Annotated in this window: 100 protein-coding genes, 2 tRNA genes and 1 pseudogene (1 of these 103 running past the window's edge); 57 read left to right on the forward strand and 46 right to left on the reverse strand. The window is 59.0% G+C overall.

Features of this window, described 5'->3' with window-relative positions; translation table 11 throughout:
- Positions 1–73, reverse strand: a tRNA-Asn gene (locus G5315_RS13870).
- A 487-nt stretch (positions 74–560) separates the two neighbouring features.
- Between G5315_RS13870 and dauA the strand changes: the two genes are divergently transcribed.
- The gene (gene dauA / locus G5315_RS13875) at positions 561–2297 is read left to right on the forward strand and encodes a C4-dicarboxylic acid transporter DauA (RefSeq protein ID WP_069528347.1); all 1737 of its coding nucleotides are present in this window, start codon (positions 561–563) and stop codon (positions 2295–2297) included.
- 183 nt (positions 2298–2480) lie between these two features.
- Positions 2481–2568, forward strand: a tRNA-Ser gene (locus G5315_RS13880).
- A 360-nt stretch (positions 2569–2928) separates the two neighbouring features.
- Here the strand turns inward: G5315_RS13880 and G5315_RS13885 are convergent.
- The 9 genes from G5315_RS13885 to G5315_RS13925 form a co-directional block, all read right to left on the reverse strand.
- Positions 2929–3696 (reverse strand): SDR family NAD(P)-dependent oxidoreductase, encoded by a 768-nt coding sequence (locus G5315_RS13885; protein WP_216953421.1) that lies wholly within the window; start codon positions 3694–3696, stop codon positions 2929–2931.
- Positions 3697–3738: 42 nt separating this feature from the next.
- Complete coding sequence (gene ompL / locus G5315_RS13890; protein ID WP_216953422.1) at positions 3739–4428, reverse strand: porin OmpL; 690 nt, start codon at positions 4426–4428, stop codon at positions 3739–3741.
- Between the two features lie 95 nt (positions 4429–4523).
- Positions 4524–5390 (reverse strand): NAD(P)-dependent oxidoreductase, encoded by an 867-nt coding sequence (locus G5315_RS13895; protein WP_069556391.1) that lies wholly within the window; start codon positions 5388–5390, stop codon positions 4524–4526.
- Complete coding sequence (locus tag G5315_RS13900; RefSeq protein WP_421236283.1) at positions 5387–6274, reverse strand: SMP-30/gluconolactonase/LRE family protein; 888 nt, start codon at positions 6272–6274, stop codon at positions 5387–5389. Before G5315_RS13900 ends, G5315_RS13895 begins: the two co-directional genes overlap by 4 nt.
- Positions 6267–7160, reverse strand: a complete 894-nt coding sequence (locus G5315_RS13905) for an aldose 1-epimerase (protein ID WP_216978946.1) — start codon at positions 7158–7160, stop codon at positions 6267–6269. The genes G5315_RS13900 and G5315_RS13905 overlap by 8 nt, the downstream gene beginning before the upstream one ends.
- Positions 7160–7948, reverse strand: a complete 789-nt coding sequence (locus tag G5315_RS13910; protein WP_069556388.1) for an HpcH/HpaI aldolase family protein — start codon at positions 7946–7948, stop codon at positions 7160–7162. Before G5315_RS13910 ends, G5315_RS13905 begins: the two co-directional genes overlap by 1 nt.
- An 11-nt stretch (positions 7949–7959) precedes the next feature.
- Complete coding sequence (gene araD, locus G5315_RS13915; protein ID WP_421333228.1) at positions 7960–9714, reverse strand: L-arabinonate dehydratase; 1755 nt, start codon at positions 9712–9714, stop codon at positions 7960–7962.
- Between the two features lie 64 nt (positions 9715–9778).
- On the reverse strand, positions 9779–11236 hold the full coding sequence (locus G5315_RS13920; protein ID WP_421333229.1) for a glycoside-pentoside-hexuronide (GPH):cation symporter: 1458 nt from the start codon (positions 11234–11236) through the stop codon (positions 9779–9781).
- Between the two features lie 62 nt (positions 11237–11298).
- The gene (locus G5315_RS13925; RefSeq protein WP_421236285.1) at positions 11299–12687 is read right to left on the reverse strand and encodes a glycoside-pentoside-hexuronide (GPH):cation symporter; all 1389 of its coding nucleotides are present in this window, start codon (positions 12685–12687) and stop codon (positions 11299–11301) included.
- Between G5315_RS13925 and G5315_RS13930 the strand changes: the two genes are divergently transcribed.
- The 3 genes from G5315_RS13930 (at position 12670) to G5315_RS13940 (ending at position 15514) form a co-directional block, all read left to right on the forward strand.
- Positions 12670–12873 (forward strand): hypothetical protein, encoded by a 204-nt coding sequence (locus tag G5315_RS13930; RefSeq protein WP_421333230.1) that lies wholly within the window; start codon positions 12670–12672, stop codon positions 12871–12873. The two genes, G5315_RS13925 and G5315_RS13930, sit on opposite strands and share 18 nt — an antisense overlap.
- 103 nt (positions 12874–12976) lie before the next feature.
- Positions 12977–14998: an alpha-glucosidase gene (locus G5315_RS13935; RefSeq protein ID WP_421333231.1), complete on the forward strand. Its 2022-nt coding sequence runs from the start codon at positions 12977–12979 to the stop codon at positions 14996–14998.
- A 96-nt stretch (positions 14999–15094) separates the two neighbouring features.
- Positions 15095–15514 carry a GNAT family N-acetyltransferase gene (locus tag G5315_RS13940; RefSeq protein WP_236348616.1) on the forward strand — a complete coding sequence of 140 codons (420 nt, stop codon included), beginning with the start codon at positions 15095–15097 and terminating at the stop codon, positions 15512–15514.
- Positions 15515–15659: 145 nt separating this feature from the next.
- Here the strand turns inward: G5315_RS13940 and G5315_RS13945 are convergent, their stop codons facing one another.
- The gene (locus G5315_RS13945) at positions 15660–16691 is read right to left on the reverse strand and encodes a LacI family DNA-binding transcriptional regulator (protein WP_216953430.1); all 1032 of its coding nucleotides are present in this window, start codon (positions 16689–16691) and stop codon (positions 15660–15662) included.
- A 468-nt stretch (positions 16692–17159) separates the two neighbouring features.
- The gene (locus G5315_RS13950; RefSeq protein ID WP_421221570.1) at positions 17160–17882 is read right to left on the reverse strand and encodes a DUF2982 domain-containing protein; all 723 of its coding nucleotides are present in this window, start codon (positions 17880–17882) and stop codon (positions 17160–17162) included.
- Positions 17883–18096: 214 nt separating this feature from the next.
- On the opposite strand from G5315_RS13950, the gene recR reads away from it, so the two are divergent.
- Positions 18097–18699: a recombination mediator RecR gene (gene recR, locus G5315_RS13955; RefSeq protein ID WP_019444931.1), complete on the forward strand. Its 603-nt coding sequence runs from the start codon at positions 18097–18099 to the stop codon at positions 18697–18699.
- A gap of 165 nt (positions 18700–18864) precedes the next feature.
- On the forward strand, positions 18865–20778 hold the full coding sequence (gene htpG, locus G5315_RS13960; protein WP_139746660.1) for a molecular chaperone HtpG: 1914 nt from the start codon (positions 18865–18867) through the stop codon (positions 20776–20778).
- Between the two features lie 104 nt (positions 20779–20882).
- On the opposite strand, the gene G5315_RS13965 is transcribed toward htpG, so the two are convergent.
- From G5315_RS13965 to pspF, 6 genes are all read right to left on the reverse strand, one after another.
- The gene (locus G5315_RS13965; RefSeq protein WP_421209248.1) at positions 20883–21668 is read right to left on the reverse strand and encodes an ATP-binding cassette domain-containing protein; all 786 of its coding nucleotides are present in this window, start codon (positions 21666–21668) and stop codon (positions 20883–20885) included.
- A gap of 34 nt (positions 21669–21702) precedes the next feature.
- The gene (locus G5315_RS13970; protein ID WP_005333679.1) at positions 21703–22701 is read right to left on the reverse strand and encodes an oligopeptide/dipeptide ABC transporter ATP-binding protein; all 999 of its coding nucleotides are present in this window, start codon (positions 22699–22701) and stop codon (positions 21703–21705) included.
- Positions 22701–23594 (reverse strand): ABC transporter permease subunit, encoded by an 894-nt coding sequence (locus G5315_RS13975; protein ID WP_421333232.1) that lies wholly within the window; start codon positions 23592–23594, stop codon positions 22701–22703. The genes G5315_RS13970 and G5315_RS13975 overlap by 1 nt, the downstream gene beginning before the upstream one ends.
- Before the next feature lie 35 nt (positions 23595–23629).
- Complete coding sequence (locus G5315_RS13980; RefSeq protein ID WP_421333233.1) at positions 23630–24589, reverse strand: ABC transporter permease; 960 nt, start codon at positions 24587–24589, stop codon at positions 23630–23632.
- A 2-nt stretch (positions 24590–24591) separates the two neighbouring features.
- The gene (gene sapA / locus G5315_RS13985) at positions 24592–26187 is read right to left on the reverse strand and encodes an ABC transporter substrate-binding protein SapA (protein ID WP_041202111.1); all 1596 of its coding nucleotides are present in this window, start codon (positions 26185–26187) and stop codon (positions 24592–24594) included.
- A 108-nt stretch (positions 26188–26295) separates the two neighbouring features.
- Positions 26296–27324: a phage shock protein operon transcriptional activator gene (pspF, locus tag G5315_RS13990; RefSeq protein ID WP_421333234.1), complete on the reverse strand. Its 1029-nt coding sequence runs from the start codon at positions 27322–27324 to the stop codon at positions 26296–26298.
- Positions 27325–27520: 196 nt separating this feature from the next.
- On the opposite strand from pspF, the gene pspA reads away from it, so the two are divergent.
- The 17 genes from pspA to G5315_RS14075 all read left to right on the forward strand — a co-directional run bounded on the left by pspA (position 27521) and on the right by G5315_RS14075 (position 44032).
- On the forward strand, positions 27521–28207 hold the full coding sequence (gene pspA, locus G5315_RS13995) for a phage shock protein PspA (protein ID WP_421333235.1): 687 nt from the start codon (positions 27521–27523) through the stop codon (positions 28205–28207).
- 3 nt (positions 28208–28210) lie between these two features.
- Entirely contained in the window at positions 28211–28447 is a 237-nt protein-coding gene (gene pspB / locus G5315_RS14000; protein WP_005333672.1) for an envelope stress response membrane protein PspB, read from the forward strand.
- Positions 28444–28848 carry an envelope stress response membrane protein PspC gene (gene pspC, locus G5315_RS14005; RefSeq protein WP_005333670.1) on the forward strand — a complete coding sequence of 135 codons (405 nt, stop codon included), beginning with the start codon at positions 28444–28446 and terminating at the stop codon, positions 28846–28848. The genes pspB and pspC overlap by 4 nt, the downstream gene beginning before the upstream one ends.
- Before the next feature lie 145 nt (positions 28849–28993).
- Complete coding sequence (locus tag G5315_RS14010) at positions 28994–30400, forward strand: YcjX family protein (protein ID WP_421333236.1); 1407 nt, start codon at positions 28994–28996, stop codon at positions 30398–30400.
- A gap of 53 nt (positions 30401–30453) precedes the next feature.
- Entirely contained in the window at positions 30454–31485 is a 1032-nt protein-coding gene (locus G5315_RS14015; protein WP_040069345.1) for a YcjF family protein, read from the forward strand.
- A gap of 190 nt (positions 31486–31675) precedes the next feature.
- Positions 31676–32599, forward strand: coding sequence for a LysR family transcriptional regulator (locus tag G5315_RS14020; protein WP_005346246.1), 924 nt, complete (start codon positions 31676–31678; stop codon positions 32597–32599).
- Positions 32600–32796: 197 nt separating this feature from the next.
- Positions 32797–33942: an ABC transporter substrate-binding protein gene (locus G5315_RS14025; RefSeq protein WP_421333237.1), complete on the forward strand. Its 1146-nt coding sequence runs from the start codon at positions 32797–32799 to the stop codon at positions 33940–33942.
- Positions 33943–34085: 143 nt separating this feature from the next.
- The gene (locus G5315_RS14030; protein WP_040069348.1) at positions 34086–35099 is read left to right on the forward strand and encodes an ABC transporter ATP-binding protein; all 1014 of its coding nucleotides are present in this window, start codon (positions 34086–34088) and stop codon (positions 35097–35099) included.
- A complete protein-coding gene (locus G5315_RS14035; RefSeq protein WP_236267855.1) occupies positions 35096–36064 on the forward strand; it encodes an ABC transporter permease in 969 nt (322 codons plus the stop codon). The genes G5315_RS14030 and G5315_RS14035 overlap by 4 nt, the downstream gene beginning before the upstream one ends.
- A 137-nt stretch (positions 36065–36201) precedes the next feature.
- A complete protein-coding gene (locus G5315_RS14040; RefSeq protein ID WP_227342658.1) occupies positions 36202–37029 on the forward strand; it encodes an ABC transporter permease in 828 nt (275 codons plus the stop codon).
- 29 nt (positions 37030–37058) lie between these two features.
- Complete coding sequence (locus G5315_RS14045) at positions 37059–38489, forward strand: gamma-aminobutyraldehyde dehydrogenase (protein ID WP_421333238.1); 1431 nt, start codon at positions 37059–37061, stop codon at positions 38487–38489.
- 152 nt (positions 38490–38641) lie between these two features.
- Complete coding sequence (gene phhA / locus G5315_RS14050) at positions 38642–39436, forward strand: phenylalanine 4-monooxygenase (RefSeq protein ID WP_266134813.1); 795 nt, start codon at positions 38642–38644, stop codon at positions 39434–39436.
- Between the two features lie 63 nt (positions 39437–39499).
- Positions 39500–39838 carry a 4a-hydroxytetrahydrobiopterin dehydratase gene (locus G5315_RS14055; protein WP_042052889.1) on the forward strand — a complete coding sequence of 113 codons (339 nt, stop codon included), beginning with the start codon at positions 39500–39502 and terminating at the stop codon, positions 39836–39838.
- A gap of 148 nt (positions 39839–39986) precedes the next feature.
- Entirely contained in the window at positions 39987–41534 is a 1548-nt protein-coding gene (gene tyrR, locus G5315_RS14060) for a transcriptional regulator TyrR (protein ID WP_346215966.1), read from the forward strand.
- Positions 41535–41722: 188 nt separating this feature from the next.
- Positions 41723–42280: a YfiR family protein gene (locus tag G5315_RS14065; protein WP_216978930.1), complete on the forward strand. Its 558-nt coding sequence runs from the start codon at positions 41723–41725 to the stop codon at positions 42278–42280.
- Positions 42277–43518: a diguanylate cyclase domain-containing protein gene (locus G5315_RS14070; RefSeq protein ID WP_421333239.1), complete on the forward strand. Its 1242-nt coding sequence runs from the start codon at positions 42277–42279 to the stop codon at positions 43516–43518. The genes G5315_RS14065 and G5315_RS14070 overlap by 4 nt, the downstream gene beginning before the upstream one ends.
- Before the next feature lie 25 nt (positions 43519–43543).
- Positions 43544–44032, forward strand: coding sequence for an OmpA family protein (locus G5315_RS14075; RefSeq protein ID WP_227342665.1), 489 nt, complete (start codon positions 43544–43546; stop codon positions 44030–44032).
- A 72-nt stretch (positions 44033–44104) separates the two neighbouring features.
- On the opposite strand, the gene G5315_RS14080 is transcribed toward G5315_RS14075, so the two are convergent.
- Positions 44105–44833 carry a TerC family protein gene (locus tag G5315_RS14080; protein ID WP_227342667.1) on the reverse strand — a complete coding sequence of 243 codons (729 nt, stop codon included), beginning with the start codon at positions 44831–44833 and terminating at the stop codon, positions 44105–44107.
- A gap of 120 nt (positions 44834–44953) precedes the next feature.
- On the opposite strand from G5315_RS14080, the gene G5315_RS14085 reads away from it, so the two are divergent.
- The 3 genes from G5315_RS14085 (at position 44954) to G5315_RS14095 (ending at position 48210) form a co-directional block, all read left to right on the forward strand.
- Positions 44954–46069 (forward strand): ATP-NAD kinase family protein, encoded by a 1116-nt coding sequence (locus G5315_RS14085; RefSeq protein WP_421333240.1) that lies wholly within the window; start codon positions 44954–44956, stop codon positions 46067–46069.
- 99 nt (positions 46070–46168) lie between these two features.
- On the forward strand, positions 46169–46447 hold the full coding sequence (locus tag G5315_RS14090) for a YfcL family protein (protein ID WP_005333639.1): 279 nt from the start codon (positions 46169–46171) through the stop codon (positions 46445–46447).
- A 98-nt stretch (positions 46448–46545) separates the two neighbouring features.
- Complete coding sequence (locus tag G5315_RS14095) at positions 46546–48210, forward strand: AMP-binding protein (RefSeq protein ID WP_374995667.1); 1665 nt, start codon at positions 46546–46548, stop codon at positions 48208–48210.
- A 109-nt stretch (positions 48211–48319) separates the two neighbouring features.
- Here G5315_RS14095 and G5315_RS14100 read toward each other — a convergent pair whose 3' ends face one another.
- The 3 genes from G5315_RS14100 to G5315_RS14110 all read right to left on the reverse strand — a co-directional run bounded on the left by G5315_RS14100 (position 48320) and on the right by G5315_RS14110 (position 51718).
- Positions 48320–49483 (reverse strand): trans-sulfuration enzyme family protein, encoded by a 1164-nt coding sequence (locus G5315_RS14100; protein WP_421333241.1) that lies wholly within the window; start codon positions 49481–49483, stop codon positions 48320–48322.
- A 133-nt stretch (positions 49484–49616) separates the two neighbouring features.
- Positions 49617–50654 carry an isopenicillin N synthase family dioxygenase gene (locus G5315_RS14105; RefSeq protein ID WP_421333242.1) on the reverse strand — a complete coding sequence of 346 codons (1038 nt, stop codon included), beginning with the start codon at positions 50652–50654 and terminating at the stop codon, positions 49617–49619.
- Between the two features lie 425 nt (positions 50655–51079).
- Positions 51080–51718: an NAD(P)-dependent oxidoreductase gene (locus G5315_RS14110; RefSeq protein WP_421333243.1), complete on the reverse strand. Its 639-nt coding sequence runs from the start codon at positions 51716–51718 to the stop codon at positions 51080–51082.
- Between the two features lie 101 nt (positions 51719–51819).
- On the opposite strand from G5315_RS14110, the gene G5315_RS14115 reads away from it, so the two are divergent.
- A complete protein-coding gene (locus G5315_RS14115; RefSeq protein WP_421333244.1) occupies positions 51820–52704 on the forward strand; it encodes a LysR family transcriptional regulator in 885 nt (294 codons plus the stop codon).
- Between the two features lie 28 nt (positions 52705–52732).
- Here G5315_RS14115 and G5315_RS14120 read toward each other — a convergent pair whose 3' ends face one another.
- From G5315_RS14120 to G5315_RS14130, 3 genes are read right to left on the reverse strand one after another with little or no spacing between them, the layout of a single operon-like run.
- The gene (locus G5315_RS14120; protein ID WP_421333245.1) at positions 52733–53959 is read right to left on the reverse strand and encodes a CynX/NimT family MFS transporter; all 1227 of its coding nucleotides are present in this window, start codon (positions 53957–53959) and stop codon (positions 52733–52735) included.
- The gene (locus G5315_RS14125) at positions 53956–54855 is read right to left on the reverse strand and encodes a pirin family protein (protein WP_421333246.1); all 900 of its coding nucleotides are present in this window, start codon (positions 54853–54855) and stop codon (positions 53956–53958) included. The genes G5315_RS14120 and G5315_RS14125 overlap by 4 nt, the downstream gene beginning before the upstream one ends.
- A 58-nt stretch (positions 54856–54913) precedes the next feature.
- Entirely contained in the window at positions 54914–55651 is a 738-nt protein-coding gene (locus G5315_RS14130; protein ID WP_421333247.1) for an isochorismatase family protein, read from the reverse strand.
- Positions 55652–55843: 192 nt separating this feature from the next.
- On the opposite strand from G5315_RS14130, the gene G5315_RS14135 reads away from it, so the two are divergent.
- Positions 55844–56779: a LysR substrate-binding domain-containing protein gene (locus G5315_RS14135; RefSeq protein ID WP_421333248.1), complete on the forward strand. Its 936-nt coding sequence runs from the start codon at positions 55844–55846 to the stop codon at positions 56777–56779.
- A 6-nt stretch (positions 56780–56785) separates the two neighbouring features.
- On the opposite strand, the gene G5315_RS14140 is transcribed toward G5315_RS14135, so the two are convergent.
- Positions 56786–57694, reverse strand: a complete 909-nt coding sequence (locus G5315_RS14140; protein WP_236319501.1) for a LysR substrate-binding domain-containing protein — start codon at positions 57692–57694, stop codon at positions 56786–56788.
- Positions 57695–57970: 276 nt separating this feature from the next.
- Between G5315_RS14140 and metE the strand changes: the two genes are divergently transcribed.
- Both metE and G5315_RS14150 read left to right on the forward strand, forming a co-directional pair.
- Positions 57971–60235, forward strand: a complete 2265-nt coding sequence (gene metE, locus G5315_RS14145; protein ID WP_421333249.1) for a 5-methyltetrahydropteroyltriglutamate--homocysteine S-methyltransferase — start codon at positions 57971–57973, stop codon at positions 60233–60235.
- Between the two features lie 176 nt (positions 60236–60411).
- Positions 60412–61161, forward strand: coding sequence for a substrate-binding periplasmic protein (locus G5315_RS14150; protein ID WP_421263247.1), 750 nt, complete (start codon positions 60412–60414; stop codon positions 61159–61161).
- A 36-nt stretch (positions 61162–61197) separates the two neighbouring features.
- On the opposite strand, the gene G5315_RS14155 is transcribed toward G5315_RS14150, so the two are convergent.
- Positions 61198–62061 (reverse strand): LysR substrate-binding domain-containing protein, encoded by an 864-nt coding sequence (locus G5315_RS14155; protein ID WP_421333250.1) that lies wholly within the window; start codon positions 62059–62061, stop codon positions 61198–61200.
- A 167-nt stretch (positions 62062–62228) separates the two neighbouring features.
- Here G5315_RS14155 and G5315_RS14160 point away from each other — a divergent pair, with 167 nt between their 5' ends.
- From G5315_RS14160 to pflB, 4 genes are all read left to right on the forward strand, one after another.
- Positions 62229–63662: a glycoside hydrolase family 1 protein gene (locus tag G5315_RS14160; RefSeq protein ID WP_421333251.1), complete on the forward strand. Its 1434-nt coding sequence runs from the start codon at positions 62229–62231 to the stop codon at positions 63660–63662.
- Positions 63663–63855: 193 nt separating this feature from the next.
- Positions 63856–65616, forward strand: coding sequence for a 30S ribosomal protein S12 methylthiotransferase accessory factor YcaO (gene ycaO / locus G5315_RS14165; RefSeq protein WP_043824548.1), 1761 nt, complete (start codon positions 63856–63858; stop codon positions 65614–65616).
- Between the two features lie 381 nt (positions 65617–65997).
- The gene (gene focA, locus G5315_RS14170; RefSeq protein WP_005333620.1) at positions 65998–66846 is read left to right on the forward strand and encodes a formate transporter FocA; all 849 of its coding nucleotides are present in this window, start codon (positions 65998–66000) and stop codon (positions 66844–66846) included.
- Between the two features lie 46 nt (positions 66847–66892).
- Positions 66893–69175 carry a formate C-acetyltransferase gene (pflB, locus tag G5315_RS14175; RefSeq protein ID WP_005352571.1) on the forward strand — a complete coding sequence of 761 codons (2283 nt, stop codon included), beginning with the start codon at positions 66893–66895 and terminating at the stop codon, positions 69173–69175.
- A gap of 539 nt (positions 69176–69714) precedes the next feature.
- On the opposite strand, the gene G5315_RS14180 is transcribed toward pflB, so the two are convergent.
- Positions 69715–70149 carry a YcgN family cysteine cluster protein gene (locus G5315_RS14180; protein ID WP_005361134.1) on the reverse strand — a complete coding sequence of 145 codons (435 nt, stop codon included), beginning with the start codon at positions 70147–70149 and terminating at the stop codon, positions 69715–69717.
- Positions 70150–70561: 412 nt separating this feature from the next.
- On the reverse strand, positions 70562–71047 hold the full coding sequence (locus tag G5315_RS14185; protein WP_421333252.1) for a cell division inhibitor: 486 nt from the start codon (positions 71045–71047) through the stop codon (positions 70562–70564).
- A 230-nt stretch (positions 71048–71277) separates the two neighbouring features.
- Here G5315_RS14185 and G5315_RS14190 point away from each other — a divergent pair, with 230 nt between their 5' ends.
- Together G5315_RS14190 and G5315_RS14195 are read left to right on the forward strand one after the other, a co-directional pair.
- Entirely contained in the window at positions 71278–71475 is a 198-nt protein-coding gene (locus G5315_RS14190) for a DUF4250 domain-containing protein (RefSeq protein WP_005333612.1), read from the forward strand.
- A 375-nt stretch (positions 71476–71850) separates the two neighbouring features.
- On the forward strand, positions 71851–74325 hold the full coding sequence (locus G5315_RS14195) for a glycogen/starch/alpha-glucan phosphorylase (protein ID WP_216978915.1): 2475 nt from the start codon (positions 71851–71853) through the stop codon (positions 74323–74325).
- A gap of 366 nt (positions 74326–74691) precedes the next feature.
- On the opposite strand, the gene G5315_RS14200 is transcribed toward G5315_RS14195, so the two are convergent.
- Together G5315_RS14200 and trxC are read right to left on the reverse strand one after the other, a co-directional pair.
- A complete protein-coding gene (locus G5315_RS14200) occupies positions 74692–76077 on the reverse strand; it encodes an SLC13 family permease (RefSeq protein ID WP_266134832.1) in 1386 nt (461 codons plus the stop codon).
- A 161-nt stretch (positions 76078–76238) separates the two neighbouring features.
- Entirely contained in the window at positions 76239–76673 is a 435-nt protein-coding gene (gene trxC / locus G5315_RS14205) for a thioredoxin TrxC (protein ID WP_216978913.1), read from the reverse strand.
- 167 nt (positions 76674–76840) lie between these two features.
- On the opposite strand from trxC, the gene G5315_RS14210 reads away from it, so the two are divergent.
- The 4 genes from G5315_RS14210 to G5315_RS14225 all read left to right on the forward strand — a co-directional run bounded on the left by G5315_RS14210 (position 76841) and on the right by G5315_RS14225 (position 83935).
- The gene (locus G5315_RS14210; protein WP_421223189.1) at positions 76841–79645 is read left to right on the forward strand and encodes a response regulator; all 2805 of its coding nucleotides are present in this window, start codon (positions 76841–76843) and stop codon (positions 79643–79645) included.
- Between the two features lie 166 nt (positions 79646–79811).
- On the forward strand, positions 79812–81548 hold the full coding sequence (locus G5315_RS14215) for an ABC transporter transmembrane domain-containing protein (protein WP_421263676.1): 1737 nt from the start codon (positions 79812–79814) through the stop codon (positions 81546–81548).
- Positions 81545–83296: an ABC transporter transmembrane domain-containing protein gene (locus G5315_RS14220; protein WP_335813202.1), complete on the forward strand. Its 1752-nt coding sequence runs from the start codon at positions 81545–81547 to the stop codon at positions 83294–83296. Before G5315_RS14215 ends, G5315_RS14220 begins: the two co-directional genes overlap by 4 nt.
- A 165-nt stretch (positions 83297–83461) precedes the next feature.
- The gene (locus G5315_RS14225) at positions 83462–83935 is read left to right on the forward strand and encodes a DUF4442 domain-containing protein (protein ID WP_368191815.1); all 474 of its coding nucleotides are present in this window, start codon (positions 83462–83464) and stop codon (positions 83933–83935) included.
- 33 nt (positions 83936–83968) lie between these two features.
- On the opposite strand, the gene ybcJ is transcribed toward G5315_RS14225, so the two are convergent.
- Positions 83969–84202, reverse strand: a complete 234-nt coding sequence (gene ybcJ, locus G5315_RS14230) for a ribosome-associated protein YbcJ (protein ID WP_005333598.1) — start codon at positions 84200–84202, stop codon at positions 83969–83971.
- 260 nt (positions 84203–84462) lie between these two features.
- Between ybcJ and G5315_RS14235 the strand changes: the two genes are divergently transcribed.
- From G5315_RS14235 to pdxY, 3 genes are all read left to right on the forward strand, one after another.
- Entirely contained in the window at positions 84463–85026 is a 564-nt protein-coding gene (locus G5315_RS14235; protein WP_368191813.1) for a VC2662 family protein, read from the forward strand.
- Between the two features lie 83 nt (positions 85027–85109).
- Positions 85110–85886: a DUF429 domain-containing protein gene (locus tag G5315_RS14240; RefSeq protein WP_421263679.1), complete on the forward strand. Its 777-nt coding sequence runs from the start codon at positions 85110–85112 to the stop codon at positions 85884–85886.
- Positions 85887–86059: 173 nt separating this feature from the next.
- On the forward strand, positions 86060–86923 hold the full coding sequence (gene pdxY, locus G5315_RS14245; RefSeq protein ID WP_019446110.1) for a pyridoxal kinase PdxY: 864 nt from the start codon (positions 86060–86062) through the stop codon (positions 86921–86923).
- A gap of 106 nt (positions 86924–87029) precedes the next feature.
- Here pdxY and G5315_RS14250 read toward each other — a convergent pair whose 3' ends face one another.
- The 3 genes from G5315_RS14250 to G5315_RS14260 form a co-directional block, all read right to left on the reverse strand.
- On the reverse strand, positions 87030–88148 hold the full coding sequence (locus G5315_RS14250; RefSeq protein ID WP_421263680.1) for a glycerol dehydrogenase: 1119 nt from the start codon (positions 88146–88148) through the stop codon (positions 87030–87032).
- Positions 88149–88445: 297 nt separating this feature from the next.
- A complete protein-coding gene (locus tag G5315_RS14255; protein WP_368191807.1) occupies positions 88446–88952 on the reverse strand; it encodes an N-acetyltransferase family protein in 507 nt (168 codons plus the stop codon).
- A gap of 91 nt (positions 88953–89043) precedes the next feature.
- Positions 89044–89436: an NUDIX hydrolase gene (locus tag G5315_RS14260; RefSeq protein ID WP_201973355.1), complete on the reverse strand. Its 393-nt coding sequence runs from the start codon at positions 89434–89436 to the stop codon at positions 89044–89046.
- A gap of 338 nt (positions 89437–89774) precedes the next feature.
- Here G5315_RS14260 and G5315_RS14265 point away from each other — a divergent pair, with 338 nt between their 5' ends.
- Entirely contained in the window at positions 89775–90620 is an 846-nt protein-coding gene (locus tag G5315_RS14265; protein WP_421333253.1) for a DUF5718 family protein, read from the forward strand.
- 57 nt (positions 90621–90677) lie between these two features.
- Positions 90678–91118 carry an acetyltransferase gene (locus G5315_RS14270; protein WP_368191803.1) on the forward strand — a complete coding sequence of 147 codons (441 nt, stop codon included), beginning with the start codon at positions 90678–90680 and terminating at the stop codon, positions 91116–91118.
- 77 nt (positions 91119–91195) lie between these two features.
- Here the strand turns inward: G5315_RS14270 and G5315_RS14275 are convergent, their stop codons facing one another.
- The 3 genes from G5315_RS14275 to G5315_RS14285 all read right to left on the reverse strand — a co-directional run bounded on the left by G5315_RS14275 (position 91196) and on the right by G5315_RS14285 (position 93269).
- Positions 91196–91513, reverse strand: coding sequence for a DUF4377 domain-containing protein (locus tag G5315_RS14275; protein WP_421333254.1), 318 nt, complete (start codon positions 91511–91513; stop codon positions 91196–91198).
- Positions 91514–91604: 91 nt separating this feature from the next.
- Complete coding sequence (locus G5315_RS14280) at positions 91605–92891, reverse strand: citrate synthase (protein WP_005346116.1); 1287 nt, start codon at positions 92889–92891, stop codon at positions 91605–91607.
- 189 nt (positions 92892–93080) lie between these two features.
- On the reverse strand, positions 93081–93269 hold the full coding sequence (locus G5315_RS14285; RefSeq protein WP_216953465.1) for a hypothetical protein: 189 nt from the start codon (positions 93267–93269) through the stop codon (positions 93081–93083).
- A 64-nt stretch (positions 93270–93333) separates the two neighbouring features.
- Between G5315_RS14285 and sdhC the strand changes: the two genes are divergently transcribed.
- The 8 genes from sdhC to sucD all read left to right on the forward strand — a co-directional run bounded on the left by sdhC (position 93334) and on the right by sucD (position 102906).
- Positions 93334–93711: a succinate dehydrogenase cytochrome b556 subunit gene (gene sdhC, locus G5315_RS14290; protein WP_005346101.1), complete on the forward strand. Its 378-nt coding sequence runs from the start codon at positions 93334–93336 to the stop codon at positions 93709–93711.
- Positions 93705–94049, forward strand: a complete 345-nt coding sequence (sdhD, locus tag G5315_RS14295; protein ID WP_216953466.1) for a succinate dehydrogenase, hydrophobic membrane anchor protein — start codon at positions 93705–93707, stop codon at positions 94047–94049. The genes sdhC and sdhD overlap by 7 nt, the downstream gene beginning before the upstream one ends.
- A 1-nt stretch (position 94050) precedes the next feature.
- Entirely contained in the window at positions 94051–95817 is a 1767-nt protein-coding gene (gene sdhA / locus G5315_RS14300; RefSeq protein WP_013723668.1) for a succinate dehydrogenase flavoprotein subunit, read from the forward strand.
- Positions 95818–95833: 16 nt separating this feature from the next.
- A complete protein-coding gene (locus G5315_RS14305; RefSeq protein WP_216978904.1) occupies positions 95834–96550 on the forward strand; it encodes a succinate dehydrogenase iron-sulfur subunit in 717 nt (238 codons plus the stop codon).
- 115 nt (positions 96551–96665) lie between these two features.
- The gene (sucA, locus tag G5315_RS14310) at positions 96666–99476 is read left to right on the forward strand and encodes a 2-oxoglutarate dehydrogenase E1 component (RefSeq protein WP_335819352.1); all 2811 of its coding nucleotides are present in this window, start codon (positions 96666–96668) and stop codon (positions 99474–99476) included.
- Between the two features lie 33 nt (positions 99477–99509).
- Positions 99510–100697, forward strand: coding sequence for a 2-oxoglutarate dehydrogenase complex dihydrolipoyllysine-residue succinyltransferase (gene odhB / locus G5315_RS14315; protein WP_041210302.1), 1188 nt, complete (start codon positions 99510–99512; stop codon positions 100695–100697).
- A 170-nt stretch (positions 100698–100867) separates the two neighbouring features.
- Positions 100868–102034, forward strand: a complete 1167-nt coding sequence (sucC, locus tag G5315_RS14320) for an ADP-forming succinate--CoA ligase subunit beta (protein ID WP_005361097.1) — start codon at positions 100868–100870, stop codon at positions 102032–102034.
- Entirely contained in the window at positions 102034–102906 is an 873-nt protein-coding gene (gene sucD, locus G5315_RS14325; protein WP_005333542.1) for a succinate--CoA ligase subunit alpha, read from the forward strand. Before sucC ends, sucD begins: the two co-directional genes overlap by 1 nt.
- A gap of 85 nt (positions 102907–102991) precedes the next feature.
- On the opposite strand, the gene G5315_RS14330 is transcribed toward sucD, so the two are convergent.
- The 3 genes and pseudogenes from G5315_RS14330 to G5315_RS14340 form a co-directional block, all read right to left on the reverse strand.
- The gene (locus G5315_RS14330; protein WP_421333255.1) at positions 102992–103390 is read right to left on the reverse strand and encodes a hypothetical protein; all 399 of its coding nucleotides are present in this window, start codon (positions 103388–103390) and stop codon (positions 102992–102994) included.
- Entirely contained in the window at positions 103377–103613 is a 237-nt protein-coding gene (locus tag G5315_RS14335; RefSeq protein WP_421333256.1) for a hypothetical protein, read from the reverse strand. The genes G5315_RS14330 and G5315_RS14335 overlap by 14 nt, the downstream gene beginning before the upstream one ends.
- A gap of 956 nt (positions 103614–104569) precedes the next feature.
- Positions 104570–106500, reverse strand: a pseudogene (locus G5315_RS14340) (amidohydrolase).
- Positions 106501–106696: 196 nt separating this feature from the next.
- On the opposite strand from G5315_RS14340, the gene G5315_RS14345 reads away from it, so the two are divergent.
- On the forward strand, positions 106697–107395 hold the full coding sequence (locus G5315_RS14345) for a TetR/AcrR family transcriptional regulator (RefSeq protein ID WP_266134848.1): 699 nt from the start codon (positions 106697–106699) through the stop codon (positions 107393–107395).
- An 83-nt stretch (positions 107396–107478) separates the two neighbouring features.
- On the opposite strand, the gene G5315_RS14350 is transcribed toward G5315_RS14345, so the two are convergent.
- The 5 genes from G5315_RS14350 to phnR form a co-directional block, all read right to left on the reverse strand.
- Positions 107479–108885: an FAD-dependent oxidoreductase gene (locus tag G5315_RS14350; RefSeq protein WP_421333257.1), complete on the reverse strand. Its 1407-nt coding sequence runs from the start codon at positions 108883–108885 to the stop codon at positions 107479–107481.
- A gap of 18 nt (positions 108886–108903) precedes the next feature.
- Positions 108904–110640: a putative 2-aminoethylphosphonate ABC transporter permease subunit gene (locus tag G5315_RS14355; RefSeq protein WP_421333258.1), complete on the reverse strand. Its 1737-nt coding sequence runs from the start codon at positions 110638–110640 to the stop codon at positions 108904–108906.
- The gene (locus G5315_RS14360) at positions 110637–111731 is read right to left on the reverse strand and encodes a putative 2-aminoethylphosphonate ABC transporter ATP-binding protein (RefSeq protein ID WP_042080961.1); all 1095 of its coding nucleotides are present in this window, start codon (positions 111729–111731) and stop codon (positions 110637–110639) included. The genes G5315_RS14355 and G5315_RS14360 overlap by 4 nt, the downstream gene beginning before the upstream one ends.
- A 272-nt stretch (positions 111732–112003) precedes the next feature.
- Entirely contained in the window at positions 112004–113023 is a 1020-nt protein-coding gene (locus G5315_RS14365; protein WP_043824248.1) for a putative 2-aminoethylphosphonate ABC transporter substrate-binding protein, read from the reverse strand.
- 120 nt (positions 113024–113143) lie between these two features.
- Positions 113144–113851, reverse strand: a complete 708-nt coding sequence (phnR, locus tag G5315_RS14370; protein WP_162519648.1) for a phosphonate utilization transcriptional regulator PhnR — start codon at positions 113849–113851, stop codon at positions 113144–113146.
- Positions 113852–114115: 264 nt separating this feature from the next.
- Between phnR and phnW the strand changes: the two genes are divergently transcribed.
- Both phnW and G5315_RS14380 read left to right on the forward strand, forming a co-directional pair.
- Positions 114116–115258, forward strand: a complete 1143-nt coding sequence (phnW, locus tag G5315_RS14375) for a 2-aminoethylphosphonate--pyruvate transaminase (RefSeq protein WP_421249914.1) — start codon at positions 114116–114118, stop codon at positions 115256–115258.
- A protein-coding gene (locus G5315_RS14380) for an aspartate aminotransferase family protein (RefSeq protein WP_421333259.1) crosses the window boundary here: on the forward strand, positions 115255–115343 show its 5' portion. The gene runs 1351 nt beyond the window's last position; the window shows 89 of its 1440 coding nt (coding positions 1–89); the start codon lies at positions 115255–115257; its stop codon lies off the right edge, out of view. The genes phnW and G5315_RS14380 overlap by 4 nt, the downstream gene beginning before the upstream one ends.

Here is a 115343-nt window from a genome sequence, read left to right on the forward strand (position 1 = left end):
CTCCTCCTACTGGACTTGAACCAGTGACATACGGATTAACAGTCCGCCGTTCTACCGACTGAACTAAGGAGGAATTGCCTGTCTCGTCAAGACGGGGCGAATATTAATGACCAGGGCGGCGGGTGTCAACCCGCGAATTTCCCGAAAACCGGATTTTCGGACTGTTTGCCCAAAAGTTGCGCTTTGCGGTTTGTTTTCAGCACAATCAGTCCCTTGCCATCGCCTTGGCCAACTGATGCAGGGAGCATTGGTTAGGTTCGTATCAACCTGATGATGCCAGCATGATATTGCGAACGTGCTGGCAAGCCAATAAGACTCAAGTGGTGAACTTTGCAGCTAAATGGGGCAGCGCAATCATCAACATCGGCGATTTGGTAGCAAATAGGCCAAATAACGGGTGAGCGCGCGTTTCATTGATCCTGCCCATCGAAAAAATGACCCGTCTGGAGTAAGGTTACGCAGGATACCATCGCCGCGTCGACAGCCCTGCCGGCCCTTGATGATGATCGGGCGCCGGATCTCTCCGGCCTTTATCTCCCTCTTCTGGTATTACGATATACATGCACAAGCAAGCCTCTTTAAATAGCGTGAAGCTCGCCATAGCCTTACGCCAGTCCTGTATTGATGAACCCTATAGCATGGCCCGCTTCGGCCGTGATCTTATCGCCGGTGTGACGGTGGGCATCATCGCCATCCCGCTCGCCATGGCACTGGCCATTGCCAGCGGTGTGCCGCCGCAACACGGTCTCTATACCGCCATCATTGCCGGAATCGTGATCGCCGTGACCGGTGGCTCCCGCTACTCCATCTCCGGCCCGACCGCTGCCTTTGTGGTGATCCTCTATCCTGTCGCCCAGCAGTTCGGGGTCGGTGGTCTGTTGATGGCGACGCTCATCTCCGGCCTCTTTCTGGTGGCGATGGGGATGGCCCGTCTTGGCCGCCTTATCGAGTACATTCCCCCGTCAGTGACGCTGGGCTTTACCGGTGGTATCGCCATCGTGATCGCCACCTTGCAGATCAAGGACTTCTTTGGCCTAAGCGTGCCCGAGATGCCGGAAACCTATCTGGGCAAGGTCGAGGCGCTGGCCGCCGCCCTGCCAAGCTGGCAGTGGGGCGATACCCTGGTGGGGGTCGCAACGCTGGCCGTGCTGCTGCTCTGGCCGCGCCTGCGTCTGCCGGTGCCTGGCCACCTGCCCGCAGTGCTGGTCGGGGTAGGTCTGGGTTTTGGCCTCCATTACTTTGGGGTGGATGTGGCCACCATCGGCAGCAAGTTCAGCTATACCCTGGCCGATGGCACTCAAGGGATGGGGATCCCGCCCATCGCGCCGACCCTGGTGATGCCCTGGGCCTTGCCCGGACCGGATGGTTTGCCAGTTGAATGGAACCTGGCGGCTGTTGAGCGGCTGCTGCCTGCCGCCTTCTCCATGGCAATGCTGGGGGCGATCGAGTCGCTGCTCTGCGCCGTGGTGCTCGATGGCATGACCGGTCGCAAACACAGCTCCAACGCCGAGCTGGTGGGGCAGGGGCTTGGCAACATCTTCGCCCCCTTCTTTGGCGGCATTACCGCTACCGCCGCTATCGCTCGCTCTGCCGCCAACGTGCGTGCCGGTGCTACGTCCCCCATCTCGGGGATCGTCCATGCGCTGGTGGTGCTGGCCGCCATTCTGGTGCTGGCCCCCTGGCTCTCCTGGTTGCCGCTCTCGGCCATGGCTGCCTTGCTGCTCATCGTGGCCTGGAACATGAGTGAAGCGCACAAGGTGGTGGAGCTGATCCGTCGCGCGCCCAAATCCGATGTGCTGGTGCTGCTGGTCTGCCTGTCACTCACCGTCATTTTCGACATGGTCATCGCCATCACCTTCGGGGTGATCCTGGCCTCCCTGCTCTTTATGCGTGAAATCGCCAAGATGACCAAACTGCACGATTTGGCCGAGCACAAGCGCTATGCCCACGAGGTGCCGGACAACGGCCTGCTCTACAAGATCAACGGCCCGCTCTTCTTTGCCGCGGCCGAACGGGTCTTTGCCGAGCTGGAAGCGCAAGTGAAAGGGCACCAGGTGCTGGTGTTGCAGATGGAGGCGGTTTCCATCCTCGATGCGGGCGGCCTGTCTGCCTTCCTCCACTTTGGCAAGCAGATGGCCAAAGCCGGGGTCGAGTTGCGGGTGGCCGAGTTGCAGTTCCAACCGCTCAAGACCCTGGCCCGTGCCAAGGTGCGGCCGCAGCCCGGCAAGCTGGAATTCTACGGTTCGCTGGAAGAGGCGCTCAAAGGTGAACATTTGCACGAAGCGGCAGTAAATTGATTGAAAGGGATACGAAACGGCATATTTTTGGTCACTTGGTTCGGATATTGAGCAAACGAACGCAAAAAGTAAAAAATTGCATTGACCAAAAGCCATCGTATCCCTTACATTACGCCCCGTCGCCGCGGCATGGTCCGCCAGCGAATGTGCAGCTCAAGCACATAAAACAGTGAGCAAAAATTTGGTGAGGTGTCCGAGTGGCTGAAGGAGCACGCCTGGAAAGTGTGTATACGGCAACGTATCGAGGGTTCGAATCCCTCCCTCACCGCCAAACAGTAAACCCCTGCTTTAGAGCAGGGGTTTTTCTTTATGCATGATTTATTATGCGCCCCGACTATCTCAACTGTTGGTGGTTTGCATATCAGTTGATCGCATCATTCTGAAGATGGTGGGATCTTCTTCCGGTACCCTCAGATGTAAGAGAGGGTCATGGAGACCATTCTTGCTCGGATTAATGGCGTTTTCCCCATTTGCATCGAGACCTGTCCCATCTAGCCAAGCGCGTATCTATAAAAACAAGCAATATCTGCAGCATTTGCCTCTTCTGGATTGCCCGGCATGGTTGAATGCCATGCCAGCCAGATATTGCTCAAACCTCATCATTTCAAGCAGACAGCCTTGGGACAGAGCCTTAGTTCAGAGTAAGCCCCGCATCAACAATGAAATCTTGGCCGGTACAGCCATTGGATTCGTCAGAACCCAGGAAGAGGGCCATGCGAGCACAATGTGAGCCATCGAGACGGAATTTGAGTGCTTGCAGTTCGACAAACTGGTTCACCGCGGCAGGGTCGAGTTGCGCCCACATCGCATCCTGTTTGGGGGTACGGATTGCGCCTGGGACCAGGCTGTTAACCCGAATGCCTCTTGCGCCCAACTCCTGCGCCAGGGTACGGGTAAAACCATGGATAGCGGCTTTTGACAGGGAGTAGCAGACTCTCCCGGGGCGGCCCCGCATCCAGTTGATGGATCCCATATTGATGATGCTGCCGCTCCCTTTTTGCTCCATGCCTGGCAACACGGCTTGGATCGCAAACAACTGGTGACGCAGATTGATATTGATGCGGTTTTCGAAATACTCCTCGGTCAGATCCTCAATTTTATGGTGATCATCGCTGCCCGCGTTGTTGATCAGGATATCGACACTGCCCAGCTGTTGTTCAATGGTCGTAAAACACGCTTTGAGCAGAGTCAGGTCGGTGACATCGCAAAACAGAAACAGGCAGTCGAGCTCATGCGCGAGTGCTTCGCCTGCAGATTTATCAAAATCGAGGAAGGCGACTTTGGCACCTTGGCTGACAAAGGCGCGCACCAACTCTTCGCCAATGCCACTGGCGCCACCTGTGATAACGGCGACCTTGCCGGCAATAGAGTGATATTGTACTTGCTGGGAATAGTTCATAACTGCTCTCCGTGAGTCATAGATTGAATTCATCTGGCAACATTAGAAAAAGTATTTAACACCAATACGGATCCGGTATGCCTCTGCATCATAGGCAATATTTCTATCGTACCACTGTAATTCCAGATAAGGCATCCATTGTGGATTGATTCGATAGCGGGTTTGACTGGTTAGCTCCCAGTGATGATCTTTCCCATTAGCACTGTTGAAATTATTGACGCGAGAAAAATAGTGCGATTCAAAAGTATGGGTCAAAGCTGGTGTTATTTTATTGACAATATACAGTGCGTATTCATTGGTATCGTTATTATCGCCATAACCATCAAGATCCGTAGTTAGATAATTTTGATGATTGTAACGGTATCGTGCAATAACGGAAAAGTTATCGGTAAAGTTGTACTTTCCATCCAGATACGCAGAGCCACCAGAGCCAGAGCTAGAGGAGTTAACCAAACCACCGGCATTGACCGAGAGTTTGGTGGTTAAATTTAATAGCGGATACCACCCTTCAATTTCGTTATAACTGTGCTTTAGCTTGTCTAGTTTATCGGTATTATACGCATTGCTGGCCATAATGCCGGCACCAGATTCCCAGTTATAGCCGAGTCGCAACAATAACTCATGTTGGTCGGTAGCAAAGTTAAATGCCTCACGGCTTTCAAAATAACCGCCTGCGAAAGCTGCGTTGCAGCATATAAGAGGGATTAAGCATATTTTGGGGTGGATACGCATAGTGATTGACTCGCCAATGGTAAGTTGATATTAAATCGTACAGCGATTGGCATGAGGTAAATTAATTACCTCATGCGATGGTTTTTATCAGCCAGCTATTGAATGTTTTGCTTTACCAACTTATAAGTGGCACAGAAATCCTCACGGCCCAAACCGTTATTCAGGCCTTGCTGGTAAATGTTATTCACCAATTCGACTCCGGGCAGGGTCAGCGCTTCTTCGCCCATGAGGTTCTTCATAATGCCGATATCTTTGGCCATGTTCTCCAGCGAGAAGACAGTGTTGTAGTTCTCGGCGATCAGGGCACCTATCTTGCTGGTCAGATAGAAGTTGCTGCCGCCACCGTAAGAGACGGCGGTGTTGAAGCTCTCTTTATCGATGCCGAAATGATCGGCGGTGGCCAGCATTTCGTTGACACTGTTCTGAATTTGGGCGACCAAGGTGTTGTGCAGCACCTTCATGATCAAACCACGGCCGTTGCCCCCCAGGTGGATCTGGTTGCTGCCCATCATGGCTAGCAATGGCTTGACCTTTTTGTAGGCGGACAGGTCGCCACCTATGTAGATCCCGAGCTCGGCAGCCACGGCGGCAGGGACCGATTTGACCACGGGCGCATCGAGCATCACGGCACCGGTTTCTGCTACCTGGCGGGATAAGGCGATTGACACTGCCGGGTCAATGGTGGACATGTCGATGGTGATCTTGCCGGGGCCAAGGTGTGGCAGCAGTTCGGTATAGACCGCTTTGACGTGTTCGGAGCGCGGTACCATGGAGATGATCACATCCGCATCGGCTGCCAACCTGGCAATGGAAGGGGAGGCGATGGCGCCTGCATCGACCACCCGGGCGACAGCCTCCTGATTGATATCGAATACCAACACATTGCCATCAAATTTTTTGACGATGTTCTTTGACATCGCTTCGCCCATCAGACCAAGACCGATAAAGCCGATAGTTTTCATCCGTTGTTTTCCTTAAATGTGGGTTTAGCAAGACCGGCGATGTCAACACGCATGCTGAACAGCGCACCTGAGAGCGGACGTGCTGCCAGTTCGGCGGCGTCCATATTTTCGCGAGTGGTGGTGATGAAGAGGGTCTTCATGTCTTCACCACCAAAACAGACCATGGTGGGGCAACGTACCGGCAAGGGATATTCGGCCAGCAATACCCCCTCTGCAGAGAAGCGGGCGATACGATGGCCATCAAACAGGGCGCTCCAGTAGCATCCTTCGACATCGATTGCAGCCCCATCCGGGCGCCCTTCGTCGGCGCGGGCTGCAAACTCGCGCAGCAGTTGCCGTTGACCGAGTGAACCGTCGCGGGCCAACGGAGTGCGATAAAGGCGGCGGTTGGGGGTATCAGTGGTGTACATCCAGCGCATGTCCGGGCTGAATGCCAAGCCATTGGCTCCCAGAATGTCGCACTGGATCACCGACATCTGCAGCTCGGCATCAACCCGGCATAGCAGGGCGCCGTTGTAATCTCGTGGGCTCCAGTAAGTGCCCGCATAGAAACGACCCGCCTGATCGGTACCGCCATCATTAAAACGGGCCAGCGCTGGGTTATTGGGGTTATCGGCGACTTTACGCTCAATTTGCCCGTGTTGATCACACAGATAGATCCCGGTGCGCATCGCTGCGATAAAGCCACCCTGTTCGCGCAGGGCAAAACAGCCCACTTCTTCGGGGAAGGGGATTGTCGTCATGGCGCCGCTTTCGGGGTGATAGCGGTGCAGGCAACGCTCGAGAATATCGGTCCAGTAGAGCGCCTGTTCATCAGTGCTCCAGGTCGGGCACTCGGGCAGATGGCCGCGGTAGTCGGCAAGTAGCAGAGCAGGATTAGGCATAGTGAGAAACCTCAAGCAGCATGGAGATCTGCAACTGCCCATTGGCTGGCACAGTGGCCATGGCCAGCGCAGGGTCACCAAAGCCACCGTTGTTGATGGCATCATTGATATGAGAAACCGGCTCGATGGCGATGAAGTCACGATCGGCGGGCGGCAGAAACAGGATGGCGTGAGGCGCATCGGGTGAGCTCAGGGTCACCATCAGCTTCTCATCTGGCCAGCGCACCCGTGCACAGCCACTCCAGTGATGGAAGCAGTTATCGACACTGGCGGGTTCAGGTTTGCGCCAAGTGCGATAGTTCCATTGGGTCGGTAGTGGCGCGAGACCAGTGGGCAGGGACTTGTGGTCGTTGAGTACCACACCGCCTGCGTCGAACTGGATCTCGGCGTGCGCCGCACGGGGAAAATAGGGGTGAAAGCCCAGCCCAGCCGGGACAGCGTGATCGGCCAGATTGTGGTAAGTGAGTATGATATGCAGCGCATTCTCTTGCAGGGTGAAGCGCTGAGTTGCCCGATAAGGCCAGGGCCATTGCGCCGCGGATGCTCCCTGTGCGTCATGGTGCAGGGTCAGCACGACAGAGTCATCATCTGCATCCCCTTCTTGCCATGGCTGCTGCCAGCCGTTGCCATGAATTGAGTGGGGATGATCGCCAAAGTTACGCAGCAGGGCGTAATCATATCCGGCGAAGTGAAACCGTCCATGAGCAATACGGTTGGAGTAAGGTACCAGGGGAAAACAGCCCCCCTGGTTGACTGTGACGTTCTGACCATCGGGCAGGGAGCGCAAGATCTCCCTGCCATGCCAGGTCAGTTTGCCGATAGCGCCACCGAGCTCGGGGATGAGCTCCAGATCAAGCGGGCCGCTTTGGCGGTGAAGCCTCTTCATCAGTAAACCTCGCCACCGGATATGCTCAGACGTTCCCCCCGGATCGCGGCGAGCTGTTCACGGGCGCGAGCCAGCAGGTAACTCATGTCGGAGCCGAGCGCCACGAAGCTAAAACCCATCTCTTGATATTTGTTCACCAGCTCGGGGTTGCCACCGACGATCCCGCAAGGCAATCCCAATCGCTGGCACTTCTCCAGCCCTTCGCGGATCTTGGCTTGCACCTCGGGGTGAGAGGGATTGCCAATATGGCCCATGGCTGCGCTCATATCGCCGGGGCCGATAAAGAAGCCGGTCACTCCTTCAATGGCCATCTCTTCCATGGCATCAATGGCGTCAGGGGTCTCAATTTGCAGGATCAGGCAGAGCTCTTCCCGGGCTTTACGCACGAATTCGGGGTCGGCACCGTAACCGGACGCACGATGCACTGCGGCAAAGCCGCGTTTGCCTAGGGGAGGGTAGTAGGCCGCCTCTACCGCTTTGCGGGCTTCTGCTGCACTGTTGACAAACGGCACCATCAGCGACGTTGCACCGCCATCAAGCGCCCGTTTGATCAACACAGTGTCGTTCCAGGCCAGGCGGTAGAGTGGGGTGGTGGCCGGATTGCTGGCACGAATGGCGCGATCGATGCGGATCGCATCCAGGCTATCGACCGGTACATGTTCCTGGTCCAGCACCAAAAAATCGAAACCGACAGTCGCCATGGCTTCCGCCACCGTATCGCTGCCAGTCATCATCCAGGTGCCCAGTGGGCGTGGACCTTGAGTAATCGCAAGTTTGAACGGATTCATTGTTTGCTCCTTTAAAAAATCGGGGGCTCGGGCACTTTGCTGCCAGTCTGGAGGAAATCGAAGTCACAGCCCTGATCGGCCTGGGTCACATGTTGTTGATAGAGTGCGGCATAAGAGCGTTCATAAACTTTGTGTACCGGTTTGAGCGTGCGGCGGCGCTCGGCCAGCTCTTCATCACTGACCAGCATGTTGAGGCGGCCATTGGCGATATCGAGCTCGATGAGGTCACCGGTACGTACCAGTGCCAGTGGGCCACCAATGGCCGCTTCAGGGGCAACGTGCAGGATACAGGTGCCATAGTGAGTACCGGACATGCGGGCATCGCTAATCCGCACCATGTCGGTGACGCCTTGTTGCAGCAGCTTTTTCGGGATCGGCAGGTTGCCCCACTCCGGCATGCCCGGCGCGCCGACCGGGCCGGCATTGCGCAGGATAATCACTGATTCCTTGGTTACCTCCAGGGCGGGGTCATCGATGCGATCCGAGAGCTCTTGATGGCTGTCGAAGACGATGGCAGGGCCCTTGTGGTGGCGCAGTTCTGGTTTGGCGGCAGATGATTTCATCACAGCCCCGTTGGGGCACAGATTGCCGCGCAATACTGTCAATGCACATCCACGGGAGAGCGGTACCACAGGGTTATCTAGCGAGCGGATCACGTTGTCGTCATAACAGGTCGCGTTGGCAATCCACTGTGCAACGGGACGATTGGTGACCCCGATCGCATCGAGGTGGAGGAATGACTCCACCTTTTTCAGCTGGGCCATCAGACCGCCGGCGAAGAAGAACTCCTCCATCAACTGATCACCAGAGGGAAACAGATTGGCCAGCACAGGGACTTCCCGTGCCACCGACTCCATGTCTTCCAGAGTGAGGTTGATGCCCGCCCGGTTGGCCATCGCAATCATGTGGATCGCGGCATTGGTGGAGCCGCCGAGCGCCATGTAGGCCACTACGCCATTGAGGAAGTTGGCTCGGGTCAGCCAGCGGGAAGGTTTGTGATCATGCCACACCATGTCGACGATGATTTGGCCGCATTGGGCTGCCATCTGGACGTGTCGCGAGTCAGCGGCGGGGATGGAGCTGGCCCCCGGCAACATAAAGCCCATGGCATCGGCGATGGAGGTCATGGTGGATGCTGTGCCCATGGTATTGCAGGTGCCGATGGAGCGAGTCATCGCCCCCTCCAGCTCGATCCAGTCATGCTGGGTAATGGCCCCCAAGCGCAATTGATCCCAGAACTTCTTGGTATGGGTACCGGCACCGGTGACATGACCGCGCCATTTGCCGCTCGACATGGGGCCGGCGGGGCAGAAGATCACTGGCAAGTCCATCGAAATGGCGCCCATCAGCAGGGCTGGCGTGGATTTGTCGCAACCGCCGAGCAGCACAGCCCCATCGATCGGATGCTGGCGCAGCAGCTCTTCTGCCTCCATCGCCAGAAAGTTGCGATAGAGCATGGTGGTCGGCTTGACCAATACTTCCCCGACCGACAGCGCGGGCAATTCAACGGGGTAGCCTCCCGCGGCCCAGACGGCTCGCTTGACGGCCTCGGCGCGCTCACGCAGGTGGCTATGGCAGGGGCTCATTTCACTCCAGGTATTGATGATCCCGATCACGGGCTTGCCCATGAATTCGTCGCGGTTCAAGCCACTTTGCTGACTGCGTTGACGATGGGCGAAGGCTCGGATGGTGTCGGGGGCATACCAGCGTTGGCTACGCAGCGCCGAGATATCGAGCTTGGCCAGGTTTTCACTGTTGAATGACATAGGAATAGCGCTCTCTTTGTCTGATTTGGTTAAGGATTAATTCAATAAAAACAGCATGTTAAATTCAGCTATTATGACCCGCACGAAGAGGGGGGGTGTCAGGCGATGGAGTAGATTGTTCACTCATTCGGTGATGGGGTTTCCGGGGAGAAGCAAGGGCATGGCGTTGTGCCAGCTCCCGGACGATCTGTTGATAGCGAGCATCAGTGAGCGGGTAGAACAGCAACATCAAGGCAGCAGCGCAAATCAGGGCGCAGATCGGGTAGAGAAACATCAGATTGGCGATGCTGCTTTGGGTCTCGGTGCTTTGCGTCGCGTTGGGAACATAGCCTGACCATGCCAGTACCAGCCCGGGAATGAGGCCCGCAAGCGCAGCCGAACATTTGCGGCAGAAGGTCAGACTGCAGTAGACCAGCCCCTCGGTGCGGATGCCGGTTTTCCATTCCCCATACTCGACGGTGTCAGAGATGAACGCCCAGTTGAGACTGTTAACGAAAGCGGATCCCCACAGGGCCAGGGAGGTGAAGAGGATGTAATCGAGAGCACTCTCGCTGTAGAGGTAGTTGAGCAGGTCACCGCATATCCACACGCCAATACCGGCCAGATAGACAGGCAGTTTGCCAAAACGGTGCACGGCAAAGGGGACCAGCAATACCCCCAGGTAGATACACCCTATGCTGATGAAGCTCATGTAGGCGATCATCGATACGTCGCCAATCACATATTGGGCGTAAAAAACCTGAACAATCAGCTTGGTGTTGAACGCTGCCAGCGTCAGCAGATTGGCCAGCGCCAGGATGCCCAGCGGACGGTTTGCCAGCACGGCCCGTGCGTTGGTTTGTACTGCCGAAAACCCCGATTCGTTGACAACCGATGGCAGCACATGACGTTCACGAACTCTTCTGTAGCAAAAGAGTACTGCTGCAGCCCCCATGACCGAATAAATCAGTACCGCAACGCTATAGCCGACCTGTGGCTTGTCAAACAGCAATACCAGCGGCATGAACCCCACCGAGCAGAGCAGTAATCCGGTATTGGCTCCGCCCTGGCGCCAGGCGGCGAGCTCGGCTCGGTCCTGGAGTCGCTTGGTGAGGGCCGGGACCATGGCGCCATAGGAGGCATTGCCAAAACTGTAAAAGGCACCAAACATCATGAACAGCAGGGTAAACAGCACTGTTTTAGCGATGACCGGGAGCTCAACGCTGGTAAACAGGGCTGTGTTGATAAGAGCCAGTGGCACTATGGTCCAGAGCAGGAAGGGGCGAAATTTACCTCTGGGGCCGAGCTCGGAACGATTATCCAGCACGCTGCCGGTCACCAGATCGGTGCAGGCGGTAAAGAACTTCGAAACCAGAAAGATTGCTCCGGCCCATGCTGCCGGAATGGCTGCCACATCGGTCAGGAAGATCAGCAAATAGAGAGTTGTGCAGTTGAGCAGGAAGTTATAGCCGAGATCACCCACTCCGTAGGCCATCTTTTCCTGCCATGCCAGACGGTCACTTGCCACATTGCGATATGTCATGGGATCACATCCTTGAAGAGAGCAACAGCGTGGCCAGCACGCCGCTGCCAGTTGCATGAGAGTCAGCTTTGGGTGGTCGCCACACGGCGGGCACCAAGGCTGGCGATGATCTCTTGATAGCGCTGCTCGTTGAGGGTGTAGAAGAGGGCCATCACCAGTGCCGTTACGATGGCCAGGCTTGCCGGGTAGATGAAAATCAGTCCGGTGATCCCGGCTTTGGCGGCATCGGTTTGCTCCACATTGGGCATGTAGCCAACCAGTGCCAGAGCAAACCCGGGGACGAACCCTGCGATAGCTTGCGAACACTTTCTAAAGAAGGTCATGCCGCAGTAGACCAAGCCTTCGGTACGAGTACCGGTTTTCCACTCACCGTACTCAACGGTATCTGAGACAAACGCCCAGTTAAGGCTGTTGACGAAAGAGGTGCCAAAGAACGCCAGCGAGGTGAACAGCACGTAACTCATGACGGTGCCACCGAACAGGTAGTTGGCAATGTCGCCGGAGATCCACAGGCACAATCCGGCCAGATAGACAGGTTTTTTGCCAAAGCGGCGTACCAGCGCAGGCACAGACAACACCCCGAGGTAGATGCACCCCATGCTGACAAAGCTCATGTAAGAGACCATGGAGACATCACCCAGAATGTACTGGGCGTAGAAGACCTGCACGGTGAGTTTGACGTTGAATGCGGAGAGGGTCAGCAGGTTGGCTACTGCCAGCACCAGCAACTGGTTGTTCTTGAGTACCGCCTTGAGCCCCTCCTTGATGGTGGGCTTCTCGACTATCTGGTCAGGGTCATTACCTATGATGGTGTGGTGTTCTTTGACGTTGAGGTAGCAAAAGAGCACCGCCGCCAAGCCGACTGAGGTGTAGGCCAGGGCTGCCACCATGTAGCCGGTCTCCTGGGATTCAAACAACATGGCGATGGGCATGAAACCGACGGTGGCTAACAACAGGCCGGTGTTGGCTCCGCCTTGACGCCAGGCCGCCAGCTCTGCGCGATCCTGAACGTTTTTGGTCATAGAGGGCACCATGGCGCCATAGCTGGCATTGCCCAGGCTAAAAAACAGGCCAAAGGCCATGAAGCAGACGATGAACAGGGTGGTCTTGGTCTCGCTGTCGAGCTCAAAATTACAAAACAGCAACATGTTGCAGATAAACAGCGGCACTATGGTCCAGAGCAGCATCGGACGAAACTTGCCGCGAGGTCCGAAGCTCTTGCGGGTGTCGAGGAAAATGCCGGTGCCCAGGTCGGTGAAGCCGGTAAACACTTTCGCCACCAAAAAGATGACGCCTGCCCACGCCGCATTGATGCCTGCTACATCGGTCAGAAATTTAAGCAGGTAGAGGGTGGTGATATTCAATACAAAGTTGTAACCAAAATCGCCGACGCCATAGGCAAGTTTTTCCCTAAAAGGCAGTCTGCTTTCGATATGCGCCTGAACAACCATTTTATTCTCCATAGTGTGAAATCCATCCGGCAGACCAATAATCGTAGCGATGCGATTATTGGCGCAAGGGTGATTGTTGAAAAGTGGGATCCAGATCGAGAGATTGCTCTGGTGGTTAAGGATTCTCTTACAAATGGTATTTGCAAACGGGCCAAACGTTTTCATGTGGCGGGTGTTGATTGGTGATCAAGATCGCTGTTTGGGTTTTACGCGATTGAAATGAAATCGTAGCGCTATTATTGTGTTTGCGAGCAAGCGGGGATGGCCCGACTAAACAGGAGCTTATGCAATGCAACTCGAATTTTCGTCACAGGCGTTAACGATTCAGCACCAGCAGCAGTTGTTATTTTCTCATCAAGCGGATGCCCCGGCGTTTTATATAGGCAAGGGCCGGGAAAAAATGGAAATTTATCGCGGCAACTTTGACATCGAAGACTACATCGAGTCTCGCGTTGCATTGGCTCATATCGAACAGGTTGACAACAACCTGTTTGTTTTTGCCCCGAATGCCTTGACCCCGGCTTTGCTACAGGTGGCTGTGGTGTGTGATGGCGATGATGTGATGCTTTATCCGACCATACTGGACGAGGCATATAACCGCTTTTGGGTCAGATTGCCGGCCGAACGTAAAGAGCATGTCTGGGGTTGTGGCGAGCAGATGTCCTATTTCGATTTGCGTGGTCGTCACTTTCCATTGTGGACGTCAGAGCCCGGTGTTGGTCGCCATCCCCACAGCGAGATCAAATGGAAAGCCGATGTGATGGGCAAAGCCGGTGGGGATTACTACCACACCAACTATCCGCAGCCCACGTTTGTCACCTCTCGCAAATACAGCTGCCATATCGACACCACCGCTTATGCCGATTTCGATTTTCGTCACGAAGGGTTTCATGAGCTGCAAGTGTGGGCGATCCCGCAGGCCATCGAGTTGCGCACCGCAGAGAGCTATCTGGGCATTATCGAAAAACTGTCCGCCCGGTTTGGCCGCCAGCCCAGGTTGCCTGAGTGGGTTTACAAGGGGGCGATCCTTGGTCTGAAGGGGGGAGAGGTCAATACCTTCAGTCGTCTGGAAAACGCCCTTGACCATGGTATCAAGGTTTCGGGTCTGTGGAGTGAAGACTGGTGCGGCTTGCGGGTCACCTCGTTTGGCAAGCGCCTGTTCTGGGACTGGGATTGGCAGCACCATCAGGATCGCTACCCCAATCTGCCCGCCAGGATCAAGGCGCTCAATGACCAGGGCATTGAGTTCATGGCCTACGTCAACCCCTACCTGTGTGAAGATGGCAAGTTGTTTCCGATCGCCAAAGAGCTCGGCTATATGGCGCTGGACAAGGATGGTCAGGTTGCGCTGGTCGACTTTGGCGAATTCTATTGCGGCTGTATCGACTTTACCAATCCAGACGCCATGGCCTGGTTCCGTGATACCGTGCTGCGTAAAAACATGCTGGACATGGGGATCAAGGGGTGGATGGCTGACTTTGGCGAGTACCTGCCGACCGATAACATCTACCTGCACAACGGTGTCGATGCCAAGCTGATGCACAATGCCTGGCCGACTCTGTGGGCCCAGTGCAACGCAGAAGCGATCGCGATGAACGGCCAAACCGGTGATGCCCTTTTCTTTATGCGAGCCGGTTACACCGGGGTGCAGCAATACTGCCCGCTACTGTGGGCAGGCGATCAATGTGTCGATTTCAGCCGTCACGACGGTCTGGTCACGGTGATCTCGGGGGCGCTCTCCTCCGGTATGTTGGGGAACGCGTATCACCACTCGGATATCGGTGGCTACACCTCACTGTTTGGCAACCGTCGAACCAAGGAGCTGTTTGACCGCTGGGTTGAAATGGCGGCCTTTACCCCAGTCATGCGTACCCACGAAGGTAACCGCCCTGATGAGAACTTCCAGTTTGACCAGGATGGCAGCACGTTGGCGCATTTTGCCCGGATGACCCGAGTTTATTGCCACCTGACTCCTTACTTGCGTAGCCTGGTGGACGAAGCGGCCGAGAAAGGGTATCCGGTTCAACGTGCCATGATGCTGCATTTTGAACATGATCCCGAGGTCTACGTCATACAGGATCAATACCTCTATGGGTCAGAGTTGCTGGTGGCACCGGTTCACCAAGGGGATGTGCGTGAGTGGACAACTTACCTGCCTGCAGGTGAGCAGTGGACGCATGTCTGGAGCGGCCAGCGCTTTACAGGGGGCCAGCGGGTCACTCTGCCTGCACCGATTGGCCAGCCCCCGGTGTTCTATCGTGCCAAAAGTCCCTGGGCTTCGCTGTTTGCCGAGCTAAAGGATCTGGCGTAAATCGCACCGGCGTTCGCTATAGAGGATGCGACCCGGATAACCCATGGCCGTGACAATGTTCACGGCCATTATGTTTCAACAGAGGAGCAGAGCAGCATGATTGACACTCTTGACGTTGTGCAAAACCCCAGCCAGGACGACATAGATTTTTTACGAGACAACCTGATCAAAACCAATCGTGAGTTTGTCGGTGAACAGATACGTCGCCCACTTGCCATCTTCTATCAGGATGAGCAGATGCGTCGTGCCGGAGGATGCAGCGGCCATACCTACGGTAACTGGCTCTATATCGAGTATCTGTGGGTGGCCAGTAGCCTGCGGGGGCGCGGTGTAGGAGGCCGGTTATTGGCGGCGATGGAGCAGGCTGCCCGCGAGCGCGGCTGCTGTTTTTCACAGCTCGATACTTTTAGCTTTCAAGCAAAGCCTTTTTACCAAGCGCGGGGGTATTCAGTCGTCATGACGTTGGAAAAGTGCCCGGTGTTTCATCAACGATATTACTTAACCAAAACTTTGTAGCGCAGGCAGTGACTGGTGTCCTGCTTAAAAATATCTGACGCAACGGATAGTGTTCTGGTAGATACATGAGGGGCATTTATCTTTATGGGCTATTTATCAAGGCCATGGTTTTGTGATGGTTCATGGTGTGACTGTATTGGCTTGGTCACAAAACAAACCGGGTACTCTGTCTGGGGATCAAGTCAAATCCGGCATCAATGATCTCGCCTCTATAATCGGGATCGCGAGCCATCCGTAACATCATGGATGCAGCCTGGCTGGCAACAGAGTGAATATTGATATTGATACTGGACAAGGTCACGGGGGCCAGATAACCGCTGCCTGGAAAATCGCCAAACCCGATGATAGATAGTTGCTCTGGTACCGGGATATTGCGTGCAATCGCCTCCATCAGCAATGCAGTACCAATGGTATCGTTTGATGCAAAAATGCCGTCGAGTTTGCGCTCTTTGAGCAGTGTCTTGATGAGTAGTTCGCGTGCGGCGGGGTAAATATTGTCGCTGTAAGGGATTTCGACCAACAAGGGATCCATACCCGCCGTCTCAAGTGCCTGGCAAAAGCCGCTGTAGCGGCTCTGCGCACGCACGTCATCGTTAAAACGGGTCGTGAAATAGGCAATTTTATGGCAGCCGGAGCGTATCAGGTAAGATGCGGCATCGTAACCCACCTGAAAATGATCTATACCGACCTGCGCGACAAACGGACTGGCTTCACCGATTTGCCATGCTTGAACCACAGGCACCGCACTGTGCTCCAGCATACGAATCGTAGTATCACTGTGCTTCGCGCCAGTGAGGGTTATGGCAGCAGGAGACCATTGTAAAATGGAGCGGATCTGCTGCTCCTCTTTTTCCATTGAGTGATCATGAGATGCGATATAGAGCTGAAAACCTGCATCACTCACGATATGTTCAATCTGCTGGACAAAGGTACTAAAGGTAATATTGGAAATGGAAGGAACGATAATTGCCATTGCCGAGCTTCGCCCGGCAGTAAACTGACTGGCAATTTTGTTGTGCACATAACCCAATTCATCAATGGCACGCTGAATTTTATGGCCGGTATTGGCTTTTACCTTGTCTGGATGACGTACATAAAGTGAGACTGTCGAGGGGGACACCTTGGCCAGGGCCGCGACATCATCAAGCTTGACGGTTTGTTTGCTTCTCGAGGACACGTGTTCTGCTTCCTGATTGGTTTTACTCGGCTCGACATCCTTCGTTATCTGAGGGAAAAGCCATCCAATAATCTCCCGACATGTATTTAAGTGTATAAAAAATAAGGCTTAAATAAAAGTGATGATTCGCTGTAGGAGGTGCGTCGGCAATTCGGGTTACTTGTATGGTAATTAGATTTTGGTTAGCCATTACAAATAAAAACGTGTTGCCAAGAGCGCTTGAGCGTTTTGGCATCCAATGTCGAAAAATGAGCCTCTTTAACTGCCATGACCCATGGCAGTTAACTGTTCAAATAAACACCGCACCACATGGTGAAGGGTGGTTACTTCAGGGTATGAGTATTTAGTGTTATGGGAATCGGTAGTTCTCATCAGCACTCTCTGCAATCGTCTAATGGGTGTTACAACCGCGTTGGATAGCTCACCGTTTAGTGCCTGGGACGTAGCGACAACCACTTGGCAGGGGGGTTATTGAGCGTGTGGCTCTGATGAAGGTAGTGGAGAGACGATCGCCTCCTGCCTGTATTGGCGCAGCAGTTTGAGGAAATCATCCGGTTCCCGATCCAGGCTGCCTACCGGGATCAACAGGTCATAACCGAGCAAGTGGCGCATGCGAATCATCCGTTGAGCCAGCATGGCCAATGCGCCATCGTAGTGCAGCCCTTGCGGGGAGCAAAAGTGACTCTCCTCCAGCCAGTCGATGCCTTGTAAGGGGTCATTTGTATGCACTGGCTGCCCATGGAGCTGCTCATTATGCAGGGCATGCAGCAACACAGGGCGCTGCTCTGTCAACAGATGCACGGCCAGTCTGGGAGTGATCAGTGTCAGAAACTCGTCATACTGTTTTATCTTGAAACCGATATAGGGCAGGGGCTGGAGATCCCAACCAACATGGATTCTGGGTTGATCGATACGCTGGATGTTGTGCCACTTCAGTGCCCAGCCGCCATATTTGTGGTGATAGTGGAGGGAGTGCTGGCATAGGGATAGGCTGATCGGGGGCTCATTGAGCTTGAACCAGCCTATCAAGGTTATCATCATGCCACTCAGTAGCAATATATAGGCCGGGAGCACCGGGCCTTCCACAAGCAACCAGAGTAGTAATAGCATCAGGCTGGTGATGAGCCCCCCGGCCCAGATCAGGGTTAGTCCGTTTCGGCGGACCAGAGGCTTTATATGTTGTGTCTCCATTTAACCTCCTTGTCCTGATGAGGGGGGCGATCTTTTATGACACCACCCGTTTGTCTTTGACCAAGTATAAGCGCCGCGTTTTTGCGCTGGCCAGCAAAGCAAATGGCAGTCATGGGCCGGCTCGGGTATAGTCCTGCGCCAATGGCGTTATCCTGTTTTGCTGACCCGTCGTGGCCTTGGTGGTGGCGAGGGGCAGGCCTGTGTAAGGAGTGTTATGAAGTTCAGTCCCCTGCTCGATGAGATGATGAAAGCCCTGCAGGTATTGCCGGGGGTGGGGCCCAAGTCTGCCCAGCGGATGGCCTTTACCCTGCTCGAGCGTGAGCGCAGCGGCGGCTTGCGGTTGGCCCAACTGCTCTCTCGCGCCCTGACCGAGATTGGCCACTGCAGCCACTGCCGCACCTTTACCGAGAACGATCGCTGCGATATTTGCGCCAATCCCAAGCGGGAAGAGAACGGTCTGCTCTGCGTGGTGGAGAGCCCGGCGGACGTGGCCGCCATCGAGCAGACCGGCCAGTTCTCCGGCCGCTACTTCGTGCTGATGGGCCACCTCTCGCCGCTGGACGGCATAGGCCCGGAGGAGCTGGGACTCGATATTCTCGAGCGCCGCCTGAAGGAAGAGCACATCAGCGAACTGATCCTCGCCACCAATCCCACCATCGAGGGGGATGCTACCGCCTGGTATATCGCTGATATGGCCCGTGCTGCCGGGGTAGAGGTGAGCCGCATCGCCCACGGTGTGCCGGTGGGCGGAGAGCTGGAGCTGGTGGATGGCACCACGCTCTCCCACTCCCTGATGGGGCGTCAGCGCCTCAAATAAGGGGCGGGATAGGGCTGTATCATTGCGGCTTGATCAGAAAATCGGCAGTTGAATGGAAAAAGGGGGCGAATGAGCAGGATTGCACATTCGCCCCCTTGATATTTGATTGGCCGTCCCCATCTAGGTTGGGCATATGTTCAACCCGATGTTTCTGAGGATTGGTCCATGACCCAAAGTGTTCATGCCGAAACCCACGGCTTTCAGACTGAAGTCAAACAACTGCTGAGCCTGATGGCTCACAGCCTCTACTCCAACAAAGAAGTATTCCTGCGCGAGCTGATCTCCAACGCATCCGATGCGGCGGACAAGCTGCGCTTCAAGGCGCTTTCCGATGCCTCTTTGTTTGAAAACGACGGCCAGTTGCGTGTGCGCCTGGTGGTGGACAAAGAGAAGCGTACCCTGACCATCTCCGATAACGGGATCGGTATGACCCGTGATCAGGTGATCGAGCATCTGGGTACCATCGCCAAGTCCGGCACCGCCGAATTCTTCAAAAACCTCTCCGGCGATCAGGGCAAGGATTCCCAGCTGATCGGTCAGTTCGGGGTCGGTTTCTACTCTGCCTTTATCGTGGCCGACAAGGTGACCGTGGTTTCCCGCGCCGCCGGTACTGCTCCGGAGCAGGGCGTACAGTGGGAATCGGAAGGGGAAGGCTCCTTCACCGTCGCTGATGTGACCAAAGAGGGTCGCGGTACCGACGTCATCCTGCACCTGCGTGCCGAAGAGGACGAGTTCCTCGACGACTGGCGTCTGCGCTCCGTGGTGAGCAAATACTCCGACCACATCAGCGTGCCGGTGGAAATGTACAAAGAGGGTACGCCGGATCGCGAAGAGGATGGTGAGACCATCGTCGGCACCCCGGGCGAGTGGGAGCAGGTCAACCGCGCGACTGCACTGTGGACCCGCAACCCGAAAGATATCAAGGACGAGGAGTATCAGGAGTTCTACAAGCACGTCGCCCACGACTTTGAAGATCCACTCCTGTGGGGTCACAACCGGGTGGAAGGGGCGCAGGAGTATACCAGCCTGCTCTACGTGCCGGCCCGCGCTCCGTTCGACCTTTACAACCGCGAGCAGAAGCACGGTCTGAAGCTCTACGTGCAGCGCGTCTTCATCATGGACGACGCCGAGCAGTTTATGCCGACCTACCTGCGCTTCGTCAAAGGGGTGCTGGACTCCAACGATCTGCCGCTCAACGTTAGCCGTGAAATCCTGCAGGACAACAAGGTGACCGCCTCCCTGCGCAAAGCTTGCTCCAAGCGCGTCCTGACCATGCTCTCCAAGCTGGCGAAAGACGATGCCGAGAAGTACGCCAAGTTCTGGAAAGAGTTCGGTAACGTGCTCAAAGAGGGCCCGGCCGAGGATTACGCCAACCGCGAAGAGATCGCGAAGCTCCTGCGCTTTGCCAGCACCGCTGGCGAGGGCGAAGCCCAGACAGTCTCTCTCGAGGATTACGTTGGCCGCATGAAGGAAGGTCAGCAGAAGATTTACTACATCACCGCCGACTCCTATGCCGCTGCCAAGAACAGCCCGCATCTCGAGATCTTCCGCAAGAAGGGTGTCGAAGTGCTGCTGATGTGGGAGCGAGTGGACGAGTGGCTGATGAGCCACCTGACCGAGTTCGACGGCAAGCAGCTCATCTCCGTCACCCGTGGCGAACTGGATCTCGGCGATCTGGAAGATGAAGCCTCCAAGCAGGCGCAGGAAGAGGCCGAAAAAGCTAACGCCGGTCTGGTGGAGCGGGTCAAGAAGAGCCTGGGCGATGCAGTGAAAGAGGTGCGTGTCACTCACCGTCTGACCGATTCACCCTCTTGCATCGTCACTGACGCCTACGGTATGAGCACCCAGATGATCAAGCTCATGCGTGCGGCCGGCCAGCCGGTACCGGAGCAGAAGTACATTCTGGAGCTCAACCCTGACCATGCGCTGGTGAAGAAACTCGACACCATTGAAGACGAGGCTCTGTTCGGTGAGTGGGTCACCCTGCTGCACGAACAGGCCCAGCTGGCCGAGCAGGGCGGGCTGAACGATCCGGCGAGCTTCGTCTCCCGTATCAACCGTCTGCTGCTGCAAGCCTAAGCAGCAACGCCGGTAACAGAAAGCCCACTGCATGCAGTGGGCTTTTTTGATCTCGCCGAGTGAGCTCGGCGAAACACAGCGGCAAGGGAGCGGCCAGCGCCTCTCTATTTGCGGTATTCGTTGTTGTAGTTCTGGATGAGACGGCGAGTCACCTCATGCTGGGGATCGGCAAACACCTTGAGAGTCTTGCCGCGCTCCACCACCCGACCTTCGTGCATTACCAGCACCTCGTCGCTGATATGGCTGACGATGCCCAGATCGTTGGCTACCAGCACATAACTCAGTCCCATGGTCTCCTGCATATCCAGCAGCAGATTGATGATCTGGGAGCGTACCGAGATATCCAGGGTGGAGAGCGCCTCATCGGCCACCACTATCTTGGGGTTGAGGATCAGCGCGCGTGCCAGCGCCACCCGCTGTTGCTGACCGGAGGAGAGCATCTGCGGATAGAACAGGGCGTGGTCCGGCAGCATCCCCACCATGCGCAGGGTTTGCACCACCTTCTCACGGCGCTCCTCCTCGGTCATCTCGGTGTTGAGACGCAGCGGGGTTTCCAGGATCTGGCCGACCCGGATCTTGCGGTTCAGCGAGGTGTTGGGATCCTGAAAAATCATCCGCAGCAGTTTGCAGCGAGTCTGGTAATCGCCATGCACCATCAGCTGGCCGTCGATGGCGATGTCGCCGCTGGTGGGTTCGATCATGCCGGCCAGAATGCGGGCGAGGGTACTCTTGCCGGAGCCAGCTTCGCCGACGATGGCGAGGGTCTGACCCACCTCGAGATCGAACGAGAGGGGCTTGATCGCCTCCACCGCCTGACGACGGAATAGACCGGTGCGGTTCTGGTAGGTTTTGCTAAGGCCTCTGACCTGCAACAGGGATGGCTCGATCACAAGCGGGGCTCCTTCATGGGGGCATTAACGGTCATCATTTTTTTGGCTCCTCCATGTTCAGCGGGAAGTGGCAGCTGAACTGATGGCCCTTGATCTTGTTCATCAACGGAGTCTGCACGCACTGCTTCTGGGCGTAGGGGCAGCGCGGCCCCAGACGGCAGCCGATGGGCAGGTGTTGCAGCGGCGGGATGACGCCGGGCAGGGTCTCGAGGCGCGACTTGTGGCGCACCAGCTTGTCAAAGTCGGGGATCGATTTGAGCAGGGCATCGGTATAGGGGTGGTGCGGGGTCTCGAGGATCTGCTCCCGGGTGCCCACTTCCACCATCTGGCCGCAATACATCACGTTGATGGTATCAGTCAGATTGGCGATGGCGGCGATATCGTTACTGATGATCAGGATGGTGGTATTACCCAGCTTGTTCATCTTGTCCAGCAGTCGCAGGATCTGGGAGTGGGTGGTGGACTCCATGGCGCTGGTGGGCTCGTCGGCTACCAGCAGACGCGGCTGGTTGGCAATGGCCATGGCGATCATCACCTTCTGGCACATGCCATCCGACAGCTCATGGGGATAGGCGCGCATCACCTTGCGGTGATCCTTGACGCCGACCCGGTGCAGCAGGGCGATGGCCTTCTTCTTGCGCCACTGGAAGCGTTGCCAGAATTGCCCCTCGAACGAATCGGTCGGGATTGCCTCTTCCAGCTGGGTGCCGATCTCCTCGGAGGGGTCGAGACAGCTGATGGGGTCCTGGAAGATCATGGCGATCTCGCGACCCATGATGCGACGGCGCTCCTTGGGGGCCATGGTCAGCAGATCCATGTCGTTGAAGCGCATCCGGTCGGCACGTACCGTCCAGTTGTCCTTCTCGATGCCGACGATCACCTTGGCGATCAGACTTTTACCTGAGCCGGATTCACCCACCAGACCGCGGATCTCCCCCTCGGTCAGGGTCAGGCTCACCTTGTCCACCGCCTTGACCTTGCCTTGCGGTGTGTCGATCTCGATGGTGAGATTGCGAATATCGAGCAGCGGCATCAGTCATTCCCCTCTTTGAGTGCTTCGCGGATGCCTTCACCAACCAGGTTGGTGGCCAGCACGCTGAACAGGATAGCCATGCCCGGCAAAGTGACGGTCCAGGGGGCGAGATAGATGAGGTCACTCGAATCGGCCAGCATGGTGCCCCACTCCGGTTGAGGGGATTGTGCGCCGAGGCCGAGAAAACCGACTGCCGAGATATCGAGAATGGCCGCAGACAAGGTGCGGGTGGTCTGGGCCACCAGGGTCTCGACGATATTGGGCAAAATAGCCAGCCGCATGATCCTGAAGGGGGGCGAGCCATCGAGCCGACTGGCAATGATGTACTCCTTCTGCATCTCGGCATGCACCGCGTTGTAAGTGGCCCGGATAAAGGGGGGGATCAATGCCAGGGTAATGGCGATCAGGGTATTGCCAAGGCCCGGCCCCAGAATGGCAACCATGATGATGGCCATCAGCAGGGAGGGGATGGAGAGCAGGGTATCGAGCAGGTGGTGCAGCACGCTCGATTTCAGCCCCTTGCTCATGCCGCCGAGTATGCCGATGGCGGAGCCCACCACCATGGCGATCACCACCACGACAAGGGCACAGCCGAAGGTGAGACGTGCCCCCACCACCAGCCGGGAGAGCATGTCGCGCCCCAAATCATCGGTGCCAAGGAAGTAGTCGATATTGCCGGTCGCCGCCCAGGAGGGGGCGAGCAGCAGCCTGTCGGTGTGCTGTTCATCAATACCGTAGGGAACGACCAGCGGCCCCACCAGCGTGATAAGCAGCAACAGCAAAAAACACCAGAGCCCCACCATGGCGAGCGGATTGCGGCGATAGGATGCCCACGTCTGCTCAAGGGGCGAGAGGATCTTGAGTTCGGGATAGATGTTCGATTTATCTTGCATAGAGTACCTGGCTCCTGGTCACGCCATGAGCGCGTTCAATCCTGTTTGGCATAGAGCTCTTTGCGCCGTGCCGGATAGATAAGGGTGGTCAGCAACTCTGTGCTGACGCTGATCAGAATCACGAAACTGGCCACCACCAGAGTGGCGCCGCGGATGGCCGCGTAATCCTGCAGGGCGATGCTGCTGATGAGCCAGCGGCCGATCCCGTGCCACTCGAACACCACCTCGGTGATCATGGCGGAGGTGAGCACACTGCCCAGTTGCAAACCCAGCAGCGGCAGCACCGGCGGCAGGGCGTTCTTCAGACCATGGCGCCAGACGATCTGTGCCTTGGACAGGCCCCGGCTCGCCGCCGCCTTGATGTAGTTCTGCTTCATTACGTCGATGAGCGAGCTGCGCACATGACGGATCACCTCGGTGGTGGGCACCACCGCCAGCACCAGTGACGGGAGGATAAGGTGGCGCAGGGCATCGTGCAGTGCCGCTTGCCGCCAGGGTTCGTGGCTCAACAACACATCGATCAGGGCAATACCGGTAATGTGTGGTACGTCGTAGAGCAGGCTGATCTGTCCTGATGATGGTAGCCACCCAAGATCCAGCGAAAAGAGCATTACCACCAGCAGTGCCAGCCAGAATACCGGCACCGCATAGCCGATAAGACCGGCGGTCATGATGGAGAGATCCAGCGTCTTGCCTTGTGACAGGGCCGCCAGGGTGCCGAGGGGAATACCCACCAGCAGCGAGATGGCAAATGCCGCTAGGCAGAGGATCAGGGTGGCGGGAAAATAGTGGCGGATCTCGTCCAGCACCGGCAGCCCGGAGATGCTGGAGAGCCCCAGGTCGCCTGCGAAAATGCGGCGCAGGAAGTCGGGATAGCCGCTCCAGAAGCTGAGCTGATTGCCGATCAGCCGGTAGTCCAGCAGGTAGGCGACAAAGGTCAGCGCCAGTAGAGTGATAAGCAGCAGGTTGATGCGGCGCAAGGTGTATAGAAGCATGCTTACTCCCTGTGAGCCTGGTTGAAGGAGGTGCCGCCAAAGGGCATCAGCGTCAGCCCCTCGATGTCGCTGCGGCTGACCTGGGTACGCAAGGCGTGCGCCAGCGGGATCAGCGGCAGCTGTTCGTTAAGCAGGGTCTGGGCATAGTAGTAGTTACGCAGCCGGAACGAGAGCTGGGGCGTGGTGACCGCATCATCCAGCAACTGATCGAAGGCCGGGCTACACCAGCGGCTGTAGTTGTTGCCGCGCTCCACTGCCGAGCAGCTCAGCAGCTGGCGGAAGAAGTTGTCCGGATCGGCGTTATCGGCAATCCAGCCGGAGAGCAGACTGTCGTACTGCCCCTTGGTGAGACGGCCTTCGATCACCGGCCACTCCCGTTGCACGATCTTGAGCTTGATCCCGACCTTGGCCAGATCGCTGCGGATCAGCTGGGCAGTCTTGACCGCATCCGGGTTGTAGGGGCGGGCGTCCGGCTGTACCAGCACCTGCATCTCGAACCCTTTCTCCAGTCCCGCCTCCTTGAGCAGCTGGCGCGCCCGTTTCAGGTCGGGTTTGCGCTCGGGCAGGCTGGGGTTGTAACCCCATGAGAGGGTCGGCAGCAGGCTGTTGGCGGGCAGGCCAGTATCGAAATATACCGCCTGCAGCAGATTGTCGATATTGATGGCGCTGGCAATGGCCTGACGCACCTTGACGTTGTTGAACGGCGGCTTGCGGGTATTGAGGGCCAAAAAGGCGACGTTCATCCCCGACTGGACCGAGAGACTCAGCGCCGGATTTTGCTTGATCACCGAGAGCTGGCTAGCGGAAGGGGTGCTCATCACGTCGCACTCGCCGGTCAGCAGCTTGGCCAGCCGTTTGGCGGATTTGGGGGTGATGTCGTAGACCAGCTGTTCAATCTTGGCATCGCCGCCCCAATAGCCGGGATGGCGCAGATAGCGAATGAACTCGTTGTGGCGATACTCCTTGAAGCTGAACGGCCCGGTGCCGATGGGGCGGCTATCCAGCAGGGCTGGTGTGCCCGCCTGCAACATCTGCTCGGCGTATTCGGCGGAGAGGATCACCGCATAGTCGCTGGCCAGGGTGGCGAGGAAGGAGGCGTTCGGCTGGTTCAGCTCGAATACTACCGTCTGCGGCCCCTTCTTGCTCACCCGCTTGATCAGCAGATCTTGCCCCAGGCTGTAGAAGTAGGGGTAATCACCCCCGGACACATTGTGATAGGGGTGCTGCTCGTCAAGCTGGCGGGCATAGGTAAAGACCACATCATCGGCATTGAAAGTGCGGGTGGGCTTGAACCAGGGAGTATGGTGAAACGTCACCCCCTTGCGCAGGGTCAGGGTATAGGTGAGGCCATCCTCGCTGACATGCCAGTTGGTGGCGAGCGCCGGCTCCAACGCCAGGGTGTTGGGGTTCACCTCCAGCAGGCGGTCGTAGAGCGGACGGGCACTGGCATCCAGTGTCACCCCGGAGTTGGAAACATGGGGATTGAAGGAGAGGGGGGATCCCTCAGCACAATAGATGAGTCCGGTTTTGGAGGCCTCGGGTTGCTTCTGGCAGCCGGTGACCAGCACCAGCAGACCCAGCAGCAAGGGTGTGAGCATTCTCATTGTTGAACCATGTTCTTATAGGGGTTTTGTACGCACGTTTTGATACAAATGTGCCAGCGCGAAGGCTGGCGTGTTGCTGGAGTCGGCATCAACCGCACTCCTTCACTCTTGTTCTGCATCGTTATCGCCATCCAGCAGCTGATATTTGCGTAGCATGCCACGGAACTGGTGATAGCTTAAGGCCAGCAGTTGAGCGGCTTTGCGCTGATTATACTGGGATTGCTGCATCGCTTGCTTGAGTAAATTAATCTCGTACTCCGCCACCGCCTGCTTGAGATCGAGCGGCAAGGCGAGGGGGGATGCAGATTGTACCTCGCTTCGGGCCTCTTGCGCAGGTTGCGTGACCTGTGGTCGCCAGGGGGAATCAAACGGGTTGAGCACCAGGGTCGAGAGCGGCAACTGGGGATTGCCCTGACGATAGATACTGCGCTCCACCACGTTCTTCAGCTCCCGTATGTTGCCCGGCCAGTGGTAATCCAGCAGCAGCTGGGTTGCCTTGCGCGAGAAACCGGCAAACAGCGGATAACCCAGCTCCCGGGTCATGCTGTGGGCGAAATGCTCCGCCAGCATCAGGATATCTTCCCGCCGCTCCCGCAAGGGGGGGAGGGTGATCACATCAAACGCGAGCCGGTCGAGCAGATCGTGGCGAAACTGCCCCTTGTCGGCCAGCGCAGGGAGATCCTCGTTGGTGGCGCAGACCAGCCGCACATCCACCTTGAGGGGCTTGGCCCCACCCACCCGCTCGAACTCGCCATACTCGATGACCCGCAGCAACTTCTCCTGCACCCTGGCGCTGGTGGTGGCCAGCTCGTCGAGGAAGAGGGTGCCGCCATCGGCCCGCTCGAAGCGGCCCTGATGGCGCTTGGCCGCGCCGGTAAACGATCCCGCTTCGTGACCGAACAGCTCGGTCTCCAGCAGGCTCTCGCTCAGGGTGGCGCAGTTGATGGTGACAAAGCTTTGATCCCAGCGCGCCGAGAGATAATGTAGGCGGTGGGCGATCAGCTCCTTGCCCGTCCCCCGCTCACCGATGATCAACACGGGTTTGCGCAGCGGGGCGAGCCGTGAGGCCTGCTCAATGATCTCGAGAAATGCGTTGGATTCCCCCAGCAGGCTTTCCGTGGCCGTGGTCATAGTGATCCCTGTCAGTTGTAAAAGCTGGTAAATCTTACCAAAAGTTGGTGATTTTAATCATCTCTTGCGCGAGGCATCTTGCAATCCGGCTATTCTGCCCCATATAAATCAACAAGTTAAATTTTGTTCAAGATTGGCACACAAGTTGCCATTGTCAATGGAGAAACAACGCCATGCCAATAACAGGAGTGCAATCATGAGTATTTTTTCCCGTCTGGCCGACATCATCAATTCCAACCTGACGGCCCTGCTCGACAAGGCAGAAGATCCCCAGAAGATGGTGCGCCTGATCATCCAGGAGATGGAGGACGAGCTGGTCAAGGAGCGCTCCAATCTGGCCCGCTTCCTCGCCAGCCAGAAAGAGATTGGTCGTCAGGTCGCCCGTCATCAGGAGCGGGTCGACGAGTGGCAAGCCAAGGCCGAGCTGGCCCTGACCAAAGGGCGTGAAGATCTGGCCCGCGCCGCCCTTATCGAGAAGAAGAAACAGACCGAGTTGTCAGAGACCCTCTACCGCGAGCAGCAAGCGGTCGACAGCGGCATCGAGAAGCTGGGTGAAGAGATCCGTCAGCTCGAAGCCAAGCTGGAAGATGCCCGCGCCCGTCAAAAGGCGATGGCCATTCGCACCGAAGCGGCCAGCAGCCGTCTCAATGTGCAGAGCCAGGTAGCCCGTGGCGAGAGCCAGGCTGTGGTGAGCAAGTTTGAGCGGATGGAGCGTCGCATCGACGAAATGGAAGCGCGCGCCGATCTGGGTCAGTCCGACAAGGCGCTGGCGCAGCAGTTTGCCGAGCTGGAAGTGGACGATCAGATAAGCCTTGAGCTGGAAGCCATGCGCCAGAAGCTGGGTCAGGGCGACAGCAAAAGCGAAGGCAAACAGGGGGAGTAACAGATGGAAGATCTGCTGGGCGTATTGATGGTTCCCATGGTGGTCTTCATGGTGGTGGTGGCCCCCATCTGGCTGGTGCTGCACTATCGTGCCAAGGGGCGGATTGGCGCCGGTCTTGCCGATAGCGAGCGGGAACAGCTGCAAGGGCTGCTGGCTCGCACCGAGAAGATGCAGGAGCGAGTGGGCGCGCTGGAGTCGATTCTGGACGCGGAAGTACCCGGTTGGAGGAACAAGGTATGAGCAGTGTCAGTCGTGAAGGGCGTAACCTTTATCGCGATCCCCAGCGCGGCAAGATAGCCGGGATCTGTGCCGGTTTGGCAGAGTATTTCGGGGTGGAGACCTGGATCGTGCGGCTGCTCGCCATCAGTGGCCTTATCTTCGCCGGTTTCATCACCTTCACCGCCTATATCGCTGCCTGGTTCCTGCTCGATAAAAAGCCGGTCACCCTCTACTCGCAAGAGGATGCCGACTTTGCCGAGGTGCGGATGAAAGCGCGCAGCTGGCAGGCGGGGATCACCCCTCATCAGGCGCTGGGCCGCATCGCGCAGGAACTTGACGCGCTGGAGCCCAGAGTTCAGCGGATCGAGAAGCTGGTGACCTCAAGGGAGTTCACCCTGCAGCGGGAATTTCGCAAGCTGTAGTGCTTGCCAAATCACTCAATGTCGATGGTGGAATCTTCTGTGATGATCCACCATCGACGACAACTATCCAGACGTGGATAAGCGGTCGACCTCTCGCACGGCTGAGCACGCCGGATGCAACCACCAAGGGAGAACGGATCAAGCCTTGATACTCAATAAACTGGAACAGAAGTTGACTCGCCTGCAACACAAGGCGAACGACGTGGTGAACCGGGTGCGGGATCGCCATATTCGGCTGGCGGTGACCGGCCTCTCTCGCAGCGGCAAAACCGCCTTTATCACGGCGCTGGTTAACCAGCTGGAACACGCGGCCATCGATGGCCGTTTGCCCCTGTGGGATGCCCTGCGTCAGGGGCGCATCCTCGGCGCCCGCCGGGTGCCGCAGCTCAATGCCCACATCCCCACCTTTGCCTACGAGCGTGGCCTCGACTCCCTGTTTGGCGATCCACCTGCCTGGCCCGAACCCACCCGCGGGGTGGCCGAAGTGCGCCTCGAAATCCGTTATCGCACCCGTCATCCCCTGCGCAAGCATCTGGGGGAGATCTCCACCCTCTACGTGGATCTGGTGGACTACCCCGGGGAGTGGCTGCTCGACTTGCCGCTCCTTGAGATGAGCTACGAGCAGTGGAGCGAACAGGTGCGCGAGCAGCTTCGTCGCCCAGAGCTGCAGGCACTTGCCGCCAGCTGGCTGATACCCGGGTGGCAGGTCGATCAGCGCTTCGAAGAGCGGCCGGTGGCTGAGCTTGCCGAGCGCTACACCGCCTATCTGCATGCCTGCAAACAGGAGCTGGGATTGCACCTTATTCAACCCGGCCGCTTCGTCTTGCCGGGGGAGTATGCCGGTGCCCCCATGCTGCAATTTGTCCCCTGGGTGTGGGAGATGCCTGTCGGCGAGCCCGCCGATGGCACTCTTTACGCCACTCTCAAGCAGCGCTTCGAGCAGTACAAGCAGCATCTGGTGCAGGGTTTTTATGAGCAGCACTTTGCCGGCTTTGATCGCCAGATCGTGCTGGTGGATTGCCTGCAGCCGCTTAACGCCGGGGCGGCCAGCTTTGGCGACATGCAGCAGGCCATCGCCCGCATCATGGAGAGCTTTGCCTACGGCAAGAGCAACTGGTGGCGGCGACTCTTCTCGCCCCGTATCGACAAGCTGCTCTTTGTGGCGAGCAAGGCCGATCACGTCACCCCCGAACAACATGCGCCCATGGTCTCACTGCTGCAGCATCTGGTGCGCAGCGGTCGCGGTCAGGCTCGTTTTGAGGGGATCACCACCGAGTGTCTGGCGCTCGCCGCCATCAAGGCGACCGAGGTGGGCAAGGGGGTGGCCAATGGCCGCGAGTTCCCCGCCATCCGCGGTACCAGCCTGAGCGGTGAATCGCTGCTGCTGTTCCCGGGGGAGGTGCCTCCCCATATTCCGCCAGCGCAGTGGTGGAACAGCCAGGGCTTTGATTTTCAGGCGTTTCGCCCTATGCCCATGAGCCCCCATCAGGCGTTGCCCCATATCCGGCTCGATGCGGCGCTGGAGTTTCTGCTCGGGGATCACCTCGAATAACGGTGTGCGGTCTTGGCACCTGAGCCGAAGGCTGCGCACAGGAGAACAATGCGATGAACGATCAGTTAAAAGAGCGGCCACCGCTGCAGGGCAAGGTGATCCTTGAGCCTGCCTTGACGGTGCCCAGTGACGAGCGCCCGCCCGCACCGTCCCAGCGGCTGGAGGAGGCGAGCTTCGAGCGCCTCGACGAGCTGGACGAGTTCACCGAGGTGGAGAGCGCCCTCGTCATCAAACCGCGTCGCCGCCATCGGCTGCTGGCGTGGGGGCTGGGGGCGGTCGGTCTGCTCTCGTTGGGCCAGTATGGCGCCTTTCTTTACGATCAATTCCTCACCACCCCGCTCTGGGGCAGCGCCTGGCTGGCGGCCTCGGCGCTGGTGGCGGCGGGGACCGCCAGCGTGGTGGGGCGCGAGTGGCTGCGACTACGCACTCTCAAGCGGCGTCAGGATGTACGCTCGCGAGCAGAAGATCTGCTTGCCCATCAGGGAGTCGGGCAGGGGCAGGCCTTTTGCGAAGGGTTGGCGGTCAAAAGTGGCGACAAGGGGCGCGAGGGGTATCAAACCTGGCTGGCCCAGCTCGATGAGAGCCACAGCGATCGGGAAGTGCTGACCCTCTACAGCCAGCTGGTGCTCGCCGAGCGCGACAAGCTGGCACAGGCGCGGGTGGCAAAATGGTCGGGGGAGGCCGCCGTGCTGGTGGCGCTCAGCCCGCTCGCTACCGTCGACATGATGCTGATGCTGTGGCGCAACCTGCGGATGATCGAGGATATCGCCGATGTCTACGCCATCGAACTTGGCTACTGGAGCCGCATACGTCTGATCCGTCAGGTGTTTCGCAACATGCTCTACGCCGGTGCCACCGAGCTGGTGACCGAGGTGGGGATGGACTTGCTGGGCGCCGAGTTTGCCGCCAAGCTCTCTGCCCGCGCGGCGCAAGGGGTGGGGGCCGGGCTGCTCACCGCTCGCCTTGGCCTGCGCACCATAGAGGCGTGCCGTCCGCTGCCCTGGTGTGCGGACGAGAAACCCAAACTCGGCGAGCTGCGCAAGCGGCTGATCGGCCAGCTGGCGGGGTACCTCAACAAATCCTGATAGCCCTGTCTGCACCTTGCTGCGATGATCCATGCCCCTGTCGTGCTCGCCAAGCCACAGGGGCATGGTTTTAATCGGCAGATCATTGAGTTGGCAGCAGTGCCTGGTTTTGGCGAGGCGCCCGTTTACGGTTAAGCTGGCAGTCAATCTTACCAATCACACTCATCGTACCAATCGGCAAGGATGCCCGATGAACTTTACCTTTCGCCAGATCCGTTATTTTGTGGCCGTGGCCGACAGCTTTTCAGTGAGCCGTGCCGCAGCCGAGCTTCATATCTCCCAGTCGGCGGTCACCAGCGCCATTCGCGAGCTGGAGACCGAGCTCGGCGCCCCGCTATTCGAGCGCAATCCGCGCGGCGTCACCCTCACCACTCAGGGGCACCAGTTTTTGCTCCACGCCCGCCGCATTCTCGGCGCCATGACCGAGGCGAGCCACTCCCTCAAAGCAGTAGCCCAGCAGGATCAGGGACGGCTCACTATCGGTGTGACCACCTTGGTGGCGGGTTACTACCTCTCAGAGGCGCTTGGCCGCTTTCGCCGCGCCTTTCCGGCGGTACAGATCGAGGTGAAGGAGGATGAACAGCCCTTCCTTGAGCACCAGATCGTCAACGGCGAGGTGGATGTGGGGATCCTGATGACCAACCGCACCATCCGGCAAGAGGCGTTTGATACCGAATTGCTGACCCGTTCGCCGCTGCGGCTCTGGCTGGCCGCCAACCACCCGCTCTGCGCCGAGTCGACCCTCTCGCTCACCGCGCTGGGGGAGGAGCCGATGATCTCGCTGACCGCCGATCAGCTCGATCAGATCATCGGTGGCGGCCTGCGTCGCTACGGCATCTCCCCCCGCATCGTGCTGCGCACCGCGTCGGTGGAGGCAGTGCGCAGTCTGGTGGCGAGCCAGCTCGGGGTCGCCCTGCTGCCCGATTTTGCCTATCGCCCCTGGTCGCTGGAGCAGGAGCGGGTCGAGGCGCGCCCCATCAAGGAGCCCATTCCCGCCATCGATATCGGGCTGGTGTGGCGCCGTGGTTCTCGGCTGGATTGGACGGCGCGGGAATTTATCGATATTGCGCGGGATCAGAGCCGGTTGCGGGCCCGTCAGGCGCTCCCTCGCTAGCCATCTCTTGCGGGGTAGCCACCAAAAATCAGATTCATCTGCACTCGATATCGATTTAGCTGATACCTGAGCCACCAAAAATTGAAATATTCATCGTATTGCCACTCCCCTAAGCTCATTTCTGGTTAACAGGATGTTAACGCCCACGGCGGCGTTCCCTCACCTGATGCAAGTCAACACAATGCAAGGAGTGCATGATGAAATTGACCCCTCTGATGCTGGCTCTTGTTCCGGCGCTGCTGGCAGGCCAGACCCAGGCTGCCCCGACCGAGCTCGGCAAGGGTGAAGGCCAGCTCAATATTGTGGCCTGGGCTGGCTACGTCGAACGTGGTGAGACCGACAAGAACTACGACTGGGTGACCGGATTCGAGAAAGAGACCGGCTGCAAGGTGAACGCCAAAACGGCGGCCACCTCGGACGAGATGGTAGCTTTGATGAACGAGGGGGGCTTCGATCTGGTGACCGCCTCCGGCGATGCCAGCTTGCGTCTGATTGCCGGTGGCAAGGTGCAGGCGCTCAATCTGGCGCTCATCCCGAGCTACAGCAAGATTGATCCCCGTCTGCAAAATGCCCCCTGGCACACTGTGGATGGCAAACACTACGGCGTGCCCTACCAGTGGGGCGGCAATATCCTGATGTACAACACCAAGGTGTTCCCCAAGGCACCAGACTCCTGGAACGTGGTGTTCGAGGAGCAGACCCTGGCGGATGGCAAGTCCAACAAGGGGCGGGTGCAGGCCTTTGATGGCCCGATCCACATCGCCGATGCCGCCCTCTATCTGATGACCCATCAGCCCGCACTGGGCATCAAGGATCCTTACGAGCTGAACGAGGAGCAGTACAAGGCCTCCCTCGATCTGCTGCGCAAGCAGCGCCAGCTGGTGGGACGCTACTGGCATGATGCTTTCGTTCAAATCGACGACTTCAAGAACGAAGGGGTGGTTGCCTCAGGCTCCTGGCCGTTCCAGGCCAACGCCCTGATCGCCGACAAGCAGCCCATCGCCACCACTGTGCCGAAAGAGGGAGTGACCGGTTGGGCCGATACCAGCATGGTGCACAGCGATGCCAAGAACCTCACCTGCGCTTACAAGTGGCTGGAGCACTCCCTGAGCAACAAGCTGCAGGGAGATCTCGCCGCCTGGTTTGGCTCGGTGCCTGTGGTACCTGCCGCCTGCGAGGGCAATGCCCTGCTGGGCCCGACCGGGTGCAAAACTAACGGTATCGACAACTTCGATCGGGTTCGCTTCTGGCGCACTCCGGTCTCCCAGTGCAAGAGCCAGGGAACTTGCGTGCCCTATTACCGCTGGGTCTCCGACTATATCGCCATTCTGGGCGGTCGCTAAGGCGGTGTGAGCAAGGTGGTCGCCCCGGCTGCCACCTTGCCAACGGCAGGGGAGTTGCGCCTCCTCTGCACGACTGCCGAGAGCGGATAATCAAGCGGGCCGGACAGGAGTCCGGCCCATCCCAGCACAGACAAGGACGCCCCATGAACGCCGTACAATTTGACCGGGTCAGCCGCCACTATGGCGAGGTGAAGGCGGTCGATGACATCTCTTTCCAGATCCCCTCAGGGGAATTCTTTACCCTGCTGGGGCCGAGCGGTTCCGGCAAGACCACCTGCCTGCGGATGATCGCGGGCTTCGAGTACCCGAGCGACGGGGAGATCCGCCTGTTCGGCGAGCCCTGCTCCACCGTGCCCCCCTACGATCGCAACCTCAATACCGTGTTTCAGGACTACGCCCTGTTTCCCAACATGGATGTGCGGGACAACATCGGTTATGGCCTGATGCTCAAGGGGGTGGCCAAGGCGGAGCGTTACCGCAAGGTGGACGAGATGCTGGAGCTGGTGCGACTGCCCGGGGTCGGCAAGCGCCGACCAAGCCAGCTCTCCGGCGGCCAGCGCCAGCGCATCGCCATCGCCCGGGCGCTTATCAACCAGCCACGCATCCTGCTGCTGGATGAGCCGCTGGGGGCCCTCGATCTCAAGCTGCGCGAGCAGATGCAGCTTGAGCTCAAGGCGCTGCAACGCCAGCTGGGCATCACCTTTATCTTCGTCACCCACGATCAGCAGGAGGCGCTCTCCATGAGCGACCGGATCTGCATCTTCAGTCAGGGCAAGATTGAGCAGATCGCTGCGCCCGATACTATCTACGACGCTCCGGCAACGCCGTTTGTGGCCCGCTTCGTCGGTACCGTCAATCTGTTCGAAGGGGAGCAGGCCAGACGGCTGTGCGGTGACGGCAGCCAGATGATGGTGCGCCCGGAGCGGATCCGGCTCGGTGAGGCGGGCGCGCCGGGCTGGTCGGGGGAGATCCGCGAGGTGGAGTATCTGGGCCCCTTCGTCCGTTATCGGGTTGATCTCGGGGAGCAGCTCGAGATCATCGTCAATCACCCCAATGAGGGGCAGGCCCGTCTGGCCCGTGGCAGCAGGGTCAGCCTCAGCTGGCCGGAGCAGGCCATCCACCGCCTGAGCGGCGCCCATCAGGGGGCGCAGCCATGAGTGCCCCTCACAGTGCGAGTCTTGCCATGAACCATCAGCCCGAACCTGCCCGTTTCAGGCCGCTGCGGCGCCTCTCGACCCTGCTCTATGGTCGACCCGGCCTGCTGCTGGCGATCCTGCTGGGGCCGCCGCTGCTGTGGCTCGGCATCATCTATGTCGGCTCCTTGCTGATGCTGCTCTCCAACTCCCTGTTCGGGCTGGACGAGTTCAGCGGTCAGGTACGCCACGAGCTGGGGCTGCAAAACTTCGTAGCCCTGCTGCGACCGGAGAATCTGGATGTGATCGGCCGCACCGTCGGCATGTCGCTACTGGTGACCCTGGCCTGCGCCCTGCTCGGTTTTCCGGTTGCCTACTACATGGCGCGCTACACCAGTGGCAAGACCCGGGCGCTGTTCTATGTGGGGATCATGCTGCCGCTCTGGTCCAGCTATCTGGTGCGGGTCTATGCCTGGAAGCTGATCTTGGCCAAAGAGGGGGTGTTGAGCTGGCTGGCCGACAGCATGGGGCTGGAGTGGTTGCTCGATGCCATCCTCTCCCTGCCGGTGATAGGTGGCCCGTCGCTCTCCTTCTCGCGGCTCGGCACCTTTATCGTGTTCGTCTATGTCTGGCTGCCCTTCATGATCCTGCCCATTCAGGCGGCGGTGGAGCGTATTCCGCGATCCCTGCTGGAGGCGAGCAGCGATCTGGGGGCGACACCCGCCCAGACATTTCGCAACCTGATCCTGCCGCTGGCGTTGCCCGGTGTGGTGGCGGGCTCCATTTTCACCTTCTCGCTGACCCTCGGTGATTACATCATCCCCGGCATCATCGGCAACTCGACCATGTATATCGGTCAGGTGGTCTACATGCAGCAGGGAACGGCGGGCAACCTGCCCTTTGCCGCAGCCTTCTCGCTGGTGCCGATCCTTATCATCGCCATCTATCTGGCGATTGCGAAACGGTTAGGAGCCTTTGATGCGCTTTGATGCCCATATTGCACTCATCCATGTATCTCCTCGGGTGCCCAGCCTGATCATGGCTATCAACCGACGACCGTCAAACGGCAGGGGGCTTTTGATGCGCTTTGACCCTATCGATTTGAACCGGCAGCAAGGAGGCCTTCATGTCAGCTAGCTCAGTGAGCAGTCAGGGAGAGCGCCCTTCGGGTCTGCTCAAGTACGCCGCCATCGGTGGCCTTCTGTTCCTGCACTTTCCCATTCTGTTTATCTTCCTCTACGCCTTCACCAGCGAGAGCAAGAGTTACCAGTTTCCGCCTCCCGGGCTCACCCTCAAGTGGTTCGAGGTGACCCTCAATCGCCCCGATGTGTGGCGTGCCATCCAGCTGTCACTGGAGGTCGCGGGGCTGGCGACACTGGCGGCCATGATCCTCGGCACCTTGGCGGCAGGGGCCATTGCCCGCAGCCGCTTCTTCGGTCAGGAGGTGGTGTCGCTGTTGCTGGTGTTGCCCATCGCGCTGCCCGGTATCGTCACCGGTATCGCGCTGCGCTCGGCCTACGGCTTGATGGAGATCCCGTTCAGCTTTTGGACCATCGTTATCGGCCACGCCACCTTCTGTGTGGTGGTGGTCTACAACAATGCGCTGGCCCGTTTTCGCCGCACCAACCAGAGCCTCATCGAGGCGTCGATGGATCTCGGGGCCGACGGCTTCCAGACCCTGCGCTACGTGATCCTGCCCAATCTGGCCACGGCGCTGCTGGCGGGGGGCATGCTGGCCTTTGCCCTGAGTTTTGACGAAGTGATCGTCACCACCTTTACGGCGGGCCAGCAGACCACGCTGCCCATCTGGATGTATCAGGAGCTGATCCGTCCCCGAGACAGGCCGGTCACCAACGTGGTGGCCCTCATCATAGTGGCCTTCACCACTATCCCCATTTTGCTTGCCTACTACCTTACTCGCGACACCCATGATGTCGCTGGCAGTGGCAAATGATGACTCAACGCGTGCGCAAGGATGCAACCATGAAACTCTCAACCCAACTCTTGATTGATGGCCAGTTTGTGACCGGCGAGGGGCAGGCCGAACCCATTCTCAACCCGGCTAACGGCGAACAGATCGCCGCCGTGCCCGAAGCCTCGTTCGAACAGGTGAACCGGGCGGTGAACGGTGCCCAGCGCGCCTTCGCCCAGTGGAGCCGCACCACCCCGGCAAGCCGCAGCAACCTGCTGCTGCGTCTGGCGGATCTCATCGAGCGCCACGCCGAGGAGTTTGCGGCGCTGGAATCTCTCAACTGCGGCAAACCCTATCTGGCAGTGCTCAACGACGAGCTGCCCGCGGTGGTGGACTGCTTCCGCTTCTTTGCCGGGGCGGCCCGCTGCCTGCAAGGGCCGCTGGCGGGAGAGTATCTCGAGGGGCACACCAGCATGATCCGCCGTGATCCCATAGGTGTTGTGGGCAGTATCGCCCCCTGGAACTACCCGCTGATGATGGCGGCCTGGAAGATGGCGCCGGTGCTGGCGGCGGGCAATACGGTGGTGCTCAAACCCTCCGAACAGACCCCGCTCACCGCGCTGCGTTTGGCGGAGCTGGCCAGCGAGATCTTCCCCCGTGGCGTTATCAACGTCATCTGCGGGCGGGGCGAGAGTGTAGGGGCGCCGCTGGTGGAGCACCCGCTGGTGCGGATGGTGTCGCTCACCGGCGATATCGCCACCGGCCAGAAGATCCTGCAAAGCGCCGCCCGCACCATGAAACGCACCCACCTTGAACTGGGGGGCAAGGCGCCGGTGATCATCTTCGACGATGCGGATATGGAGGCGGTGGTGGCAGGCATTCGCACCTTCGGTTTCTATAACGCCGGCCAGGACTGCACCGCCGCCTGCCGTATCTATGCCCAGGGCAAGATCTACGACAAGTTTGTCGCCGCCATGACCGAGGCGGTGGCCTCCATCAAGGTGGGTAGCCAGTACGAGGAGGGTGTGGAGATGGGGCCGCTTATTTCGGACAGACAGCGCAACCGGGTCGCCAGCTTTGTCGAGCGGGCCCAGAGCAGCGGTCATGTGGAGGTGACGGCGGGGGGCAAGATCCGTCCCGGCAACGGCTTCTTCTTCGAGCCGACCCTGATTGTCGGGGCCCGGCAGGAGGATGAGATCGTGCGCCGCGAGGTGTTTGGCCCCGTGGTGTCGGTGACCCGTTTCAACGATGCCGAGCAGGTGGTGCAGTGGGCCAACGACTCGGACTATGGCCTCGCCTCGTCGGTCTGGACCAAAGATCTGAGCCTCGCCAGCAAGGTGGCCAGCCACCTGCAATATGGTTGCACCTGGATCAATACCCACTTCATGCTCACCTCCGAGATGCCCCACGGCGGCATGAAGATGTCGGGCTACGGCAAGGATCTCTCCCTCTATGCGCTGGAGGATTACACGGTGCCGCGCCATATCATGGTCAAGCTGTAGTGGGGATTGGTTAGCGGGTTGTCACAATTTATTTACAACTGTTTCAGGCTGCCGACTCATGGGTCGGCTGCTTTTTTTGTTGCCATTTCGTTACAGTGAAGCCGTGATGAAACGGCAAGGCGCCTGATGTGGCGCCAGAGGATGGAACCGCTATGGCAACCTTCTACACCGCCCACCAGCCGGATGCTGACGGGGTGATCCACTACAGCAACGAGGAGCATGGCACCTGGCAGATCCTGATCGAACGCCAGTTCGCCGCCCTCGATGGCAAGGGGTGTAACGAATATCTGGCCGGTCTCGACAGACTGGGGCTGCCCCGTGATCGCATCCCCCAGCTGGCCGAGATCAACGCCGTCTTGCAGCCTGCGACCGGCTGGTCGGTGGCGGCGGTGCCCGCGCTTATCTCGTTCGATCGCTTCTTCGCCCTGCTGGCCAATCGCCAGTTTCCGGTGGCCACCTTTATCCGGCGCCGGGACGAGCTCGACTACCTGCAAGAGCCGGATATCTTTCACGAGATCTTCGGCCACTGCGCCATGCTGACCAATCCGGCCTTTGCCCACTTCACCCACCTCTACGGTCAGTTGGGGCAGCAGGCGAGCAAGGAGCAGCGGGTTTTTCTGGCGCGGCTCTACTGGTTCACCGTGGAGTTTGGCCTCTTGGCGACACCTGACGGGCTGCGTATCTACGGTGGCGGCATTCTCTCCTCCATCGGCGAGACAGCTTATGCCCTTTCCGGCAAGCCGCTGCTGCAACCCTTCGATCTACTGACTATGCTGCGCACCCCGTATCGCATCGACATCATGCAGCCCACCTATTTTGTGCTGCCGAGTCTCGATCATCTCTACCAGCTGACCGGGGAGGAGATCATGGCTGCTCTGGCCGAGGCCAGTCGGCTTGGCCTCTATCCGCCACGTTTTGAGGTTGCCGCTGGCAAACAGGCGAGCTGACCAAAAGCAAACAACCCTATTTCATTTTCATTAATTTTTCATTAATTCAAGCAGGAGTAACCCATGTCCGAACTGGCCAGCCAACAGTGTGAAGCGTGTCGCGCCGATGCCCCCAAGGTGAGCGATGAGGAGCTGCGCGAGCTGATGCAGCTTATTCCCGACTGGCAGCCGCTGGTGGAGGAGGGGGCGCTGCAACTGCGACGGGAATTTACGTTTCGCAACTTCAAGGAGGCGCTGGCCTTTACCAACCGCCTGGGCGAGCTGGCGGAGGCGGAGTTCCACCATCCGGCCATTCTGACCGAGTGGGGTAAGGTGACCGTCAGCTGGTGGACCCACAAGATCGGCGGCTTGCATCGTAACGACTTCATCATGGCGGCGCGTACCGATCAGTTGCTCCGGTAATGGCGCCCCACACCAGCGTCATCGGTTGACCCGGGCCTGCCTGCGAAAGCGGGGCGGGCCCGCATTTTTATGGGCTGGCGCTCGCACTGGGGGGATCGAGACTGTATTATCCGCTCATTCATAGAGTTAGCTAGGAAGTGTGTCCCGAATGCGTCTTGAAGTCAGCTGTGAAGACCGCCTGGGCCTGACCCGGGAACTGCTCGACCGCCTGGTGGAGCACAATATCGATCTGCGCGGCATCGAAATCGATACCTCAGGCATCATCTATCTCAACTTTCCCGAGCTGGAGTTCAGTGATTTTCAGCACCTGATGCCGGAGATCCGCCGCATTTCCGGCGTCTACGACGTCAAGACCATCCCTTACATGCCTTCCGAGCGAGAGCACCACGAGATCGAGGCGCTGCTCAAGGCGCTGCCGGATCTGGTCTTTTCCCTCGACAGCAAGGGCAAGGTGACCCAGGCCAACCAGTCTGCCCTCACCACCCTCGGCTTGCCGGTGGAGGAGGTGCGCGGCGTGGCGCTCGGTTCGCTGGTCAAGGGGTTCTCCTTCACCCGCTGGCTGGAGGCGAGCGAGATCAAGCCGCAGACCTGCAAGCTCAGTTTCAATGGCGAAGAGTATCTGGCAGATCTGATGCCGCTGTTCGTGGCAGAAGCCCGCGGCAAGCAGGCGCTGGCCGGTGCCGTGGTGGTGCTCAAATCTGCCCGTCGGGTCGGCCTGCACTTCAGCGCGCTCCATGCGGTGGAAGTGGGGGGCTTCGAGCATCTGCAGGCCGAGAGTCCCAAGATGAAAGAGGTGCTGTCGCAAGCGCGCAAACTGGCGATGCAGGACGCGCCGCTGCTGATCGTCGGCGAGACCGGCACCGGCAAGGAGCTGCTGGCCCGCGCCTGTCACGGGGCCAGCCTGCGCTCCAGCCACCCCTTTATGGCCCTCAACTGCGCCGCCATGCCCGATAACGTGGCCGAGAGCGAGCTGTTTGGTTATGCCCCCGGCGCATTTGGCAACAACACCGAGGGCAAGCGCGGCGTGCTGGAGCTGGCGAGCGGCGGCACCCTGATGCTGGACGAGATCGGCGACATGTCTCCCCATCTGCAGACCAAGTTTTTGCGGGTGTTGCAGGATGGGGTGTTCCGCCGGGTCGGTGACGAGCAGGAGGTGAAGGTCAACGTGCGTTTCATCTGCACCACTCAGAAGCAGTTGCTGGATCTGGTGCACGAAGGAACCTTCCGCGAGGATCTCTACTATCGCCTCAACGTGCTCAGTCTGGCGCTGCCCCCCCTGCGCGAGCGCAAGGCAGACATCATGGTGCTGGCCCAGCAGTTTGTCTCCCGCTTTGCCAGCGAGTTGCAGCGACCCCGTCCGCGCTTTACCCGCAACATGGCCGACTACCTGACCGCCTACCGCTGGCCGGGCAACGTGCGTCAGCTGCGCAACTGTCTCTACCGCGCCATGACACTGCTGGAAGGGGATGAGCTGGGGCCCGAGCAGATCGACCTGCCGGTGGCGGCCGATACCATGCCGCTGATCGACGAGTGGTTTGAGGGGAATCTCGACGATGCGGTGAAGCGCTTCGAGAGCCAGCTGCTGGCCCGGCTCTATCCCGCCTTCCCGTCGACCCGTCAGTTGGCCAAACGCCTGGGCGTGTCGCATACCGCCATCGCCAACAAGCTGCGGGAATATGGCATCAGCAAGAAGTAAGTTGTTCCGGATGCCAGCCAACAGAGAGCCCGTCACCAGACGGGCTCTCTGTTTTCTTTACACGGCTTCCGGGCGGGAGGGCTTCGGGAGACTTGTCAGGCCAGTGTCCACCAACTTACTATCTGGATACATGTACCCGAACCGCTATGCCACTGCAGCGGTGTTGTCAAGGCGGCCACTTCCCGATCATGCTGTTACTCTTTTCTCCCCGTTTCGCCGCTCGCCTGGCGCCCTTGCTGTTAGGGTTTGGTCTGCTGTTGCCTCACGCGCTGGCGGAAACGGCCGCAGAGAGCCGGGCGACGGCGGTCAGAGAGCTGGTGCTCGATATCCTGAGTTACACTCGCTGGCCCACCGAGCCTGCGGTGCTGCGCCTGTGTGTGGCGGCGCCGACGGAGTATGCCGGAGCCCTCTTTACCATCGATCGTCAGGCCAATGGCCGTGCCGTGCAGGTCAATCGCTACGACGCGAGTGATCCGGCCATCAGTGATAATTGCGATGTGCTCTATCTCGGCGTCGTCGACGAGCCGACCCGGATTGCGTTGTTTGCGCGCTTGCAGGGTCATTCAGTGCTCAGCATCAGCGAATACAACCACGACTGTTCCACCAGCTCGGTGTTCTGCCTGCAGACCTCGCCGGACAGCGTGCGAGTGCGGTTTAAAGTGAACCTCGATGCCCTGGCCCTGAGCGGCGTACGAGTACATCCCGCTGTGCTCAAGCTGGCCCGTGCCGACAAGGGGGTCCCATGAGACGACAGGTCAGCGCGGATCCCCGTCGTCCGACCCTACGTCAGAGCCTGGGGCGAACCCATCTGGTGGCCGCCATCACGGCCGTCAGCGTGGCGGGACTCTTCTTTACCCTGGTTGCTTTGCTGGTAGTACGCTTCTACGCCGATCACAATCTGGAGCTGGTGGCCCGCGCCATCAGCTACAGCGCCGAGGCTGCGGTGGTGTTCCACGATGAAGAGGCAGCGAGCGAGGCGCTTGGCGGTATTGTCGCCCATGAGGAGGTGGCCGAAGCCAGTATCGTGCTGGCCAATGGTCAACAGCTCGCTAAATGGGTTCGTCCCGTCAGCAATCCGCTGGCCACAGTCGAAGATTATCTTGCCCGCCTGCTGTTACCGGGGCCGGTCACCTATCCCATGCTGCGGGGCGGTGAGCTGATTGCCACCATAGAGCTGCGCGGTCATGGCGAGTATCTGTTGCTGTTCTTGCTCTCGGTGCTGCTGGTGATGGTGGTTTGCCTGGTGTTGAGTGTGATGGGCGCCTTCTATGTCGCCGGACGGATGCAGGTCGCGATCACCTCGCCACTGCGACAACTGGCACAGGTCGCCCACTCGGTGCGTCGACAGCGCACCCTGGGGATGCGGGCGCCACCGGCCGATATCGTCGAGCTCAATGAACTGGGAGAGGATTTCAACGCCCTGCTGGATGAGCTGCAAGCCTGGCAGGCTCATCAGGCGCGGGAGAACGCCAGTCTGCTCCACCAGGCGACCCATGATGCGCTGACCGGGTTGCCCAACCGGGCGTTATTCGAAGCTCGCCTCGAGCATGCCATTGGCGAGGTAAGCGAGGGGGGGGCCCCGTTCGCCCTGCTTTATCTCGATTGCGATCGTTTCAAACAGATTAACGACACGCTGGGGCACAACGCCGGTGACGATGTGCTGGTGACCCTCTCCCGGCGGGTACAGCATCAGCTGCGCCCCGGAGATCTGGTCTGCCGGCTGGGGGGGGATGAGTTCGCCATACTGCTGACACCTGTGCATCTGGGGCAGGATGTGGAAGAGGTGATCGACCGCATTCAGCAGGCGATGAGTGATCCTGTGGTATTGCGGGATGGAAAGCAACTGGTGGCAGGGGTCAGCATCGGTTTTGCCATCCATCAACCCGGGACCCGCGCCAGCGATCTGTGCGAGCTGGCAGACAAAGCCATGTATTTGGCAAAACGTACACGCCGTGAGGAGGTTGAGGCCGCCAAATCGGCGTGAGTCAAGGTGTAAAGGAGTCATAACAATGAAACTATCCCTCTCCATCAAGGCTGTCGTGCTGGGCCTGTTGTTCTCTCTGCTGGCGGGTTGTCAGAGCACCCCCAGGGGGTTGACCCCGGAACAGCTGGCAGTATTGAAGGAGCAAGGTTTCTATCTGACCGATGAGGGCTGGACACTGGATCTGGCCAACCGGGTGCTGTTTGCCAACAATGTGGGTGAACTCAATCCGCAGACCCGGCTGATAGTGGAAAAACTGGGCAAGGCCCTGCTTGGGGTCGGGCTCGACAAGGCGAGGGTGGATGGCCATACCGACAATACGGGCGAGAGCAGCTACAACCAGCAGCTCTCTCTGAAACGAGCCCAATCGGTGGCAGATGTGCTGATCTCGGTGGGGATGATGCCCGCCAATCTTGAGATCCGTGGCCGCGGTGAGACGGCCCCGGTTGCGGACAACAAGAGCGCAGCCGGACGAGCAGAAAACCGCCGGGTTGCCATTGTGATTGCCAACCAGTGATCTCTATCCGGCAGCATGCCGTGTGCATAACAAAAGAGCGCCCCGAGAGGCGCTCTTTTTGATCCGGCGACACTACTTCCCTGTGTCGACCTCGCTGTGCTTGCGCAAGCGGATGTTGATCATCTCCACCACCAGCGAGAAGGCCATGGCGAAGTAGATGTAGCCTTTCGGTATGTGCAGATCCATCCCCTCCGCCATCAGGGCAAACCCCACCAGGGTGAGGAAGGAGAGGGCCAGCATCTTGATGGTGGGGTGGTCATCGACGAAATCGCCAATAGACTTGGCGGCAAACATCATGATGAAGACGGCAATCATGATGGCCAGCACCATCACCGGCACGTGATCGGCCATGCCGACCGCGGTGATCACCGAGTCCAGGCTGAACACTATGTCCAGAATGGCGATCTGGATCAGGGTGCTGATAAAGCCCGAGGCCGCTTTGCTGACGCTCTCCGGCTCGGCGGCGCCTTCCAGAGTGGCGTGGATCTCGTGGGTACTCTTGCCGATAAGGAACAGACCACCCAGCAGCAGGATGAGATCGCGGCCCGAGATAGCCTCGTTCAGCACGGTGAAGAGCGGTTCGGTGAGACGCATCACCCAGGCGAGCGAGAGCAGCAACAGGATCCGGGTGCCCATGGCGAGCCCCAGACCCAGAATGCGCGCTTTTTGGCGCTGAGCCTCCGGCAGGCGACCTACCAGGATGGAGATAAAGATGATGTTGTCGATGCCCAGCACGATTTCGAGCAGGGTAAGGGTAGCGAGAGCGACCCAGGCGGAGGGATCAAGAACCCATTCCAGCATGATTGAACCTTGATTGAACATTGGTTGGAAAATTGAAGATGCGAATTCTAGCAGGGGTGCCACTGCTTGTCCCAGAGGGGCGAAAAGATAAAAATGGGGGCCATCGCAAGGGAGGCAGGCATGTTTCGATTAGGGTTCATTATTAATCCGGTCGCCGGGATTGGCGGCGCAGTGGGGCTCAAGGGGAGTGACGGCGTGGTGGATGAGGCGCTTGCTCGTGGTGCCGTGCCCAGAGCACAAGATCGAGCGCGGCAAGCTCTGTTGCCACTGTGCGAGCTGAGCATCCCGTTCGAACTGCTGACGGTGGCGGGAGAGATGGGGGAGACGGTAGCCCGATCTCTGGGACTACCCTGTCGGGTCATCTATCAACCGGTCGGGGAGAGCACCTCGGCTGACGATACCCGCCACGCTGCAGAGCTGATGTGCGAAGCCGGGGTCGATCTGCTGCTGTTTGCCGGTGGCGATGGCACGGCGCGGGATATCTGCGCCGCGGTGGGGGAGTCCTGCCATGTGCTTGGCATTCCGGCGGGGTGCAAGATCCACTCCGGCGTCTATGGGGTGACGCCTGCCGCCAGCGGGCGGGTGGTGGCGCGGATGATCGCAGGGGAACTGCTCAGCCTGATCGATGCCGAGGTGCGCGACATCGACGAGGAGGCGTTTCGCGCGGGCAAGGTGCGGGCCCGCCACTACGGCCAGCTGAAGGTGCCCGGCGATCTGCGTTACGTACAGGCGGTAAAACAGGGGGGCAAGGAGTCCGAAGAGCTGGTGTTGGCGGATCTCGCCGCCGGTGTGGTGGAGCAGATGGAGCCCGATACCCTCTATCTGATGGGCTCCGGCAGCACGGTGGCAGCCTGTATGGCAGAGCTCGGTCTGGAAAATACTTTGCTCGGTGTGGATCTGGTGGAAAATGGCCGACTTATCGGGCAGGATCTCAGCGCCGCCGAGATCCTGACCCGGATCCGCGGCCGTCGCTGCCGACTGATCATTACCCTGATCGGCGGACAGGGACATCTGTTCGGGCGCGGAAATCAGCAATTGAGTCCTGAGGTGATTCGGTGTGTCGGGCTGGACAATATCCAGGTGCTGGCAACCAAAGCCAAGCTTGCCGCCCTTGCGGGCAGGCCGCTGCTGGTGGACACCGATGATCCCGAATTAAACCGGGCGTTGCGTGGTTATCTGCGAATAACCACGGGATACAAGGATCAGGTCATCTACCCGGTGGCCAACCCGGAATAGGACGCCAAGGACGCTGCTGGCCTGGCGCCAGAGAGCTGCAATCAACCGGATTGCGGTTCCATACCCCCGAATTTTTTGCCGCAAATGAGGCTGCGTTACATGACGATTCACGATTTTGAGCACAAGTTGTTGGGACTGATCGACAGCATGGTTGCCACCGCGACCGACGATGAGCTGTTTGCGGGGGGTTACCTGCGAGGTCATATCTCATTGGCCGTTGCCCGGGCCGAGCTGGAAGGCAAGACCCTGGTGCGGGACGTCAAGAGCTATGTGCTGCGCAGCCTCAACGAGGCGATCTTGCAAGGTGAGCTTTCTGAAGAGGATGAAAAACTGGTGCAGGCGATGTGGAGTCGTTTGCAACAAGATGCAGAAGCTTGATCGGATACACAATTCAAACTGAAGTTTGAGTTTATCCTTCCCCTGAAGTTAGTGAAAGGTTAATAATAAGTTTCGCCTTTTGTTTCAGGGATTAAACTATGGCCTCCTCCTCACGTATTGCCAATAAACTGCCGCTCGAGATGCTCTATCACTGGGAGCGGCAGTGTCCTGATCGAACCTACCTGCGTCAAACCATCAACCGCGAATATGTCGATTTCACCTGGGGTGAAGTGGCCGATGAAGCGCGGCGGATGGTGACGGCCTTGCGTCACCTCGGTCTGGTGGCCGGTGACAAGGTGGCGCTGCTCTCCAAGAACTGCGCCCAGTGGTTTATCGCCGATCTGGCGATGCAGATGGGGCAGTATGTGAGCGTGCCCATCTACCCGACCGCCAACGTCGACACCATCGAATATGTGCTGCGCCATAGCGAGGCCAAAGCGATCTTCGTCGGGAAGCTGGATGACTGGAAGAGTCAGGAGGCTGGCGTACCCGACGATCTGCTGCGCATCGCCTTCCCCTATGACACCATGCCAGCCAGCCACCAGTGGGACGATCTGCTGGAGGCGCATGAGCCGATCCCTGACAGCCCGGTGCAGGCCCCTGACTCCCTGCTGAGTCTGGTCTACACCTCCGGCAGCACCGGCAAGCCGAAAGGGGCCATGCTGAGCGTCGAGCGTTACGCCTGGTCGTGCGAGAAGCTGGTGGAGACGGTGAGCCTGAGCCAGGCCGATCGGGGCTTCTCCTACCTGCCGCTGGCCCATATTACCGAGCGGGTCTACATCTACGGCGGCAGCCTCTATGGCGGTGCTACTATCGCGTTCCCCGAATCCCTCGACACCTTTATCGAAGATGTCAAACGCTGCCGTCCCACCGTCTTTATCTCGGTGCCACGTCTGTGGGCCATGTTCCGCATCAAGATCCACGAGAAGCTGCCCCAGAACAAACTGGAGTTGCTGCTCAAGATCCCGCTTATCTCCGGCCTGATCAAACGCAAGCTGCAAAAGGGGTTGGGACTGGATCAGGCCCGGGTACTCGGCTGCGGCTCCGCGCCGGTCTCCCCTGCGCTGCTTGAGTGGTATCTGAGCATCGGCCTCAAGGTGACTGAAGCCTGGGGCATGACCGAGAACCATGCCTACTCCACCATCAACTACCCGTTCCGCGCCGACAAGATCGGCACCGTCGGCAAGGCGGGGATTGGGGTGACCATCAAGATCTCCGACGAGGGGGAGATCCTCTGCCGATGCGAAGGGATGATGCTGGGTTACTACAAGGATCCCGAGCACAGCGCCGAGGCCATCGATGCCGAGGGGTGGCTCCACACCGGCGACATGGGCAAGCTGGACAAGGAGGGTTATCTCACCATCACCGGCCGGATGAAGGATGTGTTCAAGACCGCCAAGGGCAAGTATGTGGCGCCGGTGCCCATCGAGGGGCTGCTGGGTCAGGAGCCCATTATCGAACAGCTCTGCGTGATTGGTTATGGCATGCCCCAGCCCATTGCGCTGGTGCAGCTGGCCGAGAGCGCCATGAAGGGCAATCGGGAGGAGGTCAACGCCAGACTGGAAGCGGCGCGGGTACGGGTCAACGATCAGCTGGAATCTCATGCCAAAATTCGCGGCATTCTGGTAGTGAAGACTCCCTGGAATATCGAAAACGGCGTGCTGACCCCCACCATGAAGATCAAGCGTCACCTGCTGGAGCAAAAGTACGCCCAGGTCGGGGATCGCTGGCCCTCATCCCAGGTGGTGGTGTGGGAGGAGTAAATCCCGTCTTTCCATAGCGCAACAAACAACAACGGCCCTTGATGGGCCGTTGTTGTGTTTGGGGCATTTCACTCGCCGCTGTTTTGTCGGCGAGTAAAAGCGCGCCCGGTTAGATCTGCGCCATCGCGGCAGCCAGATCGGCGATCAGGTCGTCCGCATCTTCCACTCCGATACTGAAGCGGATGAGGTCGTCGTTGACCCCGGCGGCGAGGCGGCTCGCCTCGTCCATGGCGGCGTGGGTGGTACTGGCTGGATGGCAAGCGAGACTCTCGAGATCCCCCAGACTCACCGCCTGCACGAACAGTTGCAGGTTGTCGAGCAGGGTGGCGCAGCGTTCAAACCCGCCTTCAAGTTCGATGCTCACCATGCCGCCAAAGCCGCTGGCGAAGGCGCTGAGAGCATCGTGGCCTGGATGGTTGGCAAGCCCCGGGTAGATCACCGTCTTCACCGCCGGATGTGCCGCCAGAAACTCGGCCACTTTCTGGGCATTGTGCAGGTGGGCATCCATCCGCAGCGGCAGGGTCTTGACCCCACGCTGGAGCAGGTATGCCTCCTGCGGGCCGATGGGGGAGCCGATATGCTTGAGGGCCACGGTGCGGATCGATTTCATCAGGGCGTGAGAGCCCGCCACCACCCCGGCGATGATGTCGCCGTGGCCACCCAGATATTTGGTGCCGCTGTGCATCACTACATCGACCCCGAGCTCCAGCGGACGCAGCAGGTAGGGGGTGAGGAAGGTGTTGTCACACACTGTGATGGCGCCCACCTTGCGGGCCGCTTCCACCACCAGCCGCGGATCCACCACCTTGAGGGTGGGGTTGGTCAGGGTTTCGAACAGTACCACCTTGGTGGCGGGGCGGATATTGGCCAGCAGATCGCGATCGCTCTCGTAGGCGGTGACCTTGATGCCGGCGCGGCTGAAGGTCTGCTTGAGGAACGCATCGGTGCCGCCGTAGAGCGGGCCGATATAGGCTACCTCATCGCCGCTGTTGGCCAGGGCATACATGATGGCGCTCACTGCCGCCATGCCGCTCGCCACCACCAGCGCTTCATCGGCACCTTCAAGCGCCGCCAGTTTCTGCTCCAGCTCGGCGGTGGTGGGGTTGCCAAAGCGGCTGTAGATAAAGCCGGGGGCTTGACCTGCAAAGCGCTCCTTGCCCGCTTGAGCGTTGAAGTAGCTGAAGGTGCTGCTCTGGTAGAGCGGGGTGGTGAGGGCGCCGGTCTGGGGGTCGATCCGCTGGCCGCTGTGTACGCTCATGGTCTTGAATTTCATCGTGTTGCTCCGTGATGGCCAGGCTCTGGCCATGACTTGTTTTGTTGTTTGTTGCTTGTTGTTTTTGTCAGCGCGGGTGTGTGCATGCTGCTTGTGGCTTATGCATATACCCGCCTGCGGATCTCTGCACTGCTTAGGCAGGTATCGCTTCGCTCTTTGTGCGTGGGAGGCGAGCGGGTTCCCCATAGTGACGGGCCGCCACATCCGGGTGGGAGCGCAGCCGCCCTTTCAGCACGTTCTCCCCCACCTGATAGAAGAGCGGATTGGTCGGGTCACTCTCCGGCCCTTGCGCCTGCGCTGCCAGCGCGGGGGAGAGGCTGAGCAGGGGCACGGTGGAATCGAGCCGCGCCGCCATAAAGAAGGCGCAGGATAGGCGCGAGACACCGGGCGGCGGGCTTACCACCCGATGCAGGGTCGCCTTGAGATAGCCGTTGGAGGCCAGCTCCAACAGCTCGCCGATATTGACCACCAGCGCTCCCGGAAGGGGCGGTGCGGAGATCCAGCCGTCGGCCGTCTCGACCTCAAGCCCCGAGTGATTATCCTGCATCACCAGCGTCAGGTAGCCGGGATCCTTGTGGGCGCCGACCCCCTGACTGCAGCCACCCGTCTCTTGCCCCGGGTAGTGAATCAGCTTCATGTGCTGGTAGGGGGCGCCGCGAATGCTGTCGTCAAACACGTTGGCCGGTTGCTCCAGCACCTCGGCAAAAGCGGCCAGCAGGGTGAGGGTGATATCGCTCAGCCGCTCCTGCCACGCCAGCAGATGGCCTTTCATCTCGGGCAGGGCGGTCGGCCACTGGTTGGGGCCGATCAGCCGCTGCCAGGGTTCACGGATCTGCGCCGCAGGCAGGGCTTGCGCTTCGTTCATGATATCGAACTGCTCTCGCAGATCCGGCCGCTGGCGGGTCTGCTCGGCACCGACCCGGTTGTAGCCGCGAAAGTGGGGGCTGTTGACCATCTGCACCGCCAACTTCTCCTGCTCCGGCAGAGCAAAGAAGCGCTCTGCCAGCGCCAGGGTCTCTAGCATCTCAACCTTGCTCAAGCCGTGGCCGACCAGATAGAAAAAGCCCACATCGCGGGCGGCCGCGGCCAGCCTGGCCAGCATAGGGCGACGCACCTCGGGCGCCCCCTTGAGGGCAGCCAGATCGATGATCGGTAGTGGTGAATGTTCCATGTGCACCTCCTCACTCTTTCGTTATCTCTGGCGCCATCTCTTGCACTGCCTCCGCTGTTGGCAGACCTGATAAGCGGTAAACGGGATGGCGCGACAGTGTGGCGCCATCTGGGATAAAGGGGATGCTACTGTTCGGTGTTACAAGACGGAAACAACAAATTATTCTTATTTATATACAAAATTCGAAATGGAATTCGGCGTCTGATGGGCTGAAGGTTTTTTGCGCAGCCATTGCGGGGTAAAGGGGCAACGATGAGGGGGAGAGTGATAACCAGAGGCAAGCTGCCAGTGGCAAAAATGACCAAAACAGAAAATGGCCAAAACAGAAGGAAGGCGGATGCCTCCCTTCTGGTTGAGCGGGTGTTCACCTGACCGAAAGCACAGGTGAGTGACCGCGCATTCTGGCCTTAACCGATTGATGGCTCTCAGTAACCCAGGGTAAAGCGCTGGCGCTGGTGAGCCGGTTTTTCCACCTCGTTCAGCACACCGTCAGCCAGATCACCGGCGGTGATCCCGGCAGGCTGTTCGCCGCTAAAGAGCACCTGATCGCCACCAATCCGATAGCCGCCGCGCTTCTCGCCCGGTTCGAGGAACACCGGGGGAGAGACAAAGCGCCAGTCGAGAGTGGTTTCACGACGCAGGTCGGTGAGACCGTCGCGGGCCGCCAGCGCCCCCTGTTTCCACTCGGCCGGAAACTCCGGGGTATCCACCAGTTGCACGCCGGGGGCAACCTCCAGACTGCCGGCGCCACCTACTACCAGCAGCCAGCTGTTGGCCGCTTTGGCTGCTGCGACGATCGCGTTGGCGCCCTTGAGGTACTGGTCGTAGATATCCGGTGTGGTCCAGCCCGGGTTGTAGGCGCTGATCACCCGATCGTGCCCCTTGAGCACCTCGGCCAATGCCTGCGGGTTTTGGGCATCCACCGCCACGGCGGTAACCTGCGGATGGGCGGCCACCTTGCTGACATCGCGGACGATGGCGGTGACGTGATGGCCGCGGCTGATGGCCTCGTTCAGGATGGCTGAACCGACAAAACCGCTGGCACCGATCAGGGCAATCTTCATGGGGAACTCTCCTTCACTGTTGGAATGGGGCTATCCTACGCCGCCATTTATGATTTAATAATCACCTCAAAAATGCATTCACTTATAAGTTGGGTTTAATAATGGAACAGCTCAGACGTTACGCCATCTTCGCCGCAGTGGTGGAAGCGGGCAGCATGACAGGGGCGGCCAAATCCCTTGGCATGACCCCCTCCGCCGTCAGTCAGCATATCAGTCAGCTCGAAAGCCTGCTCGGACTGCCCCTGCTCCATCGCTCCACCCGTCGTCTCAGTCTGACCGAGGCGGGAGAGGTGGTGTGGCAAGGGTGCCGGGCGTTGCAGCAGACTCTGAGCGAGACCGAGCTGCGCCTCTCCGAGGTGCGCGACGCCCTGCTCGGGGAAGTGCGGATCACTGCCCCGGTGGGGATGGCGGGCCAGCCGCTGGCGCTGGCCCTCTCACCGCTGCTGCAGGCCCACCCCGGCCTCACCATCCAGATCATCGCCGACGACGAGAAGCGGGATCTGATTGCCGAGCGGATCGACGTGGCATTGCGGGTCGGCACCTTGCCTGACTCGACCCTGGTGGCCCGCAAACTGGGGCAGACCCGGATGCTGCTCTGCGCCGCTCCCGCCTATCTGGCGCGCAAGGGGACGCCGCGCATGCCCGCCGATCTGGCGACTCACGACTGGCTCTGCGGCGACATGCTGGGCAACGGTTTGCTGCTGCAGGATGAAAAGGGTGGCGAACACAGGGTGAGGTTCAAGGCCAAGGTGCTCTGCAATAACGTGTTGCCCCTGCGCCAGTTTGCGCTGGTGGGGCAGGGGGTCTCGCTACAACCGGAGGGAGAAATTGGCGAGGATCTGGCGCAGGGGCGTCTGCTCGAACTGTTGCCCGGTTTTCGGGTGGCACCGATGGAGATCCACGCCATCACGCCGCAGCGGGAGATCCCGGAGAAGGTGCGGCGGGTGGTGGAGGCGCTACGCAGCTACTTCGCAGGCACTTCCTGACACATATCAATGCAGCTTGGCCTAGCTGTCAGTTGGGCTCTTGCCCGCCAATGGGCTGGCGGCGCCACAGATAGAGTCCGATTGCCAGCAGCAAGCCGCCCAGAAAGAGCCAGCGAGCGTTCCCCCATTGGCCGTTGTCCGTCATCAGGGCCGCCAGCAACAGGGGGCCAAGCAGCTGACCGAGGTTGGCGAGCTGGACAAAAAATCCCTGCACGATGGCCAGTTGCACCGGCCCCTGACTCACTCCCTGTGCTGACGAGAGGATAGCCGGCGGCGCCATGCCACCCGCCAGGGAGAGGACGAGGCACAATCCATAGGCCCACCACGGCGACAGGCCGAGCGAGAAGGCGAGCATGCCGCACAGCGCCATCAGGCCCAGTGCCCAGCTGATGAGCCGATCTCGCGCCACGCCCCGGCGCAGCAGCCATGCCCCCATCAGGTTGCCGGGAATATTGGCGACCACCACCAGCGCCGAAAGCAGGGCAATCTGGCTTTGGCCAATCCCAGGGCTGCCTTGCAACATGGTTGGCAGCCAGACAAAGAGCGCCCAGAGCATCAGGCTATAGAGCGTGAACGCCAACCCGTAGCGCCAGAGTGTCAGTTGTCGGAGCACCGTGAGCTGGCGGTGTGGGCGGCCTGCGTTAGCCGCGCTTTGGGGCCCCCCGACCCGCAGCCCATCTGCCGAACGACTGGCCAGCAGAAGCAGCTGGGCCGAGAGTTGCAGAGCCATCAGGATCAGCCAGGCCAGTCGCCAGCCACCTTGCGCCGTGAGCCAGGGGGTGAGCAGCATACCCGCCGCCGCCCCGAGAGGCAGGTTGACCGCCCACAGGCTTATGGCCAGCCGTTTATCCTCCTCCCGGGTCACCGCCACGATAAAGGCGGGCATGGCCACCGAGACCAGCAAAAAGCCAATCCCCTCGACAATGCGCGACAGCAGCATCATGGCCAGCCCGGTGGCGGGCAGCGCCAACGCACCGCCTGTGACGATAACCAAAAGCCCGACAACCCCGGTTTGCCGCCCACTCCAGCGAGTCAGCAGCAGGCCGAGAAAGAGGCTGAAGAGGATCGCCAGCGTATTGAAAGCTGAGGCGAGATAGCTGGCTTCGACCAGTGTCAGCCCCAGCTCGCTGCGCAGTATGCCGAGTACGGCGGGCACTTTGCCAAGGCAGAGGGCGCCGCTGGCACCGGCAAAAATGGCGAGGAAGACCAGAGGCCAGCGCGTGCTTTGTGGCTGGTGGCCAGCGAGCGTGCTCATGGCCGATATTGGCCGTTGTGCAGCCACTCATCGTTGAGCTGACCAAATTCGCCGCGCTGATAGGCATGCAGCCGATCTGCAATGGCGTCGTGGCTGTTCATGACGAAGGGGCCATGTTTGACCAGGGGTTCATTGAGTGCCTGGCCTGAGAGCAGCACGAAGTGGCAGGGCTCTGTGGCCTCAAGCTGCAGAGCCACCGCCTCGCCGCCATCGGCAGAGAGGCTGACACCCATCCCGTGACCTGCCGGGATGAGGTGCCGCTCTCCCTCCGCCTGAAGGGTCAGCGATCCGGTCAGGGGATAGATCATGGCATTCCAGCCTGCCGCCAGCAGATGGGTGAAGCGGCTGCCGGGCGAGTAATGGCCATCGAGCAGGGTAAAGGGTTGGGGCAGTTCTGCCGAGTGTGGTGCCGTTATCCCGTTACTGTGGCCTGCGACCACCCGTACTCGCACCCCTTCGCCATGAAACTCGGGGATGGTGGCTGCGTCTGCGTGGACGGTAAAAGGCGACGCCATCTTTTGACGGGCAGGCAGGTTGACGAAGATTTGCAGGGCGTGGACATAGGGCGATGCCCCTTCCGGCTGCTCGGTATGTACGGCCCCGCGCCCGGCCGCCAGCCAGTGGAGCGCGCCCGGTTCGATGGGGCCCTGATTGCCGAGGGTGTCGTAGTTGACGTGGGGGCTCGTCGAATCCTCGAACAGATAGGTGACGGCAGAGATCCCGGCGTGGGGATGGGGCTCGAAGGTGGGGGCGGTCATCTGGAAGTGATCCACCATCACCACGGGGTCTATCAGACCGTTGAAAAAGTGTTCGCCAAAATGATGTGCTTCAAAGCCGCTGCCAATGCGCAGTGGTTGGCCCTTGACGGGGGCGGAGAGAGTCAGGCGTCTGGTCATCAATGGATCCTCCAGAAGATAAAAGATGCCTTCGGTCATCTGACCGAAGGCGGGCGAGTTACGACTTCTTGGCACCTTCTTGCATCTGCCACGCCAGGGTAGCGAAAGGCATGTCGAGGGCGCTGTAGACATCGTGCGCCTTGGGGTCGACGTTGCTGCGCAGCATCTCGACCGCGGCAGAGGCGTAGTCGGTGACCGGGATACCGGCCCCCAGCAAGCGTTGCAGCCCAGTGGTGCGCTTGGCTTCGTTGAAGGTGCCGGAGGCATCGAGCACCACCCGGGCATCATAGCCGGCAGCCTTGGCAGAGAGGGCCGGGAAGCTGGCGCAGATCTCGAGGGATACACCGGCGATGATCAGCTGTTTGCGGCCGGTCTTCTCAATGGCGGTGCGCACGGCAGGATCGTCCCAGGCGTTGATGACGGTGCGGTTGATCACCTTCACATCCGGCAGGGCACTGGTCAGTTCAGGCATGGTGGGGCCCCACATGCCATCGGGCATGGTCGCGGTCACGATCACCGGCACGCCGAGGGCGCGGGCGGCGTTGGCCAGCGCCACCACGTTGTGCTTGAGCTCGCCCACCGTGGTGTCGCGCACGCCGCTCAGCAAGCCGACCTGATGGTCGACCAGCAGCAGTACCGCATTGTCTCGGGAGAGCATCTCCAGATAGCGGTTGGGTGATACGGTCGGATGGCTGGCAGCCTCGGCGGCCATGGCCGGTGTCGCTGTGGTGGCCAGCGTGGCGGTCAGGGTCGCCAGACCGAGCAGGGTGGCAGAGCAGATTTGTCGCAGTTTCATGGTGAACTCCTTGTGATATCGGAACAGTCAAACGGCCCTTGCTGGTGGGGCGGATTGCCCGCGCAGCAACCGTCTGATGGGGACAGGGCCATTATGATGGCTGCAAAAATGGCGACAATCTGGTGAAATAGGTTCTTATTGTTCCATCAATGGAACGATAAGAATGCACCTCACCCTGACCAAGGCTGCCCGATGACACCACTGGAACTTGATTTGAATGATCTCTATCTCTTCACCCATGTGGTGCAGCGACAGGGATTCACTGCCGCCGCGCGGGCGCTTGGCGTACCCAAGTCGCGGATCTCGCGCCGGATCCGGCTGCTGGAGGAGCGGCTGGATACCCGGCTGCTGCAACGTACCTCACGCCAGCTCAGCCTGACCGATGCCGGTGAGGTGCTCTATCGCCACTGTCAGGCGATGCTGGCCGAGGCGCAGGCCGGAGAGGCGGCTGTGCGGCAACGGCAGCAGGAGCCGAGCGGTCTGGTGCGGATCGGCGTGCCCATTACCATTGCCGATGCGCTGCTTGCCCGTTTACTGCCCGCTTTTATGGCGCAATACCCCAAGGTGAGGCTCGCCGTGCAAGCCAGCAACCGGCAGGTGGATCTGCTGGAGGAGGGGCTGGATGTGGTGATCCGCGGGGTGGCCTTCGAGCAGCCCCCCTCCAGCCTTGTGCAGGTGCCGCTCTGTACGGTGCAGTGGGGCGTGCTGGCGACCCCGGCGTGGCTCTCGCGCCACAATGCGCTGGCGCATCCACGCCAGCTGGAAGGAGAGGATGCCCTGCTTTTCAGCTCGCTGGAGCGTCAGGCCGATCTGTTGCGGCTGCGGCACGACAGTGGGGAGAGTGAGGAGGTGGCGGTCAATGTGCTGCTGCGCAGCGACAATGTGCAAACCCTCAAACAGGCGGCGCTGGCGGGGCTCGGGATGGTGGGCTTGCCACTTTACGCCTGTGTGAATGAGCTGGCGGATGGGCGGCTGCAACAACTGCTGCCCGAGTGGCGTCCCAAAGATGGCAAGCTGGTGATGCTCTATCCCGCGCGGCGCGGTCTGTCACCGGCGGTCAGGGCCCTCATCGACTTTATCAAGGCGCAGTTGCCTGCACTGCTGGCAGAGGTCGGTCAGCCACGCTGAGGAGGGCTATCCCTCCATCTTGCGGCGAATGCGCTCGAACAGGCTCTGCAGGCAGGCTTGATCCCGATCGGCGGCCCGCACCGCGCCGTACATATGGCGACGAATACCGCTGCCGAGGGGTCGGGCGCAGAGCATCCCCTGTCTGACAAACTCGTCGCTGGCCCAGCGCGGCAAGGCGGCGACGCCGAGGCCAGCGGCGGCCATCTGCAGCATCACCGATGTGTTGTCCACCGGCTTGCAGCGGGCGGGCTCCACCCCGGCGGGTTGCAAAAAGCGGCTGAAGATATCCATGCGGCTGCGCTCCACCGGATAGACCAGCAGCACCTCCGGCTCCAGATCGACCGGCTCGATGCGGCTCTGGTGGCAGAGGGGGTGATACGGCGCCATCACCAGAGTCAGATCGAAGGCAAAAAGCGGCTCGAAGTGGAGATCGCCGCGGGCCTGCACATCGGAGGTGAGCAGCAGATCGAGCTGGCCGCCGAGCAGGGCATTGATGGCATCAAAGCCCGGCACTGACTCCACCTCCAGATCCACCCCGGGCCACTGGCGGCGAAAATCGGGCAACAGCGGCAGCAGCCACTGGATGCAACTGTGGCAATCGAGCGCCAAATGCAGCCTTCCCGCATCGCCGCTCTGCAAGGCCTGCAGCTGTTTCTCGGTTTGGGCCAGGGCGGGCAGTACCTGACGGGCAAGGGCGAGCAGCTGGCTGCCTGCCGCGGTCAGCACCAGCGGGCGGCTTTTGCGCAGGTAAAGCTCCAGATTGAGGCGGGTCTCCAGCTCTTTGAGCTGGTGGGAGAGGGCGGACTGGGTGAGGTTGAGGGTCAGCGCCGCACCGGCCAACGAGCCCTGCTCGGCCAGCGCGGTCAATGTTTTCAAGTGTTTGATCTCTATCCCTGCATTGCTTGGCACTGCCATAAGATGGCTCCTTGTGAGATTGCGTATGGCGCTGAGGTTGCGGTCGGCGGTGGCCTGCTGCGCTTCTTGACTCCGGCACCTCTTGCACCTGTAAAAATCGGCCTCTGTATCCTCGCGGTGAACCTGACTGGCGGTCAGTTGAGGATTATTTGAGAGCCACTTGAAGAGGATTCAATAGCCAGCGTCACCTTATCTTGTCATTTTGGATGTGTAAACATCTGGATGGCTAAATCATCCAGTTTCCCATCAGATGAATGAGCATAAGGAAATGAACCTATGACACGAGCACACACCCTGGGCTTCCCCCGTATCGGCGCCAAGCGCGAGCTGAAATTTGCCCTCGAATCCTACTGGCGTGGCGAGACCACTCAGGCCGAACTTGTTGCCGTGGGCAAGACGCTGCGTGAGCGCCACTGGCAGGCCCAGCACGGCGCCGGGGTCAATCTGCTGCCGGTGGGTGACTTTGCCTGGTACGATCAGGTGCTCGGTACCAGCCTGCTGGTGGATGCGGTGCCTGCCCGTCACCGCCATGGCGAGACCGATCTCGACACCCTGTTCCGGGTGGCCCGGGGCCGTGCGCCGACCGGCCCAGCGGCGGCCGCCGCCGAGATGACCAAATGGTTCAACACCAACTATCACTATCTGGTGCCGGAATTCAGCCGTGATCAGCGCTTCAAGCTGGGCTGGAGCCAGCTGTTTGACGAGGTAGAAGAGGCCAAAGCACTGGGGCTGCCAGTCAAGGCGGTGCTGCTGGGACCGGTCTCTTATCTGTGGCTCGGCAAGGAGAAAGAGAGCGGCTTCTCCCGCCTTGAACTGCTCGATCGCCTGCTCATCGTCTATCAGGAGATCCTGGCCAAGTTGGCCGCCCAGGGAGTGGAGTGGGTACAGATCGATGAACCTGCGCTGACGCTGGACTTGCCGGACGAGTGGCGGCTGGCCTACCTCAACGCCTACGAGCGCTTGAGCGGCCCCTGCAAGCTGTTGCTCACCACCTATTTCGGCTCGGTGGCCCATCAGCGCGACATCATCACCAGCCTCAAGGTAGATGGCCTGCATCTGGATCTGGTGGCCTCCCCCGAGCAGCTGGAGACCCTGTTGCCGCATCTGCCCGCCCAGTGGGTCATCTCAGCCGGGGTGATCAACGGCCGCAACGTCTGGCGTGCCAATCTGGCCAAGCTGGCGCCGACTCTGAAGGCACTGAAAGCCAAACTCGGCGAGCGGCTCTGGGTGGCCTCATCCTGCTCATTGCTGCATAGCCCGGTGGATTTGACTCTGGAGCAGGAGCTGGATCCCCAGACCCGCAGCTGGTTCGCCTTCGCCTTGCAAAAATGTTTCGAGTTGGGACTGCTCAGAGAGTATCTGGATGGGGGCGAGCTCGACAAAATCACCGCCTACAGCCAGCCCATCGTGGATCGGGAGTCCGACAGCCGGGTGCACAAAAAAGCGGTGCAGTCACGGCTCGCCAGCCTCACCAACAGCGATTTTGATCGCCACAGTCCCTATCCGGTCAGGGCCGAGCTGCAGCGCTCGGATCTCAAGCTGCCGCTGCTGCCCACCACCACCATCGGCTCCTTCCCGCAGACCTCCCAGATCCGGGTGTTGCGGCAGGATTGGCGCTCCGGTCGCATCGATGACAGTGCCTACGAGGCTGGCATTAAGGCCGAGATCCGCGATGCCATCGCGCGTCAGGAGGCCATCGGGCTGGATGTGTTGGTACATGGTGAGGCTGAGCGCAACGACATGGTGGAGTATTTCGGTGAGCTGCTGGATGGCTTTGCCATCACCCGCTTCGGTTGGGTACAGAGCTATGGCTCCCGCTGCGTCAAGCCGCCGGTGATCACCCGCGATATTGACCGCCCGACTCCCATGACGCTCGAATGGACCCGATTTGCCCAGAGCCTGACCGACAAGCCGGTGAAGGGGATGCTGACCGGCCCTGTGACCATCCTCTGCTGGTCCTTCCCGCGGGAAGACGTGAGCCGCGAGCAGTCCGCCCTGCAAATCGGGCTGGCCATTCGCGACGAGGTGGCAGATCTGGAAGCCGCCGGCATCAAGATCATCCAGATCGACGAACCGGCGATCCGCGAAGGCTTGCCCCTGCGCAAGCAGGATCATCAGGCCTATCTCGACTGGGCGGTGCGCGCCTTCCGTCTGAGCGCAAGCCCGGTGGCGGACCGCACCCAGATCCACACCCACATGTGCTACAGCGACTTCAACCTCATCATCGAGGCGGTGGCGGCGCTGGATGCGGATGTGATCACCATCGAGACCAGCCGCAGCCAGATGCAGCTGCTCGAAGCGTTCGAACGCTTCAACTACCCCAACGAGATTGGCCCGGGCGTCTACGACATCCACTCGCCGAACGTGCCGAGCCAGAGCTGGATTGAGGGGTTGCTGCGCAAGGCGGCCAAGCAGATCCCGGCCGAGCGGCTCTGGGTCAACCCGGATTGCGGCCTCAAGACCCGGGGTTGGGAAGAGACTGAGGCCGCCCTCAAGGTGATGGTCGATGCCACCAGGGCGCTGCGGGCCGAGCTGGCGTAACCGGCTAGCCGTGACCGCCATCGGTAAGGTGGCGTGCTGACAAACGAACGAGAGAGGGGAAGCCATTGCTTCCTCTCTCTTTTTTCGTTGGCCACTTCTTCCACTGGATCCTGAACCTTGCCGCAGCCCGCTTTGCACTAGGCTCAGAGTTGGCAGAAGTGGATGGAGTCGCGGCCATGAGAGTCAGTCTGGGGAGCGCAATCCTGTGGGGATTGCTGATGTGGCAGAGTGCATGGGCGGCGCCAGCGGCCGAGTTGAAGCTGGTCTACTTTGACGACTTTGCCCCATATTCGTGGCGTGACGAACAGGGCAAGATGCGCGGGCTGATGATCGACGTGATGGATCGGGTGGCAGCGCACATGGGGCTGCGGGTGCGCCATGAAGGTTATCCGTGGCAACGGGCGCAAAAACTGGTGCGGATGGCGCAGGCCGATGGCTTTGTCACCATCGCCACCCGGGAGCGCCGCTCTTACACATTGGTGGTGGAGGAGCCCGTTACCACGACGGTTTTGACGGTATTTACCCGGCTTGGCCACCCCCGGATGACCGATTTTCAGCGTGCCAGCCGCTTGAGCGACTTCAAATCACTTACCTTTCTCGACTATTTCGGTAACGGCTGGGGCAAGGAGAATCTGGCGGGCTTCACCGTTCATCACACCATCAATGTCGATAATGTCTTCAAAATGCTGGCGGCGGGGCGGGGGGACCTGATGGTGACAGACCCACTGGTGGCACGCTTCAAACTTAACCAGCTGGGTCTCTCCGGGTTGGTGGTCGAGGTGCCGCTGCAGCTTGCCTCTACCCCGTTCAATCTCTGCATCGGCAAGCACTCCCGCTTCAATACCCGGATAACCGAGTTCAACCGTGCCCTGCAACAGCTGCGACAAAGCGGCGAGTTGGCGCGTATCGTCGAACGCTATCGTTGATGCGCGGCCGCCATCTGCTGTTTGCCAACGGCGTGTCTATCTTGGCGTCATATCGGCGATGGTTGCCCAGAAGGCATCGATCAAGGGCCCCTTGCTGTGGGGCGGACGGATAAGGCCAATGGTCCAACAGGCTTCCCCGTCTCTCAAGGGGAGGGTGAGCACATCCGGGTGCTCTATGGTGGTGGAGGAGGGGACCAGGGTCCAGGCGATCTCGGCTGCCGCGGTGGCGACGCCAGCGGCAAAGTCGTTGACGTACTGGATATCGCGAAAACGCAGCCCGCTCTGGGCCAGATAGTTCATCAGGTGATCGTAAAACGACGGGGCCTTGTCCCGACGCAGGATCGCCAGCGGCTTGTCCACCAGATCCGCCAACTCCCTCACATCGCGGTAGCTGGCGGGCAGCACGGCGACAAAGTGTGCTTCGACCACTGGCAGGGCGTGCCACCCCTTGGGGGCGGGCAGGCGGCAAAAACCGAGATCCAGCTTGCCTTCACTCAGCGCCAGCAGCTGGTGGTGGGTAGAGAGATCGTTGAGCTCTATGGTCACCTGCGGCCGCTCGGCGCGAAAACGGGCGATGGCGGCGGGCACCAGGATTTTGGTGGCCACGCCAAAGCCGATGCGCAGGGTGCCGACATTGCCCGCCTGCACGTCGCGGGCGGTGCGCGAGAGCTGCTCGCTCTGGATGACCACAGCGCGGGCATCCTCATACAGCGCCCTGCCCAGTCCGGTGAGGCGAGTGGTACTGGCGTTGCGCTCGAACAGCTCGCCGCCCAGCTCCTCCTCCAGCCGCCTGATCTGTTTGCTCAGGGCCGACTGGGTAACGTGTTGACGTACCGCCGCCTGGCCGAAGTGCAGTACCTCCCCCAGAGTGACGAAGGCTTTCAGATCCCGTAGCTCCATCGGGGCTCCTTTCATTCCTGTTGGGAATGTTGAGTGGTCAAATTTGTCATTGGACGGAATTTTAGAAGTGATGGATGCTTATGCCAATTCATTTCGGGTGCCCCGGCACGGGGGCGCCGAGTTATCAGAGATGGCTGACACCATCAGCGCAGAAGGAGCAACACCAGATGCATCACCACAAGTTCAACGACTTCCCGAGCAATTTTCTGTGGGGCGCAGCCTCCGCCGCCTATCAGGTGGAGGGGGGCTGGAATGCCGATGGCAAGGGGCCCTCGGTGTGGGATCTCTTCACCAAGCTGCCGGGCAAGACCTTTGAGGGGAGCAACGGCGATGTGGCGGTGGATCACTACCACCGCATGGAAGAGGACGTGGCGCTGATGGCCGAGATGGGGCTCAAGGCCTACCGCTTCTCGGTGAGCTGGCCACGCATCTATCCCACCGGTCGGGGGGAGGTGAACGAGGCGGGACTGGCCTTCTACGAGAAGCTGATCGATACCCTCTTGGCCCACCAGATCGAGCCGGTGCTGACCCTCTACCACTGGGATCTGCCGCAAGCGCTGCAGGATGAGTACGGCGGCTGGGAAGACCGACGCATTATCGAGGATTTCGAGCGCTACTGCGTGACCCTCTATCAGCGCTTTGCCGGCAAGGTGAAGTATTGGGTGTCCCTCAACGAGCAGAACTACAACCTGACCAATGCCTATCAGCTCGGCACCCATCCGCCCGCAGTGCAGGATCGCAAGCGCTTCTTTGCCGCCAACCATATCGCCTTTCTGGCCAATGCCCGGGTGATCAAGGCGTTTCGCCAGCATGTGCCGAATGGCTTGATTGGCCCGAGCTTTGCCTACTCCCCAGCCTATCCGGCGTCGTGCGATCCGAAAGATATGCTGGCCTACGAGAACGCCGAGGAGTTCAACAACCTCTGGTGGCTGGATGCCTATTGCTTTGGCCGCTATCCGCAGGCGGCGCTCGCTTACTTGCGAGAAAACGGCGAGGCGCCCGAGATCCTGCCGGGCGATATGGAGTTGCTGCGCGAGGGGACGCCCGACTACATCGGCGTCAACTACTACTACACCCTGACCTACACCGATAACCCCTTGGGCGGTCAGACCCTGCAGCGGATCAACACCACCGGCAAGAAGGGCACTACCCCGTCCAGCGGCATCCCGGGCCTCTACAAGACGGCGCCCAATCCGCACCTTGAGACCAGCAACTGGGATTGGGCCATCGACCCGACCGGGATGCGCATCGCCCTGCGTCGCCTCTCTTCCCGCTATGGTCTGCCGCTGATGATCACCGAGAACGGTCTTGGCGAGTTCGACAAGCTGGAGGCGGGCGACAAGGTGAACGATGAGTACCGCATCGATTACCTGCGCAGCCACGTCAAGGCGTGCCAGGAGGCGATGCAGGATGGCGTGGAATTGCTCGGCTACTGCGCCTGGTCGTTCACCGACATCCTGAGCTGGCTCAACGGCTACCAGAAGCGTTACGGCTTCGTCTATGTGGAGCGTGACGAGCAGGGGGGCTCCCTTCGCCGGATCAAGAAGGCGAGCTTCCACTGGTACAGCCAGTTGATTGCGAGCCAGGGCAAGCAGCTCTGACGGTTTATCGCGTCGCGTAACCAGGGGGCCCGGGCAATCCCCGGGCCCACGCTGTTTGTGGCGGGGGAGAGGGGGCAAGCCGGTTTCTCACCGTGCGACTCATCCTTGTTTACTGATTTTTGTCCTGCCAAAGCCGCCGACCCCTGCTATTATCTGCGGCCGAACATGAGCCAATAAAAATCAGGATATCGTGATGACTGACCACACTTTTATTCCCGGCAAGGACGCGGCGCTGGAAGACTCCATCGAACGCTTCCAGACCAAGCTGCAAGCTCTGGGCTTTGATATTGAAGAGGCCTCCTGGCTCAACCCCGTGCCGAACGTCTGGTCGGTGCATATTCGGGACAAAGAGTGCGCCCTCTGCTTTACCAACGGCAAGGGTGCCAGCAAGAAGGCGGCACTCGCGTCTGCCCTTGGCGAATATTTCGAGCGTCTCTCCACCAACTACTTCTTCGCCGACTTCTATCTGGGCGAGCAGGTCGCCAACGGCGATTTCGTTCACTACCCGAACGAGAAGTGGTTCCCCATCGAGGGTGACCAGTTCCCGGCCGGTCTGCTAGACAGCTTCACCCGCAAGTTCTACAACCCGGACGGTGAAGTGACCGCCGACATGCTGGTGGATCTGCAGTCAAACAACGAGGAGCGCGGTATCGTCGCGCTGCCGTTCGAGCGTCAGTCCGATCACGAGACCGTCTACATCCCGATGAACATCATCGGCAACCTCTATGTCTCCAACGGCATGAGCGCCGGCAACACCAAGACCGAAGCGCGCACTCAAGCGCTCTCCGAAGTGTTCGAGCGCCACGTGAAGAACAAGATCATCGCCGAGGCCATCAGCTTGCCGCTGATCCCGGACGAGGTGATTGCCCGTTATCCGGGGATTGCCGCCTCCATCGCGGCGCTCGAAGCGGAAGGTTTCCCCATTTACAGCTTCGATGCCTCTTTGGGTGGCCGTTATCCGGTCATCTGCGTGGTGCTGCTCAACCCGAGCAATGGCACCTGCTTTGCCTCCTTCGGTGCCCACCCGCGCTTCGAAGTGGCCTTCGAGCGGACCGTCACCGAGCTGCTGCAGGGCCGTGGTCTCAAGGATCTCGACGTGTTTGTGCCGCCGTCATTCGACAACGAGCAGGTGGCGGATCACCACAACCTCGAGACCCACTTCATCGACTCCTCGGGCCTTATCAGCTGGGATCTGTTCAAGCAGGATGCGGACTTCGAGTTTGCCGACTGGGACTTCCGTGGCACCTCGCAGGAGGAGTTCGATCACCTGATCGGCATCTTCCATGAGCTGGAGCAGCCGGTCTATATCGCCGACTACGAGCATCTGGGTGTCTACGCCTGCCGCATTCTGGTGCCCGGCATGTCCGACATCTATCCGGCCGAAGATCTGTTGCTGGCCAACAACAATATGGGCGCCAACCTGCGCGAAGTGATCCTGGCACTGCCATCACTTGATTGGGATGCCGAGCAGTACATGGCGTTTTTTGATCAACTGGATGAAGAGGGGCACGACGAGCGTACCCGTGTACGCGAGCTGCTGGGCATCGCCGCTGCCAAGGGGACCGCGCTGCACACCCTGCGCGTTGGCGAGCTGAAAGCCATGCTGGCGCTGGCCGCCGGTGAGCTGGAGACCGCACTGGATCTCATCGACTGGACCATGGAGTTCAACCAGTCGGTGTTTACTGCCGAGCGTGCCAGCTACTACCGCGCCCTGCGTGCCTGCGTCGAGTTGTTCCTCGACGAGGAGCGGGATCCGGAGCAGTATCGCGCCGTCTTCACTCGCATGTATGGTGAAGAGACGCTGGCACAGGCATGGGCCAACGCCACTGGCGAAGCACGCTTCCACGGGCTGGAGGCGGCCGATCTGTCGCTCTCCCAGTTCCCACTGCACCAGAAGCTGCTGGCGGCCTACGAGAAGCTGCAGAAGGCCAAGCGAGCCCATCACTGGGCGTGATCGTTGCTGTAAAGGAAGGGGCCGTGTGGCCCCTTCTGTTTATCGTGCGGCAAGGCACGGGATAGTTATTCAAAGATGAAATAAAAAACAAAAAATACCCCTAAGGGGGTTGATGGCAGGGCAGGGGATGTGCTGTCGATCTGCAAAGATATCTTGCCAATACCATATTTCCATGATCGAAAATAAATTCTTTAAAATCATTGCATTAAAAATGTGATATTTCTGTTTCAGCTGATACCTGGTGTAAAGTGGCGTAGCCATCGCACTAAAATATTTGTAGTAAAATTACATTCGCACTCTGATAAACTTGATCAATGTCAATTTTGGCTATTTGGCCCTTTGTTATGATTTCAACAGGCAAAACATTCAGGTAGAAAATAATTGAAAGCTGAATCTCCATTCGATTGTCTCAAGCCCGAAGCCATCGCTGCACTGGCTGAAGACATCACCTATGCCAAGGCTACCAAGCCGGCATACAAGGTCATTCCACTGGCCATTACCGCAGGCGCTTTCATCGCCATCGCATTTATCTTCTACATCACAGTGACGACCGGAACCGGTTCCATGCCTTGGGGTATGGCCAAGCTGGTTGGCGGTCTCTGCTTCTCTCTCGGACTTATTCTCTGTGTGCTGCTCGGTGCCGAGCTGTTCACCTCCACCACCCTGACACTGGTGGCCAAGGCTGCCAATCGCATCAGCTGGGCTCAGCTGCTCAAGAATTGGGGTCTGGTCTACTTCGGTAACCTGATTGGCGGTCTCCTGATGGTGGCGCTGATCATCGTTTCTGCCGAGTACACGGCAGCAGACGGTCAGTGGGGCCTTAACGCCCTCAAAGTGGCCCAACACAAAATTCACCACACCTTCTTCGAAGCGGTGGCGCTGGGTATCCTCTGTAACCTGATGGTATGTCTTGCTGCATGGATGGCCTTTGGTGCCCGCAGCGCGACTGACAAGGTAGTGGTTATGCTGCTGCCGGTTGCCATGTTCGTTGCCTCAGGTTTCGAGCACAGCATCGCAAACATGTTTATGATTCCGGTTGGTATCGCTATCCACAGCGTGGCTAGTCCGGAATTTTGGCAGGCCATCGGCCAGGATCCGGCAACCTTTGCTGACCTGACCGTATCCAACTTCGTCCTACACAACCTCATCCCCGTGACCATCGGCAATATCATCGGTGGTGGCGTGATGGTTGGTCTGACTTACTGGTTTATCTTCCGTCGTCATCATTAAGGATGATTGCGGGATACTACATCAATACCGTGTGAGGTAATGAAAAATGGCAGAACTTAACGAACAGTTCCAAAAAGCATGGGAAGGCTTCGCGGCCGGTGAATGGCAGACCTCTGTCAACACCCGTGACTTCATCCAGAAGAACTACACCCCGTATGAAGGTGACGAGTCCTTCCTGGCTGGCGCGACCGAAGCGACCACCAAGCTGTGGGACAAGGTCATGGAAGGGATCAAAATCGAAAACCGCACTCATGCGCCGGTTGATTTTGATACTGACCTGCCCTCCACCATTACCGCACACGATGCCGGTTATATCGATCAGAGCCTGGAGCAGATCGTTGGTCTGCAGACTGACAAGCCGCTGAAGCGCGCCATCATCGCCAACGGCGGTATCAAGATGGTTAAAACTTCTTGCGAAGTGTACGGTCGTCAACTGGACCCGATGGTCGAGAAGATCTTCACCGAATACCGCAAGACTCACAACCAGGGCGTGTTTGACGTTTACACCAAAGACATCCTGAACTGCCGCAAGTCTGGTGTTATCACCGGTCTGCCGGATGCCTACGGCCGTGGCCGTATCATCGGTGACTACCGTCGTGTTGCTCTGTACGGTGTTGACTTCCTGATGGCCGACAAACTGGCCCAGTTCAAGTCCCTGCAAGCTGACCTGGAAAACGGCGTCAACCTGGAAGCCACCATCCGTCTGCGCGAAGAGATCTCCGAGCAGCACCGTGCCCTGGCACAGATGAAGGTGATGGCTGCCAAGTACGGTTGCGATATCTCCGTACCGGCCAAGAACGCCAAAGAAGCCGTACAGTGGACCTACTTCGCCTACCTGGCGGCAGTCAAGTCCCAGAACGGTGCTGCCATGTCCTTCGGTCGTACCTCCAGCTTCCTGGATATCTACATCGAGCGTGACCTGCAGAAAGGCCTGATCACCGAGCAAGAAGCCCAGGAGCTGATGGACCACATGGTCATGAAGCTGCGTATGGTTCGCTTCCTGCGTACTCCGGAATACGATTCACTGTTCTCCGGCGACCCGATGTGGGCGACCGAGACCCTGGCTGGTATGGGCGTTGACGGCCGTACTCTGGTCACCAAGAACAGCTTCCGTATGCTGAACACCCTGTACACCATGGGCCCGTCCCCTGAGCCGAACCTGACCATCCTGTGGTCCGAGAAGCTGCCGGTCGGTTTCAAGAAGTACTGTGCCAAGGTATCCATCGAGACCTCTTCCGTTCAGTACGAGAACGACGATCTGATGCGTCCGGATTTCAACAACGATGACTACGCCATCGCTTGCTGTGTATCCCCGATGATCGTTGGCAAGCAGATGCAGTTCTTCGGTGCTCGTGCCAACCTGGCCAAGACCATGCTGTATGCAATCAACGGTGGTATGGACGAGAAGCTCAAGATCCAGGTCGGTCCGAAAACAGAGATGGTCAAGTCCGAGTACCTCGACTACAACGACGTAATGGATCGTCTGGACCACTTCATGGATTGGCTGGCCAAGCAATACGTTGCTGCGCTGAACATCATCCACTACATGCACGACAAGTACAGCTACGAAGCCTCTCTGATGGCGCTGCACGACCGTGACGTATATCGCACCATGGCGTGTGGTATCGCTGGTCTGTCCGTAGCCGCTGACTCCCTGTCTGCCATCAAGTACGCCAAGGTCAAGCCGATTCGTGACGAAGATGGCGTTGCCATCGACTTCGAAATCGAAGGCGAATACCCGCAGTTCGGTAACAACGACGCTCGCGTCGATGATATCGCCTGTGACCTGGTTGAGCGCTTCATGAAGAAGATTCAGAAGCTGAACACCTACCGTGGTGCTGTTGCTACCCAGTCTGTTCTGACCATCACCTCCAACGTGGTATATGGCAAGAAGACCGGTAACACCCCGGATGGCCGTCGTGCTGGTGCTCCGTTCGGTCCGGGTGCAAACCCGATGCACGGTCGTGACCAGAAAGGTGCTGTTGCTTCCCTGACTTCCGTAGCCAAGCTGCCGTTCGCTTACGCTAAAGATGGTATCTCCTATACCTTCTCCATCGTTCCGAACGCACTGGGTAAAGATATGGAAGCCCAGAAAGCCAACCTGGCTGGCCTGATGGACGGTTACTTCCACCACGAATCCAACGTAGAGGGTGGTCAGCACCTGAACGTTAACGTGATGAACCGTGAAATGCTGCTGGACGCCATGGAAAACCCGGAGAAATATCCGCAGTTGACCATCCGCGTATCCGGTTATGCCGTTCGCTTCAACTCTTTGACCAAAGAGCAACAGCAAGACGTCATCACCCGTACCTTCACTGCTTCTCTGTAATCGAGAGATAGTGAGCAAAAACCGGCGCCAAGGCGCCGGTTTTTTTATGCGTGCGATTCAGGGGGAGTAATCATCCCCTGTGAATCGCCCCCAGTTCCATCGCAACCACAACAGTTGTTACTGGGGATTTGAAGAGGATCAAGGGGAGGGGCTCACTAGCATTGACCTAGGCCCCGTCTGTAATGCGATTATGCTTTATTCGCGCTCTAAGGGGATAGGCGGTTGCTCTGCCTGCCATTGCATCAGTGTTGCTATGGCTCGTGGAACAGCTGATCAGGTTTAAGGGGTGAACAGAGGCGCCATCGCGGGTATCAAGCAATACCCATAAGCCTGTGACTATGGAATCATTCTCTGCCTCTGCCTCTGCCTCTGCCTCTGCCTCTGCCTCTGCCTCTGCCTCTATCTCTCTCAATGCGCAGCTTGGAGGTGGTTTGGTTTAGCCAGCCAGATATGTGTGAAGCTACAAACCCTGCTTGCAGAAACAACAAGGGCTGCACATTGTGCAGCCCTTGTCTCTGGAGAATAGCGGGTTGAGCGTGTCAGCTGGCCCAGGTGATGATGTGATCGATCCATTCACCCGCCTGATCCTCGTGAATGACTTTGCCACGGACGGATTGACCAGCCTGATGCATCGCGGAACGACTGCCGGTCAGCAGAGGATGCCACTCTGGAAGAGCGTCACCTTCAGACAGCAGGCGATATGCGCAGGTTGAGGGGAGCCAGTCATATTCGGTGATCTTGTCATGGGTGATCTGCAGACAGTCAGGCTCTTTTTTGAAACGATTGGCGTAATCAGAGCACTGACAGGTCTTGGTGTTAAGCAAATTGCAGGCGACATTGGTGAAAACCAGTTCGTCGGTATCTTCATCTATCAGCTTGTTGAGGCAGCATTTTCCGCAACCATCGCAGAGGGATTCCCATTCGGATTCAGTCATCTGCTGCAGACTCTTGGTCTGCCAAAAGGGGGCTTGCATCATACCGCTCACTTATTACACCTGATAAAACGCGTGGTTATACCCCTTGTTACCCGGTATTTCAAGGAGAGGGTCACTCCGGTGGGCAAATTGTCGTGATCAGCTCAAATGAATGCAATGACTTTCAGCCTCATCATATTGCTCAAACGGGTTCGCTGGTGGGCAGGAAGTCCCACAGGTTTGAATACTTGGGCTGCATGATTGTCCAGTTCAGGTTTTATTTTCTGCTTCTTGATCCGTTACATCTTTTGATGTTTGTCTGCTTGCAGCAAGCAGGGTCAAATGATCTCCGATGCCTACCGTCAGGCTGTTGCACGCTTGTCTTTCAAATAAAGCCGCTGGTCACATATTGTTTGCGCCCTTCTGTCGCTGCGACCCGCGGGAGAGCCTGCGTAGGCGTTCGTTTTTTGTCTTAATGATTGAGATAGATATCTTGCTCTGAATAGGCCAGCAGAGGTGTGCCGAGGTTAGTCCGTTTCGCGCCAAAGAAGCGGGTGAGTACGCCAGATTGCTGTCCCAGTCGCTGCAGCTTGATGTGATCCAGCTCGATCTGCTCGGGTAGCCAGGTAAATACGGCGGCGCAGTGACCATTGCCCAGACTGCGCTCCAGGGTTTGCTGCCAGTTCTTGATTTTGGGGCTATGTACCACCAGCACTCTCTTGGGATCGATACCTCGCTCTTCCAGACGGCTGACTGTGGGGCGTCCCGGCGGGGCGATCAACAAGATCCAGCCGGTATGAGCCTCCCCAAGCTTGGTCAGCTCGCTCAGAAACTGATCATCAGACTGGATAGTCACACCATCATGAGCAAACTCCGCTTTGCAGGCGGTTCTGGTTGGCCAGGGCTTGCTCATGACACGATTCATCGCAAAGGGCAGTGAGTGCAGGGGCTGGTTCATATATGGGGTTCCTGTATGAATATCCAAGCTGTATGTGTATACAGTAGTTCTATCCTGTGGCAGTGACAAGGTGTTTTTGCTGAAAAATGTGATGGTGTTGGCATGTGTCGTTAGTAAGGTTATGTTTTTAAACACTATTTAATATAAAGCTGGTTGGGTGTTTTTCGTACTATGGACAAACCTTGCGTAACCGCCCATGGTTATACAGGTCATTTACAGGAGGTGCCGCCATGGATATCAGTACCTTGCAACGTCTTGATGCCAACATCTTGCTGGGCATCATCAATGAGAAGCTAAGGCTTGAGTGTGACGGGTTGGAGGAGCTGCTGGCCTATTACGATATGAGTGAAGAGCAGTTGGCAGGACGTCTGGATCAGATTGGGTACCATTACGATCCATTGAGCAATCAGTTCAAGGCACATCTTTAAGGGTGCAATGATTGCTTCATATTTATACGGTAATTTTTCAGGCACATTGAAACCGGTTTCAATGTGCCGTCTTGCTGCCTATTTTCAGGGATTTTCAAGGCTTGGCAATCTCTGAAAACCTATTCATGCCAGAATATTTTTATTTTTTCATTAAGCTTATGATAATAAAGGGAATGTTTGTTTTTGTGCGATCAATTTAAGGAAAGGGTTTTCAAGCTTTTCAGGCTGTTTTTATCGGTTAAAGTGTGACTTGCGTTAACTTTTAATTCTGCCGCTTTAGTTAGTATTCTCACGCCGGTACATATTTTGAGATAACAACAGCGCCGGTCCCGCAAGCGGGATAACAATTTTATTTGTAACGAAGGAATATGGTTTATGGCTACCAAGAAGAAGACAGACCAGGATCTCCAACTGGATAAAGATCAGCTCAAGGCGAGTATCGTGCGTCACCTGCGTTCTACCTTGGGAACAAGCGAACAGAAAGCCTCTCCCGAAGCGTGGTGGAAAGCCACTGCGGCGGCCGTCAATGAACAGGTGTACGAGCGCCTGACCCGCACTCAGCAGACTCATTTCAAGAAAGATACTCGTGCGATTCACTACCTCTCTGCTGAATTCCTGATGGGAAGATTGACCTCCAACAACCTGCACAACCTCTCCCTCTACAAGACTTGCGAAGAGGCGCTGGGCGAACTCGGCCTGGAACTGACCGACCTGTGCGAACAAGAGCCGGATATGGCACTTGGCAACGGCGGCCTGGGTCGTCTGGCTGCCTGCTTTATCGACTCGCTGGCCACCCTGAACTATCCGGCGGTTGGTTACGGTATCCACTACGAACACGGTCTGTTCCGTCAGGAAATTCAGGATGGTCGCCAGATTGAGCGCCCAGACTCCTGGCGTGAATATGGCAACCCCTGGGAGATCTGCCGTCCCGAGTCGGTGCAAGAAGTGCCGCTCTATGGCTACGTCGAGACCGTGTTTGGTGACAATGGCGGCCTGAAGAAGGTGTGGCACGCCGGTCGCAAGATTAAAGGGGTGCCTTGGGATATTCCGGTGGTCGGTTTTGGCGGTCACACCGTCAACATCCTGCGTTTGTGGGAATCCCGCGCCTCCGAGTTTTTCGACTGGGACGTATTCAACGCCGGTGGTTACATCGACTCCCAGGCTGAGAAAGCCCAGGCCGAGACCATATCCAAGGTACTCTATCCGAACGATGAGACCGATGCTGGTAAAGAGCTGCGTCTGATCCAGCAGTACTTCTTCTGTGCTTGCTCCATCAAGGACATCATGCGCCGCTACAAGCGGGTGCATGGCGCCGACTTCAGCAACTTTGCCGCGCAAATTGCCATTCAGCTCAACGATACTCACCCGACTGTCGCCATCCCGGAACTGATGCGGGTACTGGTTGACGAGGAAGATCTGAACTGGGATGCCGCTTGGGCCATCTGCTATCAGGTCTTCTCTTATACCAACCACACTCTGCTGCCGGAAGCGCTGGAGAAGTGGTCGGTCAGCCTGTTCGAGAAAGTACTGCCTCGCCATCTGGAGGTGATTTACGAGATCAACGCCCGCTTCCTGAACGAGTTGGTGGAGCCCAAGTGGCCGGGCAACGACGCCATCAAGGCCAAGCTCTCCATCATCGAAGAGGGGGCCGTGCGCAAGGTTCGCATGGGCAACCTGTGCGTGATCGGTTCGTCCAAGGTGAACGGTGTGGCCGAGATCCACTCCAAGCTGGTGAAGGAAGATCTCTTCCCCGAGTATGCCGAGCTGTGGCCGGAAAAAATGTGCAACGTGACCAACGGGGTAACCCCGCGTCGCTGGCTGCTGGCCTGCAACCCGGAGCTGGCGGGTCTCTACAACGAAGTGGTGGGCAAGGAGTGGCCGCTGCAACTGGACAAACTGCGTGGCGTGGTGAAATTTGCCGACGACAAGGCGTTCCAGCAGCAGTTCATGACCATCAAACGTCATAACAAAGAGAAGCTGGTCAAGGTCATCAAAGACGAAACCGGTATCGATGTCAGTGCCGAGGCGATCTTTGACGTTCAGATCAAGCGTCTGCACGAGTACAAGCGCCAGCAACTGAACCTTATTCACATCATGGCACTCTATCGTCGTCTGCTGGCCAACCCGGACTATGACATGCATCCGCGTGTGTTTATCTTCGGCTCCAAAGCGGCGCCCGGTTACAAGCTGGCCAAAGACATCATCTATGCCATCAACAAGCTGGCGGATCGGGTCAACAACGATGCTCGTATCCAGGGCAAGCTGAAAGTGGTGTTCATGCCGAACTACCGCGTGAGTCTGGCCGAGAAGTTGATCCCGGCGGCAGATGTCTCCGAGCAGATCTCTACTGCTGGTTACGAAGCATCCGGTACCGGCAACATGAAGATGGCACTCAACGGTGCAATCACCATCGGGACGCTGGATGGAGCCAACATCGAGATCGCCGAAGAGGCGGGGGCCGAAAACTGTGCCATCTTCGGTCTGAACGTGGACGAAGTGAAGTCGCTGAAGGCGCGCGGTTATAATCCGTACGACTTCTACTATGCCAACTCCGAGCTCAAGGCCGTGCTGGACTGGTTTGATACCGACTACTTCACGCCGGGTCGTCCGGGTGAGCTGGCCTCCATCAAGCGCTCTTTGCTGGAAGGGGGAGACCCTTACCTGACCTTGGCGGACTTCCAGTCCTACTCGGATGCACACAAGCTGATCGATACCTGGTATCGGGATCCGGCACTGTGGGCGAAGAAGGCTATCATCAACTCGGCCACCATGGGTAAGTTCAACTCAGACCGTTCCATCCAGGACTATGTGGATCGTATCTGGAAGCTGAAACCCTGCAACATCGGTTGATCACCTCTTAATATGAGAACCCCGCTATGCGGGGTTTTTTTATAGCTGCTTGGATTCGTAAATATTTGTACACCATTTGCAAAAAGCTTGATCATCTGTGATAGATGTACAGGGCATCACATATTATTTTAATGTCGTTATTACCAGCCTTTCCCGGGAACACCTCATCTCATGGCACCCGTATCGCTCATAAGTCTGAAGTCATCATCATGTGTACTCTCGCTGCTGTCGCATGGCACAAGCTGACGATGGTCAGGGATGTGACAGATGGCCGTTGGGGTGCAGGAAAAGAGAAAGCCCCGATGATACGGGGCTTTGTTGGAACCTGGTGTTGATTGAGGAGCCCGGCGAGCGAGCCACCAGCCATCAATGCAGTATGTCGCCCATAAAATAGGCAAGCAGGGTCAAAATGACGGTGAAGACCAGGTTCAGCACCAGGCCGGCCCGCATCATTTCACGCTGCTGGATATGGCCGCTGGCGAAGACAATGGCGTTGGGCGGGGTAGCCACTGGCAGCATGAAAGCGCATGAGGCACCGACAGCGATCAGCACGGATACGACAATGGGAGAGACTCCCAGTGCCTCTGCGACTCCGGCAAACAGTGGAACCAGCAGAGCGGCGGTAGCGGTGTTGGATACCAGCTCGGTCAGGAACACCACGAAGGTGGCAAGACAGAGCAGGATGACGAAGATCGGCATGGTGGCCAGACCGTTGGATAGGTGCTCCGCCAGGAAGGCGTTGGCCCCGGTCTGCTTAAGGATGGCGCTCAGGGTCAAGCCGCCACCAAACAGCATCAGTACTCCCCAGTCGGTGTTCTGGTTGATGTCATCCCAGCTAGCTACCCGGCTGACGGCGATGGCGATGATGGCTCCCATGGCGATCAGTGTATCAAATTGAGGTATTCCTCCCAGCGCCTGGGCAATAGGCTGGGAGCCAATCCACAACAGCACTGTGGTCAGAAATATCAGCATGGTCACCTTGCGTTGGCCGGTCCACTCTATGGTCACTCGCTCTGTGCTGACCTGATGTGAGAGGTTGGGGCGGGTTACCAGATAGAGCAGCCCGATGCCTACTGGCATGAAGATGAGGACAACAGGAATGCCAAATTTCAGCCAGTCAGTGAAGCCCAGCCCCATCTGGGCGGCCGCAATGGCATTGGGCGGGCTGCCTACCAGGGTGCCGATGCCGCCAATACTGGCGCTGTAGGCAACACCAAGCAATACGAAGACCAGTGTGCGGCGCTCCTTGTGAATGTCGAGACCTTTGAGCATGCCAAGGGCCAGCGGCATCATCATGGCGGCGGTAGCGGTATTGCTGATCCACATGGAGAGTGCCGCAGTAATACTGAAGAGTACGATGGCAGCCCAGCCGAGGTGTCCCTTGGCGAGCTGCATCACCTTACCGGCAATCTGGGTGTCTAGCCCCTGTTTGGATAGCGCTGCCGCCAGGGCAAAACCGCCAAAGAAGAGGAACAACACCGGGTTTGCGAAGTCGGTCAACGACTTGCTCATATCAAACACCCCGAGCAGGGTGGCAAGTACCGGGATGGAGATCGCGGTGATAGTGATGTTGACCGCTTCGGTCAGCCAGAGAATAGCTATAAAGACCAGAATGCCCAGCCCCTTGTTGACCATAGGATCAAAAGGGAGCCAAGCGAGCATGATGCATAGCAGGAGCAGATCCATGATCACGATCCCGGTCTTGATATCCAGCCAACGAGATGGAGTAGCGGGTACAGCCGATGTGTGCATATCGTTCTCTCGGTTAATTTATGGTTGTTTTTGTGTTGCCGAGATTACATCCATTTACTTGTTTGAAACAGGCTCACATATTGAAAATCAGTCTCTACTCACACACTCATTGATAAAAATGAGGAAATAAATACATAAATAAAACATTGCTGAAACATAAGTTAAACATCCATGAACTGTTCCAGCCACTGCTTGAACATGTTCTTGGGCAGGGATCCATTTATCTGGTTCACCACTTTACCCTGTTTGAAGACCATCAGGGTGGGGATGCTGCGAATGGCGTAACGGGCGGCAATGGTGCTCTGCTGCTCGGTATCGACTTTGACAAAGCGCATCCGTGGTTCGAGTTCATGGGCAACATCATGAAATACTGGAGCAAACTGCTGGCAAGGGCCGCACCAGCTGGCCCAAAAATCGACAACGACCGGAATATCGGAGTTGATCAGGGTATCGAAGTTATCCGCCTTCCCGAGGCAAGGGGTTTGGCTGAACAGGGACGCCTTGCAGTGCCCACATTTGGCGGAGTGGGTTACATGGGTGGAGGGCAGGCGGTTTCTTGTAAAGCAGTGGCTACAATAAGTAGTGATAAATGACATAATAGTCTCCTTGAAGATCGGTTCTGGTGGCTGTGATGAAAATAGTGCCAGAGTTAAAATAGTGAAATAACGTTAACACAGCGCTCGGCTGGGGTGGACACTTCCACTCCGAGCTCTGCTCAAGCCGGACAATTCAGCGGCCATTATAAGTAGAGAGTCAAAACGGGATGAATAAAGGATCACGGAAGAGCCCTGTGGTACTGCTGCTTGTTGCTGCCTTGTTGCTCGGCTTCTCGGTTCTTTGCTGGCAACTGCTTAGTCAACAGCAGCGTGCATACAGCCTGAATCAGGCAGCGGAGGCAGTGCTGAACCGGATCAACACCGACAGTGTTTACCTGCTTGGTCGTGAGAGTGCCAATGATAGCAATGTTCAGCAACGGCTCGTCCAGTTATCCGGTATCCTCGATAGCTTTGTTCACAGGGTTCGTAGTGATGCTGAGGTTGAGCAAACGCCTCTTTCACAGAGGTTGCTGCAGGATTTGGATCTCTACCAGATGGAGCTGGCCAGACTGTACAGCATGGAAAAGGCGGTGGAATATATCGTGCAACCCTTTCAGCATCAGCTTGAGAAGGTACGCGCTATCACGCCGGCAGAGAGCCTCTTGCATCGTGATCTCAATGAGTTGGCCCAACTCAGCCATTTTTTGCAACACAGCGCCGATAACCAGTATCAGCAACAGCTGAGCTTGTTGCAGCGTGCTCTTGCTTCCCATTACGGCTCGCAACCCGAGGTGATCACCTTGGTTAACCTGAGCAAGGATTTGAGTCGTCAGGTGATGGCTTATCATACCCTGCGCCATCGTCTCATCGATATGCAGGTGAGCGATAACCTGGTGCGCTGGAAGATGGATAAGCTGGAGCGGGCTTCATCATTGCTGAACCGCTTCTATTTAATGGTGCTTGGCGGTGCCTTGATCAGTTTTGTGCTGGTGGCCTATACCCTATGGCGTCGTAATCAGAAGTTGAGCGAGTTGTCCCGTCAGACGGCCTTGCTGGCACAGGCCAAAAGCGATTTTCTGGCCAATATGAGCCACGAGATCCGCACCCCCATGAATGCCATCATCGGTTTCAGCTCACTGGCACTGCAGACCGAGCTGGATCAGCAACAACGGGACTATCTGGGCAAGATAAAGTCTTCATCAGATACCTTGCTGCTGCTTATCAACGACATTCTCGATCTGACCAAGGTGGAGTCCGGCAAGCTGACGTTGGAGGAGATCGACTTCGATCTCAGCGAGCAGCTCGACTCGCTGGCGGGCATGTTTGCCGATCTGGCGGAGCGCAAACATGTGGAGGTGATCATTCGCAAATCGCCGGAGGTGCCTGTCTTCTTGCGTGGGGATCCTCTGCGGCTGGGGCAGGTTCTGGTCAATCTGGTGAACAATGCCATCAAATTCACCGAACGTGGTGAGGTCGAAGTCTCCATCGATCTGGCCAACTCCCATCCAATGCGGATCCGCTTCAGTGTGCGCGATACCGGCATCGGCATTGCCGAAGAGAAGCAGACCCAACTGTTTCAGGCGTTTACCCAGCTGGAGGCGGGCAATACCCGCAAATATGGCGGCTCGGGTCTTGGGCTCAATATTTCCCAGCGGCTGGTGGAGCTGATGGGGGGGCGGATCACCGTAGAGAGCAAGCCTGGCGTCGGCTCTCTGTTCAAGTTCGATATCCCGATGGCGCAGGCGGTCTACGGTGTGGCTGGACGGAAAGTTTTCTTCGAAAACCAGCCGCTGGTGATGGTGATGGATGACAACGAACTGGTGCTGGATCTGGCTCGGGACATCCTGACTCGGGCGGGTGTGCGAGTGCTGCCGGTCAACTCCCTTTCCCGTGCCCGTCAATTATTGCGTGAAGAGGGGCCCAATCTGCGGTTGGCAATCCTCGACTGGCGCATGGGGCAGGAGGATGGACTCGATCTGGCGCTGGAGATGTATCAGCACAGCCAGTGGCGGCGGATACCCATCCTGATGATCAGCGCCTGGGCCAGAGAGGGGCTGCACGCCCGGATGGACAGCATGGGGCTGACCCATTTTCTGCCCAAGCCGATGACCGAGAATGCCCTGCTGGCCAAGGTGGACGAGTTGCTCAATGGCAGCTCTTATGAACTCAATCTGCGCAAGGCAGAGGCTCAGGGGGATCAGCAGCACTTCAAATCCCTGTTGCAGGGTACCCGAGTGCTGTTGGCCGAAGACAACCGGGTCAATCAGCAGCTCATCATCGAATATCTACGTCGGGTCGATGCGGTAGTGTGCGTGGTTAACAATGGTCGCGAGGCGGTGGAGCGGGTTGCCGAGCAGCCTTTTGACGTGATCCTGATGGACCTGCAGATGCCGGTGCTGGACGGACTCGATGCCACCCGCCAGATCCGCAAAATGGTCGACAAGCACGATGTGCCCATCATAGCCCTCACTGCCAGCGCCATGCATGGAGACAAGGAGCGCTGCCTGGGGGTGGGGATGAATGGTTACGTCACCAAGCCGGTGAGCAAGCTGGATCTTTACAACAACCTGCTGCAGTGGGTGAAGCCGCAAGGGGTGGAGCAGGCGGGGATCATGGAGGTGAAACCGCCGGATATGATGGGGATCCTCGATCTGCAGGATGCCCTCAAGCGGCTGGAGCAGGACAAGGAGGCATTGCAGATCCTGTTCAAGCTGTTTATGTCGGAGCACAAGGACGATCTGTGGGAGATCCGTTCCGCCTTGCGCCGTCAGCAGCCCGAGGTGGCCAGCAAGCTGCTGCACACCCTCAAGGGGGTGTCTGCCAATATCTCGGCGGCCCGTCTGCAATTGGTGGCTGGCGAGCTGGAGTGGCGCCTGCGGCAAAACGAGGTGCTGAGCGAGGCGGATCTGGAGCAGTTGCAACAGGTCTTCAGCCAGACCCGGGAAGAGGTGTCACACTTCCTGTTGACCGGTGAGCAGCATGAAAATTCGTATAATCCCTATTCATCAGGGGATGATCGCATGTCACAGTGAATTAAATAGTAATTATTCTCAACCATCCCGGTTCGGGATATGATGAGCTTTCGTTCAAATCGCCTCCAGCCGGAGGCGATTGTTTTCATTGTTCTATTTCTGCGTGGCTTCTCTGATGGCCGCTCCTTGGAGCGGTCACGGGCAGAGAGCGCTAAAGGTTGGTGGTGTGAGCGTATTTCTACGATTGAGCTGGTTTTTCAAGGAGCAGTGGCCCCGTTATCTGGCTGCCATCTCCCTGCTGCTGATGGTGGCCCTGTTGACCGTTATTCCGCCCAAAGTGGTGGGCTGGGTGGTTGATGGCATCACCAAGGGCGGTCTCGACAATGGTACCCTGATGCGCTATCTGGCGGGGCTGTTTGGTCTGGGTGTGCTGATTTATCTGCTGCGCTACGTCTGGCGGGTGATGCTGTTCGGTGCCTCTTACCGTCTGGCCTATGTGTTGCGCAATCGCCTTTTCAGCCATTTCACCCGGATGAGCCCCGATTTTTATCAGCGCCACCGTACCGGCGATTTGATGGCCCATGCCACCAATGACATTCAGGCTGTGGAGATGACCGCTGGCGAAGGGGTACTGACTCTGGTGGACTCCATCATGGTCGGGGTATTGGTGCTCTCCATCATGTGCAGCCAGTACTCTTGGCAGTTGACGCTGGTCTCCTTGCTGCCGCTGCCGGTGATGGCCTATTTCATGAACCGCTTCGGCACCCAGATCTACACCCAGTTCAAGGCGGCGCAAGGGGCCTTCTCCAGGCTCAACAACAAGACCCAGGAGGCCCTTTCCGGCGTGCGGGTGTTGAAATCCTATGCGGTTGAATCGCTGGAAGATGAAGGCTTTGCCGAGCTGACCAAACAGGCGGGGGAGCGCAATATGGCGGTGGCCCGCATCGATGCCAAGTTCGATCCGGTCATCTACCTCTGTATCGGTTGCTCCTACTTCCTCGCGGTGGCGGGGGGCAGTGTGCTGGTGCTGCGCGATGAGCTGACTCTGGGTGAGCTCACCAGCTTCACCATGTACCTCGGCCAGCTGATCTGGCCGATGTTTGCCATCGCCTGGCTGTTCAACATCATCGAGCGGGGCAGCGCCGCCTACTCCCGCATCGAGAGCCTGCTGGGGGAGCGCAGCGATATCGAAGAGCCCGCCCGGCCGGCCGCGTTTACCTCTGCGTTTCCTTTACAGATCAAAGGGGTGAGCTATCAACTTGAGCAGCGCACCCTGCTTGCGGATATCGACGTTACCCTCAAGCAAGGGGGGATGCTCGGGGTGGTGGGGCGCACCGGGGCAGGCAAGAGCTCCCTGCTCAAGCTGTTGATGCGCCTTGCCAATCCGACTCACGGTTCGATAGCCATGGGGGGCGTACCGATTGACCAGTTGTCGCTCGCCACACTGCGCAGCCAGTTTGCCTATGTACCGCAGGAGCCATTCCTGTTTTCCACCACCATCGCTGCCAATATTGCCCTCGGCAAACCCGATGCGAGCCGCGAGGAGGTCGAACGGGTGGCACGCATTGCCTGTGTCCACGATGATATCGTGCGTTTCCCCAAGGGTTATGAAACCGAGGTCGGGGAGAAAGGGGTGACCCTCTCCGGCGGCCAGAAACAGCGGCTGGCCATTGCCCGCGCCCTGCTGCTGGATGCACCCATTCTGGTGCTCGATGATGCGCTCTCGGCGGTGGATGCCCACACCGAGCAGCAAATTCTGCATTCCCTCAAGGCCCATCGTCGCACCCTGATCCTGGTCAGCCATCGCATGACGGCGGTGGAGCAGGCCGACGAGATCCTGGTGCTGGAGCAGGGGGCCGTCAGCGAGCGGGGTCATCACGGTGCCCTGATGGCGCACAATGGTTGGTATGCAGATATGGTGCGTTATCAGCGACTCGAAGAAGCGGTGGAGGAGAGCCTGTGAATCCGACCATTAAACGACTGCTCGCCTACTGCGCCCAGTATCCTCGCTGGCTGATCCAGGCGGGGATTTGCCTGCTGCTTGCGACCGGCGCCGAAGTGGCCGGGCCGCTGCTGATCAAGCTCTTTATCGATGACTATCTGGCGCCTCGCAATATCGTGCTGCCCACCATAGCCCTGATTGCAGCGGGCTATCTGGGTTTGCAGGTGCTGTCGGCGGCGGGTTTCTATTTGCAATCCTTGCGCTTCAATCGCATCGCTCAGGCGGTGGTGCAAACTTTGCGCGAGCAGGTGTTTGCCACCGCCATCCGCTTGCCGGCCCGCTACTTTGACAAGCATCGCTCCGGCTCGCTGATTTCCCGCATCACCAACGACACCGAGGCGATCATGAACCTCTATGTGCAGGTGATCGGCTTGCTGGTGCAAAAGGTGGTGCTCTTGTGCGGCATCCTCATCTCCATGGCGCTGCTGGATCTGCGGCTGATGCTGGTCTGCTCCCTGTTGCTGCCCGCAGTGGGCGGGGTGATGTGGCTCTACCAGAAACTGAGCGTGCCGGTGGTGCGAGCGACCCGCAGTCTGCTCTCCGACATCAACAGCCGCCTCAACGAGTCGCTGCAGGGGATGCCGGTCATTCAGGCGATGGTGCAGGAGCGCCACTTTGCCAACGCCTTTGCCGAGGTGAACCAGCAGCACTGGTCGGCACGGATCAAGAGCCTCAAGATCAACGGCATTTTGCTGCGTCCGCTCATCGATCTCTTCTACATGATGGTGCTGATCGGCCTGTTGGCGCTGTTTGCCCATGAGGGGGGGAGCCACGCGGGTGCTATTCAGGTGGGGGTGCTCTATGCCTTTATCAGCTATCTGGGCCGGATGATCGAGCCGCTCATCGAGATGACCAACCAGCTTAACCAGTTGCAGCAGGCGATGGTGGCGGGGGAGCGGGTCTTTGCCCTGCTCGATGAAACCCGCGAGAGCACCGAGGGCGAGCTGCGCCCGCTGGAAGGACGGGTCAGTTTCGAGCGGGTGAGTTTTTCCTACGATGGTGAGCAACAGGTGCTGCGGGAGGTCAGTTTTGCCGCAAAACCGGGCCAGATGCTGGCGCTGGTGGGCCATACCGGCAGCGGCAAGTCCACCATCATCAGCCTGCTGATGGGCTTCTATCCGCTGGATCAGGGGCAGATCCGCTTCGATGATCACGCACTGGATACCCTGTCGCTGGCGGCGGTGCGCCGCAGCATCGGGCTAGTGCAGCAGGATCCTTTTATCTTTGTCGGCACCCTGGCGGAGAACCTGCGTCTCGGCCGCGCCGGCATAGATGACGCGCGGCTCTGGCAGGCGCTGAGCGAGGTGCAGCTGGCCGAGTTTGTGCGCAGCTTGCCACAGGGGATCAACACCCTGATGGAGGAGGGTGGCAAGAACCTCTCCGCCGGTCAGCGGCAACTGCTCTCCTTTGCCCGTGCGCTGGTGGGGGATCCGCGTATCCTCATTCTGGATGAAGCGACGGCCAGCGTGGACTCCCAGACCGAGTTGGCGCTGTCGCAGGCGATCTCTGCCGCCCGTCGTGGCCGCACCACCATCGCCATCGCCCACCGCCTCTCGACCATCGTCGATGCGGACGAGATCCTGCTGCTCTCCCGCGGTCAGGTGAGCGAGCGGGGTAGCCACAGCGAGCTGATGGCCCTCGGCGGTCACTATGCCCAGCTGTTCGAGATGCAGAGTCAGGGGGCTTGGCTCGAAGAGAAGCGCGCCTGAGCGGCAGATTTGCTGTTAACAGTGAGATGAACGAGAAGAGGGAACCGGTGTGGTTCCCTCTTTTTTGCGCCGGGCAAAAGGTCGTAAGCGTGATCCCTGTGCTTGTCGAATGGCGCAGATGCAGGCAACATGTTGTTTACATTAACTCATCGGATCAGTTCGCATATGGATTTGCAACGCTTCAAAGCCAATCTGGCGCTCCGGCTGTTTGCCTGGCGCTATATTCCCGTCATCGGGTTTTGTGCCCCGATCATCGAAGAGATGAACGCCAAGGCGCTGCGCATTCGCATTCCCCTTGGATGGCGTACCCGCAACCACCTGGGCAGCATGTATTTTGGCGCGCTGGCGACCGGCGCCGATCTGGTAGGTGGTCTACTGGTGATGGAGAAGGGGCGGCAGCGGCGCAAGAAGGTGCACTTCGCCTTCAAGGATGTGCAGGGGGAGTTTTTGAAACGACCGGAGGGGGATGTGCAGTTCGACTGCGCAGCGGGGGAGGAGATTGACGCCATGATCGACGAATCGCTGGCAAGCGGTCAGCGCATCAATCGCCCCATCCGGGTGGTGGCCACCTGTCCGTCATTGAACGGGGATGAGGCGATGGCGCGTTTTGTGCTGACCCTGTCGATCAAGGCCAACTAGCTGGTTGCCGGAGAGTGGCTCCCCGAAACGGGTTTAGCCAATCTCCGGGCTGACGCCCTCTTTCACCACGACCTTCATGCCGTTGAAGTTGACCACCTGTTCGGCCACGATCTTGCAGCGCTTGCGGGTCTCCACCTGACCGTCCACCTCGACCAGCCCTTCGGCAATGAGGGCTTTGGCGGCGCCGCCACAATCGGCCCACCCCTGATGTTTGATAAGGTCACACAAGGCAACGAAGGGGTGACCTTCGAGCAGAAACGTCTCCATGGGAAATCCTCTAGATGGATGAATGCCGGATACAGCAGGGCGACTATTTTAGGCAGTTCGCTCAGGCAAAGAAAGGAAGAGGGGCCACTCGCTGCGAAAAAGTGGCCGATTGTCCTTGAGGTGGCGCTTTCGCAAGACCTGATAGAGATGTGAGAGGGCCACCCGTGACGTATCGTGACGCACCTCGTCCCTGCTGGTGTGCCCACACTCTCCCCTGACTGTTAGGATCGGGCCACTCTCAATGGCCCAAGGAACTTCCCATGACACTCTCCCGCCTGCTGCTGGCATGCAGCGCCCTGACTCTGTGCGGTGTCGCGCAGGCCAGTACTCCGGTGCAGGTCTCGCTGCCCGGGGTCAATTTGCCCGCGTCCCATCAGGTGGAAGGGGCGCGCGCCTCGCTGCTCTACGGTCGGACCGGTCAGGTGAAGGGTATTGATCTGCCGATCTTCGCCCTCTCCGATGTGGATCAGTTCAGCGGCCTGCAGCTCGGGATCTTCCTCGGTGCTGGCCGGGTGCGCCACCAGTTTGGCGGGGTCGCCATCAACGCCATCAACTGGCACGAAGGGCAGGATACCGGCGTCAATCTGGGGCTGGTCAATCTGACCAACAATGTGCAGGGGCTCAACTGGGGGGCGGTCAATATCGTCAAGGGCAATGCGCTGGCCAACGTTGGCTTCGTCAACTATGCCGAGCGTACCACGTTCCAGATTGGCTTTATCAATGCGACCAAGCACCTCGACGGCTTGCAGATCGGGCTGGCCAACTATGCCGCCAACGGCGTGTTCCCCATTCTGCCGCTGGTGAACTTCCAGAAATCGTTCTGAGTGGGCGGTTCGCTTTGCGTTAAGGGCCTCTGCTGATTACCCTGTGTCTCTTGCAACTTGTGACAGGCGAACAGAGGTAATTGATGACGGCAGGGCAAATGAGTGCAATCGGGATCGGCTGGGATGTGCGTGGCTGGCAGGGCAGTGCCCAAGCGGTGGCCGTGGTGGGCTGGCAGGCCGACTCCAACAGCCTGCACTGGCTCGGGGTGTCGCCGCTGTTTCGCCTGAGCTCGCGGGTGGCGCCGGATCTGGCCGCCCTGCTGCGTCCGGCCCTGCAAAACGAGCTGACCCTGATGCAGGTAGAAGCCTTCCCGCAACTGGCGCTCGGCATCGATGCGCCGCTCGCCTTTCCCCGTGCCTTGCGGGATCTGCTCAACGGCCAGCCACATAGCTGCGCCGTGCCCGAACGGGAGATAGACAACCCCTACGCCTATCGCGACTGCGAGCGCTGGTTGTATCAGCAGTACGGCAAAAAGCCGCTGTCGGCCACCTTCGACCGGCTCGGCAACAACGCCACTCTGGCGCTCTCTATGCTGCCGCAGCTCTCTGATCTGCAACTGGTGCCGACCGTTGCCCCGAAGGCCAGTCGTGCCGTGCTGGAGGTCTATCCGGCATTGGCCAAAGTGGGCGGCAAGGCCTCCCCGGCACGGCCCGAGCTGGCGGCCTTACTGCCTGCGGACGTGCTGGTCGGCACCGATCGCTACGATGCGGCGCTCTGCGCCCTGATGGCGCTGCAATATGCCGCTGGTGGCAAGGTGACGGTATTGCCTGAGCTGATTTCGCCACCCAGTGACATGCCTTGTGATGAGGGATGGGTCTATCACTTTGCCCATCATGCTGTAGAGCACAGCGGCATGTGACGACGGGGACGCGGCACATCATGGCGCCGCTCACCCTGTGGACGCGGGCCAAATGGCGCAAAAAACCTGTCTTTAGTCAGGAAATTGCCTGTTCATCCCGCGCCAAGGTGGCGCATCGTTATCTTCATCCGATATATTGCCCACCTTGCTGATCCTTTGCTGTGGTATTCCCGATGAAATCCGTTCTCTCTATTCAGTCCCACGTGGTCTTTGGTTGTGCCGGCAACAGCGCGGCCGTCTTCCCCATGCGCCGCCTCGGTATGGATGTATGGCCCATCAACACGGTGCAGTTTTCCAACCACACCCAATATGCCCAGGGGTGGCAGGGAATGGCGATGCCGGCGGGTCATATCAGTGCGCTGGTGAAAGGATTGGGCAATATCGAGGTGTTGAGCCAGTGTGACGCCGTGCTGAGCGGCTACCTTGGCTCCGCCGAGCAGGGGGACGAGATCCTGACCGTGGTCAACGCCGTCAAGGCGGCCAACCCCGATGCCATCTACTTCTGCGACCCTGTGATGGGTCACCCGGAGAAGGGGTGCATCGTTGCCCCCGGCGTCACCCGTTTCCTGACCGAGCAGGCGCTGCCGGTGGCCGACATGATGGCCCCCAACCTGCTGGAGCTGGAGACCCTCTGCGATACCCATCTGGCTGATCTGGATCAGACCCGCGCGGCTGCCCATCAGCTGCTGGCCCGCGGCGTCAAGCTGGTGCTGGTCAAGCATCTCGGTCGTGCGGCGCAGGACTCCAGCCGCTTCGAGATGCTGCTGGCAACGCCGCAAGGGGATTATCTGATTGCCCGTCCGCTCTATGACTTTGCCCGCCAGCCGGTGGGGGTGGGCGATCTTATCAGCGCCCTGATGCTGGCCAATTTGCTGGCCGGTCACGATGCGGTCAGCGCGTTCGAGCGCACCAACGCCTCGGTGGATGCGGTGCTGCAGGAGACCTGGCGCCAGCAGGCTTACGAGCTGCAACTCATCGCCGCGCAAGATGCCTTCGCCCTGCCAGAGGTTGCAGTGCGAGCGGTGAAACTGCCCTGATACTGCGCAGGCTTTCGTCTATCTAGACAAGCGATGGGCTGCAGATAAAAAAGGCTTGCCAATGGGCAAGCCTTTTGACTGTTTGCCTGTTTAGTGCGGTAAGCAATCAGGTGCGGGGATGGCGGAGGCGATAACGCTCAGCCATAGCATTAGCTGCCACCATGGCGGCGTAGACATCCTGTTCACTCACGGTCATCGGCATGTTGCCCATGGTATCGAGGGGATCGCAGGCCAGCTGCGCCACCTTGCGCCACTCGCTTTCATCAAAGTGGGTGAGCCCCAACTCTTGCAGCGTCATGGGCAGACCTGCACAGTCGATGATGCGAAACACCTCATCAAGTTCATGTTGCGGGGCGCGCTCAAGCACAAGTTGGGTCAGCAGGCCGAAGACCACCTTCTCGCCATGTTGGGCGCGATGGAGCTCCGGGATCAGTGACATGCCGTTGTTGACGGCATGAGCGGCGGCCAGTCCACCGGCTTCTGCGCCGACCCCGCTGAGGTAGATGGTGGCCTCGATAACCTGCTCCAGCGCCGGAGTCGAGACATGGTGGCGTATTGCATCCATGGCCAGCTCGATGTTTTCACCAAGCAGCTCGTAACAGAGCTTTGCCAGACCAAGGCCTGTGCGTGAAGGGCGCTTGCCGACCAGATTGAGCCCGTCCGCCCGATAGCAGGCGCGCGCCTCGAAATAGGTGGCCAGGGCATCGCCAACGCCTGCGGAAAAGAAGCGGGGAGGGGCGGCGGCAATGATGGCCGTGTCAGCCAGCACCACGTCCGGATTTTGCGGCAGGAACAGATAGCGTTCAAATTCACCCGCCTGGTTGTAGATCACCGCCAGTGCCGTGCAGGGGGCATCCGTGGAGGCAATCGTCGGGAACAGCACAACCGGACGGCGCAGATAGAAGGCCACGGCCTTGGCGACATCCAGCGTCTTGCCGCCGCCGATCCCGACAATCACGTTCGCACCATATTGCTCTGCAAGGTGGGTCAGGCGGTGGATCTCCTGTTCGGTGCATTCGTAGCGAAACTTGTCGACCACTCCCCTGAGACCTGCCTGCAGGAGCCCCGCCAAAGCTTCTTCCCGTACCCGCTCCAGAATGAACTCATCGCTGATGAGCAACGCATAGTCACCAAAATCTTTAACGTGCTCATGGAGTTGCGGGAGAAGGTGTTGACCGATGATGAACTTTTTGGGGGAGGTAACTGTACGGGGCAAAGTGGGCATCCATTATTCCTCAAGGCAGTGAATAACATAAAATTGATTATCAAATGGGTCTCTTACGATACGCCTGATGAGGCAATAGATGAAGAAGAAAAGGGGGGCGTTTTAATCATTAATTAATCTTTCTATTTGTTTGGCTGTATTTTGGGGCGGCGATTGGCGGTGTTGAGGCATACAGGAGCACTGGCCGTATCGTGGCAATCCGTCGCAAGCCATATTGCTGCAACAAACAGTCACGCGGGCAACAAGCAAGGCCGCTTGGTGCGGCCCTGCTGTATGTGGATAAGAGATAGGGGATGGTCAGAGCGGTTTGTAGAAGATGACGGTCGCAGCAAGAGTGCCATCTGCGTTGCGCGCAAAGATCGGGATCTGGCCCGCCTCCAGATAGCCGAGTTGACGATAGAGGTGGGAGGCCACATCACCGGCGCGAGTATCGAGCACCAGCAGCGAACGGCCCGCGGCATGGGCGCCTTGTTCCATTGCCTGCATCAGCGCATGACCGACACCTTTGCCTCTCGCCGTTTGCAGTACCATCAGTTTTTCCACCTCGGCCCGGTGGCGACCGTTGGCCTTGCCACAGAGCGCGAGCTGAATCGCTCCCACGAGCTGTTGTTGTTCAAGCGCAAGCCACAGCTTTCGGTGACCTGCCGCCAGATCCGCTTCAACTCCTTGCCAGTAGCGGGTAGATTCCTCCGTGGTCAGCGGCGGTAAAAAACCGACCGAGGCGCCGCTATCGACACAATCTTGCAGCAGGGTGATGAGCGCACTTTGATAGGTTGCTGCGCTCTTAACTTCCACAATGTTCATCTGACATCCTTGTCATTGCGCTGTTATGTGGCTGATTGCCACCGTTGGTTCATATGAGGTAGGTACTTATGCTCGCCGCGAGTACGGCTTGTCAGCGGATCAGCCCCTGCTCAACCAGCCAGACAAACAGCAGGCGGGAGACGGGGGAGAGCTCATCGAGGTGAGAGCTGTCGAGCCAGCGCAGCTCGGCAATTTCTGCCGAGGCGATCGGGGTGCCGCTTGTTTCGCCGGTGTAGCAGCGCAGTCGCACCTCGACTCCTGCCGGTTTGCCATCGGCCTGGGCGCTGAACTCGCAGGCAAAGCGCAGGGTATCGGGCTGCAGGGTGACAGCCAGCTCCTCTTCAATCTCGCGGATCAGCGCCGCCTCGTCGCTCTCGCCCGGTTCCCGCTTGCCGCCTGGGATGTAATAGATGTCCTTGCCGTGGGAGCGGGCGCAGAGCAGCTGCTGATCTTTAAAGGTGAGCCAGGCGAGTTTGTCGATCATCCGTTTTCTCTCCAATGGGGTTGCCGTGATGAGCAGTGGCGCATTCAAGCGCACAGTTGTTTTGCATGCCGGCAGCCTAACAAAGATGAAGTTGAGTCCCAAGGAGAAAGAGGGGAGATGCCGGAAACGCACTGTTTCCAGCGCGGTCACCGCGTAGCTGAATGAGTGCGCAATGGCTGGTTCACCACAGCCTTCTCGTCCCTAAAAAAGCGGACTGGCGCACATCACGACAGGGCCGGACTGGGCGAAGGCGGGGTCCTTGTGGTTTAATCTTGCCACTTTAGCGGTAGTAGGCGACGAGCCTGCTACCTTGCGTTGGCAAGATGCAGGTGAGCAAGATGCAAATAGCAGCAGAGAGCAAGTTTATCGGACTCGGGGTCGCGGGCAATTTCGCCGGTCATCTGGAGCAGGCGGGTGAAGCGTCGGACTTCGTAGCGGTCGTGGTGCGCGATACCACGGCGCCCAAGGCGCTGTTCTCCTTCTTCGTGCCGGGCCATCCGGGTCAGCTCGGGGTATTCCCGTTGAGCGACAAGGCGATCTTCCTGCCGGAAGCGGCGGTCAGTGGTGACGAGAAGGTGCAGATCGAGCCGGAAGTAGCCCTCTGGTGCGAGCTGGAGTATGCCGACAAGCAGGTGGTGGCGATCCATCCCCGCGCCTTTGGCGCCTATAACGACTGCTCCATCCGTCGTCCCAACGCCAAGAAGATCAGCGAGAAGAAGAACTGGGGCGAAGAGAGCAAGGGGCTGGCGGACAAGCTGCTGCCGCTTTCCGGTTTTGCCGCCGGTTGCGAGCTCGATGACTATCGTATCGCCTGCTATCTGGAGCGCGATGGCGAGCTGCACGCCTACGGGGTAGACAGCGCCGCCATCGACTACAGCTACTTCCACGGCAAGCTGCTCGACTGGGCCATCGACAAGTTCAACCATCAGCAGGATGAGGGGCCGGCGGAGCACATTCAGGGGCTGCTGGCGCAGGCGGGACATCCTCCCCATGCGCTCATCAGTATCGGCGCCACCCGCTATACCCCGTTTGGCGAGACCCACTTCCTCAAACCGGGCGACACTTCCTGCGTGGTGGTTTACCCGGGCAGCCGTTATAGCGAAGCGGATATCCGCGAGGCGATCCGCAGCCGCAACGTTGGCGCTGATATGTCCGTGCTGCTGCAGGCGGTGCAGGCGCGCTAATCACCGTTGCCAGTGGGAAGATGTCTCTTCCCGCTGGTTATCATATCGAGTTATTTCATGACGATTGTTCCGGTATCCCGGGCCGATTATCCGGCCCTGATCGACCTGTGGGAGGCCTCTGTTCGGGCGACCCACCACTTCCTGCCCGAGGCCGAGATCCTCGCGCTTAAACCGCTTATTCTGGAGCACTACTTCGATGCGGTGACACTGCGCAGTGCCCGCACAGAAGAGGGGTACATTACGGGTTTTAGCGGAGTGCACGAGGGCAAGCTGGAGATGCTGTTTGTGGCTCCCGAGGCGCGCGGTAGTGGCGTGGGGCGTTTGCTGGTGGCGCATGCCATCGAACAGGGCGGCGCGACGCAGGTTGACGTCAACGAGCAGAACGAACAGGCGGTGGGCTTCTATCTGAAGATGGGATTCACCGTGACGGGTCGTTCGCCGCTGGATGGTCAGGGCAAGCCCTATCCGCTGCTGCATATGGCGCTGGCGCCGACCTGATCGTGCCTGATGAGGCGCAGTACCCATAAACCAACGGGGGATGGCATCAGCCATCCCCCGTTTTTTGATAGTGTTTGTTACTTGCTGGCGACCTTGTTCACCACCTTGAACAGCTGATAGCGCAGGGAGGGGGCATCGGCTGGTACATCGGTGAGCTGCTCCTTGCTGACTGTGAGCTGATACCGGTAGCCCGGCTCGAACTGGAAACCTTCAATATTCTGGTAGAACAGCGTCCAGGGCTGCTGCTCATCACTGCGAACCTGCATGCACTGCATCGGGCCAACCCCGACGCAATCGACCAGCTGGCTGTTGATATAGAGGGTCTCACCCTGTTGGACCGTGGTGCCCTGACAGGCGGTGAGCAGCAGGACGGCGCTGGCAAGCAGAGGTTTCATAAGGGCTCCTTGAGCTTAAAAGGGCATTAAAGCGGCAAACAAAAAGGCGGTCAATGACCGCCTTTGTAACAAACCATGTTGATTCAGTTCATTAGCGTTGATCAAGCGGCGTGAAGTCCCGTTGCGGGTGGCCCACGTAGAGCTGGCGCGGGCGGCCGATCTTGCTATCCGGATCGGAGTGGAACTCGTTCCAGTGGGCAATCCAGCCGATGGTACGGGAGATGGCGAAGATCACGGTGAACATGTTCATCGGGATACCGATCGCCTTCATGATGATACCGGAGTAGAAGTCCACGTTCGGGTAGAGTTTCTTCTCGATGAAGTAGGGGTCGGAGAGCGCGATGCGCTCCAGCTCCATGGCCACGTCCAGCAGCGGATCCTTGATCTGCAGCTCGGTCAGTACTTCGTGGCAGGTTTCGCGCATCACGGTGGCACGAGGGTCATGGTTCTTGTAGACACGGTGACCGAAGCCCATCAGACGGAACGGATCGTTCTTGTCCTTGGCCTTGGCGATGTACTCGGGGATGCGATCCACCGAGCCTACTTCCTCCAGCATGCGCAGGCAGGCTTCGTTGGCACCACCATGGGCCGGACCCCACAGGGAGGCGATACCTGCGGCGATACAGGCAAACGGGTTGGCACCGGAGGAGCCAGCCAGACGGACGGTTGAGGTAGAGGCATTCTGCTCGTGATCCGCATGGAGGGTAAAGATGCGGTCCATGGCGCGTTCGACCACCGGATTGACCTTGTACTCCTCGGTCGGTACCGCAAACATCATATGCAGGAAGTTGCCTGCATAGGAGAGGGCGTTGCGCGGATGCATGAACGGCTGGCCGATGGAGTACTTGTAACACATGGCCGCCAGGGTCGGCATCTTGGAGATGAGGCGGAAGGCGCAGATCTCGCGGTGCTGTTCGTTGTTGATGTCCAGGGCGTCGTGATAGAAGGCAGAGAGTGCGCCCACCACACCACACATGATGGCCATGGGGTGGGAGTCACGACGGAAGCCGCGGAAGAAGAAGGCAATCTGCTCGTGCACCATGGTATGGCGGGTCACGGTACGCTGGAAATCGGCAAACTGTGCCTTGGTGGGCGCCTCGCCGTAGAGCAGGATATAGCAGACTTCGAGGTAGTTGGACTCTTTGGCCAACTGGGCGATGGGGTAGCCACGGTGCAGCAAGACACCCTGATCCCCGTCAATGTAGGTGATGGCAGATTTGCAAGAACCGGTCGCCATAAAGCCCGGGTCAAAGGTGAAATACCCTTGCCCACCCAGCTTTCTAACATCGACAACATCCGGTCCAACGGTTCCAGAGAGGATCGGCAGTTCAACCGGATCTTTCCCGGGCAGGTGTAGGGTGGCTATCTTATCAGCCATAGCACGTCTCCTTTGCTCTTTATAATTTGGTTCCAGTCCTACTCTATTACGACTTTTATGACGCTGGCAAAGGTTGTTACCCATACCGAGGTGGCTGGAGCGCCCTATTTGAAACAGAGTTCCCTATCAATGTCAATTTTGCTGGGGCGGCATTAAAGGCATTAATGGAATGTTAAATTAAATATGCGATCAAGTTTGCGGTTTTGTGTTTTCTTTGTAGCTGTTTGATTGTCTTCGGTTAAGGCCGTCGATATACTGCGCCACGTGGGTCATGGCTGCTGGTGTTTGAAACGCTTTGGCAAAGCCTGATGTGAAACCAAAAATTCGCGTTTTGGCTTTTTCAGAGTGTTTTGGTAACAAATAGCCAACAATCACCATCCCGTGCCCTCAAGTGTGAGTTAAAACAATAACTAACGTGCTCAATAGAGCTGAGTGGGCAAGCGTGAAAAACAAACAGAGACCGGTCAACCTCGACCTACAAACGATCAGCTTTCCTGTCACTGCCATCGCCTCCATCCTGCACCGTGTTTCAGGGGTTATTACCTTTGTTGCACTGGGCATCTTGCTGTGGATGCTTGGCACTTCACTCGCCTCTCCCGAAGGATTTGAGACCGTGGTGTCCATCATGGACAACTTCCTGGTCAAATTCGTATTGTGGGGGATCCTGACTGCGCTGGCTTACCACATTGTGGGCGGTTTGCGTCATCTGGTCATGGACATGGGCTATTGGGAAGAGCTGGAATCCGGTAATCAGAGTGCCCGTGTGGCCTTCGTGATCACCGCGATCCTGGCCGTATTGGCGGGAGTGCTTGTATGGTAACCAATTCTGCAACTTTCGGGCGCAGCGGCGTTCACGATTACATCCTGATCCGCGCCACCGCCCTCATCATGACCTGCTATGTCCTCTATCTGGTGAGTTTTGTCGCATTCAACGACATCACCTACGAGGTGTGGACAGGTTTCTTCGCCAATACCTTCACCAAGGTATTCACCCTGTTGGCCCTGCTCTGCGTACTGATCCATGCCTGGATCGGTCTGTGGCAGGTGTTGACCGACTATATCAAGCCGGTAGGGCTGCGCGGGGCGCTGCAATTTGCCTTGGTCGTGGTGCTGTTTGTCTATCTGATGACGGGTTTCGTCGTGCTGTGGGGTGTGTAAGGTGACTATTCCAACTCGTGAATTTGATGCTGTGGTGATTGGTGCCGGTGGTGCCGGTATGCGCGCCGCGCTGCAGATTGCCCAGTCCGGCAAGAGCTGCGCTCTGTTGTCCAAGGTTTTTCCAACCCGTTCTCACACGGTTTCCGCCCAAGGCGGTATCACGGTTGCGCTGGGCAATGCCCACGATGACAACTGGCAGTGGCACATGTATGACACGGTAAAAGGTTCCGATTACATCGGTGATCAGGAAGCCATCGAGTACATGTGCAAAACCGGCCCCGAAGCCATCTATGAGCTGGAGAACATGGGCTTGCCCTTCTCCCGTTTCGATAACGGGTCTGTCTACCAGCGTCCGTTTGGTGGTCAGTCCAAGAATTTCGGTGGCGAGCAGGCTGCTCGTACCGCAGCGGCCGCCGACCGTACCGGTCACGCCCTGCTGCACACCCTTTACCAACAGAACGTCAAGAACAAGACCACCGTCTTCTCCGAGTGGTATGCGCTGGATCTGGTGAAAAACCAGGATGGCCATGTGGTGGGTTGTACTGCCATCGATATGGAGAGCGGTGAAGTGGTCTACTTCAAGGCCAAGGCCACCGTGCTGGCGACTGGCGGTGCCGGTCGTATCTACCAGTCCACCACCAACGCCCACATTAACACAGGTGACGGCGTCGGCATGGCGCTGCGTGCCGGCGTCGGCGTGCAGGACATGGAGATGTGGCAGTTCCACCCGACCGGTATCGCCGGGGCAGGGGTGCTGGTCACCGAAGGCTGCCGTGGTGAAGGCGGCTATCTGCTCAATAAAGATGGCGAGCGCTTCATGGAGCGTTACGCCCCGAACGCCAAGGACTTGGCCGGCCGCGACGTGGTGGCCCGCTCCATCATGATCGAGATCCGTGAAGGCCGTGGCTGCGACGGTCCCTGGGGCCCGCACATCAAGCTCAAGCTGGATCACCTCGGCAAAGAGGTGCTGGAATCCCGTCTGCCGGGGATCTGCGAGCTCTCTCGCACCTTCGCCCACGTGGATCCGGTCAAAGAGCCGATCCCGATCATCCCGACCTGCCACTACATGATGGGTGGCGTGCCGACCAACGTGAATGGCCAGTGCCTGACCCAGGACAAGAACGGCAACGATGTGCCGGTGGTCGGTCTGTTTGCGGTGGGCGAGATTGCCTGCGTCTCGGTGCACGGCGCCAACCGTCTGGGTGGCAACTCCCTGCTGGATCTGGTGGTGTTCGGCCGCGCGGCCGGCATGCATCTGGTCAACACTCTGGGCGAGATGGAACATGGTCGCGATGCCTCTGAGTCGGATCTGGATGCCGCACTGGCCCGCTTCAACCGCTGGGAAAATTGCCGTGACGGGGAAGACCCGGTGCAGATCCGCAAAGACCTGCAGCGCTGCATGCAGAACAACTTCTCCGTGTTCCGCGAAGGGGCTGCGATGGCAGAGGGGCTGGCCGAGCTCAAGGTTATCCGCGAGCGCCTCAAGTCAGCCCGTCTGGATGACACCTCCAAAGAGTTCAACACCCAGCGCATCGAGTGCCTGGAGCTGGACAACCTGATGGAGACGGCGTTTGCCACGGCGGTTGCCGCCAACTTCCGTACCGAGAGTCGCGGTGCTCACTGCCGCTTCGACTTCCCGGATCGCGACGATGAGAACTGGCTGTGCCACAGCCTCTATCATCCGGACACCGAGTCCATGACCCGTCGTGCTGTCAACATGTCACCCAAGACCCGTGAGGCGTTCCCGCCCAAGGTTCGGACTTACTGATTGCGGAGCCAGCCCTATGAACGTCACATTCTCTGTCTACAGATACAATCCGGATGTTGATAACGTCCCCCATATGAAGGATTATCATCTTGATATTCCTGAAGGTTCCGACATGATGGTGCTCGATGCACTGATCCAGTTGAAAGAGCTGGATCCCACGCTTGCCTTCCGCCGCTCCTGCCGCGAAGGGGTTTGTGGATCTGACGGTCTCAACATGAATGGCAAGAACGGTCTTGCCTGCATCACCCCGCTCTCCGATTTGCTGAAGAAGGGCAACAAGGTCGTTATCCGCCCCTTGCCCGGCCTGCCGGTGATCCGTGATCTGGTGATCGACATGACCCAGTTCTACGCCCAGTGGGAGAAGGTCAAACCCTTCCTCATCAATGAAGACAAGTTGCCGCCGGTGCGTGAGCACCTGCAATCCCCCGAAGAGCGTGCCAAGCTGGATGGCCTGTACGAGTGTATTCTTTGTGCCTGCTGCTCCACCTCTTGCCCCTCCTTCTGGTGGAACCCCGACAAGTTCATCGGTCCGGCCGGGCTGCTTGCCGCCTACCGCTGGCTGGCTGACAGCCGCGACACCGCGACCACCGAACGGCTGGGTAATCTGGACGACGCCTTCAGCGTGTTCCGCTGCCACGGCATCATGAACTGCGTGAACGTCTGTCCGAAAGGCTTGAACCCGACCAAGGCGATTGGCCAGATCAAGTCGATGTTGCTCAATCGGGCTGTTTAGTATTTGGGCCGGCCCTGTGCTGGCCCGACTTCCGGATAGCCATCCCACCCGTGGCAGGATGGCTGTTTGAACCCTACAAGCTGCGTAGCAGTAACAAGAAGTACAAGGGATAGAAATGCATAACGGCGTGATGAAGGCCTGGTTGGAGTCATCTCACCTGGCTGGTGCGAATGCAAGCTATATCGAGGATTTGTACGAATCCTTCCTGGAAAATCCTGACTCCGTGTCCGACGAGTGGCGCAGCCTGTTTAGCGAGCTGCCCCAGGTCAATGGCCATGCGGTTGAACAACCCCACTCCCAGGTCCGCGATTATTTCCGTCGTCTGGCCAAGGATCCCTCTCGCTACAGTGCCCCCGTCTCCGATCCGCAAGTGGATGCCAAGCAGGTGCGGGTATTGCAGCTGATCAACGCCTTCCGTTTCCGTGGTCACCAGAATGCCAATCTGGACCCGCTGGGCCTGTGGCAGCGTGAAACCGTTGCCGAACTGGATCCTGCGTTTCACAACCTGCAGGGCGCAGATATGGAGGCCACCTTCAATGTGGGCTCCTACGCCATCGGTCGCGAGACCATGGTGCTCTCCGACCTCTACGCCTCGCTGAAGAAGACCTATTGCGGCAGCATAGGCGCCGACTACATGCACCTCACCTCCACGGAAGAGAAGCGCTGGCTGCAACAGCGTCTCGAATCCATTGAAGGGAAGGGGAGCTACACCCTCGAAGAGAAGACCCGTTTCCTCGAGAGCCTGACCGCCGCCGAAGGGCTGGAGAAATATCTGGGCGCCAAGTTCCCGGGAGCCAAGCGCTTCTCGCTGGAAGGTGGCGACGCCATGATCCCCATGCTCAAGGAGCTGATCCGTCGCGCCGGTGAGCAGGGCTGCAAAGAGGCCGTTATCGGTATGGCACACCGCGGTCGTCTCAACGTGCTGATCAACGTGCTCGGTAAACGTGCGCAGGATCTGTTCGACGAGTTTGCCGGCAAGCACGGCGAATCCTGGGGTACCGGTGATGTGAAGTACCACATGGGCTTCTCTTCCGACTTCGCCACCCCGGGCGGCAACGTCCACCTGGCGCTCGCCTTCAACCCCTCTCACCTCGAAATCGTCAACCCTGTGGTCATCGGCTCGGTCCGTGCCCGTATGGATCGTCGCGGTGACAAGGATGGCTCCAGCGTGTTGCCCATCACCATTCACGGTGACTCGGCCATGGCCGGTCAGGGCGTGGTGGCCGAGACCTTCAACATGTCCCAGACCCGCGCCTATGGTGTCGGTGGGACGGTGCGCATCGTCATCAACAACCAGGTTGGTTTCACCACCTCCTATATCCGTGACCTGCGCTCCACCGAATATTGCACCGACATCGCCAAGGCGGTGCAGGCGCCGGTGCTGCATGTCAACGGGGATGATCCGGAAGCCGTGGTGCTGGTGACCCAGATTGCGCTGGATTACCGCAATACCTTCAAACGCGACGTGGTGATCGAGCTGGTCTGCTACCGTCGTCACGGCCACAACGAAGCGGATGAGCCGAGCGCGACCCAGCCTTTGATGTACCAGAAGATCAAGCAGCACCCGACCCCGCGCAAGATCTACGCCGATCAGCTGGTGGCCGAGGGGAGCCTCGCTCAGGAGCGGGCGACCGAACTGGTCAACGAGTATCGTGAAGCGCTGGATCGCGGTGAGCGGGTGAGCAAGGAGTGGCGGCCGATGGAGCTACACTCCGTCGACTGGACGCCGTATCTGGGCCACGACTGGAACATGGCCTATGAGAGTGCCGTGCCGATGGATCACCTCAAGAGCCTCGGCGAGCGGGTGAGCCAGTATCCGGCAACCCACGTGCTGCAGCGTCAGGTCGAGAAGATTTACGAAGACCGCCGTCTGATGGCAGCGGGCGAGAAGCTGGTGGATTGGGGCTTTGCCGAGACCCTGGCCTACGCCACTCTGGTGGACAAGGGTTCCCGCATCCGCTTTACCGGTGAAGACTCCGGCCGTGGCACCTTCTTCCACCGCCACGCCGTGCTGCACAGCCAGACCGATGCCAGCACCTACACCCCGCTGTGCAACCTGCACGACGAGCAGGGCCCGTTCGAGGTGTATGACTCTGTGCTGACCGAGAACGCGGTACTGGCCTTTGAATATGGTTACGCCAGCGCCGAGCCGGCTGGCCTCACCATATGGGAAGCCCAGTTCGGCGATTTCGCCAACTGTGCCCAGGTAGTGGTGGATCAGTTCCTCTCCTCCGGTGAGCAGAAGTGGGGCCGGATGTGCGGCCTGACCATGTTGCTGCCGCACGGTTACGAGGGGCAGGGCCCGGAGCACTCCTCCGCCCGTCTGGAGCGTTATCTGCAGATGTGCGCCCAGCACAACATGCAGGTGTGCGTGCCCTCAACCCCGGCGCAGGTGTTCCATATGCTGCGTCGTCAGGTGGTACGTCCGATGCGCCGTCCGCTGATCGTCATGACGCCCAAATCCCTGCTGCGCCACCCGCTGGCGGTGAGCAAGCTCGAAGAGCTGGCGGAAGGCACCTTCCAGAACGCGATTGGCGAGATCGACGCGCTGGATCCGAAAGCGGTCAAGCGGGTGGTCTTCTGTTCCGGCAAGGTCTACTACGACCTGCTCGAAGCCCGTCGCAAGGCGGAGCAGAAGGATGTGGCGATCGTGCGTATCGAACAGCTCTACCCCTTCCCGGAAGAGGAAGTGCGCGCCATTCTGGACGATTACAGCCACGTCACCGATTTTGTCTGGTGTCAGGAAGAGCCGCAAAACCAGGGCGCCTGGTACTGCACCCGTCACAACTACGATGACGTGCTGCCGACCGGAGCCACCCTGCGTTATGCCGGTCGTCCGGCGTCCGCCTCACCGGCGGTTGGTTACATGTCCGTCCATGCCAAGCAGCAGAAAGCCTTGGTGGAAGATGCCCTTACTCTGGCCTAAGCCCTGAACAAGAAGTAACAAGGAACTGATTAGATGACTATCGAGATCAAGGTACCGGATCTGCCGGAATCAGTGGCGGATGCCACCATTGCCACCTGGCACAAGAAGCCGGGTGATCTGGTTGCCCGTGATGAAGTGCTGGTCGACATCGAGACCGACAAGGTGGTGCTGGAAGTACCGGCACCGCAAGCTGGCGTGCTGGGCGACATCCTGCAGGCAGAGGGGGCGACCGTCCTCTCCCGCCAGCTGATTGCCACCATCAAGGCGGCTGCCGTAGCCGGTGAAGAGACCAAGGAGAAGCCGGCCGAAGCGGTGGCCGATGATGGCGCCGATGGCCTGAGTCCCTCGGTGCGTCGTCTGATTGGCGAGCACGACATCGACGTGGCCAAGCTGACCGGCACCGGCAAGGGCGGTCGCATCACCAAGGATGATGTGGAAGCCTACATCAAGGCCCTGAGCAAGCCTGCAGCCGCCGCTCCCGTTGCTGCGGCTCCGGTCGCTCCGGTTGCCGCACTGGCCGGTCGCAGCGAGAAGCGGGTGCCCATGACCCGTCTGCGTAAGCGCATCGCCGAGCGTCTGCTGGAAGCGAAAAACACCACCGCCATGCTGACCACCTTCAACGAGGTCAACATGAAGCCCATCATGGATCTGCGCAAGCAGTACGGCGAGATCTTCGAGAAGAAGCACGGCATCAAGCTCGGCTTTATGTCCTTCTACGTGAAGGCGGTGGTGGAGTCCCTCAAGCGCTATCCGGAAGTGAACGCGGCGCTCGATGGTGATGACGTGGTTTATCACAACTACTTCGACGTCAGCATCGCCGTCTCTACCCCCCGTGGTCTGGTGACGCCGGTGCTGCGCGACTGCGACAACATGAGCCTGGCGGACATTGAGAAGGCCATCAAGGATCTGGCGGGCAAGGGCCGTGACGGCAAGCTGACCGTGGATGAACTGACTGGCGGCAACTTCACCATCACCAACGGTGGCGTGTTCGGCTCCCTGATGTCCACCCCGATCATCAACCCGCCCCAGAGCGCCATTCTGGGCATGCACAAGATCCAGGATCGCCCGATGGCCGTTGACGGCAAGGTCGAGATCCTGCCGATGATGTATCTGGCGCTCTCCTACGATCACCGTCTCATCGACGGACGCGAATCGGTAGGCTTCCTGGTCTCCGTCAAGGAGCTGCTGGAAGACCCGACCCGTCTGTTGCTGGACGTCTAAGCCTGTGGCACCCGGGCAAGGGGTTTGCGCCCCGAGCCGGATGTGCTGCTGGACGTTTGAGTAATACCCGAGCGATTGAAAGATAACGAGGGGCCGCCCAGGCCCCCTTCACAGGGGATTGAGAAACACCAGCCCCGGACGGAAATACCTACAACACGGATAGAGCATCTATGAATCTGCATGAATATCAGGCAAAACAGCTGTTTGCCGAGTATGGCCTGCCGGTCTCCGAAGGTTATGCCTGTGCTACCCCACAAGAAGCGGCCGAAGCGGCCGACAAGATTGGCGGCAATACCTGGGTCGTCAAATGCCAGGTACACGCCGGTGGCCGCGGTAAAGCGGGCGGCGTGAAAGTGGCCAAGAGCAAGGACGAGATCCGTGCTTTTGCCCAGAACTGGCTTGGCAAAAATCTGGTGACCTACCAGACCGATGCCAACGGCCAGCCGGTCACCAAGATCCTGGTGGAATCTTGCACCGACATCGCCAAAGAGCTCTACCTGGGCGCCGTGGTTGACCGTGGTTCGCGCCGCGTGGTCTTCATGGCCTCGACTGAAGGTGGCGTGGATATCGAGAAGATTGCCCACGAAACCCCCCATCTGATCCACAAGGCGGCCATCGATCCGCTGGTGGGTCCGCAGGCTTATCAGGCCCGCGAACTGGCCTTCAAACTGGGTCTGGTCGGCGATCAGATCAAACAGTTCACCAAGATCTTCATGGGTCTGGGCCAGATGTTCCTGGATTGCGATTTCGCGCTGCTGGAGATCAACCCGCTGGTGATCACCGCGCAGGGCAACCTGCACTGCCTGGATGGCAAGATCAACATCGACGCCAACGCACTGTATCGTCAGCCCAAGCTGCGCGAGATGCACGACCCGTCACAAGATGACCCCCGCGAAGCGCACGCCGCCCAGTGGGAGCTCAACTATGTGGCCCTCGATGGCAACATCGGCTGCATGGTCAACGGCGCGGGTCTGGCCATGGGCACCATGGACATCGTCAACCTGCACGGCGGCAAGCCGGCCAACTTCCTTGACGTCGGCGGCGGCGCCACCAAGGAACGGGTAACCGAGGCGTTCAAGATCATCCTCTCCGACAGCAACGTCAAAGCGGTGCTGGTCAACATCTTTGGCGGCATCGTGCGCTGCGACATGATCGCGGAAGGCATCATAGGTGCGGTCAAGGAAGTGGGGGTCAAGGTGCCCGTCGTGGTCCGTCTGGAAGGCAACAACGCCGAGCTGGGTGGTATCAAGCTGGCCGAGAGCGGCCTCAACATCATTGCGGCCAAGAGTCTGACCGATGCCGCGCAGCAAGTCGTCAAAGCAGCGGAGGCCAACTGATGAGCGTACTGATCAACAAGGACACCCGAGTCATCTGCCAGGGCTTTACCGGCGGTCAGGGTACTTTCCACTCCGAGCAGGCGCTCTCCTATGGTACCCAGCTGGTGGGCGGCGTCTCTCCGGGTAAGGGCGGCACCACCCATCTGGGCCTGCCGGTGTTCAACACCGTCCGTGACGCGGTCGAAGCGACCGGCGCTACTGCCTCCGTCATCTATGTGCCGGCACCTTTCTGCAAGGACGCGATCCTAGAAGCGATCGACGCGGGCATCAAGCTCATCGTCACCATCACCGAAGGCATCCCGACGCTGGATATGCTGGACGTCAAAGTGAAGCTGCAAGAGACCGGCGTGCGGATGATCGGCCCCAACTGCCCAGGTGTGATCACTCCGGGTGAGTGCAAGATCGGCATCATGCCGGGCCACATTCACAAGCCGGGCAAGGTGGGTATCGTCTCCCGCTCCGGCACCCTGACCTACGAAGCGGTCAAGCAGACCACTGACGAGGGCTTTGGCCAGTCCACCTGCGTCGGTATCGGTGGCGACCCCATCCCGGGTTCCAACTTTATCGACATTCTGGAAATGTTCCAGAACGACCCGCAGACCGAAGCGATCGTGATGATCGGCGAGATCGGCGGCAACGCCGAGGAGGACGCGGCTGCCTATATCAAGGCCCACGTCACCAAGCCGGTGGTCTCCTATATCGCCGGTGTTACTGCCCCTCCCGGCAAGCGGATGGGCCACGCTGGCGCCATCATCTCCGGTGGCAAGGGTACTGCCGCCGAGAAGTTTGCCGCGCTGGAAGATGCTGGCGTGAAAACCGTCCGCTCCTTGGCCGATATCGGCAAGGCCCTGCGCGAAGTGACCGGCTGGTAATTCCTGTTAGCCCGTTATCTCTAATAAAAGTGCCGCCCGATGGGCGGCTTTTTTATTAGAGATCTGCAAACCTATTTTAGGTTGATTAGTGTGTTAATCTTTCACTAAGAAATAGGATGATTAGTAAATATGAAATGACAAGAAGAATTATTTTTGCGTAATAGAGTAAAATTGTTGGCCAGTTAATCCAGTAAGGCGCTATTAATTGATCTTCTGGTTTGTACCCCTGACGTTCCTTAACGCGTGAAAAGATACCCCATGCTAGACCTGAATATAAATACTGTAGGAGATCACATATTAATGATCCAACAACCCAAAGCAATGCTGAATATAGTTCAGGTTCTAAAGTTATTTGTCCATTTTTACCGTCAATTTTAAATAACCAAATGACGGCAATAGCAGATAATGATAATGTTCTTGCATTATCACTCAGCTTTGCCGTGCTGCTATAATACGCTTGGCGATAGTTTTCAAGATTTGACATAGGTTTTCTTTGGTCCTGTTGAGGTTGTTCCTTTACTAGAGCTTGCTATTGCTTTATTCTTTTTTGAAAATCCCTTTCTTTTTAGAATCCTCATTCCTATTTTATTTAAATCAGAACCTTTCTTTTCATTTGTTTTATCTTGAACTATCTGTATTTTCAGTGTTTCTCCTGATGTTATAGTTTTGCATGTATATCCTGGAGGGAGTTCAATTTCTATTTTCATGACGTTTCCTTGTTGTGGGGTAGATATTTTCAAGATATCTCGTTCGTTAAGCAGAATGTTTACTATAAAATACGTCTTTAAATCTATTTTACGGCTCAATCACATCCTTGTTTATCCCGCTGTGGTTGGTGGAGAAAATGCTCGATCGCTGGGCTTGTCTATGCACTGTATCAACCTTAAAAGAACGCTGTTGTCCTGAGCGATAAATATAGCTAAGCATATTAGGATATTCGGAAAATGTATTATGCCACAGACATCTCCGACCATCAGTGATAAACATCTTAATATTGTTGCCCTGTCGCAATCAAGTTGGCGGATGCTGTTGCTATGGTGAATCAATCTTTCCGTTGCTTAGGTCATCTCGTGTGTTGGGTAGGTTGGTGCTGAACGAAGTGAAGCCCAACGTTTACCGTGAAATATGCCTGTCAATCTGTTTACGGCTTAGCCACATCCTTGTTTATCCCGCTCTTGTTGGGGTAATCATGCTCGCCTGTTGGGCTTCGCTACGCTCTGCGCCAACCTACAAATCACGCATCGCGCTGAGTGGCAACCCGTGGGGCTGAATAGCGAAGCCTGCTCGGACGAGCGGGGGGTTAGTATGCCACAGCCTTTGCTTACAGGCAGAATCCGACAGGCCAAGATTGTTACGCTGTTGCAACTGAGTTGACTGATGGTGTTTCGCTGGTGAATCAATCCTGCCGCTGCTTGGGGCAACCCGCTGGCCACGCTGGTGGCCAATGCCCCTCCGATTTGAGGCAAAGTACCAAGCCGAACGCGGGTTAACTCCCGTTGATTGACCCTTGCATAGCGCACTTTGCCATCAGGGCTCGCTATCACTCCCGAACTAAAAATGCCGACCCAAAGGTCGGCATGTTGCTTTTAAGAGGCGCTGTGCTTGCTACATATGCTCAGATCGCCGCTGACCAGAGGCTCACACTCGCCATTGCGCCTTGAGCCTATTGGCTAAAGATCGTCTGCCCGCGAAAGACGGTGCGGGTGACCTTGGTATCGGCGATCTGCTCCGGTTTGCCGGCGGCGACCAGCTGGTAGAGATCCCGGTCGAGCACGATAAAGTCGGCCGATTTGCCCACTTCGATGGAGCCGCTGATGGCCTGCTGGCGCACCGCGCGCGCGCCATTGATGGTGTAGGCCGCCAGCATTTCGTCCAGGGTAATGCGCTGGCTGGCGCGATAGTCATCGCCGCTTTGGGGAGCCTTGATGATCCCGGTAGCCATATTTTCGAAGGGGCGGGGATCCCGGCTGTCGACCGGGGCATCGCTGCCTGCGACCAGTATGGCCCCCGCCTTGCGTGAACTCTCGACCGGGTAGAGGGCGTCGTGCAGATAACCGAGGGGATCGTAGAGGGCATCGCTCAGGGATTGGCCCACCCGGGTCGGCTGGATAAAGGAGGCGACCAGCATGTCGTAGGCCAGCTGGGGGGAGGTCCAGGCATAGGTAAAGGTGAGGTAGAGCCCCAGCTCGCCGAGCCGTTTTTGATCATCGGGATGGACCACCTGCAGGTGGGCCAGGGTGTGGGGAATGCCTCTATCACCGTTGCTGGCGCGGGCGGCGGTGAGGGCATCCAGCGCCGTGCGGGTGGTGCGATCACCGATGCTGTGCATATGGATGCTGAAGCCTGCCTTGTCCAGCGCCCCTATATAGCGGGTGAGGTCGGCCTCCCGGTAGTTGACGATCCCGTTGTTGCCGGACTCCTCGCTGTCGGCTGTGATGGTCACTTCATCGGTAGCCGGGTCTCTGGCCAGATGGGGGGTGTGGTAGTTTGCCAGCATGCCGGCATTGGGCAGGAAGGGGGGGTTGTGAAGGGATCCCCTTCCAGCACACCGTCGAGGAAGATCTTGACCGCATCGGCCTTGATCAGCGGGTTGTTGGCAAAGGATTCTCTCACCTGGCTGGCCTTGGCAAGATGCCCCTCTATATCGAGTTTGCCCTGATAATCATCATCGCTAAAGCAGGTGGCGGCCGTGACACGCATATGCAGCAGGTCCCGTGACTGCATGGTGAGTAGTCGCTGGCGGATAAAGTCGGTGGCGCAGGCATCCTGAATGCTGGTGATACCGCGAGAGGCCATCAGCTCGGCAATGGCGGGCAGGATCTGGTCGTATTGGCTGGCTGCCTGCTCATCACTGGCGCTCAGAACGCCGCTATCGGGCACTGGAATGGCGCTGCGGGCCGTGTCACGCACCACTCCGCTGGTCAGGTCGACATAGGGGATAAAGGGCTCGAAGACCCCGCCGGGGGCCAGCGTAGTTCCATTGAAGCCGATTGTGTTGCCGTCGTTATCCTGCGCCATGGCAAGGGCGCGGGAGTTGTAGGCACTGGCATGGCCATCGACCCCGGCCAGCACCACCGGATTGTCGGGGGCGGCGGCATCGAGGGCTGCCAGCAGGGTGGCATGGCTGGCGGTTGCCGTATTGCCCTCGTAGGGAGACCACTGGTTGACTACCAGCCACTCCCCCGGTTTGGCCGCATAGCGGGGCAGGCATGTGCTGATCTTGGCGGCCAGCTGATCCAGAGTGACGGGTTTGCCATCGAGATCGCACATGTCCAGCGCCACCGTACCGAGCAGATGGATATGGTTGTCATGCAGGCCGGGCAGTACCATTCGGCCTTGCAGATCCACCACCCGGGTGGTGGGGTGCTTGAGCGCTTCGGCCCCCTCCTGGTTGCCCACATAGATAAACTGGCCGTCACTGACCATCATGGCCTCGGCTACCTGACGCTGCCCATCCTGGGTGTGGATCTTGCCGTTGAGATATAGGGTCGTTGCCCCATTCGTATCATTGGTGTCACTTCGGCAGCCACCGAGCAGGCCTGCGGCCAACAGGAGGGTGATGCCAAATCGGGTTGAGGTATGTTTGCTATCCATTGCACTGCTCTCCTTGGGTTAAATGCAGTAATTACTGCAGATCTGAGCAGATATGTTTATTGCAGCTATTCTGAAAAAATCCAGTAATTACTGTATTTATTTAACTTTTTGTTTACCTTGTCTCATGGATGTCAATGAGCCACTACCGGTCGTGACCCGGGCAAAGAGGGGACCTCAGTGGTTCGAAGGAGAGAAGATGTCAGAACAACGAGTGCCTGCCGCCCTGCATATGCGGCGTCAGCCCCGGCAGCAGCGCAGTCAGGAGGTGGCGAGTCGCATTGAACAGGCCACCCTGCTGTTGCTGCAGGAGCGAGGTTTTGCCGCCCTCAACACCAATGCCATTGCTGATCGGGCCGGGGTCGGGATCAAATCGCTCTACCACCTCTATCCCAACAAGGAGGCGATCATTTGCCGTCTCGCTATGGGGTGGCTGGCAGCTATCTGTGAGGCGCAAGAGCAGATCCGAACCCAGGCGACCAGTTGGCCGCACGTGCTGGTGCTGCTGGATCTGGCGCTTGAAGAGCTTGATCGTCGCTTTGTCGGCTATGGTGCCTTGTGGCACGCCATGGATCTCATCCCCGAACTGCACGTGGTCGAGCAGGAGCACGAGCGGCGCCAGATTGACTTCTGGTCATCCCTGCTGCGCGACTTTGGCTGCCGCTGGCCGGAGGCCGAGCTCACGAGTCTGGTGCGCTACTTCTATCGCACCGCCGATGTGACCAAGCAGTGCACCCGTGGTGATGGGGAGGCGGGCCAGAGGATGTGGTTGCTGCATCGTCGCTGGAGCGAGCAGCTGATCGCTGCCGCTATTGCCGAGTCCGACCCGGCACGGGTGTGGCAGGCAAGGCCAGCCCTGCTTATGGGCACGGAAGTGCAGGCAAAGGCGGCGCCATAACAGGCGCCGCAAGGTGTGCGGGTCGGCGCTTTGCTTGTTGTAGCCAGACGTGGCTGAACCGTGCAAGAGCGATGTCAGCGCGATTATTTATCCGCCTTGCCCGCCGCATCGGCAAGTTTGGCCAGCTGTTTGTCATACCAGGCCACCGGGCGGTTTTCATCTTCCGCACGCTCCTTGCGCCTGATGGCGTTGCGCACCGCCATGGCGCCCAGCCAGCGGAATGGCTCTGGCGGGAAGTAGCCACGCGGGCCGCTTACCAGGGCGCAGTCGCGCCACGGTTTGTCCTCCTCCCGCACTTCATCGCGCACCAAAGCCGCCAGGATCTGGCCGCCGATCCAGCTTTGCGCCACTCCGTTGCCGGAGTAGCCGAGACCATAGACGATATTGGGCTGCCCTCGCCAGTGGCCGAAGAAGGGGAGGCCATCCACCGAGCGGTCGGAGGCGCCGCACCAGCTGGCTGCGATGGGCACCTCTTTAAGCGCCGGAAAGAAGCGGCGCAGGGTGCGGGTGAGGGGGGCAAGATAGCGGCTGGGGGCATCAAACTCGGCTAGATGGCGGTTGGCAAAGGCGAAGGTGTTGCCCCCCTTGCCCAGCATCAGCCGCCCTTGCGGGGTGGATCGGTAGTAATGGACAAAGGTGCGGCCATCCACCACGGAGCGGCCGTGCTCAAGCTGCTGGGCAGCCAGTGCATCCGGTGCGGGGTCGGTTATCACCATATCGGAGGAGACCAGCACTATGCTGCGGCGAAACTCGCGAAAGTGCTGCACCATGGCGCTGTTGAGGGCCAGCACCACCTTGCGGGCACGCACCTCGCCCTGTGGCGTTTGCACCCGCGCAGGCTGGCCCGCCTCAAGGCGCCGCATAGGGGAGTGTTCATAGACCTCGACCCCCAGTTCCCGCGCCACCCGCAGCAGGCCGCGCACCAGCAGTGCCGGTTGCACCGAACCGGCGTGGGGGCTGTAGAGCCCCTCCAGATGAACGTGGGAGCCGCTCTGGCTCGCCAGTTCACCCTCCGCAATCGCCTGCCACTGGTTAAGACCGGCGCGCTGTAGCTCCTGCAATACCGGCTCCATCAGGCCGCGCTGCGCCTCGCTGGTGGCGGTGTAGCAGGTGCCCTCGACCCTCAGCTCTGCCTCTATGTTGTGCTGTTCGCAGAAGTGGGCGATCTCGTGTACCGCCTGCTCGGATCTTTGTACCAGCCATGCGGCCTGCTGCTCGCCAAACAGGCGCCTTAACGTCAAATACTTCGCCGACCAGGTGAGCAGGCAGCCGCCGTTGCGCCCGGAGGCGCCGCTGCCGCAGCGATCTTTTTCCAGCACCATGATGCGTAAGGCAGGCTCGGTCTGTTTAAGGGCGATGGCGCTCCATAGCCCGGTAAAACCGCCACCGACGATGCAGACATCGGCCTCGTGGTTGCCGACTAGGGGCGTGGGCGGCGCGGGCTGTTCGGCGGCGAGCGCTTCGGCCAGCCAGAAGGGGAGAGTGGACATGATGACTCCTCGATAAGGTTATTGGTGGCGCCAGCGCTGGGTGCAATCCAGCAGGGCGCGGCTCAAAAAGAGCTGGAGCAGCTTGACGGTGGCGGCGGCCAGCAGGATCAGGGTGGCCATGGCGGCGGCCGCGGCGGTATCGCCGGAATCCTCCATGTTCAGCACGGCGATGGAGGCGAGCACGCTGTCGCTCGAGTAGAGGAAGATCACCGCCGAGGTGGTGGTCATGGCGTTGACGAACAGATAGATAAAGATCTCCAGCAGTGCGGGCAGGGAGGCGGGCAGGGTGACTCGCCAGAACGCCTTCCAGAGCGGAATGCGCAGAGAAATGGCCACCAGCTCCAGCTCCTTGGGCAATTGCTTGAGGCTGGTCAGCGCCGTCATATGACCCACGGTGTAGTAGTGGATGACGCAGGAGAGCACCATCAGTGGCAGGGTGCCGTAGAGGCCGCCAAAGAGCGGATTGCCGTTGAAAAAGAAGATGTAACCGAGCCCCAGCACCATGCCGGGTACCGCCAGCGACAGCATGGCGAGCAGATGCAGCAGCTGGCGCAGCGGCGCGAAGTGGCGCCCCTTCTCCTGCGCCCAGGCCAGCACCATCACCAGCACGGTGCCGATAAGCGCGGTATAGAGGCCCAGCTGCAAGGTGTTGGTAAATGGCTGCCAGCCGTAGACGCTGTTGCTGTCAAAGGCGTAGTGATCCAGCGTCAGCCCGAGGTTGTAGGGCCAGAACTGTACCAGCGAGCCGTAAACCGCCATCCCCACCAGCGCCAGAAACAGCAGGGCCCAGAGGGTACACCAACCGAGCGCCAGCAGATCCCGCAGCCGATGGGGTTTGGGTTGATAGGGCACCGCCTTGGTGCTGCTCTGCTCCTGCATCTTGCTGCGCACTCTGTGCTCGAGTGCAAAGCTCAACAGTGCCGGCAGCAGCAGGGTAACGCTGGCAACGGCGCCGAGTGAGAAGTTCTGCATCCCGATCACCTGCCGGTAGATATCGGTAGCCAGCACGCTGTACTGGCCGCCAATCACCTTGGCTACCCCGAAGTCGCAGATGGTGAGGGTGAAGACGGCGATGGCGGCGCTGAGCAGGCCATAACGGGCGGTAGGCAGGGTGACGGTGACAAAGGTGCGCCAGCCGCTGCTGCCCAGCACCCGGGAGGCTTCATAGAGGCGGGCGTCGCTCTGACCCAGCGCCGTGATAAGGATCATCAGGGCGTGGGGGAAGCACCAGAAGCCAAGGCCAATGACGATGCCGATGGGGCCGTAGATGCTCTCGCCGCCGAGCAGCCCCTTGGCGATCCCCTGATTGCCAAACCAGTAGACCAGACTGATGGCGGGCAACAGGGAGGGCATCAACAGCGGGATCAAACCGATGAGGCGAAACAGGGGCTTGCCCGGCATACAGGTGCGGGTGAGGGCGTAGGCGTAGCCAAAGGCGATGGTCACCACCAGCGCGGTGATCAGCACCCCGAGCCAGAGGGTGTTGCCGATGGTGCGCCCCAGATGAGGGGAGTCGAAGTAGGCGCTGAAGTTGGCAAGGCCCACCCAGAGGCCGTTCTCATCCTGCAGACTTTTTTGCAGCATGGTGAGCAGTGGCAGCAGCAGACCGCCGGTGAGCAGGGCGATGCCGAGCACCAGCAGGATCAGTTGCAGCAGCTGATCCCGGCTCCAGCCGCGACAGAGCCGCTGCCAGCGAGAGTCTTGGCGGGCTGTCGCTGGCGGCAACAGGGAGGAGGTCGCGAAGGGGGCTGTCATGGGCGATCTCCTTCAAACAGCTGCATCGCTCCGGCGGGCCAGTGCAGCGAGCAGCGCATGCCGCTGCGCCAGCCACCCTGTTCGTGGCGGGGCAGCTCGTGGGTCGGGCGCTCCACCAGGATCTGCTGCGGGCCCAGATAGGTGTCGGCGGTGCAGATAAGGCGCTGGGCGGCGCCGAGAAACTCCACCTGATCGATGGTTGCTTCAACGCCATGTTGGCCAAGATACGGCTCGCTCGGCGCACTCAGGGTGATCGCCTCGGGGCGGATCGCCACCTGCAATTTGCTGCCGGCAGCGGCCTGGTTGGCGAGTTGCAGCGGTTGTTCGTTGAGGCGCACCTGAGTGGGGCTCAGCACCAGGGTCTCGAGGAAGTTCATGGTGCCGACAAAGCTTGCCACGAAGCGGCTGGCAGGCTGGTGGTAGATCTCCTGCGGGGTGCCCACCTGTACGATGCGGCCGCCCTCCATCACTACGATGCGGTCGGCCATGGTCAGCGCCTCTTCCTGATCGTGGGTCACCATGATGGTGGTGATGCCAAGGCGCTGCTGCAGGGCGCGGATCTCGCTGCGAAGATGGGTGCGCACCAGTGCATCCAGCGCGCTGAGCGGTTCGTCCAGCAGCAACAAACCGGGGGAGAGGGCGAGCGCCCGGGCCAGCGCCACCCGCTGCTGCTGGCCGCCGGAGATCTGGCTCGGGTATTTGTGGGACTGGGCAGTTAGATCCACCAGCCCCAGCCAGTGATCGACCCGCTCCTTGATGAGATCCCGCGCCAGCCCCTGATTCTCAAGGCCGAAGGCGATGTTCTGGGCCACCGTCAGGTTGGGGAAGAGGGCATAGGACTGAAACACGATGCCAAAATCGCGCTCCTGGGGCGGCAGGCGGGAGATATTGCGCCCCCCTTGCCAGATCTCGCCGTTGTCCGGCAGATCCAAGCCGGCGATGGCTCTGAGCAGGGTGGTTTTGCCGCAGCCGGAGGGGCCGAGAAAGCAGATAAACTCCCCCGGCTCAATGGTCAGAGAGATCCCCTTGAGGGCCTGAAAAGCACCGAACTGCTTGTTGAGATGTTGAATGTCCAGATAGGGCTGGGTCATGGTTCGACTCGCTACTGATTTGGTATATACCAGTTTGCGGGTGAAGTGTGACGGTCAGGTGATCGGGGGATGACAGCTTGATGACAGTCAGATGAGATCGGGTCGTCAGCAAGTGGCTGGGCCCTGTGTGGATGGGCGAAGCGTCGCTAATTGAAGGCAATGCAAACTCGGGAAGTTAAAACCAAAAAGCGAAGGCCAACAGCTGTTGGCCTTCGACTGGCTGTTTATTGGCAGCGGTGTGTCTGGCGTGAACAAACCGCCGCCCTTCACGCTTACTGTTTGGCTTCGGTCTTGCCGTCGAAGCTGGCGCTCCACTGGGCCAGGATGGCGTTACGCTCGCGGGCTGCCCAGCTAAAGTCGTTGTCGATCATCTGGCCTTTGATATCCGCCGGATAGCCCGCTCTCGGTTGGGCTACATCGGGGATGGCGACCACGGCGAACGACTTGTTGTAGAGGGCGTTGGCCTGTTCGGTGGCGGCAAAGTCGAGCAGCTGTTTGGCGGCTTCCAGCTTGGGGGTGCCCTTGATGATGGCGGCGGCCTCCATATCCCAGCCCGACCCCTCTTTCGGGAACACCACCTCGATGGGGGCACCCTTGGCCTTGAGGCTGGTAGCCGGGAAGTCGAAGGAGATACCGATCACCGTTTCACCGCTGGCGGCCAGCTTGCAGGGGGCGGAGCCCGAGTGGGTGTAACGGTCGATGTTCTGGTGCAGGCCGTTCATAAATTGCCAGCCCTGCTGCTCGCCCATGGTCTGCAGCCAGCCCGCAACGCTCAGGTAACCGGTACCGGAGGAGCTGGGGTTGGGCATGATCACCTTGCCCTTGTAGATGGGCTTGGTGAGGTCGGCCCAGCTGGTGGGCGCCGGTATCCCCTGTTTTTCCGCCTCTACCTTGTTGAAGCAGATGGCGCTGAAGAAGGCGTCCAGACCGATCCAGTGCGGCTCGGCCTTGCTGTCGCGAAAGCGGCTGTCGAGCTTCTCCAGTCCTTTCGGTGCATAGGCATTGAGCATCTGCTGCTGATCGAGCTGCATCAGGCTGGTGGCGGCCAGTCCCCACACCACATCCGCCTTGGGCTGCGCTTTTTCTGCCAGCAAGCGGGCGGTGACCACGCCGGTGGAGTCACGCACCCACTTGATGTTGATGTCCGGATGCTGGCGTTCGAACGCGGTTTTCAGCTCGTTGAGCTGCTCCGGTTCGAAGGCGGTGTAGACGGTGAGATCGGTCGCGGCCAGTGCCGGGGCGGTCATGGCAGCCAGCACGGCGGCGGCCAGCAGATGGGTTCCCTGTTTCATCCTCTTCTCCAGTTAGATTGGTTTGGTATAAACCAGGTTGGTCGAGAGAGAGGCTAGGGGATCTTTATGACGTGACCGTGACAGCCCCGTGACGTTTTGCCGTTCCTGATTTATCCGTGACTAATCCTGGGTATCCACCTCGATCTCCAGACTGTCGTGGCGCCAGTACTCCAGATCGAAGTCGAGCACCCGGCCGTGCTGATCGAAGTTGAGCCGCTCGAGGCGTAGGGCGGGCAGACCGGCGGTGGCCCCCAGCGCCTTGGCCACTTCGTCCGGCAGGGCGGTGGGAAAAAAGCGCACCTGCATGCGGGCGTAGTGGAGATCGTAATGGGCCTGGTAGATCTCGGTCAGACTGCCGTTGAGATCCAGCTCCAGCAGGCCGGGCACCCGCTCTGGCAGGCAGTGGTTTTCGCAGTAGCAGATAGCGCGCCCGTTGGCGTAGCGCAGCCGTTTGAGCAGAAACAGGCTGTCGAACGGCTTGAGCTGCAACTGCGCCATCAACGCGGGCGGCACCGCCTGGCGGTTTTTTTCCAGCAGCTCGGTGCGCGGCTCACCCCCTTGCTCCCGCACTATCTGGTGAAAGTTGGAGGTGCGTCTGGGATTCAAGCGAAAGCGCGGCGGGGTGACGAACCAGCCGCGGCGATCCTCCCGATAGATAAGGCCGTTCGCCTCCAGCTGCACCAGTGCCTCGCGGATGGTGACCCTTGTGGTGCCATAGAGTTCCCCCAGCAGCCGCTCGGAGGGGAGCTTGTCGTTGGGGGCCAGACCCCCCGCCAGGATCTGGTTGGCGAGGGCATCCTTGATCTGCAGGTATTGCGGTTTGCTCATGAAAATTCCTGGTTTTGCAATAAGTTGTGCAATGAGTTGGGCAATGGGCTGGGCACAGGGCAGGTCATCTGCCCGGTCGTTACACGGCAACATCAACATGCGTTGGTAGATACCAGCAGCGCCCCTGCTGTTCAGGCTTCCTAGATTATCGCGATCCCGGCGCTGAAAATGAATTTTTTGTTGCACGTAGCGCCACCCCTTTGACCTTGGCGGGGCAGTTACCCACAATGTGCTCATTCTGGTATATACCAAAGGAGCGAAGTCATGACCCATATTCCTGCGGCCTCCGCCGCCGTCGATTACCTGCTGCTGACCCCGGGCCCCCTCTCGACCACTGCCACGGTGCGCGCCGCCATGCTGCAAGACAGCTGCACCTGGGATGCGGACTACAACCAGGGCGTGGTGGAGCCCATCCGCCGCGAGCTGGTGCGCCTCGCCACCGGCCCTGAATATCAAAGTGACTACAGCGCCGTCTTGCTGCAGGGGAGTGGCAGCTATGTGGTAGAGAGCGTGCTGGGCTCGGCGATAGGCGTCGATGAGTGTCTGCTGATCATCAACAACGGCGCCTATGGTGCCCGCATGGGGGAGATGGCCCGCTGCCTTGGCCTGCGCCACCACGAGCTGGATTGCGGCGAGACCAACCGCCCCGAACCCGCCGCCATCGAGGCGATGCTGGTGCGCCACCCCGAGATCACCCATCTGGCCATGGTGCATTGCGAGACCACCACCGGCATGCTCAACCCCCTTGAGGAGGTGGCTGCGCTCTGCCAGCGCCGCGGCATTCGCCTGATCGTCGATGCCATGAGCAGCTTTGGCGGTATCCCCATCGACATGGGACGCCTTGGCATCGAGTTTCTTATCAGCTCGGCCAACAAGTGCATTCAGGGGGTGCCGGGCTTTGGCTTCGTCATCGCCCGCCGCGCTGCGCTGGCGGCCTGCGCCGGTCGTGCCCGCTCGGTCTCCCTCGACCTGCACGCCCAGTGGCAGACCATGGAGCAGCAAGGGGGCAAGTGGCGCTTTACCTCGCCCACCCATACCGTGCTTGCCTTTGCCCAGGCGCTGCGCGAGCTGGACGAGGAGGGGGGCATCGCCGCCCGCCATCAGCGTTACAATGAAAATCAGCGCACGCTGGTGGCGGGGATGGCTGCCCTCGGCTTTGCGCCACTGCTGCCAGAACAGTGGCAATCTCCCATCATCACCGCCTTCTACTCTCCGACCCACCCTGACTACCGCTTCGCCGACTTCTACCAGCGGCTCAAGGCACAGGGTTTTGTTATCTACCCGGGCAAGGTCTCCCAGGCCGATTGCTTCCGTATCGGCAATATCGGTGATGTGACCCCAGAGCGGGTGCGCGCTCTGCTCGCCGCCATGGCCAGCGCCTGCTACTGGCAAGGGGACGCGCGATGACCAGCATGCTGGCTCAGGGTCGTGATCTGCGTGGCCGCGATTTGCATGACCATAAGCTGCACGGCAGCGGCCGCGCCGATAGCGA

Source organism: Aeromonas sp. 603607, from assembly GCF_049171595.1.
GTDB classification, from domain to species: domain Bacteria; phylum Pseudomonadota; class Gammaproteobacteria; order Enterobacterales; family Aeromonadaceae; genus Aeromonas; species Aeromonas veronii.

Bases quoted from the DNA above. Each gene is read 5' to 3' on its own strand.
- dauA (WP_069528347.1), top strand. From the start codon at position 561: ATGCACAAGCAAGCCTCTTTAAATAGCGTGAAGCTCGCCATAGCCTTA.
- G5315_RS13885 (WP_216953421.1), bottom strand. From the start codon at position 3,696: ATGAACTATTCCCAGCAAGTACAATATCACTCTATTGCCGGCAAGGTC.
- ompL (WP_216953422.1), bottom strand. From the start codon at position 4,428: ATGCGTATCCACCCCAAAATATGCTTAATCCCTCTTATATGCTGCAAC.
- G5315_RS13895 (WP_069556391.1), bottom strand. From the start codon at position 5,390: ATGAAAACTATCGGCTTTATCGGTCTTGGTCTGATGGGCGAAGCGATG.
- G5315_RS13900 (WP_421236283.1), bottom strand. From the start codon at position 6,274: ATGCCTAATCCTGCTCTGCTACTTGCCGACTACCGCGGCCATCTGCCC.
- G5315_RS13905 (WP_216978946.1), bottom strand. From the start codon at position 7,160: ATGAAGAGGCTTCACCGCCAAAGCGGCCCGCTTGATCTGGAGCTCATC.
- G5315_RS13910 (WP_069556388.1), bottom strand. From the start codon at position 7,948: ATGAATCCGTTCAAACTTGCGATTACTCAAGGTCCACGCCCACTGGGC.
- araD (WP_421333228.1), bottom strand. From the start codon at position 9,714: ATGTCATTCAACAGTGAAAACCTGGCCAAGCTCGATATCTCGGCGCTG.
- G5315_RS13920 (WP_421333229.1), bottom strand. From the start codon at position 11,236: ATGACATATCGCAATGTGGCAAGTGACCGTCTGGCATGGCAGGAAAAG.
- G5315_RS13930 (WP_421333230.1), top strand. From the start codon at position 12,670: ATGCGCCTGAACAACCATTTTATTCTCCATAGTGTGAAATCCATCCGG.
- G5315_RS13925 (WP_421236285.1), bottom strand. From the start codon at position 12,687: ATGGTTGTTCAGGCGCATATCGAAAGCAGACTGCCTTTTAGGGAAAAA.
- G5315_RS13935 (WP_421333231.1), top strand. From the start codon at position 12,977: ATGCAACTCGAATTTTCGTCACAGGCGTTAACGATTCAGCACCAGCAG.
- G5315_RS13940 (WP_236348616.1), top strand. From the start codon at position 15,095: ATGATTGACACTCTTGACGTTGTGCAAAACCCCAGCCAGGACGACATA.
- G5315_RS13950 (WP_421221570.1), bottom strand. From the start codon at position 17,882: ATGGAGACACAACATATAAAGCCTCTGGTCCGCCGAAACGGACTAACC.
- recR (WP_019444931.1), top strand. From the start codon at position 18,097: ATGAAGTTCAGTCCCCTGCTCGATGAGATGATGAAAGCCCTGCAGGTA.
- htpG (WP_139746660.1), top strand. From the start codon at position 18,865: ATGACCCAAAGTGTTCATGCCGAAACCCACGGCTTTCAGACTGAAGTC.
- G5315_RS13970 (WP_005333679.1), bottom strand. From the start codon at position 22,701: ATGCCGCTGCTCGATATTCGCAATCTCACCATCGAGATCGACACACCG.
- G5315_RS13975 (WP_421333232.1), bottom strand. From the start codon at position 23,594: ATGCAAGATAAATCGAACATCTATCCCGAACTCAAGATCCTCTCGCCC.
- G5315_RS13980 (WP_421333233.1), bottom strand. From the start codon at position 24,589: ATGCTTCTATACACCTTGCGCCGCATCAACCTGCTGCTTATCACTCTA.
- sapA (WP_041202111.1), bottom strand. From the start codon at position 26,187: ATGCTCACACCCTTGCTGCTGGGTCTGCTGGTGCTGGTCACCGGCTGC.
- pspF (WP_421333234.1), bottom strand. From the start codon at position 27,324: ATGACCACGGCCACGGAAAGCCTGCTGGGGGAATCCAACGCATTTCTC.
- pspA (WP_421333235.1), top strand. From the start codon at position 27,521: ATGAGTATTTTTTCCCGTCTGGCCGACATCATCAATTCCAACCTGACG.
- pspB (WP_005333672.1), top strand. From the start codon at position 28,211: ATGGAAGATCTGCTGGGCGTATTGATGGTTCCCATGGTGGTCTTCATG.
- pspC (WP_005333670.1), top strand. From the start codon at position 28,444: ATGAGCAGTGTCAGTCGTGAAGGGCGTAACCTTTATCGCGATCCCCAG.
- G5315_RS14015 (WP_040069345.1), top strand. From the start codon at position 30,454: ATGAACGATCAGTTAAAAGAGCGGCCACCGCTGCAGGGCAAGGTGATC.
- G5315_RS14020 (WP_005346246.1), top strand. From the start codon at position 31,676: ATGAACTTTACCTTTCGCCAGATCCGTTATTTTGTGGCCGTGGCCGAC.
- G5315_RS14025 (WP_421333237.1), top strand. From the start codon at position 32,797: ATGAAATTGACCCCTCTGATGCTGGCTCTTGTTCCGGCGCTGCTGGCA.
- G5315_RS14030 (WP_040069348.1), top strand. From the start codon at position 34,086: ATGAACGCCGTACAATTTGACCGGGTCAGCCGCCACTATGGCGAGGTG.
- G5315_RS14035 (WP_236267855.1), top strand. From the start codon at position 35,096: ATGAGTGCCCCTCACAGTGCGAGTCTTGCCATGAACCATCAGCCCGAA.
- G5315_RS14040 (WP_227342658.1), top strand. From the start codon at position 36,202: ATGTCAGCTAGCTCAGTGAGCAGTCAGGGAGAGCGCCCTTCGGGTCTG.
- G5315_RS14045 (WP_421333238.1), top strand. From the start codon at position 37,059: ATGAAACTCTCAACCCAACTCTTGATTGATGGCCAGTTTGTGACCGGC.
- phhA (WP_266134813.1), top strand. From the start codon at position 38,642: ATGGCAACCTTCTACACCGCCCACCAGCCGGATGCTGACGGGGTGATC.
- G5315_RS14055 (WP_042052889.1), top strand. From the start codon at position 39,500: ATGTCCGAACTGGCCAGCCAACAGTGTGAAGCGTGTCGCGCCGATGCC.
- tyrR (WP_346215966.1), top strand. From the start codon at position 39,987: ATGCGTCTTGAAGTCAGCTGTGAAGACCGCCTGGGCCTGACCCGGGAA.
- G5315_RS14065 (WP_216978930.1), top strand. From the start codon at position 41,723: ATGCTGTTACTCTTTTCTCCCCGTTTCGCCGCTCGCCTGGCGCCCTTG.
- G5315_RS14070 (WP_421333239.1), top strand. From the start codon at position 42,277: ATGAGACGACAGGTCAGCGCGGATCCCCGTCGTCCGACCCTACGTCAG.
- G5315_RS14075 (WP_227342665.1), top strand. From the start codon at position 43,544: ATGAAACTATCCCTCTCCATCAAGGCTGTCGTGCTGGGCCTGTTGTTC.
- G5315_RS14080 (WP_227342667.1), bottom strand. From the start codon at position 44,833: ATGCTGGAATGGGTTCTTGATCCCTCCGCCTGGGTCGCTCTCGCTACC.
- G5315_RS14085 (WP_421333240.1), top strand. From the start codon at position 44,954: ATGTTTCGATTAGGGTTCATTATTAATCCGGTCGCCGGGATTGGCGGC.
- G5315_RS14090 (WP_005333639.1), top strand. From the start codon at position 46,169: ATGACGATTCACGATTTTGAGCACAAGTTGTTGGGACTGATCGACAGC.
- G5315_RS14095 (WP_374995667.1), top strand. From the start codon at position 46,546: ATGGCCTCCTCCTCACGTATTGCCAATAAACTGCCGCTCGAGATGCTC.
- G5315_RS14100 (WP_421333241.1), bottom strand. From the start codon at position 49,483: ATGAAATTCAAGACCATGAGCGTACACAGCGGCCAGCGGATCGACCCC.
- G5315_RS14105 (WP_421333242.1), bottom strand. From the start codon at position 50,654: ATGGAACATTCACCACTACCGATCATCGATCTGGCTGCCCTCAAGGGG.
- G5315_RS14110 (WP_421333243.1), bottom strand. From the start codon at position 51,718: ATGAAGATTGCCCTGATCGGTGCCAGCGGTTTTGTCGGTTCAGCCATC.
- G5315_RS14115 (WP_421333244.1), top strand. From the start codon at position 51,820: ATGGAACAGCTCAGACGTTACGCCATCTTCGCCGCAGTGGTGGAAGCG.
- G5315_RS14120 (WP_421333245.1), bottom strand. From the start codon at position 53,959: ATGAGCACGCTCGCTGGCCACCAGCCACAAAGCACGCGCTGGCCTCTG.
- G5315_RS14125 (WP_421333246.1), bottom strand. From the start codon at position 54,855: ATGACCAGACGCCTGACTCTCTCCGCCCCCGTCAAGGGCCAACCACTG.
- G5315_RS14130 (WP_421333247.1), bottom strand. From the start codon at position 55,651: ATGAAACTGCGACAAATCTGCTCTGCCACCCTGCTCGGTCTGGCGACC.
- G5315_RS14135 (WP_421333248.1), top strand. From the start codon at position 55,844: ATGACACCACTGGAACTTGATTTGAATGATCTCTATCTCTTCACCCAT.
- G5315_RS14140 (WP_236319501.1), bottom strand. From the start codon at position 57,694: ATGGCAGTGCCAAGCAATGCAGGGATAGAGATCAAACACTTGAAAACA.
- metE (WP_421333249.1), top strand. From the start codon at position 57,971: ATGACACGAGCACACACCCTGGGCTTCCCCCGTATCGGCGCCAAGCGC.
- G5315_RS14150 (WP_421263247.1), top strand. From the start codon at position 60,412: ATGAGAGTCAGTCTGGGGAGCGCAATCCTGTGGGGATTGCTGATGTGG.
- G5315_RS14155 (WP_421333250.1), bottom strand. From the start codon at position 62,061: ATGGAGCTACGGGATCTGAAAGCCTTCGTCACTCTGGGGGAGGTACTG.
- G5315_RS14160 (WP_421333251.1), top strand. From the start codon at position 62,229: ATGCATCACCACAAGTTCAACGACTTCCCGAGCAATTTTCTGTGGGGC.
- ycaO (WP_043824548.1), top strand. From the start codon at position 63,856: ATGACTGACCACACTTTTATTCCCGGCAAGGACGCGGCGCTGGAAGAC.
- pflB (WP_005352571.1), top strand. From the start codon at position 66,893: ATGGCAGAACTTAACGAACAGTTCCAAAAAGCATGGGAAGGCTTCGCG.
- G5315_RS14180 (WP_005361134.1), bottom strand. From the start codon at position 70,149: ATGCAAGCCCCCTTTTGGCAGACCAAGAGTCTGCAGCAGATGACTGAA.
- G5315_RS14185 (WP_421333252.1), bottom strand. From the start codon at position 71,047: ATGAACCAGCCCCTGCACTCACTGCCCTTTGCGATGAATCGTGTCATG.
- G5315_RS14190 (WP_005333612.1), top strand. From the start codon at position 71,278: ATGGATATCAGTACCTTGCAACGTCTTGATGCCAACATCTTGCTGGGC.
- G5315_RS14195 (WP_216978915.1), top strand. From the start codon at position 71,851: ATGGCTACCAAGAAGAAGACAGACCAGGATCTCCAACTGGATAAAGAT.
- G5315_RS14200 (WP_266134832.1), bottom strand. From the start codon at position 76,077: ATGCACACATCGGCTGTACCCGCTACTCCATCTCGTTGGCTGGATATC.
- trxC (WP_216978913.1), bottom strand. From the start codon at position 76,673: ATGTCATTTATCACTACTTATTGTAGCCACTGCTTTACAAGAAACCGC.
- G5315_RS14210 (WP_421223189.1), top strand. From the start codon at position 76,841: ATGAATAAAGGATCACGGAAGAGCCCTGTGGTACTGCTGCTTGTTGCT.
- G5315_RS14225 (WP_368191815.1), top strand. From the start codon at position 83,462: ATGGATTTGCAACGCTTCAAAGCCAATCTGGCGCTCCGGCTGTTTGCC.
- ybcJ (WP_005333598.1), bottom strand. From the start codon at position 84,202: ATGGAGACGTTTCTGCTCGAAGGTCACCCCTTCGTTGCCTTGTGTGAC.
- G5315_RS14235 (WP_368191813.1), top strand. From the start codon at position 84,463: ATGACACTCTCCCGCCTGCTGCTGGCATGCAGCGCCCTGACTCTGTGC.
- G5315_RS14240 (WP_421263679.1), top strand. From the start codon at position 85,110: ATGACGGCAGGGCAAATGAGTGCAATCGGGATCGGCTGGGATGTGCGT.
- pdxY (WP_019446110.1), top strand. From the start codon at position 86,060: ATGAAATCCGTTCTCTCTATTCAGTCCCACGTGGTCTTTGGTTGTGCC.
- G5315_RS14250 (WP_421263680.1), bottom strand. From the start codon at position 88,148: ATGCCCACTTTGCCCCGTACAGTTACCTCCCCCAAAAAGTTCATCATC.
- G5315_RS14255 (WP_368191807.1), bottom strand. From the start codon at position 88,952: ATGAACATTGTGGAAGTTAAGAGCGCAGCAACCTATCAAAGTGCGCTC.
- G5315_RS14260 (WP_201973355.1), bottom strand. From the start codon at position 89,436: ATGATCGACAAACTCGCCTGGCTCACCTTTAAAGATCAGCAGCTGCTC.
- G5315_RS14265 (WP_421333253.1), top strand. From the start codon at position 89,775: ATGCAAATAGCAGCAGAGAGCAAGTTTATCGGACTCGGGGTCGCGGGC.
- G5315_RS14270 (WP_368191803.1), top strand. From the start codon at position 90,678: ATGACGATTGTTCCGGTATCCCGGGCCGATTATCCGGCCCTGATCGAC.
- G5315_RS14275 (WP_421333254.1), bottom strand. From the start codon at position 91,513: ATGAAACCTCTGCTTGCCAGCGCCGTCCTGCTGCTCACCGCCTGTCAG.
- G5315_RS14280 (WP_005346116.1), bottom strand. From the start codon at position 92,891: ATGGCTGATAAGATAGCCACCCTACACCTGCCCGGGAAAGATCCGGTT.
- G5315_RS14285 (WP_216953465.1), bottom strand. From the start codon at position 93,269: ATGGTGATTGTTGGCTATTTGTTACCAAAACACTCTGAAAAAGCCAAA.
- sdhD (WP_216953466.1), top strand. From the start codon at position 93,705: ATGGTAACCAATTCTGCAACTTTCGGGCGCAGCGGCGTTCACGATTAC.
- G5315_RS14305 (WP_216978904.1), top strand. From the start codon at position 95,834: ATGAACGTCACATTCTCTGTCTACAGATACAATCCGGATGTTGATAAC.
- sucA (WP_335819352.1), top strand. From the start codon at position 96,666: ATGCATAACGGCGTGATGAAGGCCTGGTTGGAGTCATCTCACCTGGCT.
- odhB (WP_041210302.1), top strand. From the start codon at position 99,510: ATGACTATCGAGATCAAGGTACCGGATCTGCCGGAATCAGTGGCGGAT.
- sucC (WP_005361097.1), top strand. From the start codon at position 100,868: ATGAATCTGCATGAATATCAGGCAAAACAGCTGTTTGCCGAGTATGGC.
- sucD (WP_005333542.1), top strand. From the start codon at position 102,034: ATGAGCGTACTGATCAACAAGGACACCCGAGTCATCTGCCAGGGCTTT.
- G5315_RS14330 (WP_421333255.1), bottom strand. From the start codon at position 103,390: ATGTCAAATCTTGAAAACTATCGCCAAGCGTATTATAGCAGCACGGCA.
- G5315_RS14335 (WP_421333256.1), bottom strand. From the start codon at position 103,613: ATGAAAATAGAAATTGAACTCCCTCCAGGATATACATGCAAAACTATA.
- G5315_RS14345 (WP_266134848.1), top strand. From the start codon at position 106,697: ATGTCAGAACAACGAGTGCCTGCCGCCCTGCATATGCGGCGTCAGCCC.
- G5315_RS14350 (WP_421333257.1), bottom strand. From the start codon at position 108,885: ATGTCCACTCTCCCCTTCTGGCTGGCCGAAGCGCTCGCCGCCGAACAG.
- G5315_RS14355 (WP_421333258.1), bottom strand. From the start codon at position 110,640: ATGACAGCCCCCTTCGCGACCTCCTCCCTGTTGCCGCCAGCGACAGCC.
- G5315_RS14360 (WP_042080961.1), bottom strand. From the start codon at position 111,731: ATGACCCAGCCCTATCTGGACATTCAACATCTCAACAAGCAGTTCGGT.
- G5315_RS14365 (WP_043824248.1), bottom strand. From the start codon at position 113,023: ATGAAACAGGGAACCCATCTGCTGGCCGCCGCCGTGCTGGCTGCCATG.
- phnR (WP_162519648.1), bottom strand. From the start codon at position 113,851: ATGAGCAAACCGCAATACCTGCAGATCAAGGATGCCCTCGCCAACCAG.
- phnW (WP_421249914.1), top strand. From the start codon at position 114,116: ATGACCCATATTCCTGCGGCCTCCGCCGCCGTCGATTACCTGCTGCTG.